This is a genomic window from Pseudomonas sp. PDM28 (genome assembly GCF_019219115.1).
GTDB classification, from domain to species: Bacteria; Pseudomonadota; Gammaproteobacteria; order Pseudomonadales; family Pseudomonadaceae; genus Aquipseudomonas; species Aquipseudomonas laurylsulfatiphila.
This window is the reverse complement of record NZ_JAHUWG010000010.1, coordinates 229,133-344,151: the sequence shown is the minus strand read 5'-3', so window position 1 is coordinate 344,151 and position 115,019 is coordinate 229,133. Positions and strand designations below refer to the sequence as shown.

Annotated in this window: 101 protein-coding genes and 5 pseudogenes (2 of these 106 running past the window's edge); 54 read left to right on the top strand and 52 right to left on the bottom strand. The window is 62.0% G+C overall.

The genetic code is table 11. The features are described 5' to 3' along the window. Window positions 1–1,276, bottom strand: the 5' portion of a protein-coding gene (locus KW841_RS23620; protein ID WP_218479996.1) for an ATP-binding protein. The gene continues 35 nt to the left of window position 1, outside the view; only the first 1,276 of its 1,311 coding nucleotides appear in the window; its start codon is at window positions 1,274–1,276; its stop codon lies off the left edge, out of view. Next, window positions 1,273–2,013: a response regulator gene (locus KW841_RS23615; RefSeq protein WP_007978356.1), complete on the bottom strand. Its 741-nt coding sequence runs from the start codon at window positions 2,011–2,013 to the stop codon at window positions 1,273–1,275. The genes KW841_RS23620 and KW841_RS23615 overlap by 4 nt, the downstream gene beginning before the upstream one ends. Window positions 2,014–2,311: 298 nt before the next feature. On the opposite strand from KW841_RS23615, the gene KW841_RS23610 reads away from it, so the two are divergent. From KW841_RS23610 to KW841_RS23600, 3 genes are all read left to right on the top strand, one after another. Further along, window positions 2,312–2,575 (top strand): DUF2790 domain-containing protein, encoded by a 264-nt coding sequence (locus KW841_RS23610; RefSeq protein WP_218479995.1) that lies wholly within the window; start codon window positions 2,312–2,314, stop codon window positions 2,573–2,575. Between the two features lie 48 nt (window positions 2,576–2,623). Continuing rightward, the gene (locus tag KW841_RS23605; RefSeq protein WP_095968207.1) at window positions 2,624–2,878 is read left to right on the top strand and encodes a hypothetical protein; all 255 of its coding nucleotides are present in this window, start codon (window positions 2,624–2,626) and stop codon (window positions 2,876–2,878) included. A gap of 160 nt (window positions 2,879–3,038) precedes the next feature. Then, window positions 3,039–4,256: a cytochrome c biogenesis protein DipZ gene (locus KW841_RS23600; protein ID WP_218479994.1), complete on the top strand. Its 1,218-nt coding sequence runs from the start codon at window positions 3,039–3,041 to the stop codon at window positions 4,254–4,256. 9 nt (window positions 4,257–4,265) lie between these two features. Here the strand turns inward: KW841_RS23600 and KW841_RS23595 are convergent, their stop codons facing one another. Beyond that, complete coding sequence (locus tag KW841_RS23595) at window positions 4,266–5,252, bottom strand: AraC family transcriptional regulator (protein WP_218479993.1); 987 nt, start codon at window positions 5,250–5,252, stop codon at window positions 4,266–4,268. A 177-nt stretch (window positions 5,253–5,429) separates the two neighbouring features. Between KW841_RS23595 and KW841_RS23590 the strand changes: the two genes are divergently transcribed. Further along, on the top strand, window positions 5,430–5,699 hold the full coding sequence (locus KW841_RS23590; RefSeq protein ID WP_218479992.1) for a DUF4242 domain-containing protein: 270 nt from the start codon (window positions 5,430–5,432) through the stop codon (window positions 5,697–5,699). Window positions 5,700–5,743: 44 nt separating this feature from the next. Next, window positions 5,744–6,556 (top strand): class I SAM-dependent methyltransferase, encoded by an 813-nt coding sequence (locus tag KW841_RS23585; protein ID WP_007978344.1) that lies wholly within the window; start codon window positions 5,744–5,746, stop codon window positions 6,554–6,556. 138 nt (window positions 6,557–6,694) lie between these two features. Here the strand turns inward: KW841_RS23585 and KW841_RS23580 are convergent, their stop codons facing one another. Both KW841_RS23580 and pcsA read right to left on the bottom strand, forming a co-directional pair. Further along, on the bottom strand, window positions 6,695–7,081 hold the full coding sequence (locus KW841_RS23580) for a DUF488 domain-containing protein (RefSeq protein ID WP_218479991.1): 387 nt from the start codon (window positions 7,079–7,081) through the stop codon (window positions 6,695–6,697). A gap of 2 nt (window positions 7,082–7,083) precedes the next feature. Then, window positions 7,084–7,806: a phosphatidylcholine synthase gene (gene pcsA, locus KW841_RS23575; RefSeq protein WP_116582565.1), complete on the bottom strand. Its 723-nt coding sequence runs from the start codon at window positions 7,804–7,806 to the stop codon at window positions 7,084–7,086. Between the two features lie 257 nt (window positions 7,807–8,063). On the opposite strand from pcsA, the gene KW841_RS23570 reads away from it, so the two are divergent. The 5 genes from KW841_RS23570 to ligD all read left to right on the top strand — a co-directional run bounded on the left by KW841_RS23570 (window position 8,064) and on the right by ligD (window position 14,352). Next, window positions 8,064–8,792, top strand: coding sequence for a tellurite resistance TerB family protein (locus KW841_RS23570; RefSeq protein ID WP_218479990.1), 729 nt, complete (start codon window positions 8,064–8,066; stop codon window positions 8,790–8,792). Window positions 8,793–9,130: 338 nt separating this feature from the next. Further along, window positions 9,131–9,619, top strand: coding sequence for a type VI secretion system tube protein Hcp (locus KW841_RS23565; protein ID WP_218479989.1), 489 nt, complete (start codon window positions 9,131–9,133; stop codon window positions 9,617–9,619). 11 nt (window positions 9,620–9,630) lie between these two features. Then, window positions 9,631–10,602 carry a hypothetical protein gene (locus KW841_RS23560; RefSeq protein ID WP_218479988.1) on the top strand — a complete coding sequence of 324 codons (972 nt, stop codon included), beginning with the start codon at window positions 9,631–9,633 and terminating at the stop codon, window positions 10,600–10,602. Continuing rightward, window positions 10,599–10,964: a hypothetical protein gene (locus KW841_RS23555; RefSeq protein ID WP_218479987.1), complete on the top strand. Its 366-nt coding sequence runs from the start codon at window positions 10,599–10,601 to the stop codon at window positions 10,962–10,964. Before KW841_RS23560 ends, KW841_RS23555 begins: the two co-directional genes overlap by 4 nt. 820 nt (window positions 10,965–11,784) lie before the next feature. Then, window positions 11,785–14,352, top strand: a complete 2,568-nt coding sequence (gene ligD, locus KW841_RS23550; protein ID WP_218479986.1) for a DNA ligase D — start codon at window positions 11,785–11,787, stop codon at window positions 14,350–14,352. A 65-nt stretch (window positions 14,353–14,417) separates the two neighbouring features. On the opposite strand, the gene KW841_RS23545 is transcribed toward ligD, so the two are convergent. From KW841_RS23545 to potE, 7 genes are all read right to left on the bottom strand, one after another. Continuing rightward, window positions 14,418–15,092, bottom strand: coding sequence for a DUF3313 domain-containing protein (locus KW841_RS23545; protein WP_007978067.1), 675 nt, complete (start codon window positions 15,090–15,092; stop codon window positions 14,418–14,420). Window positions 15,093–15,142: 50 nt separating this feature from the next. Next, window positions 15,143–16,411, bottom strand: coding sequence for an OmpP1/FadL family transporter (locus KW841_RS23540; protein WP_218479985.1), 1,269 nt, complete (start codon window positions 16,409–16,411; stop codon window positions 15,143–15,145). A gap of 69 nt (window positions 16,412–16,480) precedes the next feature. Then, window positions 16,481–18,094: an arylsulfatase gene (locus tag KW841_RS23535; protein WP_218479984.1), complete on the bottom strand. Its 1,614-nt coding sequence runs from the start codon at window positions 18,092–18,094 to the stop codon at window positions 16,481–16,483. A 192-nt stretch (window positions 18,095–18,286) separates the two neighbouring features. Continuing rightward, window positions 18,287–18,826 (bottom strand): HD domain-containing protein, encoded by a 540-nt coding sequence (locus KW841_RS23530; protein WP_218479983.1) that lies wholly within the window; start codon window positions 18,824–18,826, stop codon window positions 18,287–18,289. Next, a complete protein-coding gene (locus KW841_RS23525; RefSeq protein ID WP_015094584.1) occupies window positions 18,826–19,227 on the bottom strand; it encodes a hypothetical protein in 402 nt (133 codons plus the stop codon). Before KW841_RS23525 ends, KW841_RS23530 begins: the two co-directional genes overlap by 1 nt. 182 nt (window positions 19,228–19,409) lie before the next feature. Further along, a complete protein-coding gene (locus tag KW841_RS23520) occupies window positions 19,410–21,695 on the bottom strand; it encodes an Orn/Lys/Arg decarboxylase N-terminal domain-containing protein (RefSeq protein WP_007978079.1) in 2,286 nt (761 codons plus the stop codon). Then, window positions 21,692–23,101 carry a putrescine-ornithine antiporter gene (gene potE / locus KW841_RS23515; protein ID WP_218479982.1) on the bottom strand — a complete coding sequence of 470 codons (1,410 nt, stop codon included), beginning with the start codon at window positions 23,099–23,101 and terminating at the stop codon, window positions 21,692–21,694. Before potE ends, KW841_RS23520 begins: the two co-directional genes overlap by 4 nt. A 182-nt stretch (window positions 23,102–23,283) precedes the next feature. Here potE and KW841_RS23510 point away from each other — a divergent pair, with 182 nt between their 5' ends. Next, window positions 23,284–23,613 carry a hypothetical protein gene (locus KW841_RS23510; RefSeq protein WP_007978083.1) on the top strand — a complete coding sequence of 110 codons (330 nt, stop codon included), beginning with the start codon at window positions 23,284–23,286 and terminating at the stop codon, window positions 23,611–23,613. A 123-nt stretch (window positions 23,614–23,736) separates the two neighbouring features. Beyond that, entirely contained in the window at window positions 23,737–24,153 is a 417-nt protein-coding gene (locus KW841_RS23505) for an organic hydroperoxide resistance protein (protein ID WP_095968188.1), read from the top strand. Between the two features lie 115 nt (window positions 24,154–24,268). Here KW841_RS23505 and KW841_RS23500 read toward each other — a convergent pair whose 3' ends face one another. From KW841_RS23500 to KW841_RS23480, 5 genes are all read right to left on the bottom strand, one after another. Next, window positions 24,269–24,778 carry a copper chaperone PCu(A)C gene (locus tag KW841_RS23500; RefSeq protein WP_218479981.1) on the bottom strand — a complete coding sequence of 170 codons (510 nt, stop codon included), beginning with the start codon at window positions 24,776–24,778 and terminating at the stop codon, window positions 24,269–24,271. Between the two features lies 1 nt (window position 24,779). Next, window positions 24,780–25,385, bottom strand: coding sequence for an SCO family protein (locus KW841_RS23495; protein ID WP_007978090.1), 606 nt, complete (start codon window positions 25,383–25,385; stop codon window positions 24,780–24,782). 389 nt (window positions 25,386–25,774) lie between these two features. Next, on the bottom strand, window positions 25,775–26,659 hold the full coding sequence (locus KW841_RS23490) for a ChaN family lipoprotein (protein WP_218479980.1): 885 nt from the start codon (window positions 26,657–26,659) through the stop codon (window positions 25,775–25,777). A gap of 54 nt (window positions 26,660–26,713) precedes the next feature. Next, window positions 26,714–27,481, bottom strand: coding sequence for a heme ABC transporter ATP-binding protein (locus tag KW841_RS23485; protein WP_218479979.1), 768 nt, complete (start codon window positions 27,479–27,481; stop codon window positions 26,714–26,716). Further along, window positions 27,481–28,464, bottom strand: a complete 984-nt coding sequence (locus KW841_RS23480) for an iron ABC transporter permease (RefSeq protein ID WP_218480021.1) — start codon at window positions 28,462–28,464, stop codon at window positions 27,481–27,483. The genes KW841_RS23485 and KW841_RS23480 overlap by 1 nt, the downstream gene beginning before the upstream one ends. Window positions 28,465–28,861: 397 nt before the next feature. On the opposite strand from KW841_RS23480, the gene metE reads away from it, so the two are divergent. After that, on the top strand, window positions 28,862–31,150 hold the full coding sequence (metE, locus tag KW841_RS23475) for a 5-methyltetrahydropteroyltriglutamate--homocysteine S-methyltransferase (protein ID WP_218479978.1): 2,289 nt from the start codon (window positions 28,862–28,864) through the stop codon (window positions 31,148–31,150). Window positions 31,151–31,281: 131 nt separating this feature from the next. Beyond that, window positions 31,282–32,214 carry a hypothetical protein gene (locus KW841_RS23470; protein WP_218479977.1) on the top strand — a complete coding sequence of 311 codons (933 nt, stop codon included), beginning with the start codon at window positions 31,282–31,284 and terminating at the stop codon, window positions 32,212–32,214. Window positions 32,215–33,160: 946 nt separating this feature from the next. Here the strand turns inward: KW841_RS23470 and KW841_RS23465 are convergent. From KW841_RS23465 to KW841_RS29825, 9 genes and pseudogenes are all read right to left on the bottom strand, one after another. Next, window positions 33,161–33,832, bottom strand: coding sequence for a bifunctional 2-polyprenyl-6-hydroxyphenol methylase/3-demethylubiquinol 3-O-methyltransferase UbiG (locus KW841_RS23465; RefSeq protein WP_218479976.1), 672 nt, complete (start codon window positions 33,830–33,832; stop codon window positions 33,161–33,163). 14 nt (window positions 33,833–33,846) lie between these two features. Next, window positions 33,847–34,059 carry a DUF4287 domain-containing protein gene (locus KW841_RS23460; protein WP_218479975.1) on the bottom strand — a complete coding sequence of 71 codons (213 nt, stop codon included), beginning with the start codon at window positions 34,057–34,059 and terminating at the stop codon, window positions 33,847–33,849. 51 nt (window positions 34,060–34,110) lie between these two features. Continuing rightward, window positions 34,111–34,662: a cytochrome C gene (locus tag KW841_RS23455; RefSeq protein ID WP_218479974.1), complete on the bottom strand. Its 552-nt coding sequence runs from the start codon at window positions 34,660–34,662 to the stop codon at window positions 34,111–34,113. A gap of 225 nt (window positions 34,663–34,887) precedes the next feature. Continuing rightward, window positions 34,888–35,409 (bottom strand): methylamine dehydrogenase light chain, encoded by a 522-nt coding sequence (locus KW841_RS23450; RefSeq protein WP_007978110.1) that lies wholly within the window; start codon window positions 35,407–35,409, stop codon window positions 34,888–34,890. 18 nt (window positions 35,410–35,427) lie between these two features. After that, window positions 35,428–36,048 carry a methylamine dehydrogenase accessory protein MauD gene (gene mauD, locus KW841_RS23445; protein WP_007978113.1) on the bottom strand — a complete coding sequence of 207 codons (621 nt, stop codon included), beginning with the start codon at window positions 36,046–36,048 and terminating at the stop codon, window positions 35,428–35,430. 5 nt (window positions 36,049–36,053) lie between these two features. Further along, window positions 36,054–36,593 (bottom strand): MauE/DoxX family redox-associated membrane protein, encoded by a 540-nt coding sequence (locus tag KW841_RS23440; protein WP_218479973.1) that lies wholly within the window; start codon window positions 36,591–36,593, stop codon window positions 36,054–36,056. Window positions 36,594–36,604: 11 nt separating this feature from the next. Then, window positions 36,605–37,753, bottom strand: coding sequence for an amine dehydrogenase large subunit (locus KW841_RS23435; RefSeq protein ID WP_218479972.1), 1,149 nt, complete (start codon window positions 37,751–37,753; stop codon window positions 36,605–36,607). Between the two features lie 395 nt (window positions 37,754–38,148). Then, the gene (locus KW841_RS23430; RefSeq protein WP_218479971.1) at window positions 38,149–39,621 is read right to left on the bottom strand and encodes an ATP-binding protein; all 1,473 of its coding nucleotides are present in this window, start codon (window positions 39,619–39,621) and stop codon (window positions 38,149–38,151) included. Window positions 39,622–39,808: 187 nt separating this feature from the next. Further along, window positions 39,809–39,886 (bottom strand): annotated as a pseudogene (locus tag KW841_RS29825) (outer membrane lipoprotein carrier protein LolA); the annotation flags it as partial. Window positions 39,887–39,955: 69 nt separating this feature from the next. Here KW841_RS29825 and KW841_RS23425 point away from each other — a divergent pair. The 9 genes from KW841_RS23425 to feaR all read left to right on the top strand — a co-directional run bounded on the left by KW841_RS23425 (window position 39,956) and on the right by feaR (window position 47,826). Beyond that, on the top strand, window positions 39,956–41,113 hold the full coding sequence (locus KW841_RS23425) for an acyl-CoA dehydrogenase family protein (RefSeq protein WP_218479970.1): 1,158 nt from the start codon (window positions 39,956–39,958) through the stop codon (window positions 41,111–41,113). Window positions 41,114–41,143: 30 nt separating this feature from the next. Beyond that, window positions 41,144–41,515: a hypothetical protein gene (locus KW841_RS23420; protein ID WP_007978123.1), complete on the top strand. Its 372-nt coding sequence runs from the start codon at window positions 41,144–41,146 to the stop codon at window positions 41,513–41,515. Between the two features lie 3 nt (window positions 41,516–41,518). Next, window positions 41,519–41,989: a nuclear transport factor 2 family protein gene (locus KW841_RS23415; protein ID WP_218479969.1), complete on the top strand. Its 471-nt coding sequence runs from the start codon at window positions 41,519–41,521 to the stop codon at window positions 41,987–41,989. Continuing rightward, complete coding sequence (locus KW841_RS23410; protein WP_218479968.1) at window positions 41,986–43,110, top strand: amidase; 1,125 nt, start codon at window positions 41,986–41,988, stop codon at window positions 43,108–43,110. The genes KW841_RS23415 and KW841_RS23410 overlap by 4 nt, the downstream gene beginning before the upstream one ends. Window positions 43,111–43,133: 23 nt before the next feature. Next, a complete protein-coding gene (locus KW841_RS23405) occupies window positions 43,134–44,417 on the top strand; it encodes a Rieske 2Fe-2S domain-containing protein (RefSeq protein ID WP_218479967.1) in 1,284 nt (427 codons plus the stop codon). Next, entirely contained in the window at window positions 44,414–44,914 is a 501-nt protein-coding gene (locus KW841_RS23400; RefSeq protein ID WP_218479966.1) for an aromatic-ring-hydroxylating dioxygenase subunit beta, read from the top strand. The genes KW841_RS23405 and KW841_RS23400 overlap by 4 nt, the downstream gene beginning before the upstream one ends. A gap of 10 nt (window positions 44,915–44,924) precedes the next feature. Beyond that, complete coding sequence (locus KW841_RS23395; RefSeq protein ID WP_218479965.1) at window positions 44,925–45,665, top strand: SDR family NAD(P)-dependent oxidoreductase; 741 nt, start codon at window positions 44,925–44,927, stop codon at window positions 45,663–45,665. Window positions 45,666–45,802: 137 nt separating this feature from the next. Continuing rightward, window positions 45,803–46,753 (top strand): PDR/VanB family oxidoreductase, encoded by a 951-nt coding sequence (locus tag KW841_RS23390; RefSeq protein WP_218479964.1) that lies wholly within the window; start codon window positions 45,803–45,805, stop codon window positions 46,751–46,753. A 152-nt stretch (window positions 46,754–46,905) separates the two neighbouring features. After that, window positions 46,906–47,826 carry a transcriptional regulator FeaR gene (gene feaR / locus KW841_RS23385; protein WP_218479963.1) on the top strand — a complete coding sequence of 307 codons (921 nt, stop codon included), beginning with the start codon at window positions 46,906–46,908 and terminating at the stop codon, window positions 47,824–47,826. 284 nt (window positions 47,827–48,110) lie between these two features. Here feaR and KW841_RS23380 read toward each other — a convergent pair whose 3' ends face one another. Beyond that, window positions 48,111–48,740 (bottom strand): response regulator transcription factor, encoded by a 630-nt coding sequence (locus tag KW841_RS23380; protein ID WP_126045361.1) that lies wholly within the window; start codon window positions 48,738–48,740, stop codon window positions 48,111–48,113. Between the two features lie 259 nt (window positions 48,741–48,999). Between KW841_RS23380 and hpaC the strand changes: the two genes are divergently transcribed. The 3 genes from hpaC to KW841_RS23365 all read left to right on the top strand — a co-directional run bounded on the left by hpaC (window position 49,000) and on the right by KW841_RS23365 (window position 51,131). Beyond that, window positions 49,000–49,512 (top strand): 4-hydroxyphenylacetate 3-monooxygenase, reductase component, encoded by a 513-nt coding sequence (gene hpaC, locus KW841_RS23375; protein WP_008002569.1) that lies wholly within the window; start codon window positions 49,000–49,002, stop codon window positions 49,510–49,512. Between the two features lie 473 nt (window positions 49,513–49,985). Then, a complete protein-coding gene (locus KW841_RS23370; RefSeq protein WP_218479962.1) occupies window positions 49,986–50,288 on the top strand; it encodes a DUF6124 family protein in 303 nt (100 codons plus the stop codon). A 546-nt stretch (window positions 50,289–50,834) separates the two neighbouring features. After that, window positions 50,835–51,131, top strand: coding sequence for a DUF6124 family protein (locus KW841_RS23365; protein WP_218479961.1), 297 nt, complete (start codon window positions 50,835–50,837; stop codon window positions 51,129–51,131). A gap of 192 nt (window positions 51,132–51,323) precedes the next feature. On the opposite strand, the gene KW841_RS23360 is transcribed toward KW841_RS23365, so the two are convergent. The 6 genes and pseudogenes from KW841_RS23360 to KW841_RS23340 form a co-directional block, all read right to left on the bottom strand. After that, window positions 51,324–52,340 (bottom strand): phosphotransferase enzyme family protein, encoded by a 1,017-nt coding sequence (locus tag KW841_RS23360; protein ID WP_218479960.1) that lies wholly within the window; start codon window positions 52,338–52,340, stop codon window positions 51,324–51,326. Between the two features lie 9 nt (window positions 52,341–52,349). Next, window positions 52,350–53,630 carry an aspartate aminotransferase family protein gene (locus KW841_RS23355; protein WP_116583138.1) on the bottom strand — a complete coding sequence of 427 codons (1,281 nt, stop codon included), beginning with the start codon at window positions 53,628–53,630 and terminating at the stop codon, window positions 52,350–52,352. After that, a complete protein-coding gene (locus KW841_RS23350) occupies window positions 53,623–54,936 on the bottom strand; it encodes an amino acid permease (protein WP_218479959.1) in 1,314 nt (437 codons plus the stop codon). Before KW841_RS23350 ends, KW841_RS23355 begins: the two co-directional genes overlap by 8 nt. Window positions 54,937–56,106: 1,170 nt before the next feature. Further along, window positions 56,107–57,132: pseudogene (locus KW841_RS30155) on the bottom strand (methyl-accepting chemotaxis protein); the annotation flags it as partial. 372 nt (window positions 57,133–57,504) lie between these two features. After that, window positions 57,505–58,014 (bottom strand): annotated as a pseudogene (locus KW841_RS30150) (cache domain-containing protein); the annotation flags it as partial. Between the two features lie 273 nt (window positions 58,015–58,287). Next, window positions 58,288–59,610: a hypothetical protein gene (locus KW841_RS23340; protein WP_007972137.1), complete on the bottom strand. Its 1,323-nt coding sequence runs from the start codon at window positions 59,608–59,610 to the stop codon at window positions 58,288–58,290. A 281-nt stretch (window positions 59,611–59,891) separates the two neighbouring features. Between KW841_RS23340 and KW841_RS23335 the strand changes: the two genes are divergently transcribed. The 3 genes from KW841_RS23335 to KW841_RS23325 all read left to right on the top strand — a co-directional run bounded on the left by KW841_RS23335 (window position 59,892) and on the right by KW841_RS23325 (window position 63,701). Next, window positions 59,892–60,281 (top strand): cytochrome c family protein, encoded by a 390-nt coding sequence (locus tag KW841_RS23335; RefSeq protein ID WP_218479957.1) that lies wholly within the window; start codon window positions 59,892–59,894, stop codon window positions 60,279–60,281. Window positions 60,282–60,382: 101 nt separating this feature from the next. After that, complete coding sequence (locus KW841_RS23330) at window positions 60,383–61,873, top strand: aldehyde dehydrogenase family protein (RefSeq protein WP_218479956.1); 1,491 nt, start codon at window positions 60,383–60,385, stop codon at window positions 61,871–61,873. A 232-nt stretch (window positions 61,874–62,105) separates the two neighbouring features. After that, entirely contained in the window at window positions 62,106–63,701 is a 1,596-nt protein-coding gene (locus KW841_RS23325; protein WP_218479955.1) for an ABC-F family ATP-binding cassette domain-containing protein, read from the top strand. Between the two features lie 33 nt (window positions 63,702–63,734). On the opposite strand, the gene KW841_RS23320 is transcribed toward KW841_RS23325, so the two are convergent. The 4 genes from KW841_RS23320 to KW841_RS23305 all read right to left on the bottom strand — a co-directional run bounded on the left by KW841_RS23320 (window position 63,735) and on the right by KW841_RS23305 (window position 68,680). Then, window positions 63,735–66,119 (bottom strand): DUF3772 domain-containing protein, encoded by a 2,385-nt coding sequence (locus KW841_RS23320; protein ID WP_218479954.1) that lies wholly within the window; start codon window positions 66,117–66,119, stop codon window positions 63,735–63,737. Window positions 66,120–66,226: 107 nt separating this feature from the next. After that, the gene (locus KW841_RS23315) at window positions 66,227–67,657 is read right to left on the bottom strand and encodes a heavy metal sensor histidine kinase (protein ID WP_218479953.1); all 1,431 of its coding nucleotides are present in this window, start codon (window positions 67,655–67,657) and stop codon (window positions 66,227–66,229) included. Between the two features lie 8 nt (window positions 67,658–67,665). After that, window positions 67,666–68,337 carry a heavy metal response regulator transcription factor gene (locus tag KW841_RS23310; RefSeq protein WP_007979096.1) on the bottom strand — a complete coding sequence of 224 codons (672 nt, stop codon included), beginning with the start codon at window positions 68,335–68,337 and terminating at the stop codon, window positions 67,666–67,668. Between the two features lie 85 nt (window positions 68,338–68,422). Next, on the bottom strand, window positions 68,423–68,680 hold the full coding sequence (locus KW841_RS23305; RefSeq protein ID WP_218479952.1) for a DUF2790 domain-containing protein: 258 nt from the start codon (window positions 68,678–68,680) through the stop codon (window positions 68,423–68,425). Between the two features lie 376 nt (window positions 68,681–69,056). Between KW841_RS23305 and KW841_RS23300 the strand changes: the two genes are divergently transcribed. Genes KW841_RS23300 through KW841_RS23290 form a run of 3 tightly spaced genes read left to right on the top strand, consistent with a single transcriptional unit; the run spans window position 69,057 to window position 72,033 of the window. Continuing rightward, a complete protein-coding gene (locus KW841_RS23300) occupies window positions 69,057–70,022 on the top strand; it encodes a tripartite tricarboxylate transporter substrate binding protein (protein ID WP_218479951.1) in 966 nt (321 codons plus the stop codon). 1 nt (window position 70,023) lies between these two features. Beyond that, a complete protein-coding gene (locus tag KW841_RS23295) occupies window positions 70,024–70,509 on the top strand; it encodes a tripartite tricarboxylate transporter TctB family protein (protein ID WP_218479950.1) in 486 nt (161 codons plus the stop codon). Window positions 70,510–70,524: 15 nt separating this feature from the next. Continuing rightward, window positions 70,525–72,033 carry a tripartite tricarboxylate transporter permease gene (locus tag KW841_RS23290; RefSeq protein ID WP_218479949.1) on the top strand — a complete coding sequence of 503 codons (1,509 nt, stop codon included), beginning with the start codon at window positions 70,525–70,527 and terminating at the stop codon, window positions 72,031–72,033. 215 nt (window positions 72,034–72,248) lie between these two features. Here KW841_RS23290 and KW841_RS23285 read toward each other — a convergent pair whose 3' ends face one another. After that, a complete protein-coding gene (locus KW841_RS23285) occupies window positions 72,249–73,136 on the bottom strand; it encodes a LysR substrate-binding domain-containing protein (protein ID WP_218479948.1) in 888 nt (295 codons plus the stop codon). 157 nt (window positions 73,137–73,293) lie between these two features. Between KW841_RS23285 and KW841_RS23280 the strand changes: the two genes are divergently transcribed. Both KW841_RS23280 and KW841_RS23275 read left to right on the top strand, forming a co-directional pair. Then, complete coding sequence (locus KW841_RS23280; protein ID WP_218479947.1) at window positions 73,294–74,595, top strand: FAD-binding oxidoreductase; 1,302 nt, start codon at window positions 73,294–73,296, stop codon at window positions 74,593–74,595. 55 nt (window positions 74,596–74,650) lie between these two features. Beyond that, window positions 74,651–75,739, top strand: a complete 1,089-nt coding sequence (locus KW841_RS23275; protein ID WP_218479946.1) for a polyamine ABC transporter substrate-binding protein — start codon at window positions 74,651–74,653, stop codon at window positions 75,737–75,739. A 5-nt stretch (window positions 75,740–75,744) separates the two neighbouring features. Here KW841_RS23275 and grxC read toward each other — a convergent pair whose 3' ends face one another. Then, window positions 75,745–75,996, bottom strand: a complete 252-nt coding sequence (grxC, locus tag KW841_RS23270) for a glutaredoxin 3 (RefSeq protein WP_218479945.1) — start codon at window positions 75,994–75,996, stop codon at window positions 75,745–75,747. Between the two features lie 25 nt (window positions 75,997–76,021). Continuing rightward, on the bottom strand, window positions 76,022–76,540 hold the full coding sequence (locus KW841_RS23265) for a carboxymuconolactone decarboxylase family protein (RefSeq protein ID WP_218479944.1): 519 nt from the start codon (window positions 76,538–76,540) through the stop codon (window positions 76,022–76,024). Window positions 76,541–76,674: 134 nt separating this feature from the next. Between KW841_RS23265 and KW841_RS23260 the strand changes: the two genes are divergently transcribed. Next, window positions 76,675–77,490: an AraC family transcriptional regulator gene (locus tag KW841_RS23260; RefSeq protein WP_218479943.1), complete on the top strand. Its 816-nt coding sequence runs from the start codon at window positions 76,675–76,677 to the stop codon at window positions 77,488–77,490. 267 nt (window positions 77,491–77,757) lie between these two features. On the opposite strand, the gene KW841_RS23255 is transcribed toward KW841_RS23260, so the two are convergent. Next, a complete protein-coding gene (locus KW841_RS23255; protein ID WP_218479942.1) occupies window positions 77,758–78,189 on the bottom strand; it encodes a nuclear transport factor 2 family protein in 432 nt (143 codons plus the stop codon). Window positions 78,190–78,347: 158 nt separating this feature from the next. On the opposite strand from KW841_RS23255, the gene KW841_RS23250 reads away from it, so the two are divergent. The 3 genes and pseudogenes from KW841_RS23250 to KW841_RS30140 all read left to right on the top strand — a co-directional run bounded on the left by KW841_RS23250 (window position 78,348) and on the right by KW841_RS30140 (window position 80,732). Further along, window positions 78,348–79,022 (top strand): DUF2238 domain-containing protein, encoded by a 675-nt coding sequence (locus KW841_RS23250; protein WP_218479941.1) that lies wholly within the window; start codon window positions 78,348–78,350, stop codon window positions 79,020–79,022. 75 nt (window positions 79,023–79,097) lie between these two features. After that, window positions 79,098–79,874 (top strand): annotated as a pseudogene (locus tag KW841_RS30145) (MCP four helix bundle domain-containing protein); the annotation flags it as partial. Beyond that, complete coding sequence (locus KW841_RS30140; protein ID WP_371319535.1) at window positions 79,869–80,732, top strand: methyl-accepting chemotaxis protein; 864 nt, start codon at window positions 79,869–79,871, stop codon at window positions 80,730–80,732. The pseudogene KW841_RS30145 and the gene KW841_RS30140, both read left to right, overlap by 6 nt. A 77-nt stretch (window positions 80,733–80,809) precedes the next feature. Here KW841_RS30140 and ilvD read toward each other — a convergent pair whose 3' ends face one another. After that, window positions 80,810–82,492, bottom strand: coding sequence for a dihydroxy-acid dehydratase (gene ilvD / locus KW841_RS23240; RefSeq protein ID WP_218479939.1), 1,683 nt, complete (start codon window positions 82,490–82,492; stop codon window positions 80,810–80,812). A gap of 466 nt (window positions 82,493–82,958) precedes the next feature. Here ilvD and mqo point away from each other — a divergent pair, with 466 nt between their 5' ends. From mqo to KW841_RS23225, 3 genes are all read left to right on the top strand, one after another. Next, on the top strand, window positions 82,959–84,605 hold the full coding sequence (mqo, locus tag KW841_RS23235) for a malate dehydrogenase (quinone) (protein WP_218479938.1): 1,647 nt from the start codon (window positions 82,959–82,961) through the stop codon (window positions 84,603–84,605). Window positions 84,606–85,011: 406 nt separating this feature from the next. Then, window positions 85,012–86,253: a molybdopterin-dependent oxidoreductase gene (locus KW841_RS23230; protein ID WP_218479937.1), complete on the top strand. Its 1,242-nt coding sequence runs from the start codon at window positions 85,012–85,014 to the stop codon at window positions 86,251–86,253. Between the two features lie 10 nt (window positions 86,254–86,263). Next, on the top strand, window positions 86,264–86,899 hold the full coding sequence (locus KW841_RS23225) for a c-type cytochrome (protein WP_218479936.1): 636 nt from the start codon (window positions 86,264–86,266) through the stop codon (window positions 86,897–86,899). Between the two features lie 250 nt (window positions 86,900–87,149). Here the strand turns inward: KW841_RS23225 and KW841_RS23220 are convergent, their stop codons facing one another. The 10 genes from KW841_RS23220 to KW841_RS23175 form a co-directional block, all read right to left on the bottom strand. Then, the gene (locus KW841_RS23220; RefSeq protein ID WP_218479935.1) at window positions 87,150–87,947 is read right to left on the bottom strand and encodes a glycosyltransferase family 2 protein; all 798 of its coding nucleotides are present in this window, start codon (window positions 87,945–87,947) and stop codon (window positions 87,150–87,152) included. A 112-nt stretch (window positions 87,948–88,059) separates the two neighbouring features. Beyond that, window positions 88,060–89,640: an arylsulfatase gene (locus tag KW841_RS23215; RefSeq protein WP_218479934.1), complete on the bottom strand. Its 1,581-nt coding sequence runs from the start codon at window positions 89,638–89,640 to the stop codon at window positions 88,060–88,062. A 194-nt stretch (window positions 89,641–89,834) separates the two neighbouring features. Then, entirely contained in the window at window positions 89,835–90,452 is a 618-nt protein-coding gene (locus KW841_RS23210) for an SDR family NAD(P)-dependent oxidoreductase (protein WP_218479933.1), read from the bottom strand. Then, complete coding sequence (locus tag KW841_RS23205) at window positions 90,449–91,096, bottom strand: TetR/AcrR family transcriptional regulator (protein WP_218479932.1); 648 nt, start codon at window positions 91,094–91,096, stop codon at window positions 90,449–90,451. Before KW841_RS23205 ends, KW841_RS23210 begins: the two co-directional genes overlap by 4 nt. Window positions 91,097–91,277: 181 nt before the next feature. Further along, complete coding sequence (locus KW841_RS23200; RefSeq protein WP_007974186.1) at window positions 91,278–92,102, bottom strand: SDR family NAD(P)-dependent oxidoreductase; 825 nt, start codon at window positions 92,100–92,102, stop codon at window positions 91,278–91,280. 30 nt (window positions 92,103–92,132) lie between these two features. Further along, window positions 92,133–92,549 (bottom strand): MaoC family dehydratase, encoded by a 417-nt coding sequence (locus KW841_RS23195; RefSeq protein ID WP_217837960.1) that lies wholly within the window; start codon window positions 92,547–92,549, stop codon window positions 92,133–92,135. A gap of 14 nt (window positions 92,550–92,563) precedes the next feature. Further along, entirely contained in the window at window positions 92,564–93,004 is a 441-nt protein-coding gene (locus KW841_RS23190) for a MaoC family dehydratase N-terminal domain-containing protein (RefSeq protein ID WP_007974190.1), read from the bottom strand. A gap of 29 nt (window positions 93,005–93,033) precedes the next feature. Further along, window positions 93,034–94,218 carry a lipid-transfer protein gene (locus KW841_RS23185; RefSeq protein ID WP_218479931.1) on the bottom strand — a complete coding sequence of 395 codons (1,185 nt, stop codon included), beginning with the start codon at window positions 94,216–94,218 and terminating at the stop codon, window positions 93,034–93,036. A 27-nt stretch (window positions 94,219–94,245) separates the two neighbouring features. After that, window positions 94,246–95,403, bottom strand: a complete 1,158-nt coding sequence (locus KW841_RS23180; RefSeq protein WP_256357929.1) for an acyl-CoA dehydrogenase family protein — start codon at window positions 95,401–95,403, stop codon at window positions 94,246–94,248. Between the two features lie 217 nt (window positions 95,404–95,620). Beyond that, on the bottom strand, window positions 95,621–98,449 hold the full coding sequence (locus tag KW841_RS23175; protein ID WP_218479929.1) for a LuxR C-terminal-related transcriptional regulator: 2,829 nt from the start codon (window positions 98,447–98,449) through the stop codon (window positions 95,621–95,623). Window positions 98,450–98,645: 196 nt separating this feature from the next. On the opposite strand from KW841_RS23175, the gene KW841_RS23170 reads away from it, so the two are divergent. The 13 genes and pseudogenes from KW841_RS23170 to KW841_RS23110 form a co-directional block, all read left to right on the top strand. Further along, the gene (locus KW841_RS23170; protein ID WP_218479928.1) at window positions 98,646–99,800 is read left to right on the top strand and encodes a CaiB/BaiF CoA-transferase family protein; all 1,155 of its coding nucleotides are present in this window, start codon (window positions 98,646–98,648) and stop codon (window positions 99,798–99,800) included. Window positions 99,801–99,851: 51 nt separating this feature from the next. Then, window positions 99,852–100,655, top strand: a complete 804-nt coding sequence (locus tag KW841_RS23165) for an enoyl-CoA hydratase/isomerase family protein (RefSeq protein ID WP_218479927.1) — start codon at window positions 99,852–99,854, stop codon at window positions 100,653–100,655. 57 nt (window positions 100,656–100,712) lie between these two features. Beyond that, window positions 100,713–102,272, top strand: a pseudogene (locus KW841_RS23160) (long-chain fatty acid--CoA ligase); the annotation flags it as partial. After that, entirely contained in the window at window positions 102,272–102,706 is a 435-nt protein-coding gene (locus KW841_RS23155) for a PaaI family thioesterase (protein WP_218479925.1), read from the top strand. The pseudogene KW841_RS23160 and the gene KW841_RS23155, both read left to right, overlap by 1 nt. After that, the gene (locus KW841_RS23150; RefSeq protein ID WP_218479924.1) at window positions 102,697–104,220 is read left to right on the top strand and encodes a long-chain-fatty-acid--CoA ligase; all 1,524 of its coding nucleotides are present in this window, start codon (window positions 102,697–102,699) and stop codon (window positions 104,218–104,220) included. The genes KW841_RS23155 and KW841_RS23150 overlap by 10 nt, the downstream gene beginning before the upstream one ends. A 235-nt stretch (window positions 104,221–104,455) precedes the next feature. Next, complete coding sequence (locus KW841_RS23145; RefSeq protein ID WP_095967213.1) at window positions 104,456–105,595, top strand: acyl-CoA dehydrogenase family protein; 1,140 nt, start codon at window positions 104,456–104,458, stop codon at window positions 105,593–105,595. 31 nt (window positions 105,596–105,626) lie between these two features. Then, a complete protein-coding gene (locus KW841_RS23140; RefSeq protein WP_007974201.1) occupies window positions 105,627–106,835 on the top strand; it encodes a lipid-transfer protein in 1,209 nt (402 codons plus the stop codon). Then, on the top strand, window positions 106,832–107,989 hold the full coding sequence (locus tag KW841_RS23135; protein WP_218479923.1) for an acyl-CoA dehydrogenase family protein: 1,158 nt from the start codon (window positions 106,832–106,834) through the stop codon (window positions 107,987–107,989). Before KW841_RS23140 ends, KW841_RS23135 begins: the two co-directional genes overlap by 4 nt. Window positions 107,990–108,013: 24 nt before the next feature. Next, window positions 108,014–109,015 carry an acyl-CoA dehydrogenase family protein gene (locus KW841_RS23130; protein ID WP_218479922.1) on the top strand — a complete coding sequence of 334 codons (1,002 nt, stop codon included), beginning with the start codon at window positions 108,014–108,016 and terminating at the stop codon, window positions 109,013–109,015. Between the two features lie 9 nt (window positions 109,016–109,024). After that, a complete protein-coding gene (locus KW841_RS23125; protein WP_218479921.1) occupies window positions 109,025–109,813 on the top strand; it encodes a crotonase/enoyl-CoA hydratase family protein in 789 nt (262 codons plus the stop codon). 158 nt (window positions 109,814–109,971) lie between these two features. Continuing rightward, entirely contained in the window at window positions 109,972–111,804 is a 1,833-nt protein-coding gene (locus KW841_RS23120) for a DUF1302 domain-containing protein (RefSeq protein WP_007974211.1), read from the top strand. A 26-nt stretch (window positions 111,805–111,830) separates the two neighbouring features. After that, window positions 111,831–113,198 (top strand): DUF1329 domain-containing protein, encoded by a 1,368-nt coding sequence (locus tag KW841_RS23115; protein ID WP_104448589.1) that lies wholly within the window; start codon window positions 111,831–111,833, stop codon window positions 113,196–113,198. Between the two features lie 136 nt (window positions 113,199–113,334). Then, window positions 113,335–115,019: the 5' portion of a LuxR C-terminal-related transcriptional regulator gene (locus KW841_RS23110; protein WP_218479920.1), read on the top strand. It continues 529 nt past the right edge of the window; the window shows 1,685 of its 2,214 coding nt (coding positions 1–1,685); its start codon is at window positions 113,335–113,337; the stop codon falls past the right edge of the window.

Sequence of the window (115,019 nt, the reverse complement as noted above, 5' to 3'; positions counted from 1 at the left end):
CACCTTCACGATTGCTCAAGGTCAACGACCCTCCAATGGCGATCGCCAGTTGCTGGGCAATCGCCAACCCCAACCCGGTGCCGCCGGTGCTGCGGTTGCGGGAGTTTTCCACGCGGTAGAACGGCTCCATCACTTGCTTGAGTTCTTCCTCGGCGATCCCCGGGCCACGGTCGAGGATCTTGATCGACAGCTTGCCGTCGGCCTGTTTTTCCACGTGCATCTCGGCAGCTCCGGCAAATTTCAATGCGTTGTCCGTCAGGTTGACCAGCACCCGGCGCAGGGCGTGGGGGCGGGTGTCGATGACGGTGGTGCTCTTGCCTGTGAGTTGAACGTCCTTGCCCATGTCCTGGTAGTCGAACACCAGGCTGTCGAGGAACGAGTCGAGGTCGGTGCGGCGGCTTTCTTCGGTGGCGCCGTGGATGCTGCGGGCGTAGGCGACGCCTTCGCGCACCAGGTGTTCCATCTCGCCCAGGTCGTTCCACAGTTTGTCTTTTTCGCTGGAGTCGTCCATGAACTCGGCGCGCAGTTTCATGCGGGTGATCGGGGTTTGCAGGTCGTGGGAGATCGCCGCGAGCAATTGCATGCGTTCCTTCAGGTACGCCGCGATGCGTGCCTGCATCGCGTTGAAGGCCTTGGCGGCGTGGGCGACTTCGGTCGGGCCTTTTTCGTCCAGAAGCACGGGGTGGGCGTTGGGGTCCAGGGTTTCGACGGCGTCGGCGAGACGGGTGAGGGGGCGGATGGCGATTCTGACCGCCAGCCAGGAACAGGCGAGCATCAGCGCCAGTTGCCCGAGCAACACGATGGGTAGCCAGGGCGACAGCGGCACCATCGCCGGGCGGAGGTCGATGGTCAGCGGGCTGCCATCCGATAGGTTCAGGTGCACTTGGAAGTGTTTTTTCGGCCCGGGGATCTCAGTAAAGGTCATCGGGTAATCGTGGCCGATGGCGTCCTTGATCGAGGCGATGGCAATGGGTGCATCGGGCATGTCGGTGCGGATGGGCGTGCCCGGCGAACCCTCGTTGAGCAGGTAACTGTAGTTGCGCCGTTCCAGTTGTTTGAGCCAGGCGGCTCGTTCATCGGCGGGCAAGCGGTCGAGGATGGCAATGGAGGTGGACACATCGGTTTCCAGGTTGCCGAGCATGGTGTTTTTCGAAGATTCGTAGCGTTCGTAGTACTGCGCGCCGAAGGACAATGCCTGGGCGAGGATCAGGCCGATCAGGAAAATCAGCGACAGCCGCGAGGCCAGGGTCCGCGGCCAATGCAACGCCCCCGTCATGATTGATCGCCCAGGATTTCCACCGGCAGGGAAAACACATAGCCTTCGCTGCGCACGGTCTTGATGTAGGCCGGTTCGCGGGCGTCGTCGAGCAGGCGCTGGCGCAGGCGACTGACCAAAAGATCGATGGAACGGTCGAACAGGTCGGCGTCGCGACCCTGGGTCAGGTTGAGCAATTGATCGCGGTTGAGCACCCGTTGCGGATGGTCGAGAAACACCCGCAGCAATCGATATTCGGCGCCGCTCAGGGCGACCATGGTGCCGTCTTCATCGAGCAGGTGACGGGCCGAGGTGTCCAGGCGCCAGCGCCCAAAGGCCAGCAGGCGACTGGCTTCGGTCACCACCAGGTTTGGCGGCAGCATGCGGGTGCGCCGCAGCACCGCGTTGATCCGCGCCAGCAGTTCACGGGCAGCGAAGGGTTTGACCAGGTAGTCGTCGGCGCCCATTTCCAGGCCCAGGATGCGGTCGGTCTCATCGTTGCGCGCAGTGAGCATCAGCACCGGCGTGGTCTTGTGTTTGCCGGCGCGCAGTTCGCGGCAGAGCAGCAGGCCATCGTCCCCCGGCATCATGATGTCCAGCACAATCAGGTCCACCGGGGTGGTTTCCAGAAACGCGCGCATCTGCCGTCCATCCGCCACGACGGTGGTGCGCAGGCCGTTCTTCTTCAGGTAGTTGCCTACCAGCTCGCGGATTTCGCGGTCATCGTCAACGATGAGGATGTGATCAACGTGATCCATTGGGCCAAACCTCTGATGAATGGGGAATGCCACACAGTCTATCGAGCCCGGGCGGGGTCGCCTGCCGCCCTTTGTATTGCAGTGTATCCGGCCCGCCTGCGGATACACACGAAGGCAAAAAAGCCGATTTCCGGGGGTTTTGTATTGCTCTGTATCTGCACGCGGTTCTGATACGTACCGATTGATTCACGCCGATTCCCGACACAGACGAGATACCTCGCAGGCTTTTAATAGGTTCCATCGAGGCAAACCAGAGCGCCTCGGCCCAACGACCTGTTGAAACCTTGAGGAACTCGCCATGAACACCAAAGCCGTCTACGCCGCTTGCCTGTTTGCCGCCCTGAACATCTGCACCCTGTCGGCCCGCGCCGAAGCCGATGTTGCGCCAAAAACCTACACCTACGGCACCCATCTTGACATCAGGAAAGTGGTTTCGCTGACCGAGGACGCTACGCCTTCCTGCGGCGTGGTCAATGCACGGCTGACCTACCTCGACTCCCAGTCGAGAACCCAGGTGCTGGATTACAGCAAATTCGCCGACCACTGCAACTCGGAAAACTGAGTGCTGCGCTCAACGACCGCTTAATCCCATTGAATCAGGAAGGACATCATGAACAACGTATCCCGCTTTCTCACCGCCATCGCCTTCTCCGTCGCCGGTGCGGCAGCCCATGCCAACGCCTCTGTCGAGCAAAGCGCCTGCGGCAGCAACACCTGCTTCCAGCTGACGCCCGTGGCAGAGAAGGGCACCCAGGGCTTCCTTGCGCAAGACGGTTCCAGCCGTACGCCGCAAGGCCAGATGCTCGCCGAGAACGGTGCCAGCCGCACGCCTCAGGGGCAGTTGCTGGATGAACAGACAGCTTGAAAACACCCCGATCCACTGTGGGAGCTGGCTTGCCAGCGAAGGCGGCCTTGCAGGTGACATCTCTATTGAATGTACCGGCCTCTTCGTCGGAACGCCGCCCGGAGCAAGCCCGCTCCCACAATGATCGTGTGTCGCCCTCTGAATTGTATTAGGTGATCCCATGTTACTCATCGCTTTCCTGGGCGGCATACTGACCGTCCTCAGCCCGTGCATCCTGCCGGTCGTGCCCTTCCTGTTCGCCGGGGCCGATCGCACACGCGCCTCGATCCTGCTGACCCTCGGCGGCATGGTCCTGACCTTCGCCCTGGTCTCGAGCCTGGCCGTGGTCAGCACCGAGTGGGTGATACAGGCCAGCAACACCGGCCGCCACGTCGCCCTGTTCGTCATGGTGCTGTTCGCCCTGTCGCTGATTTCCGCCCGGGTCGGTGACTGGCTGGCACGCCCCTTCGTGCTGCTGGGCAATCGCATCGACCCGGACTCGCGCAAGATGTCCGGGCCGCTGGCGTCGATCATGATCGGTGTCGCCACTGGGCTGCTCTGGGCACCCTGCGCCGGGCCGATCCTCGGGGTGATTCTGACCAGCGCCATGCTGCAGGGCGCGAACGCCGGTACCAGTCTGTTGTTGGTGGCCTATGGCGCGGGCAGTGCGCTGTCCCTGGGCGTCCTGATCTTTGCCGGTCGCGGCCTGGTCAATCGCCTGAAACCGTCGATACCGGTCACTGGCTGGCTGCGCCGGGGCGCCGGGGTTGCGGTGCTGGCCGGTGCGGTGGTGATCGCAACGGGGGCCAATGACCTGTTGCTGGCCAACACCTCATCTCAAGGTGTCAGCCGTATCGAGAAAGGCGTGCTGGAGACCGTGCCGAAAGTCGTCGATTACCTGGTCAGTAAGGTCCAGGCCGACAGCACCATGGGCAACGCCCAGGGCGCGATGCCGTCGCTGTCCGGCGCGGTGGACTGGATCAACTCACCGGCACTGACCAACGAAGCCCTCAAAGGCAAGGTGGTGCTGGTGGACTTCTGGACCTTCGACTGCATCAACTGCAAGCACACCCTGCCTTACGTGAAGGACTGGGCGAAGAAATACGAAAAGGACGGGCTGGTGGTGATCGGCGTGCACACGCCTGAATACGGCTTTGAACGCATCATCGACAACGTCCGGGACAAGGTGAAGGAATACGGCATCACCTACCCGGTGGCGATCGACAACAACTACGCGATCTGGCGCAACTTCGACAACCAGTACTGGCCGGCGCACTACATCATCGATGCCAAGGGGCAGGTGCGTTACACCCACTTCGGTGAAGGCAGCTACGACACGCAGGAGAAAGTGATCCAGCAGTTGCTGGAGGAGGCCAAGGCCAGCGCGCCAGCGGCGTAACCGGCTTGATCAATGGCTCACGGGCATAGCCTCGTGGGCCATGTTTTTTTGACCACGCCGCCACGCCGCCGGCGGTGCACCGAACTCGCGCCGAAAGGCGCGGCTGAAGGCGGTATCGGTCTGGTAACCCACTTCCTCGGCGATGCGCGTCAATGAGTTGTTGCTGCTGCGCAACAGGTTGGCGGCGAGCAACATCCGCCATTGCGTCAGGTACTGCATCGGCGATACCCCTACCAGTTGCTGGAAGCGCTCGGCCAACACCGATCTTGAAGTGCTGGCGGTGCGCGCCAGTTCGTCCAGCGTCCAGGCGTGGCAGGGCTTTTTGTGCAAGGCGTTGAGGGCGGCGCCGACGATGCGGTCGCGTACTCCGGCCAGCCAGCCGGTGCGGCCTTCGCCCTGTTCGTTCATGTACAGGCGCAGCACTTCGATGAACAACACTTCGGCGAGTTTGGCCAAGACCCCTTCGCCGCCGGGGCGGGGCGAGCGGGCTTCGGCGAGGGCGTAGCGCACGGAGGACTCCAGCCAGATACCGGCACTCGAACCGCGCACGTTGACCCGTACCACGGGCGGCAAACCCTTGAGCAACATGCCCGCCAGGCGCGTGTCGCACGCCAGGTAGCCGCACACCAGGCGGGTGACCGCGCCACCACCGCCATAGCTCAGCTGGCGGGGCCGGCGCGCCAGTACCGCATCCAGTCGCGCACCCGTGGCCGGGGGCAACCCCGGTCGGGAGCACATGCGATGGGCGTCGCCCTGAGGGAAGATCACCACGTCGCCGGCGCTCAGCAGCAGCGGCGGGTCATCGCCCAGCTCGACGTAGCACTCGCCCTCGGTGATCAGGTGAAAAATCACCACCCGTTCCGCATCGGGCTCCAGGAACGGCGCGGCCGTGTCGGCGCTGGGCGACTGGTAGCACCAGGGCGCGGTGAACCGGGCGTTGATGAAGATCGCGCCGACCAGGTGCACCACCCGCAGGGTCTGTGACAGAGCGTCCATAGGGATTTCCCCGTGACAGGATTCCTGATTGTGAACGCGTCGGTGCGCCGTGTGGAATCTCCGGACGATCGGGCAGGCTTGGGCGACGATCGGGCAGGACGCCAGCGCCCGTCAGGACGATAGTTGGATCACAGGGTGAATGCGCCCTGCCATCCAGAACAATAAAGAGAGGTTGCCATGCCTAAGTTCGTCATTGAACGTGAGATCCAGGGCGCCGGAGCTCTGTCGGAAAGGGATTTGAAAGCCGCTTCGCTAAAGTCCTGCCAGGCTTTGCGTGAATTGCCAGAGGTGCAGTGGCTGCAGAGCTATGTCACCGGTGACAAGCTCTACTGCGTGTACATCTCGCCGAACGAGGAGCAGATCCAGGAACACGCGAGGATCAGTGGTTTTCCCGCCAACCGCATTTCCCGGGTCATGAACATCATCGACCCGACGACAGCGGAGTAACCGCGATCAGGCCCGATTCGTGTTTCAACCCAGAGACTGCCTCCATGAGTACACCCATTGATCTGACTGCCTTGAAAAACCGCCAGATGGCCTCCTGGGCCAGCGGCGACTACGCCGTGATCGGCACCACCCTGCAAATCGTCGGCGAGCAACTGGCCGAAGCCTGCGACCTGTTGTGCGATGAGCGCGTGCTCGACGTCGCCGCCGGCAATGGCAACGCGACCCTCGCTGCCGCTCGCCGTGGCTGCCAGGTGACGTCCACCGACTATGTTGCCGCCTTGCTCGAGCGCGGCGCAGAACGGACCCGGGCAGAACGCCTGAATGTCGCCTTCCAGGTCGCCGATGCCGAAGCCTTGCCCTTCGCCGACGGCAGCTTCGACGCCGTGCTTTCCACGTTCGGTGTGATGTTCACGCCGGACCAGCCCAAGGCCGCCGCGGAGCTGGCGCGAGTTTGCCGCCCGGGCGGGCGGATCGGCCTGGCCAACTGGACACCGGAAGGTTTCGTCGGCCAGATGTTCAAGACCCTGGGCCAGCACCTGCCACCGCCGCCGGGAGCGAATCCACCCTCGCGCTGGGGCACCGAAGCCTGGCTGCACGAGCATTTCGACGAGCGGGACTTCCTGCTCCAGGTGACGCGCCGCACCTTCAATTTCCGCTATCGCTCTGCAGCGCATTTCATCGACACCTTCCGCCAGTGGTACGGACCGGTGCACAAAGCCTTCGCCGCACTGCCCGCGGATGGCGCCAAGGCCCTGGAAGCGGACCTGACCGAGCTGATCAACCGAATGAACCGGGCGGGCGACAAATCGCTGGTGGTGCCGAGTGAATACCTGGAGGTGGTGATCACGCGGCGGTGAAGGGCCATGCATAACCCCTGTAGGAGCGAGCTTGCTCGCGATGGACTCGAAAACACCGCGTGCATCCAGAAATCACGCGTAATCGTTATCGACCATCGCGAGCAAGCTCGCTCCTACAGGGGGCTGTGTTCAGACACGCTAAACCACTTTCGCCCCCCGCGCCTGCAGCAACTCGCGCAACACCGACCGATGACAATGCGCTTCATCCTCGCAATAACACCCCACGGCCAGGGACGTCCCGTGAGACAGCGCAGCCAGCAGGTCCAGCATCTGGCTGGCGGCGGGCTGGTTCATCTCGGCCTTGAACTTGCGCCGGAACACCTCCCAGGCCTTGGCATCCTGCGCAGCCTTGGCCTCGGCCACCAGTTCCGCGCTGGGTGCCAGCAAGGGCTGCCAGACATCATAAAAATCCCGGCTGGCGAATTCGGCTTTCGATACGCCACGGGGAGGGCGGCGCACCGTGCCCAGGCGCAAGCCTTCGTCGGGGCGACGCGGCGAACCCAGTTGAACGATATGGACCGGCATGGCTACTTGAGCCGCGATTCGTCGAACCACTCCAGCGCCGTGCGCCAGAAGCAGATACCGAGGAAATACGCCGACATCAGCAGCCACAGCCCCATCACCATCGGGTTGATCAGCGGATGGTTGAGCACCAGCGACAAGCTGCACAGCAACCAGATGGCCGTCACCGCAATGTTGATCGGCATGAACCGGCGCACGCGGAACGGGTGCAGGAATTTCATCCGGGTCACGGTCAGCAGGGCCAGGCCAATGATGGTCATGAAGGTGATCCACGGCGACGGGGCGATGATGTACAGGCACAGGGCAACCACGTTCCAGGCGGCGGGGAAGCCCTGGAAGTAGTTGTCCTTGCTCTTCATGTTGACGTTGCAGAAACAGAACAGCGACGACACCAGAATCAGCGACACGCTCAGCAGCAGGGTGTAGTCCGGCAACGGGATGTAGCGATAGATGAACAGCGCCGGGATAAACACATACGTCAGGTAATCGATCACCAGGTCGAGGATCGAGCCATCGAAGCTCGGCAACACCGACTGCACGTTGACCTTGCGCGCCAGTGCGCCGTCCAGTCCGTCGACGATCAGGGCGACACCCAGCCACAGCAGGCAATGGGTCGGCTGGTTATCCAGCAGGGACAGTGTGGCGAGGAAAGCGGTGACCACGCCGGTGGCCGTAAAACCATGGGCGCCCCATGCTTTGAGTCTGGCGATGTACAGGGTTGAAATCACAGGGGCGTTCTCCAGTGAATGAAGCAAGCCAGTTGACGCCCCGCATGAGGGGCGCTGGCAAACCGGGTCGGGTTGCAGGTATCGACCGGGTATCCGCGGATAAGGTTCACCACCTATGAATCTTAGCCGCGCTGAAAAAAAATACCCCGGACAATCCGCAGTGACGCGGGCGCGTCAGCCCAACGGCGCTGGCACATTCGTCTGCGAGGTCTATCGTTGCCTGTCTGGACAGAACCCTTCCAAAGAGGACAAGCGTCATGAACACCAGCGATCTGCTCGAACAGTTATTGCGCGCCGGCCAGAGTTCGATGGCGCAACGGGGCGGCGGTGGCGCGTCGGCACAGGGTGGGCTCGGCGACCTGGGCGGATTGCTCGGCGGGTTGTTGGGTGGTGGCGCCGGTGCGGGTGCGGGTGGTGGTGGCTCAGGGTTGGGCGGTTTGCTCGGTGGTTTGCTGGGCGGCGGTTCGCCGATGGGTGGTGCACCGCAAAGCCGTTCCGGTGGCGGCACCAATTATGCGGCGCTGGCGTCCCTCGGCATGATGGCGTTCCAGGCATACCAGGCCTGGCAACGCAGCCAGGCGTCGGCCCCGCAGGAAGCGCCGCGCACCGTCGACTTGCTGACCGGCCCGGAAGCCGAGGAACACAGCCATGCGATCCTGCGGGCATTGATTGCCGCGGCCAAGGCCGATGGCCGGATCGATGAGTCCGAAAAGCAGATGATCAGCACTGAAATCGGCCGTCACACCGACGATCCGCAATTGCAGCAATGGCTGGACGACGAGGTCGCCAAGCCGCTGGACCCCAATGAAGTGGCGCAGTCGGCCACCGACCCCGGCATGGCCTCGGAGATGTACCTGGCCAGCGTGATGCTGGTGGACGACCAGCAGGACGCCGAGCGCAACTATCTGGATGATCTTGCCGCGGCATTGCAGATCGACCCGCAGTTGCAATTGCGTCTGGAGCAGCAGGCCAAGGGGACTGCCTAAAGCTTCGCGAGCAACCTCGCTCCCACAACGCAGATTCTGCAAGCACTGAAAATCCCTGTGTGGGAGCGGGCTTGCCCGCGAAAAACGCAAGGCATCCACATGTCCCGCTGAATACCCCACCACCGTAAACGCCGCGAGTGAAACCCACCAAAAAGAGCAATCCGTGCGGACGCAATGCCTGCTGCGGGAAACGTCCTACATCCGCCTGCCGAAACAGAGTCGGAAACATCTGATTCTGTTTTTTGGCAATGGCTGAATGAGTCATCGCTGATTCCGAGCGGCGTAGATTTCCTGGTCCTTTAAAAACCAGACAATCCACCCTGCCAAGGAGCGGTCTCATGGCGTTTGATGCTTTTATCAAAATCGAAGGTATTCCAGGCGAAGCGCTTGATGAGCAACACAAGGACTGGATAGAAATTACCGGATACAGCTTCGGCACTCACCAAGGCACTTCTGCTACAGCCAGCTCGGCAGGTGGCGCCTCATCGGGGCGCACGACCGTTAGCGACTTCACGTTCACCAAGAACCTGGACAAGGCCAGTTGTAAGCTCATAGAGATCAGCTGTGCAGGTGACCATTTGAAGGAAGTTGTATTGACATTGCATCGCGCCGGAGGCGAGAAGCAGAAGTATTTTGAGATCACGTTGGAAGAAGTCATCATTTCAAGCTACTCACAACATGCAAATGATGGCGTGCCTACTGAAAGTCTCAGCTTGAATTACGGTCGCATTAAAACAATCTACACCCAGCAAAAACGAACGGATGGTGCCGGCGGAGGTAACGTAGCGGGCGGTTGGGATCGCATCAACAATAAAAAATACTCCTGAGGTCGCCACTAATGCCAGCGACCTTTATAAATCCAAGAATGCAGCCTTATTCATATTTGAAGTCGACATTGCAGCTTGGCAAAAACTCAATGTCGAAGTTCGATGTGTTAAATGTGCATGTTGTCAATGCTGTAGTGCTGCCAGGCGAGCTGATAATCGTAGGTGATAATTCAACACCTTCGTGTACGGCTGAAGAAGCGTTCTACATGAAGAAGGCATTTGAAGTTCATTTGGCATTAATGGCCAATGGAGTGCAAGGTGATGGATTTTTAATCGAAAATCATACGCTCATAACAGAAGCACTTGGGTACTCATCGATAGGGGTGGGTAGCGTTAGTGGTGCCTGGAGTAAGCACCTTGATGGCATCAAACAAACCCTTGAAGAAATTGAAACAGCTCATCGCGATTACCTCAGAAGCGGTACAACTCAGGCTCGAAGTGATTTTTACGCAAAACGCAAGGTGCTATTTGAAAGGCTTGATGGTCAACTTAAACACTTTGCCAGATATGGATCGGGTCTGCGTAATCAAGGCTCTATAAAAAATATGCTAGGGATCTCCACGAAAAGCTATTTACATTCAGGGGTGATAACAGGTTATGCCGACACTATTAATGGGGTGGCGAAAGCTTCGAGTCTCATGAAAAAAGGCGCTTATCTTGGTGTTGGTCTCAGTGTGGCTGGAGCTGGAACGTCTATCTACACGGCATGTACGACTGGGCGCGAAACGGAATGCAGAAAAGCTAAATATGTTGAGGGTGGTAAGTTGTCTGGAGGTCTTGCACTAGGAGCCTTGGGAGGCAATGTTGGTAGTATTGTGTCTACGTTCGGATGTGCTGTGGCTATCGGATTCGTTACAGGGGGAGCTGGAATGCTGGGGTGTGCTGTGGTTGGCGGTGGGCTAGGTGCGTGGGCGGGAGGCAAAGTTGGCGAGAGTGCTGGAGAATGGGTAGGTGAAGTGGTTTATGAGTCATTGCAACAATGAGTGATATTGCATTGGCAAGTATCGGAATTCTCATAATTTTTTTCGCAATGGTGACTTCGTGCTGGATGTATGTGTTTTCTTATCTGTTTACCGAGTTGATAGAGAGTTACCTCGATAAGAGTAAGTTTGTAGCAAGTAATCGTAAGGCGTTATCCGGGTTGGGATTGCTCGGTAAGCCGGTCAGAAATGGTTCGGTGGCATTGATGTTTTTATGTCCTAAACTTTGCGAGAGGCGTGGTCTAATTGAAAAGGATGAGTTGTTGAATTTGCCAGTAAGTCTAAAGAGAAAGTTGTTGGCACTCTGGATTTCTGCTGGAGCGTTGCTTTTTGTAGCGTATATTTTTTGGCTTTTGGTCCTTTGATTCTAGTGCGTAATAAAAGGCGTTCTTATTACCTTTGTGCTGGCCTGGCTTTTACCCTCTATAGCAGCAAGGAAGTGCTAGCGGCAAGTTATATATAACGAAGGGCGCTGACTGATGGCTCGTGGAAAAGTTAAGCCAGTAGCAAGAAAATGCAGGTGTTGCGGTGCCATAAATGAAGAAAACTCAAGAGGAATTAAAGGCGGTCTCTGCTATAGATGCAGAAAATCAAGGCATGAGCGAGTGGGAGCTATTGTGTCGAGGGTGCAAAAATTCCGCTTAACGGTTGTGCTTAGCGTTATTTCTGTCTTTTTTTTAACATTGGCCGGTTATGCAATTTATTTTAAATACCTCGTGCTGCCTTATGGAAGTCGAGTGCGATCCAGGTTGTTGGAATTCGACGGTTTGGGGGTTACATCGCCAGCGCTGTCGCTGGTTCTGCTCTCGGTGGGTACTTTATCTATCATTGCGGTCAATAATTGTTCTAACGGAAAGGTGTATGAGAAAATAATGAATGTCAGTCTGTGTGCAGGCTTGTTCTTGTATTCAATAATTATTTTCTTTGGCAGCGAGTTTCACTACAGGTTATTTAATTAAGGTTGGCTTACTACCTTGCTGGGGCCGGCACAGCCCGCATCCTGGGTGCCAGACACACCGCCATCGCGAGCAGGCTCGCTCCTACAGGGGAGCGCGGTCGCAACCCCGCGCCGCAAGCCCGTCCGTCCGGGCCTTTTCAACGCCGATTGAATTATTGCGCCGCTCGCCGGCTCTGCTTGGTTAAGAGACGTTTGCATCCGACGTCCTGGCGCGAAGCAGGTGAGCCATGCCCCGCAACCTCGATGACTACAACCGCATGCGTGATTTTTCGGCGACTTCCGAGCCTGCTGCCGACAAGCACCCGCGCAAGAAAACTGCCAGGGATCATGCCTTGCAGTTCTGCATTCAAAAGCACGACGCCTCCCACTTGCATTATGACTTTCGCCTGGAGCTCGACGGCGCGCTCAAGAGTTGGGCCGTGCCCAAAGGTCCGTCGCTGGACCCGTCGGTCAAGCGCCTGGCGGTGCATGTAGAAGACCACCCGCTGGCGTACGCCACGTTCGAAGGCAGCATTCCCGAGGGGCATTACGGTGCCGGCGACGTCATCGTCTGGGACCGGGGTATCTGGATTCCCCAGGATGATCCCGCCAAGGCCTATGCCAAGGGGCGACTCAAGTTCGAGTTACAAGGGGAGAAGCTGGGCGGCCTGTGGAACCTGGTGCGTACGCACATGCCGGGCAAGCAGGAGCAATGGTTCCTGATCAAGCATCAGGACGGCGCCGCCAGGTCGCAACGCGACTACGACGTGCTCAGCGCCGAACCGGACAGTGTGCTCAGTGACCGGAGCATCGTCGACAAACCCTCGAAGTCGGCCGCCAGACCCGTCAGGAAAGCACCAGCCGGCACACGCAAGGAAAAGCAATCGCCACTGACCGGCGCCCGCAAAGCCAGGTTGCCGGACCTGCTCAAGCCGCAATTGGCGACGCTGGTGGACAGGGTCCCGGACGGCGCGTGGAGCTACGAAATCAAGTTCGATGGCTACCGGATCATGGCCCGCATCGACCATGGTGACGTCAGGCTGATCACCCGCAATGGCCACGACTGGACCCACAAACTGCCAGGACAGGCCCAGGCCCTGGCCGCGCTGGGCCTGGAATCGGCGTGGCTCGATGGTGAAATGGTGGTGGCCGACGACCAGGGTGTGCCGGACTTTCAGGCGTTGCAAAACGCCTTCGAGGCGCAGCGCAGCGACGGCATTCTCTACTACCTGTTCGACCTGCCGTACCTCAATGGCGTGGACTTGCGCGAAGTGCCGGTCGAAGAACGTCGGGCCGCGCTGGCGACTGTGCTCAAGGCCAATGACCAGCCCTTGCTGCGCTTCTCCGAGTCGTTTGGCGAGGAGCCGCATGCCTTGCTCGACAGCGCCTGCCAGATGCGCATGGAAGGCTTGATCGGCAAGCGTCTTGGATCGCCCTATGTCTCCCGGCGCAGCAGTGACTGGGTCAAGCTCAAATGCCAGCATCGGCAGGAGTTCGTCATCGTCGGATTCACCGAGCCGAAGGGCTCGCGCCATGCCTTCGGCGCGCTGCTGCTGGGGCTGCATGACCGCGACACTGGCGAGTTGCGCTATGTCGGCAAAGTCGGCACCGGGTTCAACGAGGCGACGCTGCGCAGCCTTCATGAGCAGCTCAAGCCGTTGCAGGTGAAAAAACCGTCGGTGGTCAATCCACCCGGCGGTGCCGAGGCCAGGGATGTGCATTGGCTCAAACCCAAGCTGCTGGCAGAAGTGGCTTTCGCTGAAATGACCCGGGACGGCTCAGTGCGCCATGCTGTTTTCCATGGCCTGCGCAATGACAAACCGGCACAAGACATCACCGAGGAGCGCGCGAACACCGTGAAAACCTCCACTGCGAAAAAAACCGCTGCCACACAAAAGAAGCCCGACCCCGCACCCTCGCAAGCCGGCCTGGAAGCGGGGCAGGTGCGCATCACTCACCCGGACCGGGTGATCGACCCCGGCAGCGGCACCACCAAGCTGCAACTGGCGCAGTACTACGCGAGTGTCGCCGAGTGGATCCTGCCCGAACTCAAGGACCGCCCGGTGGCGCTGGTGCGTGCACCGGACGGTATCGCGGGCGAGCTGTTTTTCCAGAAGAATGCCGAGCACCTGGCGATCCCCGGCATCGCCACGCTGGACAAGCAGCTCACCGGTCAGCCGATGATGCTGATCAACAATGCCGAGGCGCTGATTGGCGCGGTGCAGATGAGTACCGTGGAGTTGCATACCTGGAACGCCACGTCGGTCAACTTCGACAAGCCGGACCGTTTTGTCCTCGACCTTGACCCGGACCCGGCGCTGCCATGGAAACGCATGATCGAGGCCACCGAGTTGACGCTGTCGGTGCTGGATGAGCTGGGGCTCAAGGCGTTTCTGAAAACCAGCGGCGGCAAGGGCATCCATGTGGTGGTACCGCTGACCCGCAAGCTCGGCTGGGATGAGGTCAAGGACTTCAGCCATGCCATTGTCAGCCACATGGCCAGGCTGTTGCCCGAGCGTTTTTCGGCGGTGTCGGGACCGAAGAACCGGGTGGGGCGGATCTTCATCGATTACCTGCGTAACGGCCTGGGCGCGACCACCATCTGCGCCTACGCCGTCCGTACCCGTGAGGGCCTGCCGGTGTCGATGCCGATCTTTCGCCAAGAGGTTGCCGAACTCAAGGGCGGCAATCAGTGGAACCTGCACAATGCGCTTGAACGCCTGGCTGAAGTCGGTGATGAACCCTGGGCGGACATGCGCAAGACCCGGCAGGCGATCACTGCCGAAATGCGCCGGCGGGTGGGGATTAAGAAGTGACCGCAAGGATCAGGAAGGAACCAATGTGGCGAGGGAGCAAGCTCGCTCGCCACAAGGGTGGGGTGTTACTTGAGGAACGCCTGGAAGTCGGTACCCAGTTTGTCGATCGCCGCCTTGAAGTCCTTGGCGGTAATCTTCTGGCTTTCATTTTCCAGGGTAGTGCCAAACACCTTGCGCACCACTTTGGCCACGGTCTGATTGCTCTTCGCGTCGATGAACTCGGCTTCGATGAACAAGGTGGTGTCCTGGTCACGGTGACCGGTGGCTGCCTGGGTGGCCCCGACGACGGCCGCGATGGGGACCACTTCATACCACTTCATGCCTTCGTTCTCGGCGTTCACCCCGGTAATCGCCGCGCGCATGATCAGGGGCCGGGAACCCGCCGGAGCCGCTGAGGAGTTCGACACCACACGGTACCGCTGACCCAGCGTGGCCTTGGCCTTGTTGGTCATGTAGTTCTGAATGTCGGTCAGCGTCTGCTGGTTGACCCGCTCATCGGGTTTGGGCGCCGGGTACAGCTCCAGCTTGTTGAACACCACGGTGTCATAGGCGTTCGGGTTCCACGAAGGGCTGACCCAGCGCATCGCGGTGCCGCCGCTCGGCGTTTCGACTTCCTGCAGGTTGTTGTAGTTGGACAGGAAGCCTGAGTACTGTTCCTTCTCAGTCACTTTCGAGGTGCAACCGCCTAGCAACAGGCTTGCCAGCGCAGCGCCGACCAGCAGTTTTCGGGACAGATTCATAGTGGTGTCTACTCCTTGGATAAAATCGTCGTTGTTTCGTTTACAAGACATCAAAATCGCCAGGTCATGTTCCCGCTCAGGGCTTGAATCCAGGCATTGTCGAACTCACCGGAAATCTGATTGCCGGATACGGACTTGGTCTGGTCAACCGGCATGTCGCCGAGCCAAACCATGGCCCAACTGACGTTGATATCGGTGTCCTTGTTCAGAGCATAGGTGGCTCCTGTGGCAATGCGCCAGGATTCGTTCATCGGCACGATCACGCTGCGGTTACCGTCCGACACGGCACTGCTGTCGTACGCCACGCCGACGTTCCACAGCCACTGCTCGGTGGCCTGGTATTGCGCCCCCAGGGACAGGTGCCAGGTGTCCTTGAAGCCGGCGTCGACCGTTGTCGATTGCGCACCGACCGCGGTGGTGTCGACCTGCACGCCGATGTCACCGAATTCCGACCAGTCCTGCCAGTTGACCGAGGCCAGCAAGGCCCATTGCCGGTCCAGTTGCTGGAACAGGCTCAGGGTGACGGTTTGCGGCACCTTCACATCGAGTTCGGTCTTGGTGTTGTTGACGCGCTCGAGTAGTCGACCATCGCCATTCACATCCAGCCGGTCCTCGAAGTCCAGATCGACCTGGCTGGTGTAGGTCAGGCCAATCCGCGTGCCGGCTTGCGGGGCGTAGATCACGCCGACATTCGCCCCGAAACCCCAATCCTGGTCCTTGTACTTGAATTGGCCGTCGGTGCGGTCGGTAAAGCCGAACGGCGAGCGGTCAATCGCGGTCTGGGCTTGCAGCATGCCGTACATGGCCTTTACGCCCAGACCCACCGACCACTGCTCGTTGAAGCGATAAGCCACGCTCGGCACCAACGACAGGCCGAGCAGGCTGGCGTTTTGCGAGAAGTAGCGTCCGGACCAGTCGTTGTCGTAGTTGACCGCCAACCCGAAGTCGCCGTACTGGCCGAAACCGACGCTCCAGTGTTCGTCCAGTTCATGGCTGATGAAGAAGCTGCCGCCGGGAATCGGGTCGAGGGCGTTGCCACTGCCACTGCCCGGGGTGTTGGTGCCGGCGTCGCGGTCGAAGCTCAAGTCGCCGTACAGCACCTGCAAGCCGGCGGTGATTTGCGTGCCGGGCAGGTAACTCATGCCCGCCGGGTTGCTGGCGATGGTCGAGGGGCCTTGGGCGCGGGCAGCGGCACCGGCGTTGGCCAGGCCGGCGTTATCGGTGCCGATTTCGTAAAGCATGATGCCGCCGGCCCAGGCCTGTTGGCAGCACAGGGCGAGTAGCGCGGATGCAGATCGGGCAAGTGTTCTGGTCGGCATGTATCTACCTCAGCAAATGTCCATTTCGAACACGGGTGGACGGTGCCGGCCACCCGTGGATTCGGCTGTTTACTTGGCCATCTCGGCCCGTGCTGCTGCGATCTTGGCTTTCACCGAGTCAAGGTTGAAGCTCGCGCCTTTTTGCATCGGCGGGAACTCGATCGCGGTTTCGGCCAGTTTGGCGACTTGTTGCTGCACGAATACGAAGCGCCAGAACTGGTACTTGAACCAGTCGAAGTATTGTTGCGAACCCTGCGCGGCCTGATTCTCCGGCCAACCCATGCGCTCGAACGGGTCGAGTCGAAGATTGGTCAGGATCGGCACGTCCACAGCAACTTTAGCCCCCATCCATCCACCCGGCTGGTCAATGAAGCGATATTTGTAGTCGTCTATGCGCACTGCACCCAGGGCACTCTCTCCAAAGTAGAAGATTTCATGCCGGTTCGACGGACCTTTTCCGGTGATCATTGGTGTTTGATCATAGCCGTCCAGGTGAACTTTGTAGGTTGTATCACCCAATTGTTTGCCCTTGAGCAGCTCTGCCGTGATGTTCGGGTTGCCCGCCGCTGCGACCAGGGTCGGGAACCAGTCCAGGCCGGACATGATGCCGTTGGCGACCTGGTTGGCCGGCACCTTGCCCGGCCAGCGAATGATCGCCGGCACCCGAAAGCCGCCTTCCATGACCGTGCCTTTGCCCATGGCGAACGGGGTGGTGCCGCCGTCCGGCCAGGTGAAGTTTTCCGCACCATTGTCGGTAGTGAAAATGACGATGGTGTTGTCGTCCATGCCGTCTTTTTTCAGCTTCGCCAGGACATCGCCAACGACGTCATCGAGCTGCGCCATGCCGGCTTCCTGTTCCGACCAGCCATTTTGCGAGTTGCGCATGGCTTCGTATTTGTCGGACAGGTGCGTGACGATGTGCATGCGGGTCGGGTTGAGCCAGACGAAGAACGGTTTGTTGTCCTGCTTGGCCTTGTCGATGAACGAGAAGGCCTTGTCGCGAATCTCGTCGTCGACGGTTTTCATCCGCTCCGGATAGAGCGTGCCGGCATCTTCGATTTTCTGCTTGCCGACCTTGCCCCAGCGCGGCATGACGGTCGTGTCATCGGTGGTGGTGGCCCAGCTGTGGACCATGTTGCGCGGGCCAACGGTGGCGAGCAGTTCTTGCGGATAGTTGGGGTGCGCCGGGTCTTCCATGGCGTCGAGGTGGTAGAGGTAACCGAAGAATTCGTCGAAACCGTGTACGGTGGGCAGAAACTCGTTCAGGTCGCCCAAGTGGTTCTTGCCGAACTGGCCGGTGGCATACCCCATGGCCTTGAGCGCGGTCGCGATGGTGACGGCTTCGGCGGGGATACCCACGGGCGAACCGGCCTGGCCGACGGTGGTCATGCCGGTGCGAATCGGCAGTTCGCCGGTGATGAAATTGGCGCGCCCGGCCGTGCAACTGGCCTCGGCGTAATAGTCGGTGAAGCGCATGCCTTCAGCGGCAAGCTGGTCGAGGTTGGGTGTTCTGCCAGCCATCATGCCCTGGTTGTAGACGCCGATATTCGACCAGCCAATATCGTCGCCCATAATCACCAGGATGTTGGGGGCTTTGTCGGCGGCCAGGGTCAGGCCGGGAATCGCCATTGCAGACAGCAACAGCGGTACCGCAAACATCGAGGATAAGGTTGTCCGGTTCATGTAGAGCTCCTGCGTACTTGCGTGAGTACATCGAGACGAGCCACCAACCGCCGTTGAAATTCGTTAGTCCCCGCGAAGAGCGTAGGTTTGAATTACAAAATATCCAGTAGTGGATAGTCAGAAAGTGAGTGTTCCAGGGCGTTTGCCCAGAAGTGACCGTCCGCAAAAGCGCCTGGGTGTCAGACGCCTGTTTCACCAGCGAAACATGGGCAGCGGCCGTAGCGGCGAGTGGAGCAATTGGCGGGCTGAAAGCTTCATCAGCATCGAGTGAAAACCGTGATCGGGAAAGGTCGATTGCACGGTCTTGATGAAGCTTCGAGGCAGGCCGAAGCGTACCAGGCCCAGGGACACATCCACCAGATCGGCCCGGCGGAAGGGTTCGACGCTGTCGGCACAAGCGCCGCGATACCGACGCAGCTTGTGGTGCTCGAGTATCAACGCACTGACTTCATCTTTGAGTTGCGAGCGTTGTCGGCTGTCGAGATATTCAGTGGCCAGCGCAATGGACGGCGGCAGGTAGTCAAGGGTGTCATCGGTCCAGATACCCAGGTCATGAAACGCCGCTGCGATCTGTACGGCATCCGGGGGCAAGCCTTCGGTACCGCTGAGGGCCGCATGGAAATTCAGCACCCGGTAAATGTGGTTGCGGTAGCCCTGCAGGTCGGCGCCGATGGCCAGGGCGAATGAGGTGAGGATCTCGTCGGTGAGGGGGAATTCGAGAATGGGCTTCATCAGGCGTCACGCAACAGGTCGTTGGCATTGAGCAGCTCGTAGGCAATCTCCGGGCGCTTTTCCATGGCTCGGCGAATGGCGGCCGGGATGTTGGCGCGGGTCTTGCGGCATAGCCCTGGCAGTTCGCCGATCTGGATGCCGATGCCGCGCATGGTGCGCACCTCATTGAAGCCGGGGGCGATGTCCACGCGGATGCCCAACTGTTCGAGCATACGCCGTTGCAGGTGCTCCAGATCGCTCAGGCTCTGCAGATTTTCCAGGCGTTCGATCAGGCGTTTTTCTTCGTTGCGGGTCAGAAACAGAATGCGCAGGTCCGCCCCCGGTGTTTCCAGCAGCGGGTCACGCCCGCAGTCGCAGGCGCCGGGCGGGCAGGGTGAGCGAATTGGAGCGGTGGTGGTCATGGGGATCAATCATAGAGCGCGGTGATTGAGTTTGCCCATAGGGATTTTGGGGGAGTATGCAAAGCAATGTGGGAGCGAGCCTGCTCGCGAAAGCGGAGTGTCAGTCGCCATCTTGGGTGACTGTCAGGCCGTCTTCGCGAGCAGGCTCGCTCCCACAGGTTTTACGGTGAGTCTCGCTTACCTCACTTCAAGACCAGCATCCGATAAACACCGTCTTCGACTTCGATCCCGTGGGTGTCATGGGTGAAGCCGGGGAAGGATTTGTCGAAGGCTTCCAGTGCCTTGAGATACGCCAGCAGCGGACCGTCCGCGGGGCCTGCGTTCTCGCCTGGCATGAGCAGCGGGATACCTGGCGGGTACGGCACGATACCGGTGGCGGCAAGGCGTCCGGCGGCTTGCTCGAGGGTGACCAGTTCGATGTCGTTGCGCACCAGTTTCTCGTAGGCCTCCACCGGGCTGAATTCGGCTTTTGGCAAGGTGCCGAAGGCCTGGGACATGTTGGCGGTGGTCTTGTGTTTCTTCATGGCGGCGAAGATTTCGTCGGCCAGATCCTTGAGGCCCATGCCGGCATAGCGTCGCTGGTTGGCGTTGTACAGGTCGGGCAGGCACAGCTCCAGCTCGGCGTTGTCGTCGTAGTCGCGCTTGAAGTCGAGCAGGGCGTTGAGCAGCGTGCCCCACTTGCCTTTGGTGATACCGATGGAGAACAGGAACAGGATGGTGAAGTCGGTGGTTTTCTCGACCACGATACCCTGGCGGCCCAGGTACGCCGTGATCACGCAGGCCGGGATACCGGAGGCGAGCAGGTTGCCGTCGTCGCCCATGCCCGGGGCAAGTACCGACACCTTGATCGGGTCGAGCATGCAATAGCCGTCTTCGATGTCGCCGAAACCGTGCCATACCGCGTTCGGGTGCAGGACCCAGCAGTTCGGGTCGGTTTTCAGCGTAACCGGATCGACCTCATGGAACGGCACGGTCGCGGCGCCTACCTGTACGGTCGGCGGCTGCCAGCAGGTGAAGAACCAGTCGTCCTTGCTCAGCATCTCGTTGTGCATGCGCGAGAGAACCTGGCGGAAGCTGATGGCTTCTTCGATCGATTCGCTGGTGAGGATCTGCCCGCTCGGTGCTTCCATCATGGCCGAGCTGACGTCGCAGGACGCCATGATCGCGTAGTTCGGCGAGGTCGAGGCGTGCATCATGTACGACTCGTTGAAGCGCGCATGTTCAATCGGGTTACGGCCGTCGCGCACGTGGATCATCGAGGCCTGGGACAGGGCCGCGAGCAACTTGTGGGTCGACTGGGTGGCGAACACGGTCGGCTTGGACTTGTCGTGGTCGGCCGGATTGCCGTGCATGGCATGGCGTCCGCTGTACAGCGGGTTGAAGCGCGCATAACCGTACCAGGCTTCGTCGAAGTGCAGGCGGTCGACGCTTTCGCCCAGCAACTCTTCGACGCGGGTGACGTTGTAGGTCAGGCCGTCGTAGGTCGAGTTGGTGACAATCGCGTGCACCGGCGTCGGATCGATGCCTTTCTTGACCAGCGGGTTGTTGGCGATGGCGGCTTTCACGCCTTCGGCGCTCAGGGTCTGCGGCAGGATCGGGCCGATGATGCCGTAGCGGTTGCGGGTCGGCACCAGGTAGGTCGGAATCGCCCCGGACAGGGTCATCGCATGCTCGGCGGACTTGTGGCAATTGCGGTCGCACAGGGCGATCTGGTTGCGCGTGACGCTGGCCATGAGAATGACGCGGTTGGACATCGACGAACCGTTGGTCACGTAGTACGTGCGGTGCGCACCGAAGACCTTGGCGGCATAACGTTCGCCCTGGCCGATGGGGCCGCTGTGATCGAGCAGGGAGCCCAGTTCGCCGACCGAGATCGACAGGTCGGAACGCAGCAGGTTTTCACCGAAGAACTCGTAGAAGGCGCGCCCGGCAGTGCTCTTGAGAAACGCGGTGCCGCCGGCATGGCCCGGGGTGTGCCAGGAGTATTCATAGGTGCGGGCAAATTTCACCAGCGCGCCGAACATCGGTGGCAGGGCCGCCTGACGATAGCGTTCGATGGCGGCCAGGATGCGCCCGCTGAGGAAGCCGGTGGTGTCTTCGGGCAGCCAGATGAAGTCGTCGGCGTGTTGCATGACCAGCAACGGAATGCTCGACGCGGTGGTACGGTCACTGATCAGGAACACCGGAACGCGGGTGTTGCGCTCGCGCAGTTTGACCAGCAGTTTGATGCAGTCGGCGTGGCCTTCGCTGGTGTCCATTTCCCAGCGGATGAGCACGCACTGAACGGCAGGGTCCGAACGCAGGATCGATGCGGCATCCGAGAGGCTTTCCGAGGCCAGAACACTGACGCCACGTCCCTCTACATCGTGGACCAGATGATCCAGGGCACGGCCAAACACCGTTCGTTTGTCCGGCGGACTGCTGACCAGTAGCGCCAGCATGCCCAGCGAATGTTTATAGTCCGTCATGCTTGAGTCTCCAGAGTGGCTTTATTCAGATTGTTCACCGGCACTGGCGCGGCAGTGAGGTGCTGCGCGCTGACGGTTTGCGTCGGTACGCTGTTGTTGAGTGCTTCGAGGCGGATCAGGCGGTTGTTGACGAAGCCGAACAGGGTGTAGCCGAAGATCGTGGCGACGCCACCGAGCATCAGGGCCTGCTCGCCGGAACTGTACAGCGCCAGGTAGCTGTAGGCCGCTGCGATCAGCGCAATGACGTTGGTGGCCAGGGCCTTGCCTTCGGGCACGTTGGAGACTTTTTGCATGGTCATCAGCGCGGCCATGGACAGGATGTACGGCACCAGGTTGGTCACTACCGCGAGGTTGACCAGGGTGTCGAACTGCTTGCTCAGGTCGGGACTGATGGTGAGCAGGGCCAGCGCGGTCTGTGCGGCGAGCAGCACCAGCATGCCGACAATCGGAGTGCCCGCCTTGTTGGCCTTGGCGAAGATCGACAGGAAGTAACCGGTGTCGGCCGAGCTTTTGTACACCTGGGCGATCGTGAACTGCCAACCCAGCAACGAACCGATGCAGGCAAGCACCATGGCCGCCATCACAATGTCACCGATCATCGGAGTGAACATCTTGGCGAACACCAGGCCGAACGGCGCGGTGGACGCGACCAGTTCTTCGTTGCCGACGATACCGAAGATGACGTTGGTGGAGACGATGTAGATCACCGCCGCACCCAGGGTGCCGCCCAGCACCGCAATCGGTACGTTGCGCTCAGGGTTTTCCACCGCGTCGGTGTTGGCGCAAGCCGATTCCAGGCCAAGGAAGGCCCACAGGGTGATCGCCACCGAGGCGCCTGCCGCTTCGAACCAGCCTTTGTCATGAGGGTTCCAGCCAGCGGCGTAGACGCTGCTGTCGAAATAGAACCAGCCCACCGTGGACACCAGCACCACCGGTGCAATCACCCCCCAGACGGTGATCGAGCCGATCCGGCCGGTAATGCTCGCGCCACCAAAGTTGGCGAAGGTGGTGATCCACAACAAGGCAATGGTCGCGAGACCGACTTGCAGGGAATCAAGTTTTATCCCGAACAGCGTCTGTATATAGCCAACCGCGGTAATACTGATCGCCACGTTGGCAATCAACAGTGAGAGGCCGTAGGTGTAGTTGGTGATGTAGTTACCGGCTTTACCGAACGTGTATTCGGCATAGCCGCCCATGCCGCCGGTCTTGCGGCTGAGCATCCCGCATCGCGCAAAGGCGTAGGCCAGAGCCAGGGAGCCGGTGGCGGTCACCAGCCAGGAAAGAATCGAAATTGCACCGACTTCCGCTAGTTTCGTCGGTAGTAGCACAATGCCTGAGCCCAACATGTTGACGGCGGTCAACATTGTCAGTTGCCCCACACTCATTTTTTTTGCGACTGACATTCCGTTGCCTCACTTAGTTGGCGATTGAGAGTCTTAGCTATAGCAAAGGATTGAAAACTCGCAAGAAATGACCTCAGCCATCTCGTTTTTGCACTGATTTGCAAAAAAGGCACGATGCTGGCCCCCAAGTTAAAAAATCCCCCGCAAAATTAGTTCATTTTCAACTAGTTAGATAGGTCAAGATGCGCAAGGTATGGATCGCGTTAATTCCGCTAGTTGTTGCGGGTATCAGCAACTCGACGCAAGCCAAAGAACTGGCCACCCAGGATCAATACATGTGCAGTTGGGGCGCGGGCACTGCTGCAAGGGCACAGGAGCTCAAGCTCTCAGGGGTTTCCCTGTACGCCGCACGGCAGAAAATCCAGGCCTACAAGTTCTCAAAAACATGGATGCGCATGATGGCTCTTGGTATTACAGAGCAAACTTATGACAGTTCTTCGCGATTGAAACCGACGGCTGTGCGGCAAAGCTTTTATGAGGACTGCGTCAGGTACAAGTTGGCGCGCAAATAGTGAAGAAGCGGGCGCCGGTCGGATCGACTGCGGCGCGGGCCGGTGACGTCTATATTGATTGACCATCCCGGCGACTGGATGGGTGTTAAAACCGATTTCCTACAACTCAATCAGGAGGTCAGCATGAACCAGATCGATAAAGTGTTGTACACCGCCCAGACCCACACCACCGGCGGGCGTGATGGCGCCTCCCGCAGTTCCGACGGCATCCTCGATGTGAAGCTGTCGTCGCCAGGTGCGGGCGGTGGCGGTACTAACCCCGAGCAATTGTTCGCTGCCGGGTGGTCAGCCTGCTTTATCGGCGCCATGCAAGTGGCAGCCAGGGAAATGAAAGTGGCGTTGCCCAAGGATGTGGCGGTCGATGCGGAAGTCGACCTGGGCACTAATGAAGGCGGCTACCTGCTCCAGGCGCGGCTCAATGTCAGCCTGCCGGGGCTGGACCGTGAAACCGCCCAGAAAATCGTTGACACCGGGCATCAGTACTGCCCGTATTCGAAAGCCACGCGCAACAACATCAACGTCGTGCTCAAGCTCGTTTGAGTTGATCACCCCGTACCTGTGGGAGCTGGCTTGCCAGCGATGAGGGCCGCAAGATCGATGCAGGTTCCCATGGCCCCATCGCCGGCAAGCCGGCTCCTACAGTGTTACGCGGGCATCAATTCATCTTGCTGTGATCATGCGCCATGCTGCCGTGATCCATGGTGCCAATCGCCTTGGCAACGGCTTCAACCTGGATCGACTCTTTCTCGCCCTTGGCGTCTTCGACGGTCAGGGTCAGCGGCACCTTGTCGCCTTCCTTGATCTGGCCCGCAAGGTTCATGAGCATGATGTGGTAGCCATTGGGATCCAGGCTCACCGCTTTACCGGCCGGCAGTGCCACGGCGTCCACCTGCTGCATTTTCATCACGTCGTCTTTCATGCTCATTGCATGAATCTGCACCAGAGCTGCCACCGGCGTTTGCACGCTCAACAGTTTGCTGTCGCTGCTCGCGGTGACGGTCATGAAGGCGCCGCTCGACGGCTGGCCGGCTACGGTGGCGCGGACCCAGGCGTCGTCGACCCGGGTTTGTGCCGACACCTGGAAGGCCAGGCCGACCAGGGACAAGCCCAGTGCCAGTTGCTTGCAGCGTTGCGCGAAACGGTTCTTAGCCTGCGGGGCGTTCATATCAGCAAACCTCCATCACGGTGAGCAGGTCCTCTGCGCACTCTTTGGCCGTCAGGGACGCGGACAGCCCCAGGCGCAGATTGCCCCGGGAGTCGAAGACATAACTGGTCGCGGTATGGGAGAGGGTATAGGTATCGCCGCTCGGGACTTTTTCAAAGAACACGCCGAATTCCTTGGCGGTGGCGGCGGTTTGTTCCAGGGTGCCGTACAGCGCTTCGAAACTCGGGTCGAAAGCCTTGACGTATTTGTCGAGCAGCTCTGGCGTGTCGCGCTCCGGGTCCAGGGTGATGAAGATCACCTGCAGCCTTTCGCCATCGCGGCCCATCAGCTTTTTGGCCTGGGCAGCGCGGGCCAGCGTGGTGGGGCACACGGCCGGGCACTGGGTGAAACCGAAGAACACCATCGGCATCAGGCCGCGATAGCTGCCCAGCATCCTGGTTTCGCCCTCGGTGTTCGTGAGCTTGAAGTTACGCCCCATGATCTTGTCGCTGAGGTCTTTGCCGTACTTGAACGACAGCTTGCTGCTGTCGTCGCAACCGGCGAGCAGGCCCAGGCTCAACAGGCCCATGCCTTGCAGGACAGTTCGGCGGGTATACAAAGTACTCATGGAAAAAAGCATCCTGTTGAACAGGCTGAAACTGACAGCGTGGTGACTGTACAGACGAAAAAACGTGGGGATGTTAACAAACTGTGCCGGTAGCGGCGGGGTGGATACGACCATTGGACCGGCGCAGAGGCGTGACATAGTGTCGCGCCGTAGCATGTTCGGCTGAGGGCAATAGTGCTCTTGTGGCGAGGGGGCTTGCCTGTGGCGAGGGGCTTGCCTGTGGCGAGGGGGCTTGCCCCCGTTGGACTACGAAGTAGTCCCAAACCCGGATAATGCGGTATGTCAGGTAAACCGCATGCACCTGTTTGGCGACCGCTTCGCGGTCGAACGGGGGCAAGCCCCCTCGCCACAGGCAAGCCCCCTCACCACAGACAGCCCACTCACCACAATTAACGACGCAACTTCGCGCAATGATCCTGTTCCGGCTGTGCGGCCGTGTACCACACGTAATCCGCGCTCTCGGCGGTCACGGTCTTGCCCGCTTCGGCGAGGATCAGCACCGCATTGCCTTCATCGGCACCGAGGTCTTTCAAGTGCAGCGGCACCCCCAGGTCCTTGCGCACATGAAAGGCCCCGGCCAGCAGCAACGCTGGCGTCGGCGCGGCCATCAGGCGCTCGGCCATGCGCCGGTCGCGCTGTTGCTGCACGGCGAGCATGGCCGGCATTTGTGATTCGGGCAGCAGACCGCAATGGGATTGGCGGATGTCGTCCAGCAAAGTCGCCTGCACCTGTCGGGTGGTGGACGCTGCGCCATTCAACTCAGGGCGCTGTCGGTAGATCTGCATAATCTGCGCGCGGTCCAGATTCGCCGCCAGCAGCGGATAGGGTTGACGCAGCGCATAGGTGACGAGGGCACCATAGACGCTCCAGTCCCAATTGGCCTGCCAGGCGATCGCCTTGAACGCGTCCGCCGGCGGCTGGCCGGCGCGGGTCGCAGCTTGCGCGGCATCGACTTTGGCCTGTTGATCGGGATTGAGCATCTCCATCAGCAGGCTGCCCTGGGCACGCTGTGCCGCCAGCTCGCGCAGCAACCACAATTGCAGGGCGTGGTGGTCCGGGTTGTCGTGTTGTTCACCGACCAGAACCCGCGGCGCAACGGCCAGGCGTTCGACCAGTTCCTGCGGTGTCAGCGTGCGACCGCTGGCGAGTTCGCGGATGACCCCGAGATCGGCGTGGTCGCGCCCTTGTGGGGCAATCGGCGCCGGGGGCGGCGTTACAGAATGGGTTTGGCAGGCAGCCAACAGGCTGAACGCACACAGCAACAGAAAGCGCATCGGTTCTCCTTGAATAGACAGCAGCCGCTTCGATCAACGAAGAAGCGGACGGTATCAGCGCGCGATGATCAACGGGTGGCCGCGTTCCGGGTGTTGGTGAATCAGCACCTCCAGGCCATACACCGCCGCCAGCGCCTCGGCGGTCAGCACCTGTGCCGGTGGACCGTAGGCGTGGGGCAGGCCCTGCTGCAACAACAGCAGTTGATCGCAGTAGCGCGCCGCCAGATTGAGGTCGTGCAGAATCACCAGCACCGCTGCACCGCGCTCGGCGAAGTCGCGCACGGCTTGCAAAATGGTGTGCTGGTGCAACGGATCGAGCATCGACGTCGGTTCATCGAGCAGCAGGGTTTGCCCTTCGGCCCCCGGCCAGAGTTGAGCGAGCACCCGCGCCAGATGCACGCGCTGGCGTTCACCGCCGGAAAGCGCCAGATAACTGCGCCCGGCAAGATGAAGCGCATCGGCCACTGAAAGCGCCTCGGTGACAATTTCGCCATCGCGCACGCGGCCGCTGGCGTGAGGCAGACGCCCCATGCCCACGACTTCATTGACCGAGAACGCAAAGTTCAGGCTCGAACTCTGCGGCAGCACGGCCAGGCGCCTGGCCCGCTCCTGGCCCGGCCAGTCGGCGAGCGGGCGCTCGTCGAGACTGACCCTGCCTTCGCTGGTTGGCAGTTCGCCGCACAAGGCGGCGAGCAGGGTGCTTTTGCCGGCGCCATTCGGTCCCAGTACGCCAAGCACTTCGCCGGGGCGCAATTGGATATCGATGTTCGCCAGTACCGTGCGGTTGCCACGACGTACCAGCAAGTTGTTTGCCCGCAGCATCAGGAACGCCCTCGAACCAGCAAATAAAGAAAGAACGGCGCGCCGATCAGTGCGGTCACGATGCCGATCGGCAATTCCGCCGGCGCCAACAGCAGGCGCGCGGCCAGGTCGGCCAACAACAGCAGGCTGGCACCGGCGAGCAGCGACGCGGGCAGCAACACCCGGTGATCCGGGCCAACCAGCAGGCGCATCAGGTGCGGCACCACCAGGCCGATGAAACCGATCAGGCCGGCTGCCGCGACGGCCGCGCCGACGCCGAGCGCCGTGCACAACACCAGCTCAAGCTTGATGCGCTCGATGTCGAAGCCCAGGTGACGGGCCTCCGATTCGCCCAGCAGCATGGCATTGAGTGCCGCCGCGCGACGTGGCAACCACAGCGCCACGCCCAGGGTGACGATCAGCAACGGCCACAGGCGCGGATAGCTGGCGCCGTTGAGGCTGCCCAGGTTCCAGAACGTCAGGGTGCGCAGGGTCGCGTCATCGGCCAGGTAGGTGAACAGACCCACGCCGGCACCGGCCATGGCCGTCATCGCCACACCCGCCAACAGCAGGGTGGCAACGTCGGTTTGCCCGTTGCGGCGGCCGAAGCGATACACCACCGCCGTGACGATCAAGCCACCGGCGAAGGCGCTGACCGACAGCAGATAAGGTTCGATGGCCGGTGGCACGCCACCCAGCAGGCTGCCGCCGACGATGGCGAGGGCGGCACCCAGCGCGGCACCGCCGGACACGCCGACCAGGCCCGGGTCCGCCAAGGGGTTGCGGAACAACCCCTGCATCGCCACCCCGGACAACGCCAGTACCGAGCCCACGGCGATGCCGAGCAGGCTGCGCGGCAGGCGGATCTGCCCGAGGATCAGCTCCGCCTGCTGCGTGTCGCCCCCGTCAAGCGGCAACCCCAGCAGGCGCATGCCGGCCAGCAAGGTATCGCCCAGTGGCAGGCTGACCGGCCCGAGGGCCAGGGACAGCCAGAGCACCACCAGCAGCAACAGCAGCAAACCGATCAAGGTCGGACGCGGCCGGAAAATGGCCGTCATGGGTTGATCCAGGCGGTCTGCGCTGTGGCGTCCGGGTAGAGCACCGTGGCACAGGCCAGCCTTGTTTTGATACGCATCGGGACTATTCCTTGGTCGATCAGAGAGGGCGGACATCGAAAAACTTCGTAGCGGGTGATGATGCCATCGACGCCCGGCTTACGCACACGCCACGGTGCAGGTTGGACATCGGGGCGAGCGCGTTGAACCAGGTGTCCATTCAGCGCCGGTTGCGCAGGACTACGGATTATGAGAAAAACTTGTGATCATCACGATTAAAATGAGTTTGTCTCACTCGCCGGCACTGTCGACAATGGCTCCATTGAACGCATTGGAGTTATTTGACATGGCTGTGGCCCATTCCCTTGGATTCCCGCGCATTGGTCGCGACCGTGAACTGAAAAAGGCCCAAGAGGCGTTCTGGAAGGGCGAGCTCGATGAAGCCGGCCTGCGCGCCGTTGGCCGTGACCTGCGCAAGACCCACTGGGACTTGCAGAAAAAGGCCGGCATCGAACTGCTGCCGGTTGGCGACTTCGCCTGGTACGACCAGGTCCTGACCCACTCGTTGATGTTCGGTGTGATCCCTGAGCGTTTCCGCCCGCACGATGGCAAGGCCAGCCTGCAGACCCTGTTCGGCATGGCGCGCGGTGTGAGCGACAGCTGTTGCGGCGGTGCCCACGCCCAGGAAATGACCAAGTGGTTCGACACCAACTATCACTACCTGGTCCCGGAATTCAGCGCCGACCAGCAGTTCCAGCTTGGCTGGGATCAACTGTTCGAAGAAGTCGAAGAAGCCCGCGCACTGGGGCATAACGTCAAGCCGGTGATCATCGGCCCGTTGACCTACTTGTGGCTGGGCAAGGCCAAGGGCGCCGGGTTCGACAAGCTCGAACTGCTCGAACGCCTGCTGCCGCTGTACGGCCAGATCTTCCAGCGCCTGGCGGCACAGGGCGTCGAATGGGTGCAAATCGACGAGCCGATCCTGGTGCTCGACCTGCCTCAGGACTGGAAAAATGCCTTCGAACGCGCCTACAACCTGATCCAGCGCGACCCGCTGAAGAAGCTGGTCGCCACTTACTTCGGTGGCCTGGAAGAGAACCTGGGCCTGGCCGCCAACTTGCCGGTGGATGGCCTGCACATCGATCTGGTGCGTGCGCCTGAACAGTACCCGACCATTCTCGACCGCCTGCCGGCCTATAAGGTGCTGTCGCTGGGTGTGGTCAACGGTCGTAACGTCTGGCGTTGCGACCTGGAAAACGCCCTGGCCACCCTGCAGCACGCTCACGAACGCCTGGGTGATCGCCTGTGGGTCGCGCCGTCCTGCTCGCTGCTGCACAGCCCGGTTGATCTGGGCCGCGAAGACAAGCTCGATGCCGAGCTGAAAAGCTGGCTGGCGTTTGCCGTGCAGAAGTGTGAAGAAGTCGCTCTGTTGGCTCAGGCGGTCAACGAGCCCGAGGCGCCGAACGTACTCCAGGCGCTGAGCCAAAGTCGCGCCGTTCAGGCTGCCCGGGCTGCATCGCCACGCATCCACAAGCCGGCTGTTCAGGCGCGTGTCGCCGCGATCACTACCAAGGACAGCCAGCGTCAATCGCCGTTTGCCCAGCGTATCGCCAGGCAACGCGCCCGCCTGAACCTGCCACTGTTCCCGACCACCACCATTGGTTCGTTCCCGCAAACCGCGTCGATCCGTCTGGCGCGCCAGTCGTTCAAGCAAGGCAAGCTGACCGAGGCCGAATACACCGAAGCGATGCACAGCGAGATCCGCCACGCCGTGCAAGTGCAGGAATGCCTGGGTCTGGACGTGCTGGTGCACGGTGAAGCCGAGCGCAACGACATGGTCGAATACTTCGCCGAGCAACTCGACGGCTATGCGTTCACGCGTTTTGGCTGGGTGCAGAGCTACGGTTCGCGCTGCGTGAAACCGGCGGTGATCTTCGGCGACCTGAGCCGCCCGAAAGCCATGACCGTGGAGTGGATCCGCTACGCCCAAGGCCTCACCGACAAAGTGATGAAGGGCATGCTGACCGGTCCTGTGACCATGCTGATGTGGTCGTTCCCGCGCGAAGACGTGACCCGTGAAGTACAAGCCCGTCAGCTGGCCCTGGCCATTCGCGACGAAGTGGTGGACCTGGAAGCCGCCGGAATCAGGATCGTGCAGATCGACGAAGCGGCGTTCCGCGAAGGCTTGCCGTTGCGCCAGGCGCAGTGGCAACACTACCTGGACTGGGCGACCGAAGCGTTCCGACTGTGCGCCTCGGGTGTGCGTGACGAAACCCAGATCCACACCCACATGTGCTACAGCGAGTTCAACGATGTGATCGAGTCCATCGCCGCCATGGATGCCGACGTGATCACCATCGAAACCTCGCGCTCGGACATGGAGTTGCTGGACGCGTTCGAAGCCTTCGCCTACCCGAACGACATCGGCCCCGGCGTGTACGACATCCACTCGCCACGGGTGCCGGACTCCTCGGAAATGGCCAACCTGTTGCGCAAGGCCGCCAGGCGCATTCCCGCCGAACGCCTGTGGGTCAACCCGGACTGCGGCCTGAAAACCCGCGGCTGGCCGGAAACCGAAGCGGCGCTGGTACACATGGTCAACGCTGCGCGTCAGTTGCGTAAAGAATGGGCCTGACGCGTTAGCAGCATGAGCGCACCGGAGTACTTCACAGTGCTCAGGCTTCTATGTTGGCTGTGCCGACGCCTTCGCTGGCAAGCCAGCTTCCACAAGGTTCTTCAGTGTTCACAAAACCTGTGGGAGCGGGCTTGCCCGCGAAGGCGGTAGATCAATCGCCGATGATGTTGGCTGTGCCGACGCCTTCGCTGGCAAGCCAGCTCCCACAAGGTACTTCAGTGTTCACAAAACCTGTGGGAGCGGGCTTGCCCGCGAAAGCGGTAGATCAATCGCCGATGATGTTGGCTGTGCTGACGCCTTCGCTGGCAAGCCAGCTCCCACAAGGTTCTTCAGTGTTCACAAAACCTGTGGGAGCGGGCTTGCCCGCGAAGGCGGTAGATCAATCGCCGATGATGTTGGCTGTGCCGACGCCTTCGCTGGCAAGCCAGCTCCCGCAAGGTTCTTCAGTGTTCACAAAACCTGTGGGAGCGGGCTTGCCCGCGAAGGCGGTAGATCAATCGCCGATGATGTTGGCTGTGCCGACGCCTTCGCTGGCAAGCCAGCTCCCACAAGGTTCTTCAGTGTTCACAAAACCTGTGGGAGCGGGCTTGTCCGCGAAAGCGGTAGATCAATCGCCGATGATGTTGGCTGTGCTGACGCCTTCGCTGGCAAGCCAGCTCCCACAAGGTACTTCAGTGTTCACAAAACCTGTGGGAGCGGGCTTGCCCGCGAAAGCGGTAGATCAATCGCCGATGATGTTGGCTGTGCCGACGCCTTCGCTGGCAAGCCCGCTCCCACAAGGTACTTCAGTGTTCACAAAACCTGTGGGAGCGGGCTTGCCCGCGAAGGCGGTAGATCAATCGCCGATGATGTTGGATGTGCCGATGCCTTCGCTGGCAAGCCAGCTCCCACAAGGTACTTCAGTGTTCACAAAACCTGTGGGAGCGGGCTTGCCCGCGAAAGCGGTAGATCAATCGCTGATGATGTTGGCTGTGCTGACGCCTTCGCTGGCAAGCCAGCTCCCACAAGGTACTTCAGTGTTCACAAAACCTGTGGGAGCGCGGGCTTGCCCGCGAAAGCGGTAGATCAATCGCTGATGATGTTGGCTGTGCCGACGCCTTCGCTGGCAAGCCAGCTCCCACAAGGTTCTTCAGTGTTTACAAAACCTGTGGGAGCGGGCTTGCCCGCGAAAGCGGTAGATCAATCGCTGATGATGTTGGCTGTGCCGACGCCTTCGCTGGCAAGCCAGCTCCCACAAGGTTCTTCAGTGTTCACAAAACCTGTGGGAGCGGGCTTGTCCGCGAAAGCGGTAGATCAATCGCCGATGATGTTGGCTGTGCCGACGCCTTCGCTGGCAAGCCAGCTCCCACAAGGTTCTTCAGTGTTCACAAAACCTGTGGGAGCGGGCTTGCCCGCGAAAGCGGTAGATCAATCGCTGATGATGTTGGCTGTGCCGACGCCTTCGCTGGCAAGCCAGCTTCCACAAGGTTCTTCAGTGTTCACAAAACCTGTGGGAGCGGGCTTGCCCGCGAAAGCGGTAGATCAATCGCCGATGATGTTGGATGTGCCGACGCCTTCGCGGGCAAGCCAGCTCCCACAAGGTACTTCAGTGTTCACAAAACCTGTGGGAGCGGGCTTGTCCGCGAAAGCGGTAGATCAATCGCCGATGATGTTGGCTGTGCTGACGCCTTCGCTGGCAAGCCAGCTCCCACAAGGTTCTTCAGTGTTCACAAAACCTGTGGGAGCGGGCTTGCTCGCGAAGGCGGTAGATCAATCGCCGATGATGTTGGCTGTGCCGACGCCTTCGCTGGCAAGCCAGCTCCCACAAGGTTCTTCAGTGTTCACAAAACCTGTGGGAGCGGGCTTGCTCGCGAAGGCGGTAGATCAATCGCTGATGATGTTGGCTGTGCCGACGCCTTCGCTGGCAAGCCAGCTCCCACAAGGTACTTCAGTGTTCACAAAACCTGTGGGAGCGGGCTTGCCCGCGAAAGCGGTAGATCAATCGCCGATGATGTTGGCTGTGCCGCGCTGCTACAGCCGCGGCTCGGCCACCAACAGCAACGACTGCGGCACAGGGCTTTGCGGGTGTTGCGGTTCCTGCAAGCCGGCCAGTACAAAACCGGCCATGTCCAGCGCGTTGAGCCAACTGGACAGGGTGCGGAAGTACCACGGCATGGGCTGCCACTGGCCCTTGAACCCGGAAAAGGTCTCTTCCCGCCAGCCATCCTGATAGTCGCCCGCCGCAGCGGCCCACGGGTGCAGCGTCTGGATCACCAGCGCGCCGCCAGGGGCGAGCAGGCTGTTCATGGCGCCGAGCAGGGGGATGATGTCCTGATGCAGCAGGGCGAAGTTGGCGCAGATCAGGTTGTAGTCGCGACCGATGTCGACGGCTGCCTCTGCCAACTGTTCATAGCTCGCCAGATGCACCGGTGCAGCGCCCGCCGCCCGTGCCGCTTCCACCAGCGTCGCATCGCCATCCACCCCGACCGCCTCGATGGCCCGGTCCGTCAGCGCACGCAACAGCCAGCCTTCGCCGCAACCCAGGTCGAGCACCCGTTCAGGCTGGCGCCCCAGCACCGCCAACAGGATGGCCTGGTCGGTGACCTTCAGACGACTTTCGATGGTGCCCGTGCGGATGGCGTCGATCCAGGCCCGGGCATTGTGGTGCCAGCTGTCGAGGAGGGTGGATTCGGGGGCGGGCATGGCGTTGTCCGACGCTAGGTGGCAGTTGCCAAATAATAGGCAACCAACGCGTTGGCGTGGCCATGACCCATGCCGTGTTCGGTTTTGAGCCAGGCCACCATTTCCATGTGCTTCTTGTCGCTGAGGGTTTTAAGCAGGTCCAGCCAATGGCTGATCGGCTGCCCATACTTCTTCTCGATTGACGGGAAGTACGAAGCCGGTCCTTTGGTTTTTGTCTCTTCGGTCACGATGCAAACTCCCTTTTCGCTTTGGTGGGGTCGAAAGCAGCACCGGTTACGTTACTGATTTGCCGTCGGCGAGTCCATCGTTCCAGCGGTCATCCCGTCATCGATGGCGATGCCTTGGGCGCGCATGGCCTTGATCAACTCGCTGCGGGTGCCGGGCAGGTTGAGCATGGTCTGGGCGCGCAGCGCCGCGACTTCTTCGGCGGTGTAAGGCTGATAGTCGGCCGGCAGGCTTTCACCCGCCATGCCGTCTTTACGCATCAGCCAGTTGAGCAAGTCCGCCAGTTGCGCGTTGTTCAGCGCCGACTGCGACATGCCCGGCACCCGCACGAGGAATTCGCGGCCGCCCGGTACCTTCAGGAAGTTGCCGACAAAGCCTTTCATCCGTGGCGTGTCATTGGCGGCGGAACCCGTGCCGTCGCCCAGGTGGCAACCGGCGCATTGCAGCTGATAGTTGACGCCGACGCCGTACCCGGCCTGGGCAATCGGTTTTTGAATCTCTTCGTTGCCCGGCGCATGTCCCTGCGCCGGGTCGGGAATGGCCCGGGCGAACGCGAGCGGGGCGCTCAGGGCGCAGACGAGTCCGAGCAATATCAACCTACGCATAAAACCAACCTCCGCTGATGACCGGTTTGGCACCTCAATGTAGGAGCGAGCCTGCTCGCGAAGGACGTCAACGATAACGCGGGCTATCTGGTTTAACGCGTCGCCCTTGAGTTCTTCGCGAGCAGGCTCGCTCCTACAGGTACCCACACAAAGCAGTAAAAAAATGAAAAGCAGCCACAGAAAAAAAACCGCCGATTACGCGAGCAACCGGCGGAAAGTGCGCGTTTAGACGGCGACGCCGCGGATTACCGAAACGGTGCAGTGATAGATGTGCGATTTGGCGGCCAGGCACCAGTTCACATCGTTGTTGTTGAACGGGCGGTAAGCCGGTTCTTCACTGTCGTTGCGGGTACAGGCGCACTGGGCGCAGCTTTGCTTACCGCAGCAGTCGTTGTAGGAAATGATGTAGTCCTTGCCATCGGCCGGGTTGCGGCAGGTGCCGATCCAGGTCACTTGCGAGGCTTCGGTGCCTGGCGGGCAGGAGGTCACCGAACCGCCGCAGCAACTGCACAGAAAGCCGTCGATGGAGCAGTAGCGCCAGTAGTCGCAGCTGTTCGGATCACCCGGGTCGCCAGCCTGCGCCGGCTCCGCGGCCAGGGCCTTGCTGGTACGGTCCAGCGGCAGCAGCAAGGGCAGGGCGGCGCCGGCCACCATCAGCGAGCCCATGCGCGACAGCAATTTGCGGCGCGAGGTGGTGTCGGCCACACGGCGGGTCGAGCGCTCGAACAACAGATCCAGCAGTTTCATAAACGTCTCCCTGCCTTATCAGTGGCTATGGCCGTGGCTGTGGTCGTGGGTGTGGGGTTGGGCATTGAGGTACTGCTGCAGCGTGGCGTGCTTGAGGTGCTCGACTTCGAACAGGCTGTCCAGGTGCTCGCGGGAGTTGACCAGGCCCTTGGCGCGCAGGGTGCCGGCCTTGTCGATCAGCGCGGCGTACGGCAGCTTGCCGATCTGGTAGGTCATGCCCACTTCCGGGCCGACCACGTAGGTGGCGTCTTCGAGTTTGTGTTCACGGATCAGCGCTTGCTGGGCGTCCATGTCGCCATCGCTGACGAACACCACGTCCAGACTGCCCGCTTGCTCCCTGGCGATGGATTTGATCGCCGGCAGCAGCGACTTGCAGATCGGGCAGGTCGGCGAGAGGAAGAACAGCAATTGCGATTTTTCACCGGCATAACCGAAGTTCACCGGGCGACCGTGGCGATCGCTGGCAGTGATCTGCGGCGCGGGTTCATTGACCGCCACGCCTTTGTCGACCATCAGCGCGCCGGCCGGGGCCAGACGCCCGTGCAGCACGCCAATCTGCCGCACCAGGCCCATGACGACAAACGCCACGGCCACCAGCAGCACCCAGAGCAGAACGTTGGAAACAATCAAGCCTTCCATTTCGATTACCTACCAATCAATTTGAGCAGAAGAGGGGAATTCGCCAGCAAGCCATCGGCGGCGGCGTAGATGAGCAACGCGACCGCGGCGACGGCCAGGGTCACGAAACCATCGAACAGGTTGAGGTCGCGGGCGACCGGCGCCACGCAGGCCACCAGCGCAAGCAGCACCAGTGCACTGTTGCGCGCCAGCAGCACCGGGCGCAGCGGTTGTGCCTGGTCGGGACCGGCGCAACCGCAGTCGATGTCCGCGCGACCGCGCCACAGGTTGATGCCGATGGCGGCGGCGTACAGCGCCAACAGGCTGGCCGCGCTCACCGCGGCGTAACCCCGGCTGACCGGCACCAGCAGGGCAAAGGCGATGGCCAGTTCCAGCAGCGGCACCAGCCGTGCCGTCGGGCGCACCAGCGCCTGGGGCAGCAGTTGGTAGTCCGCCAGTTGCCGGGCGAAGCGGGCCGGCGCGCGCAACTTGTGGGTCGCGGCGCTGGCCAGCAACACCGCGATGGCGATGGCGCTGGCAATGATGAAGATCGGATCTGTGTGCATGGCCGAACCTCTCAGTAGCTCAGGACCTGAGTCGCGGTCTTCGCGACTTTCGGCATGCTGCCGGTGAGCTTGTTGGTCTTCAGATCGAAAATCTGCAAACCGCCTTCCACATCGGTGCCGAGCAATAACGGCTTGTCATCACCGGTGGCCTGCATGCTCCACACCGGAACCGGGGCTTCCAGGGTCGCTACTTTCTTGTGGGTCTTGAGGTCGAACGCCCAGATCAGAGGGCTCGGGTCTTCCCACTTCATGGCTTCGTGGGCGTCGTGCATCAGCACGTACAGGCGGTCCAGCTTCGGTGCCACGGCCATCAACTGCCAGCCGCCCGGTGCCCAACCGGCCTTCTTTTCTTCGTCGGTAACCAGCGACCAGGACGGCAGGATCTTCGGCGCGCTACCTGCGAAATCCACCGGGCGCACGGTGCCGGTCGTGGTGGTGAAGTAGTAGGTGTCGCCGACGTTGACCGCGCGCTCCACCAGTTTTTCCGCATTTGGATCAAAGAACGGCGTGCGGCTGCGCGCGCTTTCCTGGCCCTGATCGTTGAGGGTCACCACTTGCAGGCTGCCGTCGCCGCACAGCGAGGCGAAGCGGCGGTTGCCGATCGGGTAGTTGAGCACGCAACCGGGAATGGCGATTTCCGTGGCAACGGCCTTGGCCTGGGTATCGACCACAGTGACCGAGGTCGACGGGGTGAAGTTGTAGACATAGACGAACTTGTCGTCGCCACTCGGCTTGAGCGCATAACGCTGGGTCAGCGATTCGGCGCGCTTGTTCGGGATCAGCACTTCCCAGGCCGGCGACAGGGTCGAGCTGTCCCACGCGGTCAGTACGTCGGTACGGGTACCGCGGGTGCCGCGCGAATACCAGATGTCCGCACTGTAGAGGGTCTTCTTGTCATGGCTGAGGGTCGACGGCGCGGCAAAACCGGTCGGTACCATGCCGAGGATGCGCTTCTGGTCCGGGTCGACCACGGTCACGCGGCCGGCGACGAAACTGTCGAACTCGACGTCGATGACAAACGCGCGGTGAGCTTCGGGTGGAAACGCCAGAACGGTCTGGCCAATCGTACCGGCGGGCAAATCCGCGCGGGCACTGTTCAAACCGAGTACAAGCAGGCTCAGGCCAAGCGCTGACTGTACGGAGATCCTGTTTGTTCGCATAAGGGGAACTTCCTGAATTGTTGGTAACGCGGATCGCGGGTGCTTTGGCAGATTTTTACCCTTTGATTCTGCCGTGCCCCGCGATCAGGAGAATTGCCCTGCCTGCCAAGTGTTTGTGTGTCTGTGCCAGTGTCGTGAAACTGGCTGCACAAGCTGATAAAGCAGGGGGTTGAAGGGTCTGAGAGGGGGAGGGCGACGCTGCACTTGTGGCGAGGGGGCTTGCCCCCGTTGGGTCGCGAAGCGGCCCCAGTATTTTCCAGTCAAACCATGCCAGCAGGTTTTGCGGCGGCTTCGCCACCGAACGGGGCGATGCGGCGTTCCGACAAGCCCCCTCGCCACAGGGTTTGTGTAAGGCCACAGGGTTTGTGTATGTCAGACCAGAGGAGTTGTGCTGGTCAGGCGAGTGGAAGGGAAAAGCTGAATACCGCGCCGCACGGCGCCAGGTTTTGCGCCCAGATATCGCCCCGGTGGCGACCGATGATGTTCTTGCACAGCGCCAGGCCAATGCCGTTGCCACTGACCTTGGAGGAGAAAAAGCCGTCGAACAGCTTCTCCTGCGCCTGGGCCTGGATGCCACGGCCGCAGTCTTCGATGCGCACCAGCGCCACCTCGTTGTCGCGGCTGGCCTGGATCCGCAACACGCGCCGCTCGGCCGGCAGGTCGGCCATTTCTTCGATGGCGTTGAAGGCCAGGTTGAGGATCACCTGGCCGATCAGCACCTTCTCGCAACTCACCATCAGCGGTTCTGGCGAGGCGATGATTTCCACGCGCACCCGGCTCGGGTCGGCACGCAGGCTGATGAAGTAGCGGGTTTCGCGCAGCAGTTCATTAAGGTCGACCCGCTCCTCCGATTGCTCCAGCTTGACCACATAGTCGCGCACGCTCTTGATGATCACCGAGGCATGCTCGATTTGCCGTACCGCGTTTTGCAAACCCCAGGCGACGTCCTGATCGGTTTCGCCGGCGTTGCCCAGGCGAATCATCGTGCCTTCGATGAAGTTGCGGGTGGCGGCCAAGGGCTGGCTCAGTTCGTGGGCGATGGCCACGGCCATTTCGCCCATGGCGTTGTAGCGCGCCAGGTACTCGAGCTTCTGCTCGCTGACCCGCCGCGCTTCCTCGGCCTGGACCTGCTCGGTGACGTCGCGGAACAGCAGCAGATGGCCGACCAGATCATCTTCAATCTCGATGTAGCGGCAGGTCGCGTCATGCCAACGCCATTCGCCATCCCGGCGCTGCACCTTGTAATGCACGTTGAACGGCGCGTGCTCCGGCGTTTCATGGGCAAATTGTTGCAGCAGGCGCTGGCCGGATGCGTCGTCGCACCAGGCCAGGAAGTTCTTGCCCATCAGCTTGTGCACTTCGCTGTTGAGCAGGTGCGCGCCGGAGTCGCTGATAAAGCGGATGTCGCCCTCGGGGCCGAGCACCGCCACGCCTTCGGCCAGGTCCTGCATGAAGGCCTTGAGCCGGCTTTCGAACCGTTTGAGGTCGCGCTTGACCTTGTCCTCTTTGGAGATGTCGCGGAACTGCACCATCAACACATCGCGACCGTCCAGGTGCACCAGGGTCGCCACCGCCTCGGAAAGAATCTCCACCCCTTGCTTGGAGCGATAGCACCACTCGATGGCGCGCTGCCCGGTACGCGCGGCGCCTTCGAGCCAGCGCAAGCCGACCGAACGTCGGTACTTCGGCGCATCGCGGGTCATGTCCGGGGCCTTGAGCGGCGTCAGTTCCTCCAGGGTAAAACCCAGCGCCGCCAGGGCAGCGGCGTTGGCCCAGAGAATCTCCTTGGTGTGCGCGTCATGAAGAATGATGCACAGCGGCATGGCTTCGATCAGGGCAAAAAAGTCGTTCGGTTTTGGCAGGTACATCGCACGGCCCCTGGCGGCAGAGATTTGCAGTATGGCGTTTTATACCTGCTCGCACAGCGCGATGCGCTCAGAGGTAACCGGCGTGGACCTAGGGGTTTTCTTTAGCGAGGAGGCTGCACGCACCAATAGTTGCGCCGGGATACGGTTTTTACACTGGCCTCCAATGCAAGGGCAACGACCCGACCCTTGTAGGAGCGAGCTTGCTCGCGATGAACCTGAGAGCGCCACGGGGTGCCAGGTTTCCAGCGTCATCGTTGACGACCATCGCGAGCAAGCTCGCTCCTACAAGGAGCGGTGGAGCCCTCTAACAATAATCAAAACGGAGAACTAGCCCATGCTGCGGCAACAAGACCCTGTGTCCGGCCCGGTCGTGCCAATGGTCGAGAGTCAGCTATTTGAGCAGGTGCTGGATGAGGTTCGCCAACGCCGCGAGGAATTCGACGCCGGCTCCCACGTGCCTCGGGACATGATCGAGCGCTTCAAGCAACTGGGCATCTACCGCGCCGCCACGCCGAAATGCTACGGCGGCGACGCCCTGGCACCGGCGTTGTTCCTGCACATGATCGAACGCATCTCCGAAGCCGACGGCTCGGCGGGCTGGGTCGCCAGCTTCGGCAGCGCCGGTGTCTATCTGGCGGCCTTGCCACCGGAAACCCTGGCTGAAATCTACGCCCAGAGCCCGGACCTGGTGTTCGCCGGCGGGTTGTTCCCGCTGCAGCCAGCCGAGGCGGTGGAAGGCGGCTGGCAGGTTAACGGCACCTGGAAGTTCGCCAGCGGCAGCAAAGGCGCGGACCTGCTGGGTGTCGGCATCGGCGCCAGTGCGGCGGGCGGCAAACCGCGCACGGCGGTGTTCCCGGCCAGCCAGGTCGAGATCGTCGAGAACTGGGACGTGGTCGGCCTCAAGGGCACCGGCAGCCATGATCTGCGCGTCACCGACAAATTCGTCGAGGACCGCTGGACCTTCATCCGTGGCGGGGCTGCAACCATCGATGAACCGCTGTTTCGCTACCCGTCGATCGCCTACGCCGCGCAAGTGCTGGCGGTGGTCAACCTCGGCCTGGCCCGTGCAGCGCTGGACGAAATCAGCCGCATGGCCGGCGCCGGCGGCATTACCGGTGCGCCGAAAATGGCCGACCGCGCTTACGTGCGCATCGAGATCGCCAAGGCCGAAGCCAAGCTGATGGCCGCACGGGGGTTCTTCTACAACGCCACCGAACAGGTGTGGAACTCGATCCTGGCCGGCAACCCGGTCACGCCGGAGCAGACCAGCCTGCTGCGCCTGTCGGCGATCCATGTCTCCCAGGCGGGTGCCGAGGTGGTGCAGAGCGCCTACAGCCTGGCCGGGACCACCGCCATTTACCTGCGTCATCCGCTGCAACGCTACCTGCGCGACTCGATGGTGGTGACCCAGCACGCCTTCCTCAGCGAAGGGCTCTACGACGGCGCCGGCTCGGTGTTCCTCGGCGTGCCGCCGTTCCCGGGCTACATCTGATTTTTCATTACTTTTTCAAGGATCAACACCATGTCCCAAGCTACCCAGGAACCGTTGCGCGTCGTCTTCTGCATCGGCATTACCCAGAACTTTTTCGACCTGCCCACCGGCGAAGGCCTGAGCGTGTGGAAGGGCTTCAGCCAGATGATGGGCTCCCTCGGCGCCATGCCCGGCATCACCGTGCTCGGCGCCATGGACGACGACCGCCTGATGGTCGGCCCGTCGACCACCTCGCCCTGGACCGTGTACATCATGGCCGACGTCGACTGCCACCAGTCGGTGATCGACGCCTGCAACCTGTTCCGCACCACGCCGGTGGGCGAGTACAGCCTGTGGCGCTACGCCAAGGTCGAAGCGCGCATCGGTCGCCCGCTGACCATCCCTGACGCGGCCAGGGTGTAAGCCATGAACGAGGCCTTGCTGCAGCGTCTTCAGACGCTCGAAGGGGAAAGCGCGGTGCGTCGTCTGATGGCGCGCTACATGGACCTGTGCGATGTGCCGAGGGCGCTTACCCATGTCAGCGAATTGGCTGAGCTGTTCTGCATCGATGCGGTCTGGGAAGGCGTCGGCAGCCAGACCGCGCAAACCTTTGGTCTGCACCGTGGGCGTGATGCCGTGGCCGAGTTTGTCGGCGGTTACCTGCCGCCGTCGGACCACTTCCGACTGAACCTGCACTACCTCACCAGCGAGTCGATCAGCGTCGACGGCAGCACGGCGCAAGGGCAGTGGATCATGCAGCAGATCTCCACCTACGCCGATGGCCGCAACGAGCTGTTCGGCACGCGCCTGAACATCGATTTCCGCTGCGTCGACGGCACCTGGCTGATCGCCCATTTCCGCACGCAACGGCTGTTCAACACGGAGCTGAATGCATGAGTACTTTCATCAGCGAATTCCTCCTCGGTGGCAACGGCAAGCGCGTCGCCATCAAGGACTCCATCGACATCGCCGGCCACCCGACCCGTTCGGGCAGCCGTGCTTTCGCCGATGCACCCGCTGCAACGAAAAACGCCGAAGTGGTCGACGCGATCCTCGACGCGGGCTGGCAGATCGTCGGCAAGACCAATCTGCATGAACTGGCCTTCGGCGTCACCGGCATCAACGACTGGACCGGCACACCGGTGAACCCGCAGGCGCCGGACCGGGTGCCGGGCGGTTCCTCCAGCGGCTCGGCCTCGGCCGTCGCCGCCGGCCTGGCAGACATTGCCATCGGCACCGACACTGGAGGTTCGGTGCGGGTGCCGGCGGCGTGCTGCGGCATCGCCGGGCTCAAGCCGACCTATGGCCGTGTCAGCCGCATCGGTGCCCATCCGCTGGAATCCAGCCTCGATTGCGTCGGGCCGTTCGCCAAAAGCATGGACGATCTGATCGCCGCCATGCAGGTGATTTGCCCAGGCTTTGAGGTGCAGGGACTGCCCGCAGACGGCGCGAAAGTCGGCTTCCTCGACGTGGCCTGTGACGCGCACCTGCAAGCCAGTCTCGGTGCCGCGGCCGACCGCGCGGGATGGCGTCGCAGCCACCTGCACCTGAGCGAATTCGAAGCCGCGTTCGCCGCCGGCCTGACCGTGATCAATTTTGAAAACTGGGCCGCGTTCGGTCATCTCACCGGCAAAGGCCTGATCGGCGCCGATGTCGAGACACGCCTGTTGGCGGCCAGCCGTATTACGCGTGAAGAGCTCGCAGAGGCAGAGGCCGTGCGCACGCGCTTCACGCAACAGGTCGATGCAGCGCTGGAAGAGTTCGCCGTGCTGTTGCTGCCGACGCTGCCAAGCCTGCCGCCAACCCTCAGCGAAGCCCGCGCCGGCAGCAAGGCCGTGGCTGGCATGACCCCGCTGGTGCGGCCTTTCAACCTCAGCGGCCACCCGGCGCTGACGGTGCCGGTGGAACTCGATTGCGGCGGATTGAAAGTCGGCCTGCAAATCGTCGGCCGCAAAGGTCAGGACGAGCTGGTCTGCGCCTTTGGTGCGCAACTTCAAGCCTCTACAACCCAAATCTAAAAAGAAGCCATGAGGAGAACCGCATGAGCACTCATGAATACCGGCTGATCGCAACGTCGAAAAGCCCCGAAGACCTGGTCAGTCACGACCGCGTCGACGTCTCGCTGTACAACGACCCGGCGCTGTTCGAAGCCGAGCTGGAAAAGATTTTCTACCGCACCTGGGTGTGGGTGGCCCACGAAAGCGAAGTGCGCAACAGCGGCGACTTCAAGACCGCCACCATCGGCCGTCGCCCGGTGATCGTCGTGCGCGACAAGAAAAATAACATCAACGTACTGGAAAACCGTTGCCGGCACCGTGGCGCCACCGTGTGCGAGAAGCACAAGGGCAACGCCACCGGTTTCACCTGCCCGTACCACAGCTGGTCCTATGGCCTGGACGGCAAGCTGCGGGCGTTGCCGTATCCGGACGGTTACGAAGGCATCCTGGAAAAGTCCGAACTGCCGCTGACCAGCCTGCGCGTCGAAAGCTACGCCGGCATGGTCTTCGCCAGCTACAACGACGAGATCGAACCGCTGGAAGACTTCCTCGGCGGCGCCAAACACTGGATGGACCTGTTCATGAAGCAGGGCGCCGGCTACCCGATCAAAACCCAGGGTGAACACAAGTTCAGCTTCAAGGGCAACTGGAAGATCCAGCTGGAAAACACCACCGACGGTTATCACTTCCCGATCGTGCACAAGTCGTTCATGTCGTCGGTGGATGAAGAAACCTCGGAGATGCTCTCGTTCATGACCGACGAACAAGCCGTGACCCACTCCCTGGGCAACGGCCACAGCGTGATGGTGATGGTGCCGGAGCACGTCGACCTGGATCACGACGACGGCACCGAACAGTTGCAGGAACGCTTCGCCCACGTCACCGAAGAGCTGTCGAAAACCCTGCCGGCCGATCAGGTGCGTCGCATCGTGCGCTCGCTGCACGGCGCCGGTTTCAACCTGAACCTGTTCCCCAACGTGGCGATGTCGATGTCGTTCTTCCGCGTGCTGCGCCCGGTATCGGTCACCGAAACCGAGATCCGTCACGTGGCCCTCGGCATGGACGGTGGCCCGGAAATCGCCAACCGCGAACGCATGCGCATCCACGAACACTTCCAGGGTCCGTTCGGTTTCGGCAGCCCTGACGATGCCGAAGCCTGGGACCGCGTGCAGCGCGGCTCGTATGCCGGCGTCGACGCGCCGATCCTGGTCAACCGCGGCCTGAACCGCGAAATCACCGCTGCAAACGGCGACAAGGTCAGCCACGCCACCGACGAAGGCGGCATGCGCGGTGCCTACGACATGTGGAAAAGGATGATGAGCCAATGAGCAATCACGACACCCTGAACGGTTTTGCAGGTCCCCTGGCCCAGGCCATCGAATTCATCTGGCGCGAAGCCGAACTGCTCGATCACAAGAACTACGCCGAATGGGCGACCCTGTGGAGTGACAGCGGCAAGTACATCGTGCCGATCGACCCGGACACCGAAGATTTCGAAGCGACCCTCAACTACGCCTACGACGATGCGCGCATGCGTGCCCTGCGCATCGAACGCCTGAGCGCCGGCTTCTCGCCGTCGGCGGTGGACGCGGCGAAAACCATTCGCACCGTCTCGCGTTTCCGTCTGGTGGAAGCGGCCGGTGACATCGTCGAAGTGAATTCCGCGCAGTTGCTGTACGCCTACAAGCGCGGCGTGCACACGCCATTCGTGGCCGAGCTGAACCACCGCATCCGCTTCACCGACGGCGTGCCGACCCTGGAACGCAAGGTGGTGCGCCTGATCAACTCCACCGACAGCCTGAGCGCGCTCGGCTTCCTTTTGTGAGGACACCCACATGAGTCGAGTAGCCCTCGTAACGGGTGCTTCGCGCGGGCTGGGCGAGTGCATCGCCCGCCGTCTGCACGCGGCAGGTTATCGCGTGGCCCTGGCGGATGTGCGCCTCGACGGCGTGCAGCAACTGGCGTTGCAACTCGATGGCAGCGGCGCCAGCGCCATGGCCATCGAACTGGATGTGCGCAGCAAGGCCGACTTCCAGCGTGCCCGCGACCTGCTCGTCGGGCAGTGGGGCGGCACCGACATTCTGGTGAACAACGCCGGCGTGTCGAAAGTCGCCGCGCTGATGGACATCACGCCGGAAGAGTTCGATGAGTCGATGGCGATCAACCTGCGCGGCACCTTCGTGGCCTGCCAGGTGTTCGGCGCGCACTTTGCCGAGCGTGGCTTCGGGCGCATCGTCAACATCGCGTCCCTGGCCGGGCAGAACGGCGGCACCGCCACCGGCGCGCACTACGCGGCGGCCAAGGGCGGCGTGGCGACCCTGACCAAGGTTTTCGCCCGTGAACTGGCGCCGCAAGGGGTGACGGTCAACAGTATCTCGCCGGGTCCGCTGGACTTGCCGGTGGTGCGCGAAACCGTGGCGCCGGAGCGTCTGGAGCAGATCCTGAAAATGATCCCGGCCGGCACTCTCGGCGACCCGTCGTACATCGCCGACAGCGTGTTGCTGCTGATCGCCGACAACGCCGCCTCCGTAACGGGCGCGTGCTGGGACATCAACGGCGGCTTGTTCATGCGCTAAACGGACCCCCCTGTAGGAGCTGCCGAAGGCTGCGATCTTTTGATTTTGTTTTTCAGGATCAAGATCAAAAGATCGCAGCCTGCGGCAGCTCCTACAGGTGTTGTGTTAAACGAAAAAATAAATATTCAGGTGATGCAATGATGAAGGTGAAGATCGAAAGGATCGTCGACGAAGCGCTGGATATCCGCTCCTTTCGCCTCGTGCGCAGTGACGGCCAGCCGCTCGACACCTATGAACCGGGTGCCCACGTCGACCTGACCGGGCCGACCGGGGTGACCCGCCAGTATTCGCTGTGCAGCCCGCCGCAGGATCGCCGTGCCTACCTGGTGGCGGTGAAGAAAGAAGCGCAGTCGCGCGGCGGTTCGCTGGCGTTGCACGAGCAGGTCGAGGAGGGCATGGAGCTGGAAATGGGGCCGCCGCGCAACCTGTTTCGACTCGATGAAAGCGCCGGCGAACACCTGCTGTTCGCCGCCGGTATCGGTGTCACGCCGCTGCTGAGCATGGCCTACAAGCTGGCGGAAAGCGGCCAGCCGTATCGCCTGCATTATTTCGCCCGTTCGGCGCAGTACGCCGCGTTTACCGAGCTGCTGGCCACCCGTTTTGCCGATCACGTGGAGTTTCACTATGGTGTGGAGCCCGCGGACCTGGACGGCGCATTGAGCGCATGCCTGGAGCGCGCCGGCAGCGCCGCCCACGTCTACACCTGCGGCCCGGCACCCTTCATGAACACAGTGGTGGCAGTGGCTTCGCGCAGTCGTCCGGATGAGGCCATTCACCTCGAACACTTCGCGGCGGACCCGGCGGCCAACAGCGCCCCGGCCGGCGGTTTCGAAGTGGAGCTGGCCAGTTCCGGCGTGGTGCTGCACGTGCCGGCCGACGCCAGTCTGGTCGATGTGCTGCAGGCCCACGGTTGCGACATCGACACCGAATGCCGCGAAGGTATTTGCGGTACCTGCATCGTCGAAGTGCTGGACGGCGTACCGGAGCACCGCGACAACTGCCTGTCGAACAAGGAAAAGGCGTCCAACAAGCAGATCTGCGCCTGTGTGTCACGGGCGCTTTCCGCTCGTCTGGTATTGGACATTTAAGGCTCGGGAAGGCTGGAAAGCATGCGCCGGAGCCTGTTGAATGGGCGCCCGGCGGCCGTCGAGGGAGGTGATGGCTACAGAAACAACGGTTTTGACGAACCGCTCGATGAAGCGGTCGAAAAATAACAACAAAAACGTGAGGCTTTGCGGACATGATTACAGCATCGACGGTGCGCAACGAGGCGTTCGAAAGTTGGTTGAGCCAGGTGAACCAGGCCTGTGGGCGTTTCGACGCGCGGGCACTGGACACTGATTTCTACGGCGAACTGGCGGAATTTCGCAGCGGTGCGATCAACCTCAGTGTGGTCGACATGGCGCACGTGCATTTGTATCGCACCAGCAAGGACGTCAGCACCAGCAGCGACGGCCACTACTACGCCGTGTTCCAGATGCGTGGCAGTTCACAGCTGGAGCAGGGCGACAACCGCGCGCAACTGGGTTGTGGCGACATCGCGCTGATCGACGCCAGTCGTCCGAGCGACATGACCTACCACGACGACTGCCGACAGCTGTCGCTGATTCTTCCACGCCAGGTGGTCGAGCGTGGTTCGCACTTCAATGCCGTCAACTGCGCCACGCGCATCGCGGCCAGCAACCCCCTGGCGGCGATGGCCAACAGGCTGGTGCTGGAGACTCGCCAGCAGGAAGGGCTGGACATGCAGGAAAGCGAGGCCGTGCTCGATGCCCTCGCCAGTTTGTTGTTGCCGGGTATCAGCGCCCGGGACAGCGCGGCCGATCCCCATGAGCGACAGTTCCGCAAGATCATCGCGTTCATTGATGCACACCTCAGCGACGAGGAGCTGTGCCCCGAGTTGATCGCCCGTGAAGTCGGGATTTCCGTGCGCGGCCTGTACCGGATGTTCTCCAAGCGCGGGTTGGTGGTGGCGCAGTACATCAAGCACCGTCGCCTGGACTTCTGCGCCGAAAACCTGCGCCGCGCCGATGTCGAGCAGAAGCTGTCGGCGCTGTGTTATGCCTGGGGCTTCTCGGATTCGAGCTACTTCTCGTCGGCCTTCAAATCGCGCTTTGGTGTGTCTCCAGGAGCATATCGCAAGCGGTATAGCCAGATCTGACACCCACCATTGATGGTGTGTTTGCTGGCCTCATCGCGGGCAAGCCCGCTCCCACAGGGTTTTGTGCTGACCACATGATCCGGGCACGACACGCAACCTGTGGGAGCGGGCTTGCCCGCGAAGAGGCCATGTCAGTCGCCTTCAATTTCGGATGTGTCGGCCTCATCGCGAGCAAGCCCGCTCCCACAGTAGATCTGCGGTGAACACAAGATCTGTGTACGGCCGGGATCAACCTGTGGGAGCGAGCTTGCTCGCGATGAGGCCCGACGGCGAATACAAAATGATCAGTGCCGCACCGGCTCATCCACCGGCAAATGCAGCACCTCGCGCACCAGCATGGCGATGCTGGTCACGCCCATCTTTTCCTTGATCTTGGTGCGGTGCACGTCAACGGTCTTCACGCTGATGTTCAGCTCCCGCGCGATCACCTTGCTGGCCTTGCCATCGATCACCAGCATCAACACTTCCCGCTCACGGCTGGTCAGCAACGCCAGTTTGCCCTGCAGGTTCTGACGCTGCTGCTGATCGGCCTGGGCGTGCACGGCGGTCTTCAGCGCGGCCTGGATGCGGTCGATCATCTGTTGCGGGTTGTAGGGCTTCTCGACGAAGTCCAGCGCGCCGTTCTTCATCGCCGTGACCGACATCGGAATATCGCCATGGGCCGAGACGAAGATGGTCGGCAGGGTGCTGCCGCGCTGGTTGAGGATTTCCTGCAGCTGGAAACCGCTGGTCTCCGGCATGCGCACGTCGAGCACCAGGCAGGCGGGCTGTTTGGGGTCGTACTGGCTGAGGAATTCTTCGGCGCCGGCAAAGCACTGCGCCTGCACGCTGACCGACTCCAGCAACCAGGCCAGGGAAGTGCGCAGGTCCTTGTCGTCGTCAACGATATAAACAATCGGTTTGCGGGTTTCCATCGGGGCTGCCACGAAAGTTTTCTAATTATTGTTTTCGCACGCGAACGCGCGGCACGCATCGGCTCGTCTTTCTGGAGCCAGTCATCAGAATACCCACTGTGGCCGGCCCTTGCGATAAAGAAACCACCTAGTCGACTAGCGGAAACCCAACCTCGCCATGGGGATCGTCAGAATGGTTGTGTCGCGCCCGCAGCCTTAGTCTTGTTCCATCACCTACGGGCCGCAAGATGGCGGTCCTCCTGAAGGAAGGGGCATCGACATGGCCGACCTGAGCCAGCAGCAAATCGACTTTCGCAACGCCATGGCGCAGCTGCCTGCGGCGGTGAACATCATCACCACCAACGGCCCCGGCGGGCGCTGCGGCATCACCGCCAGCGCGGTGTGCTCGGTGACCGACTCGCCGCCCACCGTGCTGGTGTGCGTCAACCGCAACAGCGCCACCCACGACGTGTTCCGCACCAACGGCCACTTGTGCGTCAACGTGCTGTGCGGCGAGCAGGAAGAACTGGCCCGACACTTCGCCGGCATGACCCAGGTGCCGATGGCCGAACGTTTCGCCTGGGACCTGTGGGACGACGGCGCGGCCGACGTGCCGGTGCTTCGCGATGCCCTGGTGCAGTTGGAAGGGCGCATCAGCGAGTGCAAGGAAGTGGGCTCGCACTCGGTGATGTTCGTGGAGCTGACGAAGGTCGGCGTGCGCGAACCACGCGACAGCCTGGTGTATTTCAACCGCTTGTTCCATCGCCTGGAACATGCCGGCGCGCATTGCTGATAGACCGCGTTATCGTTCAATCGCGAGCAAGCTCGCTCCCACAGTGGATTTGAGTCGAACACAGATGTTGCGTTCGCTGAAAGTCCCTGTGGGAGCGAGCTTGCTCGCGATGGCGGTGCCAGTTTGGAATGCTTGTTTAACGGCTGTAGGAGTAACTTCCTGCAAGCTACAACACCTTGCGGCATTGCCTACAGCTACGCCAGAATCCGCCGGCTTGTGCGTCTTGGAGGCCATCGGTAACTTGGCCCGCGTCACTGATTTGCAGTGATCGGGTTTAGCAGCCCGTGGTGACACGAGGCGCATTGGCGGTCCACACAGTCAGGTATTCCCCATCCCTGCACTTGATGGCAGCTGTGCGCAGGGCGCCCTCGGGCGCGCCGGTTTCGTGTCTCCCCGGTCTGCTAACCTGCGTACAGCCGCCACCCTTCGTTTAGCAGCGAATCGGTGATGGCTCCAGTTCTGGAGACCGAACGATGTTGAAGGTTACCCCTGATCCACCGCAAGACGACGCCTGTCCCAATCCGGCCCTGCACATCATGGCCACCCCGCACAAACCCTCTTCGATGTTCACCATCAACCCGCAAATCGACACCGAAACCCTGCTGGCCCACGCCTGCGAATCGCTGGCCTCGGCGAGTGTCATGGCCAATGACCTGGCGGGTTTCCTGGAAGGCACGCACCGCAACACCCTGCTGGGCATCGCGCAAGTGATCATGCTGGGGGAGTTGGCGGTGAATCGGGCTTTGGACAGGCTGGATTCACCGGAATCTGCCTAACGCCGCTGACCCTGTGGGAGCGGCGGTGCGGCGATCCGACTTGCTCGCGAAAGCGGTGTGTCAGTCAACATTGATGTTGGAAGTGATGGCCTCTTCGCGGGCAAGCCCGCTCCCACAGTGGATCGTCGTCGAACACAAGTTCAGAGTTCACTGAAATCCACTGTGGGAGCGAGCTTGCTCGCGATGGCGGTGCCAGTTCGAAGAGCTTGTTTAACGGCTGTAGGAGTAACTTCCTGCAAGCTACAACACCTTGCGGCATTGCCTACAGCTACGCCAGAATCCGCCGGCTTGTGCGCCCTGGAGGCCATCGGTAACTTGGTCCGCGTCACTGATTTCCAGTGATCGGGTTTAGCAGCCCGTGGTATTTGAAGATCGTACGAGTGCCCGTCAGGCAGGTATTCCATACCTGCATTTGATGGCAGCTGTGCGCAGGGCGCCCTCGGGCGCGCCGGCTTTCTTCATTTCCCCGGTCTGCTAACCTGCGTACAGCCGCCACCCCTCGTTTAGCAGCGACGACGTGGCAGCATCACAACGGAAATGAAAGTCATGCTCAAGGTTACACCTGATCCACCAGACAACGATTCCTGCCCAAACCCGGCCCTGCACATCATGGCCACCCCGCACAAACCCTCCACACTGTTCACCATCAAACCCGACATCGACACCGAAACCCTGCTGGCCCACGCCTGCGAATCGCTGGCCTCGGCGAGTGTCATGGCCAATGACCTGGCGGGTTTCCTGGAAGGCACGCACCGCAACACCCTGCTGGGCATCGCGCAAGTGATCATGCTGGGGGAGTTGGCGGTGAATCGGGCGTTGGATCAGGTCGATCGGCCCGCCTAACCACGAACACTGTGGGAGCGGCGGTGCGGCGATCCGACTTGCTCGCGAAAGCGGTGTGTCAGTCAACATTGATGTTGGAAGTGATGGCCTCTTCGCGGGCAAGCCCGCTCCCACAGGGATCTTCCGTGAACACAAGAAGTGAGTACGCCAAAAATCCACTGTGGGAGCGGGCTTGCCCGCGATAGCGGTGGATCAGACCTGCAAATATTCCCGAGCCAACAAACAAGCCCGCTCAATCAACATCGGCGCCATTTCAATCGCTGTCGGCGTGCCCTGGCGGGTGTGAATCCAGCCCAGGTACGTGGTGCCACGCAGCATCAGGAACAGCGCCAGGGTCTTGCGATCCGCCTCGGTCAGCGGCTTGACCGCGTGGTAGCCGTCGAGCAGCGCGGCCTTGATCTGATCAAAGCGCGGGTCATCCAGGCAGAAGTACAGCGCCGTGGCCAACTCGAACATGTGCCAGCCAAACCCGGCATCGTCGAAGTCGATCAGGCGCAAGCGCGGGCCTTCGATCAGCAGGTTCTCGGGCACCAGGTCGGCGTGGATCATGCCGAAGTTGCCCAGGTGTCGACCGTACTGACGCAAGTCCTTGCGCGCCGTGCGCCGGGCCTGTTGCAGCAGCTCCCGCTGCTCTTCGCTGAGTTGCTCCAGCTCCCAGAAACGCCCCCAGAACGGGTTGGCGCCGATCAGGCCTTCTTCATCCCAGGCATGCCGGACAAACTCGTCCGGCTGCTGCCAGTGCGCCGAATGCAGGTGAATGCGCGCGGCAATCGCGCCGGCCTCACGGAACAGAAAATCGATTTCGGTATCGGCCTGCACCCCGTTCTCCGAGGTGCCGGCGGTGGCGCCCGGCAGCCAGGCGAGCATGTCGATGTGGCGCGGCTCGCCGATGGCTTGATGGGTGACTTCGACCAGGTGGCTTTGATTCTGCGCACGGATGATTTGCGGCACGGTGATGCCGGCGCCGGCCAGTGCCTCCATCCATTGCAGCTCGGAACGCAGCGCGGCTTCGCCGTGATAGCCATTGCGGTGGATGCGCAAGGCGACCCGCTGGCCATCGTGGCGGTGGGCGGAGAACACCGCGTTCTCGCGAAACTTCACCAGTTCAATGTCGGCGAACTCGCCGTCCCACTGTTGCAGGGCATGGCGCGCCAGTTCGTGCAGACGGGCCACTTGCTGATCGTGTGGCAGGGTGTGGAATTCAGTCATGGCAGGGCCTCAAATCGCGCTCAGGGCGTGGTCCAGGGTGTCGACAAACAGGTCGGCGTGATCGCGGCCGAACACCAGCGGCGGTCGCAGTTTGAGAATGTTGTCGCCGGCGCCGATCTTGCTGATCAGCACGCCGTTCTCGCGCATGTCGTTGACCACCTTGCGCGCCTCCAGGCCGGCCGGCTCCTTGCTGGCGTGGTCGCGCACCAGTTCCATGGCGAAAAAAAGGCCCTTGCCGCGCACGTCGCCGATGATCGAGTGCCTGGCGGCCAGCGCTTGCAGGCGTTGTTGCACGTAAGCGCCAACGTCTTGCGCGTTTTTCAGCAGTTGCTGTTGCTCGATCACGTCCAGCACCGCCATGCCGACCGCCGCCGCCACGGGCGAGCCACCGAAGGTGTTGAAGTACATCGCGTGGCGCCCGAAGGATTCGACCAAAGCCTTGTGGGTGATCAAGCCGGCCAGTGGATAGCCGTTACCCATGGGTTTGCCGAGGGTGACGATGTCCGGCACCACACCGTGGGCCTGATGCCCCCACAGATGATCACCGGTACGGCCGAAGCCGGACTGCACTTCGTCGGCGATGAACAGTCCGCCCGCGGCGCGAATCAGCACGGCGGCCTTGTTGACGAAGCTGGCCGGCACCCGTGGCAGGCCTTCGTTGGCGAACAGGGTGTCGATCAGCAACGCGGCCGGGCGAATGCCCTGGGCCTGCATCGAGGCAATCGCGGCGGCGATGTTGGCCGCGTATTGCTCGGCCAGTTGCGCCTCGGTGGTGCCGACCGGTGCCCGGTACAGGCACGGAATCGGCACGGCGCGGGCATGGGCGGCGAAAGGTTCCGGCGAGGGCAGGGCGGTGGTGACTTGCGCCAGCGACGCCGAGTTGCCGTGGTAGTTGTAGTCACTGACGATGATGCCGGTGCCGCCACTGGCAAAGCGTGCCAGACGCAGCGCCAGCTCATTGGCCTCGCTGCCGGTGCAGGTGAACATCGCGGTGTCCAGCGACTCACCGAAGGTCGCGGTCAGGCGTTCGGCGTAGCGCACCACTTGCTCGTCGAGGTAGCGGGTATGGATGTTCAGCGTGGTGGCCTGGCGGTGCATGGCCTCGGTCACGTGAGGGTTGCAGTGACCGACGCAGGGCACGTTGTTGTAGACGTCGAGGTAGCGACGACCGTCGACGTCGAACAGCCAGACACCTTCGCCACGCACCAGGTGCAAGGGCTTGTCGTAGAACAGCGGTGAGGCGCTGCCCAGTACGCGATGGCGGCGTTGCAGCAGAGTGTCTTCAGGCATGGTCTGGAACCTCAATGACGGTGGTGCGACGGTTGCGCAGCAGGTAGTTGAAAATGCACAGGCTGAAGGTCACGGCGAGGGCGATCAGCATCAGCAGGTCGAGCTGGAAGCAGGCGGCGATCACCACCAGCGTCAGGGCCAGGCCCAGCCAGGCAACCAGTTTGCCGCCGGGCAAGGTGAAGGGCCGTGGCAGGTCAGGCTGGCGGGTCTTGATGCACAGGTACGCGGCGAAGATGAACAGGTAGCCAACGTTGAGCAGCAGCACGACCGCGAGCATCACCGTGGCCGGGTCCACTTCGGACAGCGGCAGGCCGATGGCGCCGATCAGCAACAGCGCCGGCCAGGGCGTACCGCGTTTGCCGGTCTTGCCCAGCCATTGCGGGAACAGGCCGTCGCGAGCCATGGCGAACAACTGCCGGGACGCGGCGAACACCAGCGAAAAGAAGGTAGCGATCAGGCCGAACACCGCGCCGCAGCCAATCACCTTGGCCAGCCAGGAGCCGTCGCCGAAGGCGCTGTTGCCGGACATCGCGGCGTACAGCGGATCACCTGCCGAACCGACCAACTCAACGCCACCGGCACCGGGTGCGCAGACCAGCACCACCAGCGCCGTCACCAGCAAGGTGCCGATCGCCGCCAGAATGCCCCGTGGCATGGTGCGGCCGGGGTTGTGTGCTTCTTCGGCAGCCGAACCGGTTTGCTCGACCGTGATGAACAACCAGATCGCGAAGGGTACGCAGGCGAAGATGCCGCCGAGGCTGACCGGGGTGACGACGTTGGCGGGCAATTTCAGCAAGTTGGCCAGTTCGACATGGGGCGCCATGGCCACGCCAAAGGTGAGCAGGGCGACCACGGCAATGATGCCGGCGATGAAGGTCAAGCCCATGGCCTCACCGACACCGCGCATGTGGATGCCGATGATCACCGCGAACAGGGCGATCTTCACCGGCCAGCCACCGAGGCCGAAAATCGATTCGGTGTAGGCGCAAATGAACGTCGCTGCCGCACCGGTGCCGATGGTCAGCGCCAAGGCACAGGCAACGCCGACCAGATACCCCACGAACGGCCCGAACGCACTTTGCGCATACACGAACACACCACCGGCACTCGGCAACGCCGTGGACAGTTCCGCCACGCACAAGGCCAGGCCGCCGCAGAGCAGCGCCATCAACAACGTGGCGATCAGCATGTTCAGCCAGCCGCCGGCCGCCAGCCCGAAGTTCCAGCCGGAAAACTGCCCGGCCACCACCAACGCAATTCCGAGGCCGGCAATCTTTGGCCAGCCCAGCGCACTTTTCTTGAGCACAGAAATCTCCCGCGACCCGAAGGCCGATTTATTGTTTTAGTGAGATGTGGAGGGGTTCAGCGTTGCATTGCAGGGCACGTTGGAGCGGGTTGTGCCCCAGAGGTCGGCTTCGATACTACGCCGGGGGTGTGGCGCGGCAGGTGTGCGTGTGTGCCATGTCGTTGGTTGTGGGTGCCAGATGTGGGCCTGCTCGCGAAGGCGGGGTGTCAGGTGACGGTGATGTTGGATGTGCTGGCCTCATCGCGAGCAGGCGCGCTCCCACAGGGGATCTGTGGTGCACCTGGAAATTGTGTGTGGCAGAAAATCCAAATGTGGGAGCGAGCTTGCTCGCGAAGTCGGGGTGTCAGGCGACGATGATGTTGGATGTGCTGGCCTCTTCGCGGGCAAGCCCGCTCCCACAGGGATCTCTGGTAAACACAAGATCTGTGCATGGCAGAGATTCAAATGTGGGAGCGGGCTTGCTCGCGAAGTCGGGGTGTCAGGCGACGGGGATGTTGGCTGTGCTGGCCTCTTCGCGGGCAAGCCCGCTCCCACAGGGATCTTTGGTTAACACAAGATTTGTGTATGGCAGAGATCCAAATGTGGGAGCGGGCTTGCTCGCGAATGCGGGGTGTCAGGCGACGGGGATGTTGGCTGTGCTGGCCTCTTCGCGGGCAAGCCCGCTCCCACAGGGATCTCTGGTAAACACAGGATTTGTGCATGGCAGAGATTCAAATGTGGGAGCGGGCTTGCTCGCGAAGGCGGGGTGTCAGGCGACGGGGATGTTGGCTGTGCTGGCCTCTTCGCGGGCAAGCCCGCTCCCACAGGGATCTCTGGTAAACACAAGATCTGTGCATGGCAGAGATTCAAATGTGGGAGCGGGCTTGCTCGCGAAGGCGGGGTGTCAGGCGACGGGGATGTTGGCTGTGCTGGCCTCTTCGCGGGCAAGCCCGCTCCCACAGGGATCTTTGGTGAACACAAGATTTGTGTATGGCAGAAAATCCAGATGTGGGAGCGGGCTTGCTCGCGAATGCGGGGTGTCAGGCGACGGTGATGTTGGCTGTGCTGGCCTCATCGCGGGCAAGCCCGCTCCCACAGGGATCTCTGGTTAACACAAGATTTGTGTATGGCAGAGATTCAAATGTGGGAGCGAGCCTGCTCGCGAAGACGGTGTATCAGGCAACTCCGATCTCAGATCCGAAAACTCCCCACCAGCTGATTCAACCGCCCGGCCTGTTGCTCCAGCTCGGTACAGGCGCGCAACGTCGCTTGCAGGTTCTCCACCCCTTGCTGGTTCAAGGTGTTGATCCGGGTGATGTCGACATTAAGGGCTTCGACCACCGCCGTCTGTTCTTCCGTGGCGGCGGCGACGGACTGGTTGACGTTGTCGATCTCGCCGATGCGCTGGGTCACGCTGCCCAGGCGGGAGCCGGCGAGGTTGGCGATGGTGACGCTTTCTTCGCTGTGGCGCTGGCTCTCGGTCATGGTGGTGACCGATTCGCGCGCGCCCACTTGAAGCTCTTCGATCATCTGCTGGATCTCCAGCGCCGAGGCCTGGGTGCGTCCGGCCAGGCTGCGCACTTCGTCCGCCACTACCGCAAAGCCACGACCCGCTTCACCGGCCCGCGCCGCTTCGATGGCCGCGTTGAGCGCCAGCAGGTTGGTCTGCTGGGAAATACCCTTGATCACTTCGAGGATCTGCCCGATGTTCACGGTCTTGTCGTTGAGCACTTCGATGTTGGCGCACGAGGCACTGATCTTGCCCGACAGTTCGTGCATCACCTCGATCGTGCGCTGCACCACCTGGCGTCCGTCTTCGGCCTGTTGTCGGGCACCGGACGCCTGGTGCGAGGCATCGCTGGCGTTGTGGGCGATCTCCTGGGCGGCTGCGCCCAATTGGTTGATCGCCGCCGCCACGCTGCTGGTGCGGGTGGATTGATCGTCGAAATTGCTCAGCGAAGCGTTCGATGCATTCAGCACGCGCCGGGCACCCTCATTGACGCCTAGGGCCGCCGAGGACACCTCGCGCATCGACTGGTGGATGCGTTCGACAAAGCGGTTGAAGGCGGTCGCCAGTTGACCGATTTCATCCCGCGATTGCACCTGCAGGCGCCGGGTCAGGTCGCCTTCGCCGAGGGAGATATCCTCCATCACGCGGGTCAGCACTTGCAGCGGCCGGGTAATGCGCCGCGCCGTGTACCCGATCAACAGCAGGCCGAGCAGGGCCGAGCCGCCACCGAGGAGCAACTCCAGCGCGGTGCTTTGCACGCCTTGGGCATCGAGTTCTTTTTGCAAGGTGGTCACCGGCGCCAGCAGGACGTTTTGCGGCACGCCGACCAGCACGCCCCACGGTGCGGCGCCGGCAATCGGTGACAGCGGCTCAAGCACCTCGATCTGCCGGGCGTCGACAAACACCTTGGGTTTGCCCCGGTGCAAGGCGTCCATCACCTCGGCGCTGTCCATCGGCTGGCCGAGGCGGCTGACGTCCTGGCTGTTGGCGGAGATCACCCCGCGCGGGCTGACGATGCTGATCTGACCGTTGCCTTCGAACAACTCACGGGCGCTGGCCTGGCTGTTCTGTTGCAGGGCGGCGAGGTTGATGTCGAGCCCGACCACGGCGATCACCTTGCCGTTTTCCAGCAGCGGGAAGGCCACGCTGGTCACCAGTTTGCGGCTGCCGGACGCCTCGTCGAAATAGGGCTCGAGCACACAGGCCTGACGGGTGTCGCGGGCGCAGGTATAGAAGGCGTTGTAGGGCGCACCGCTCGGCCCCGGCTCGGTGTTGGCGAGCAGGCCTTCGTCGCCGATCACCGCTTGCAGCTCGCCGGGTTTGCTCTGCACCCAATACAGGGCGAAGCGCCCGGTTTCGTTGCTGCCAATGTCCGCCTGATGGGCGAAAGCGGCGTCGTCGCCGTCGAGTCCACCGGGTTCGAAAATGACATAAAGCCCGAGCAGGTCGGGCTTGTCGATCAAGGCCTGGTGAAGCTGGGTACTCAGCTCCCGGCGCAGTTGCTGGCGGGTCAGGCTGCCCTGTTGTTGCAGTTGTCGCAGGTACAACAGGTAGCGCGATAACCCCTGACCGTACTCGTGGGTCTGCATGAAGGTGCGTTGCACTTGCATGGCCTGCACTTTGCCCAGGGCCTGCATGTGTTCCCTGGCCGCATTGGCGAGCATGTCACCACTGGCTTGTGCAACCTGCTGGCTGCTCTTGTGAGTCTGATAGAGCGACAAGCCCATCAGCAGGCCGACGACCAGCAGCAGGCAGAGCCCGGCGAGGAGGGCGATCTTGCTCTGGATCGTCAGGAGTTTCTTGTGCATTGGAAATACCTTTTTCCACGTGGGCAATGACGCCGCCATTGCCCACGACCGAGGTTAGAAACCGGTGACGAACAGCAGTTGGGCGTAGACGTTCCGGTCGTTGTTGCCCAGTTGCGTGCCGCCGTTTTCGGCGCTCTTGTCCGGCTGGAAGATGCCCACCAGCGGCATCACGGTCAGGTGGTCGTTGACGTGCCATTCGGCATACAGGTCGACTTCGTGGCCGTCGGTATTGCCCAGGCTGCGGTCGATGGTGTCGAAGTTGAAGTACAGCGCGCCCAGGTTAAGGTTTTCCAGCGGGGAGACTTTCAGCCCGACGTTCTGAATCCGCGAGTTGCTGTTGAACGGCCCGGCGTAGTTGCCCGCCACTTCACCCTGGAACCAGGTGCCATAACCCCGGCTCATGCCGTAGAACAAGGTGTCGTAGCCTTCCGAGAAACGGCTGTAGCGGTAGCTGACGTTCGGGGTCCAGATCGCGTCGGAGAAGGTCCAGCCGGCTTCCAGGTACCAGGCGTCTTCGGTGGCGGCGTGGGGTTTGTCCTGCTTGGCGTATTCGCCGGACAGGAACAGGTCTTTCACTCCGGCATTGCCCGCCGCGCGCACGCTATAGGTCTTCATGCCGTCGCGTTCGAGCTGGATCGGCGAGGCGTACTGCTCGTCGATGTCGGTGGTCTTGATGTAGGTCAGGCCCACCGTGCCGGCCTCGGCCACGTGTTCCAGGGTGCCGACGTACATTTCGGTCTTGGCCTGGGCGCGGTTGTCGGACTTGAGCCACATCAGGTCGCTGCGCCAGCCTTCCTTGCCGCCCAGGCGCAATACGGCGGTTTCGTCGAAGGCTTTGCGAGCGGCCAGGTAGTAGGCGCCGCCACGGTTGAACTCGCCGTCGGCCAGGCCCTTGCCCATATTCAGGGCGTCGCCGTCGATCAGGAAGCCATCGCCGACCACGATGTTCTGGCGGCCGAAGGACAGGTCCACACCGTCCTTGCCCAACGCGCCAAACAGATCGGCCGAGCGCCAGCCGAGGTAGGCGTCTTCGAACTTGGTGGTGCGTTCCGTACCATCGCTGAAACCGGCGGCATCGCCGTCGCCCCAGGTGCCGGAGCTGAGCAGGTTGCCCGCGCCGTAAGCCGTGCCCGCACCGCCCAGGCCCTTGTCGAAACTCAAACCGTATTTGATGTAGCCCTCGCGCCACGACGAGGAACCTTCGTCGAGACGGCCGGACAGGGCGTAGTTTTCCTGGCTGTGGAAAATGCCGAACGCGGCTTCGAGGGTGGCGTTCAGATGGCTGTCATCATCGGCGTACAGCTCATAGGCATTGGCCTGGCCGGCGCTGATCATCAGCGCGAGCGTCGAGAGACGAAGCAAGGGGGACTTGAGCATGGTGTGGCATCCGTTCTTGTTCTTGAGCGCAGGTTTGCGGTCTGCCCGGATACTAAGTCGCGGCTTTCGTTTGCCCTTTTCCCTGTTTGCCAATTAGTTGGTTGTGCATGCCAGATTGTCCGGTTTGGCAGCCCGGCCAACATAACTGGCACGCAGGGCAAAACCTGCGTGCCGACGACCGCCGACAATCCCCAGCAAGCTGCCGAAGCACCTGGCCTCGGCATTTTTTGGTGTTGTGTTCGCCTGCTGGCGAGCGCGTGGATTTTCAAGGGCGTTTTCTTATGTTCACTTCGTTGCGTTTGCCCCTCATCGGCTTGCTGTCCTTCACCCTGGTTCAGGCGGTGTCTGCCGCCGAGTGCGCCACGGATACCCAGCGTGGTGCCGAAGTGTTTGCCACTGAGTGCAGCGTCTGCCACGCGGTGACCCAGGGTACGACCGGGATGATGGGGCCGAACCTGTTCGGCGTGTACGGGCGCAAGTCCGGCTCGCTGCCGGGCTTCAGCTACTCCCAGGCCATGCGCGACAAAGACGTCAGCTGGCAAGCCGAGAACATCACGCAATTGATCACTCAGCCCCAGGCCTTCGTGCCGGGCACTTACATGCCGTACATGGGCCTGGCTTCCGCCGACGACCGCCAGGCGGTCGCGTGCTTTCTCAAAGATCAAAAGTGATCAGTCGAATTTCCGCCTGACAACCACCAACCCCTGTGGGAGCTGGCTTGCCAGCGAAGACGGCCTTGAGTCGGCTCCTGCAACTGAATGAAAGGTGAATTATGAGCAACGTTGAAATCCTGCCGCAGGTTGCTGCATTCCTCGAACGTCGTCACGGCTGCTTCATTGACGGCCAGTGGGTGTTTGCCGCGGGCGACAGCATCGCCGTGGTCAACCCGGCCACCGGGCAAACCCTGTGCGAAACCCTGGATGCGCCGCTGGAGATCGTCGAGCGCGCCGTACAGTCGTCGCACAAGGCGTTCAAATCCGGCGTGTGGTCGAGCCTGCGCCCGGCCGACCGTGAGCGCATCCTGCTGAACTTCACCCGCCTGGTCGAAGAACACGCCGAAGAACTGGCCCAGCTGGAAACCCTGAGCCAGGGCAAGTCGATCAATATGGCCCGTGCGCTTGACCTGAGCGCCACCGTGGAATTCATGCGCTACATGTCCGGCTGGGCGACCAAGATCGAAGGGCAGACCTTCGACGTGTCGATCCCGCTGCCACCGGGCGCGAAATTCACCGCGTTCACCAAACGTGAGCCGGTGGGCGTGGTGGTCGGCATCGTGCCGTGGAACTTCCCGCTGCTGATCGCCGCCTGGAAGCTGATGCCGGCCCTGGCCACCGGTTGCACGGTGATCATCAAGCCAGCGATGGAAACTCCGTTGACCGCCATGCGCCTGGCCGAACTGGCGCTGGAAGCGGGCATCCCGGCCGGCGTATTCAACGTGGTCACCGGTGGCGGTGCCTCGGTCGGCGGTGTGCTGACCTCGCATCCACTGGTGAGCAAGGTGTCGTTCACCGGTTCCACCGCCGTGGGCAAGAGCGTCGGCGTGGCGTGCATGGAAAACATGACGCGCTTCTCCCTGGAACTGGGCGGCAAGAACCCGATGATCGTGCTCGCCGATGCCGACATCGAAAAAGCCGTGCAGGGCGCGATCCTCGGTGGCCTGCTGAACAACGGCCAGGTCTGCGCCGCGGCATCGCGCTTCTATGTGCACCGCTCGATCCACGACAAATTCGTCGAGGCCCTGGCCGCCGTGGTCTCGGCGATGCCGATTGGCGCGGGCATGAACGGTGACGCGGCGATCAACCCGCTGGTGTCGCGCAAGCAACAACAAAGCGTGCTCAGGCATATCGAACTGGCCCGCCAGGAAGGTGCGCGGGTGGTCGCTGGCGGTGAGTTGCTGGAGGGCGACGGCTTCTTCGTGCAGCCGACCATCCTGGCGGACATCGACCACAGCATGGCCGTGGCCCGCGAAGAAGTGTTCGGCCCGGTGCTGGGCGTGATGCCGTTCGACGACGAAGACGCCGTGATCGAACTGGCCAACGACAACCGCTACGGCCTGGCCGCCAGCCTGTGGACCAACGACCTGGGCAAAGCCATGAACCTGGTGCCACGCATCGAAGCCGGTACCGTATGGGTCAACGCCCACGTACTGCTCGACCCGGCAATGCCGTTCGGTGGCGTCAAGCAATCGGGCATGGGCCGCGAGTTCGGTCGCGCGGTGATCGAGGCCTACACCGAGCTCAAGTCGGTGTGTATCGCGCATTGAGTAACATCCAGCAACTGGCGCAGCTTGCGCCAGTTGCTACAGGGACTTTTGCTGCCAGTGCCAGTGCCAGTGCCAGTGCCAGTGCGGCGCAGGCAACACATCTAAAGTCGGCTCATGCCATCGATATCTATTTAGAAGGGTGGCAACGAATTTTCAGCATGAGTCTGACGGAACTTTCTGAAAATCATGGCTGTTGTTGCGATCAATGCGGTTTGTTGGTTGTATGGGCGTCATGACTCAACGGTTATTCCAACTTGATCAAGTGTCCTTCAACCTGCCCGACGGGCGCGTGTTGCTCGATCACTTGAACCACACCTTCAGTCCCAGGGCCACGGGAATCGTCGGCGCCAATGGCTGTGGCAAGTCCTTGCTTGGCCGGCTCCTGACGGGGGAGCAACAGCCCACCAGCGGCATCGTCCGTCGCGAAGGACGGGTTTACGCCGTGGCGCAGTTACTGGAACCGGAGCGTTATCCCAGCGTTGCCGCGCTGGCCGGGGTCGCCCCTATTCTGGCGGCGCTGGATCGCATTGCCCAAGGCAGCGTCGACGATGACGACCATTCGCTGGCGGTCGACCAATGGGACTGTGCCACTCGTCTTGAGGCGCAGCTTGCGCAGATCGGGCTGGGTCATTTGAACGCCGACTCCCGTACCGACGCAATCAGTGGTGGCGAGCGACAGCGGGTGGCACTACTGGGGGCATGGCTCTCCAGAGCCGACTGGCTCATTCTCGATGAACCCAGCAACCACCTCGATAGGGATCAGCAACACAAGCTCGCGCAGCAGATCGATCGCTGGCCGAGCGGCCTGGTGTTGATCAGTCACGACCGAGGGCTTTTGGAGCACATGGACGAAATCGTCGAGCTGTCGCCATTGGGGCTGGCGGCTTATGGCGGCAACTACAGTCAGTATGCGGCGGCGCGCGAGCAGGAGCAGCAGGCGTTCCAGTCGGCATTGCAAGGTGAGCGGGCGCAGGCCAAACGCGAGCAACGCGAGATGGCCATACAGATGGAGCGTCAGCAGCGACGCAATGCCCGTGGCGACCGTCAGGCTCGCGATGGTAACCAGACCAAGCTCATCACCAACGCCCAGAAAGAACGCAGCGAAAACAGCCAGGGCAAGTTGCGCTTGAACCAGCAGTTGGCCCGGGAACAGCAGCAACAACGAATCACCGAGGCCAGGGCGCGGTGTGCGCCCGACATTCAACGCATGATGCTGTCTCCGGAAAGCGTAGTGCCCAATGGCAAGCTGGTTGTGCAACTCAACGACGTCATTCTCCCGTACGGTTACGCAGCACCGATCAATCTGACGCTGACCGGGCCTATGCGCATGGCGATCCTGGGGGCCAACGGCAGCGGCAAGTCGACGCTGTTGCGAGTGATCGCCGGCCAACTGCCGGTGCGCGAAGGCGAACTCATGCGCAGTTGCCATGTCGGCTGGCTGGATCAACACGCCGGGTTGCAGCACCCCGAACGCACGGCGGTGCAATGGCTCCACGAGAGCAATCCTGAGTTGCCTGAGGCCGAGGCGCGGACCCGCCTGGCCCAGATGGGAATTGATGCAGACCGTGCGGTGCTCAAGACCTGCCAGTTGAGTGGCGGCGAACGCCTGAAAATAGCGCTCGCTGCGCAGTTGTATGCACAGCGTCCACCGCAATTGCTGTTGCTGGACGAACCGGATAACCATTTGGATCTGCCCAGTAGAATCGCGCTGGAGCAGATGCTCAATCAATATCAAGGGGCATTGATCGTGGTCTCTCACGACCCTGCTTTTTTGCAGGCGATACAACTGGATAGCGACGTCCATCTCAAGCGCCAGTTGTCCGCTTAATGCTGCGCTCACATCGTTAGCACTTTGATTGCGTCACGCAACCGGCGGTTTCGCCAGTTCAATACCGGCAGCACCCAGGCGCTTGAGAATTTCAAACAGCAACTCGCTCCTGATCGCCCCGACCGTGCGCGGGCTGCCGACGTAGCCGGTGATGGTCAAGGTGATGCCTTCCGGTTTCAGCTGGCTGAAGCGCAAGAACGGTGCCGGTTTATCCAGGATGGATTCGTGCTCGGTGTAGCTGTCCATCAGCAGGTTTTGCACCAGTTCCGGATCGATATCCAGCGGGAACATCAGTTCGAGTATCACCACGCCCTGGGCGCTGCCGCCGAGGGTGACGTTGCGCAGGTTCTGCGAAATCAGGTGGGAGTTGGGCACGATCATGATCGAGCGGTCGGCGAGTTGTATTTCCGTGGCCCGCACGTTGATCCGTCGTATGTCGCCTTCGACGCCACTGATGCTGATCAGGTCGCCGACCTTCACCGGGCGCTCGGTCAGCAGGATCAGGCCGGAGATGAAATTCTTCACGATCTCCTGCAGGCCGAAGCCGATGCCCACTGACAGGGCGCTGACGATCCAGGCCAGGTTGGTCCACTTGATCCCCAGCGACGACAGCGTGAGCAGCACGACCAACGCGTATCCGATGTTGGCGAACAGCGTGCTCAGCGAGGCGCACATGCCCGGGTCCATCTCGGTTTTCGGCAGGAACTCGGCGTCCAGCCAGCGGCGTAGCGTGCGAATCAGGTAGACACCGATCAGCAGTGTCAGGAAGGCGCGCATCAAGTTGTCCGGGACGATGTTCAGCTTGCGCAGCCCTTCGCCACCGAGAATGGCCGCGGTGCTGGTGACCAATTGCCCGAACGTCGTACCGACGCCGCCGACAAACAACGCAATGACGCCGACCAGCATCAGGATGGCGCGGCCCGCCCCGGAAAACACCGTGCATATCTGCTCCAGGCGTGGATTGCCGATGCCCAGCAGCTGTTTGATCGCCTTGCCGGTAGGTTGCCGGGGTGAAAAAAGCGATTCGCAGGTGTCCTGGTACACCTGCGTGAGCAGGTAGAACGCGGCGAAGACGATGAAAATCCACACCATTTCATAGGTGATGAACCGGGCCATCGTCACGTAGCCGATCACCAGGGCGAACAGGGATACCACCACGGCAATGCCGGCAAACACATAAATCAGGCCGGCGGACGTGGTGACGCCTTCGGGAGTCTCTCCGGCAACGATCAGCGCCCGTCGGGTCTTGCTGACGCGCAACAGCAGCGCGCCGATCACCAGTGCCACGACCAACGCCACGATTCCCCGGCCGAACAACACCACTTCGGCGCTCATGCCGGTGACGTTGCTCATCTGCACCAGTGTGACCAGCACCAGCAGCAGGCTGGCCAGCCGCCTGGGGTAGGGTTCCATCGCCAGCGCCACCGGATCGGCGATATCGGGCAGGCGCCATGAAGGATGTTTGGTCGACAGCAACGCGCGGCTCAACCCGGTGATCATCACGCAGGTATAGGCCAGCTTTTCCAGGTACTGCGCCAGGTCGGCCAGCAACGGGGTGTAGGGCAGTTGCCGGGTCGCGGCAAAGTGCAGCAATTGCAGGGCGATGCCGGCGCTCAGCACCGTCGCCAGTACCGAGGCCAATGCCAGGGAGCTGCGCCGTAACCGGCCTTCGGGCATTCGATGAATGCACAGCCACGCCAGACCCCGACCGGCGAGTTTTCGCCCCAGGCTCCAGATGACCAGGGCCAGCACCAGCAGGGAGGCCGTGATTGCGCGTTGACCGGGTTGCCAGGCCGCCTGGTGCGTGACATTGAGTTGCTGGACGAGGGCGCTGAAACGTTGGCGGTCATCGAGCGGAAGATCGAACAATGGCGACCAGAACCGCGGGTTCAGGATGCTGTTGGTCTGCTGGGTCACCTCCGCCTCCAGCAGGCTGCGGCGAATACTGGCAATCTGGGTGATCAGCTCGGCGGCACTGACTTTCAGCGCAGCCAGGGTTTTGAGCTGGTTGTCGATCCTGTCTTTTTGCTCGCCGAGGGTGTCACGTTGGGTGGTAATGGCAGACGTCACCTGTGCGCTCTCGTCGAGCGGCACCGGCCCCAGCACGGTGAGTTGCGCCTGCAACTGCGCCTGTCCAGGCAGCAGCGATGTGGAGAGGCGTTCAATATTCTGGATCAGTGCCAGCACCAGGTCCTGCGAGCTTTCCAGCTGGGTGTAGGTGCTGGCCTGGGAAACCTGCTGCTTGAGGCTGTTCAGCTGGCTTTGCAACCCCAGCAATTCGCTGTCGGAGATGCTGATGACCGGGGCGGTGGGGGCGGGAGCAAGGGTGTCGGCCATGGTCGCCGCCGACAGCCATCCCGGGGTCGCCACCAGCAGTGCGAAGGCGACGTAAATCATTGACTTCCATACATTGCACATCGGCGAACTCGACGGTTTGTTAGTCACTTAGCCAAAGAGGTTAGGCCATGACTCGCAGCCTTGAGCGATGTTTTGTCGAAAGTGTCCGGCCGGTTTTCGCCCGGGCGCTACTCATGCTGTTGCCGCGCCGGGAAAAACAGTTCGAAGCAGGTGACGCCGTCGGCACTGCTGACATGGCAGGCGCCGTTGTGCAGTTGCATGATCGTCGCCACGATCGACAGGCCCAGGCCATTGGACTGGGCCGAGCGCTCGCGGGATTCATCGACCCGGTAGAAGCGTTCGAACAGCCGTGGCAGATGCTGCGCCGGGATGGTCTGGCCGTGGTTGCGCACTTGCACCTGGATGCCGTCGGCGGTCGGGTTGGCGTGAATGCACAGCTCGGAATGCGGCGCGCCGTACTTGATGGCGTTGGCGCACAGGTTGGCCAGGGCACGGCGCAGCAACATGGGCTCGGCCCAGATCAGGCCGCTGCCTTGGGCATTGATGCTGATGCCTACATCGGTCGCCGGGCCTTCGAAATAGTCGGCCATGCGTTGCATTTCGTCGGCGGCATCCAGTTCCTGACGCTGGCGCAAGGCGCTGCGCGGATCGGTGCGGGCCAGGAACAGCATGTTGTCGAGCATGCGCGCCAGGCGTTCAAGCTCTTCGACATTGGAGGCCAGCAACTGCTGATAGGCGTCGGTGCTGCGGTTCTGCTGCAAGGCCACCTGGGTTTCGCCGAGCAGGTTGTTGATCGGCGTGCGCAGTTCGTGGGCCATGTCGGTCGATACCTGCCCCAGTTGCACAAAGCCTTTGTCCATGCGGTCGAGCATGGCGTTGAAGGCGTCGATCATCGGCAGCAGCTCCAGCGGTGCGCCCTGGCTGTCGAGGCGCTCGTTGAGGTTGCCGACGTCGATGCTCTGGGTGTGGCGGGCCAGGCGCCGCACCGGCAACAGGCCGCGATGCACCAGCACATAACCGGACAATGCCAGCAGAATCGCGGCCACGGTGGCGAACAGGTAGACGTTGAGCCGGTAATCGGCGAGCACGGCGGTGCGTTCGGTCATCAGGCGCCCGGTCACCACTTGCAGGCTGCCCAGGTCCCCGGAGTCGATGGTCGCGGCCAGGGCGGAAAACGGCACGCCGTTGACGTTGGGCAAATGCTGCACGTCGTCCAGGGTCAGTCGATGATCCATCGCCACCGGGGTCAGTACCGGCATTTTCAGGTTGCCCGGGTTGACCACCAGCAACGGCGGTTGCCCCGGGGTGCCGATGGTCAACAGGGCCTCGCGGTTGCCCATCATGTTCTGGAACAGCGCCGGTTTGGCCTTGATCAGATCCAGGGTGTTGCTGTCGTTGAGGAAGGTACGCAACTGGTCGATGCGGGTGATCAGGGCAATGTCGTCGCGATGGATCAGCTCGCGTTCCAGGTCGCGGTACAGAGCGACACCGAGCAGCGCCAGCGAGACAAATGCCAGCAGGGCAAACACCAGCGCCAGGCGCAGGGTCAGGGAGTGGCTCAGACGGGAGGCGGATCGCAGCGGCGTCATGGCATTCATGGGGCCATTCAAGGTTGAGTGTCGAAGCGATAACCGATGCCGCGCACGCTGTGGATCAGCTTGAGCTGGAACGGGTCGTCGATTTTCAGGCGCAGGCGACGCACCGCGACATCGACGACATTGGTGTCACTGTCGAAATTCATGTCCCAGACCCGCGAGGCGATCATCGAGCGTGACAGCACTTCGCCCTGATGCGTGGCGAACAGGTGCAGCAGGGCAAATTCCTTGTTGGTCAGGGTGATGCGGTTGCCGGCGCGGCTGACGCGACGCTTGAGCACGTCGATCTGCAGGTCGTCGACATGCAGGTGTTCGTCTTCCCGGGTAGGGCCGCGGCGGGTCAGGGTGCGCAGGCGCGCCACCAGTTCGGCGAAGGAAAAGGGTTTGATCAGGTAATCGTCGGCGCCCAGTTCGAGGCCCTTGATACGGTCGGCGATGTCATCCCTGGCGGTGAGGAACAGCACCGGTGTGTCGGCTTCCTTGCGCAGGCGGCGCAGGACTTCCCAGCCATCCATCTTCGGCATCATGACGTCCAGCACGATTACGTCGAAGTCGTGTTCCAGGGCCAGGTGCAGGCCATCGACGCCGTCGCGCGCCAGGTTCACGGTGTATCCGAGTTCCTGCAGGCCGTTGAGCAGGTAATTGCCGGCCTTGGGTTCGTCTTCGACTACGAGGATGTTCATGGCAAACCTGCCTGGTTCGGTCGGGCTACGGGGGCGCATCAGTGGCGCAAGTGTAGCCCGATCGGTGGTGATGGCAGGCATCTGGTCAGTTCTCGCCCAGGCAGTTCACCCCCTGAACCTGATAGTCCAGTTGATGCTCGCGACCCTGGTGGTCGAGGTAGTTGAACTGCGCGGGCACGATGCCGCACTTGCCGTTGAGGTCGGTCATGGACAGCACTTTGGCCACGTCCACCGGGACATAGAAGCCGTCCTGGTCGTGGATGATTGGCGAGGTGGACTGGGTGGCGGCAAATGCCGAGCCGGTGGCGAGCAGGGCGGCAAGGCCCGCGATCAACAGTTTCATGACGAATCTCTCTCTACAAGGGCTGGGTGGCTGCCGGGTCTGGCCTGACAGTGAGTTCAGGCTAACGGTGTGATCCGGACAGCCGACCAACAACTTGATGACAAAGCTGTAATGAAACGCCCCTGCAACACCGCAATCCCCTGTGGGAGCGAGCTTGCTCGCGATGACTGAGTGTCAGTCGACATTTTCGTGTCTGACACACTGCTATCGCGAGCAAGCTCGCTCCCACAGGGAGGTGCAGCGCCTTTGGCAGGTGGTTTAAGCAAAACAGATCAACCCGCGGATCCATGGCCTAAGCTTGTTTGCAGGCCCATGCTCTTCGAACTCCTCGATGGGCCAGCGGCACCTATAAAAACAACGCAATCAGGAGATGCCCATGTCCGCTTTGATCCGTCGTTTCAGTCGCTGCATGGCCGCCGGTTTGACCGCTGCCGTGCTTGCCGCACCGGCCTTCGCCCTCGATACCGTGAAATTCATGGCCCCGGGCTCGGTGGGCGGTGGTTATGACCAGACTGCCCGTGTGCTGGGCAAGGCCATGGTCGAGGCCAATACGGCCAAGGCCGTGACCTTCGAGAACAAGGGTGGGGCGGGCGGGACCCTGGGGTTGGCGCAATTTGCCAACAGCACCAAGGGCGATCCGAATGCGTTGCTGGTGGTCGGCGCGATCATGGTCGCGGGCATCGAACAGAACAAACCGCAGATCAGCCTGAAGGATGTGACGCCCATTGCCCGGCTGTTCACCGAGTACAACGTGATCGCCGTGCGCAAGGAATCGGAATACAAGACCCTCGATGACCTGATCAAGGCCTTCAAGGACAAGCCGACGAGCATCACCTGGGGCGGCGGCTCCAAGGGCTCGGTGGATCACATCGGCATTGCCGAGCTGGCGGGCAAACTGGACGTGCCGGTCAACAAGGTGAACTACGTGGCGTTTGGTGGCGGTGGCGAGGTGGTTGCCCAGGCGCTGGGCGGCCAGCTCAAGGTAATCACCGGCGGTTTCGCCGAACTGGGCCAGTACATCAAGAGCGGTCAGTTCCGTGTCCTGGCCATCGGCGCGCCGGAGCGTGTTCCCGGCATTGACGCACCGACCCTCAAGGAGAGCGGCTATGACGTGACGATCGGCAACTGGCGCGGCGTTTACGGTGCGGCGGGCCTTACCCCGCAGCAGCGCAAAGAGGTGATCGACGCTGTGGTGGCCGCTACCAACAGCAAGGTCTGGCAGGACAATATCCAGGCCAACGCCTGGACGCCCAGCGTGTTGACCGGCGATGAGTTCGGCAAATTCGTCGAGGAAGAACACGTGCGGTTGCGCGCTATGCTGGTCAAGGTCGGGCTGCTTTGAGATGGCCACACTGCGCGCAGTGGTGCCGACGCAATTGGCGGTCGGCATCGGCCTGATCGCCATCAGCGTCATGTTGGCGTTGGGTGCCTACCGGTTTCCGCCGGAAATGGGTTTCGTCATCCTCCCGGCCTACGTTTACCCCTATGTGGTGGCGGCGTTTCTCGGCGCTGTGGGTCTGTTGCTGAGCTATCAGGCGCTCAGCGGCGGTTTTCGCGAGCTGGATAACGACGACACGGGCACGGTGCCCGGAGGAAAAACCGGCGCCGCCTGGGTGACCGCCGGGCTTGTCGGGGTGGCGCTGCTGATCAATCTCATCGGTTTTGTGCTGGCCGCCGGCTTGTTGTTCGCCTGTTCGGCGCGGGGGTTCGGCAGTCGTCATCCGCTGCGGGACCTGGCCATCGGTATTGCCCTGACCCTGCCGATCTACTGGCTGTTCAACGCCGGGCTGGGGGTTTCCCTGCCGTCGCTGATCAACATCTGGCTTTGAAAGGAGATAGACACCGTGGACATTCTTTCAAGCCTGGCGATGGGTTTTTCCTCGGCACTGACCCCGATCAACCTGATGTGGGGGTTCATCGGCTGCCTGCTCGGCACCGCCATCGGCGTGCTGCCGGGGATCGGTCCGGCGCTGACGGTGGCCCTGCTGTTGCCGATCACCGCCAAGGTCGACCCCACAGGCGCACTGATCATGTTCGCCGGTATCTACTACGGTGCGCAGTTCGGCGGTTCCACCACCTCGATCCTGCTCAACACCCCGGGTGAATCGTCTTCCATGGTCACGGCCCTGGAGGGCAACCAGATGGCCCGCAACGGCCGCGCCGGCCCTGCGCTGGCAACGGCGGCGATAGGCTCCTTCGTCGCGGGCACCATCGCCACGGTTTTGCTGACGCTGTTTGCGCCGGTTGTGGCCAGGCTGGCGCTGAATTTCGGCCCGACCGAATATTTCGCGATCCTGGTGCTGTCGTTCACCACCGTGTCGGCGGTGCTCGGCGCCTCGATGCTGCGAGGGTTTGCTTCGCTGGGCGTCGGGCTGACCATCGGTTTGATCGGCCTGGACTCGACCTCGGGCATTGCCCGCTACACCCTGGGCGTTCCCGAATTGGTGGACGGTATCGAGGTGGTGCTGGTGGCGGTCGGTTTGTTCGCCGTGGGCGAGGCCTTGTACAGCTTGCTCTATCAAACGCAATCGAACGAAGGGCGGCATCGCCTGACCTCGTTGTGGATGACCCGTGCCGACTGGAAACGCTCGGTGCCCGCGTGGCTTCGCGGCACGCTGATCGGCTTTCCGTTTGGTTCGATTCCGGCCGGCGGTGCGGAGATCCCGACCTTTCTGTCCTATTCCACCGAGCGCAAGCTCAGCAAGTACCCCAAGGAGTTTTCCGCCAACAAGGGCGAGGGCGCCATCGAAGGCGTCGCCGGCCCCGAAGCGGCCAACAATGCCAGCGCGACCGGGTCCCTGGTGCCGTTGCTGACCCTGGGCATCCCGACGTCCGCGACCGCGGCGATCCTCCTGGCCGCGTTCCAGAACTACAACCTGCAACCGGGGCCGATGCTGTTCGAAACCTCCGCCGACCTGGTCTGGACGCTGGTGGCCTCGCTGTACATCGGCAACGTCATCCTGCTGGTGTTGAACCTGCCGCTGGTGGGGCTGTGGGTCAAACTGCTGCAGATCCCCCGGCCGTACCTGAATGCCGGCATCCTGGTATTCGCCACCATCGGCGTGTATGGCATGCGCCACTCATCCTTCGACCTGCTGCTGATGTTGGCGATTGGCTGGGGCGGTGTGCTGATGCGGCGGTTCGACTTCCCCGTCGCCCCGGTGATCGTCGGCATGCTGCTGGGGCCGATGGCCGAGAAACAACTGCGCAACGCCTTGTCCATCGGCCAGGGCGACTGGACGGTGTTTGTCACGCAACCGATCTCGGCGTTCTTTCTTGCCCTGACGCTGCTGGTGCTGGTGGTGCCTCATGTGTTGCATAAGCGCGGGATCAAGTTGCATGAGGATGATTGAGCAATCCCTGTGGGGGCGGTGTGTCAGTGAAATAATGTTCAACTGACCCGACGCCTTCGCGGGCAAGCCCGCTCCCACAGGGTTAGTGGGTGTACGCAGTATTCGTGAACAACAGAAATTACTGTGGGAGCGGGCTTGCCCGCGAAGGCGGTGTGTCATTCAACAGATAAGTTGACTGATCCGACGCCTTCGCGAGCAAGCCCGCTCCCACAAGGTCATGCAGTGGTTTGTGCGGTGAACCACTGCATGACCGGCGCGCACGCCGGATGGGTGGCCGCCGAGGGCTGCAGGCACAACGAGTAAATCCCTCGGGTTTTCAACGGTTCACCAAACGGAATCACCAGTTCACCGCGCTGGATCGACTCGCCAGCCAGGGTCATGTCGGTCATCGCCACCCCCAGCCCCCGGGCGGCGGCATCGAGCGCCAGTTCGTCGAGGTTGAAGGGGATATGCCGATACTCCTGCAACGCCTTGCCGCCATTGGCTGACAACCATACCTGCCAGTCATGTTGATCGGAGGAGCGGTGCAGCAACGCGAACCCCGACAGATCTTCCAGCGAAGCCAATGGCCGGGTCGGGGTGCCCAGCCCTGGCGCGCACACCGGCACCAGGGCTTCCTCGAACAGCGTCAGGCAATCGGGCGCCGTGGACGGTTCAGGCAGATAGAGAATGTAGGCGTCGCTGTCACTGGCAGGTTCCACCACTTCCGTGGCCACGGTTTCGATTGCCAGGGATACGTCCGGGTGATGCCGGTAGAAATCGTTCAGTTTGGGCAACAGCCAGCGCACTGCCAGTGACACGTGCATGCGAATGCGGAACGGGCGTTGTCTGGGCGCGAGCCGGTCTTCCAGCGACCTTAGTTGCTCAAGGATGGTGCGAGCGCTGGCCAGCACCTGGTCGCCTTCCGGGGTCAGTTGCAGGCTGCGGCTGCTGCGCACGAACAACGCGACACCGAAGTGGCTCTCCAGTTGCTGGATCTGTCGGCTCACGGCGCTTTGGGTCAGGCAGAGCTTTTGCGCCGCCTGGGTGAAACTGCCTGACCCGGCGACCTCGACCAGGGCCTGCAAGCCCTGCAGCGAGGGCACGTGGCGTAGTTTATCCATGCGTTTTCGGAATGCCTCGATGATTTAATAACGTTGGTTGTCCGCGTTATCAGCCTTTAGATTCTAGTCATAGACACCGTTCACGAAAACCATTTATGCGATTTCTGCATAAAGCATTGATCGAGACGGTTCACAGAACAAGAACCTGAGGTGACGCATGGAAAATATCTGTGGCTGGATTGCGCAAGCGGGGAGTTCTCCGTTGCGCGATCCGCTCAAAGGCACGCAGCACGCCGACTGGCTGGTGATCGGCGCCGGCATTACCGGCCTCAGCGCGGCGCACGCTCTGGCGCACATGCACCCCCAGGCACGCATTGTTGTCGTTGACCGTCAGCGGGCTGCGCAGGGGGCATCGGCGCGTAACTCCGGGTTTGTGGTGGCCCACGAACATCCCGTCGCCAGCGAACTGTTGGGCAGCGCCGGGTTCGCCGGTTATCAAGTGGATACGGCGATCGGCCGCGCCGCTGCCGATGAAGTGCGCAAGCAGATCGCCCGGCTGGGCATCGAGTGCGACTTCAGGGAATCGGGCTATTTCTTTGCCGTCAGCGATCCACGCAAGCTGAGCGACGTCGAGGCCAAGTTGCAGACCTTGCGGGCCGTAGGCGCCAGCGCGCAGTTCCTGCAAGGCGAGCAACTGACCGAGAAACTCGGCACCCGCCACTACCGTGCCGGAATCTGGTGCGGCAATGGCAATGCGCTGCTGCAACCGGCCAAGTACGTGAAGGGCCTGCTCGATACCTTGCCGCCGACAGTGACGGTCCATGAGAACAGCGATATCGCAGGTCTTGAGCGCCTCGGCGACGGCCGGATTCGTGCCCGCGGCCAAGACGGCTGCGTTGAAGCCAAACGGGTGCTGGTCTGCCTGAACGCCTTCATTCCTCGTTCAGGGATCGACGACAGCGGCACCTTCGCGATGGAACTCAGCGCCAGCCTCACGCGACCGCTCAGCGATCAAGAGTTTCAAGCCCTGGGTGCGCCAGCGTCCTGGGGCGTGCTGTCGACCCGTCCGTTGGGCGCCACGGTGCGCCTGACGCCGGATCGCCGGGTGATGATCCGCAACACCGCGGAATACCGTTCCCGGGATTTGTCATTGAGCGAGCTGTCGGCCCGTCGCCAACACCACGTGCTGGGGTTGCAACGGCGTTTCCCGATGCTCGGCGAGCAGGACATCGAATACACCTGGACCGGTCATCTCAGCGCTTCGCGCTCCGGGCAACCGTACTTCGCGAAAGTCGAAGAGGGCGTGTTCGCCGTGGCCGGGTGCAACGGTTCCGGCGTGGCGCGGGGCACGTTGTGGGGCCGCCTGCTCGCGGAAATGGCCTCGGACGGTGATTCACCGCTGCTGCAATCGGTGATCTCGCGGGCACAACCCGGCTGGCTGCCGCCCAAGCCGCTGCTCGACATCGGTGCCATGCTGCGTATGCGCGTGGAAACGGTTCGGGCCAGAAGCGAAGTCTGAACAACACGAACTTCACAACAAGAACAACAGCACTTCCCATCGAAGGTGATTCAACATGCGCGTCAATACGCTTTCCCTTGTGGCCCTGATCTCGACCTTTTCCGCTGTCGCCTGCGCCGACGAAACCGTCAATATCTCCAACTGGAACGGTTACATCGCCGACGACACCTTGCCCGACTTCACCAAGGCAACCGGGATCAAGGCGACCTACGACATCCATGACAGCAACGAAGTGCTGGAGTCGAAGCTGATGACCGGCAATACCGGTTATGACGTGGTCAGCCCGTCGAACCACTTCCTGTCGCGCCTGATCAAGGCCGGCGCGATCCAGAAACTCGACAGGAGCCAGTTGCCCAACTGGAAAAACCTCGACCCGGCATTGATGAAGAAGCTCGAGGTCAACGACCCGGGCAACCAGTATGGCTTCCCTTACATGTGGGGCACGGCGGGCATTGGCTACAACGTCGAGAAGATCAAGGCGATCTTCGGCAGTACCGACGTCACCCATTCCTGGAAGCTGTTCTTCGACGAGAACAACATCAAGAAACTCAGCGAGTGCGGCGTGGCGATCATCGACAACCCGACGCAGATCCTGCCGATCACGCTCAACTACCTGGGGCTGCCGCCTCATAGCCACGAGCCGGCCGACTACAAGAAAGCCGAGCAGGCACTGCTGAAGATCCGGCCTTACGTCCAGTATTTCCATGCGTCCAAGTACATCAGCGACCTGGCCAACGGCAACGTCTGCGCGGTGATCGGCTTCAACGGCGACATCGTGCAGGCGGCCGCCAGCGCCAGGGAAGCCAGGAACGGGATCGACATTGCCTACTCGATCCCGGACGAAGGTTCCACCTTGTGGCTGGACATGGTGGTCATGCCCAAGAGCGCGCCACACGAGAAGAACGGCTACGCCTACATGAACTACCTGCTGGAGCCGAAGGTGATTGCCAACATCAGCAACAGCATCCACTACGCCAACCCCAACAGTGCGGCGGATGCCTTCGTCGACCCGGCGGTGAAGCAGGACCTGGCGATCTATCCGCCGAAAACCGTGATGGACAAGCTGTTTACCGTCGAGGACTTGCCCGCAGCCATCGCACGCCTCAGCACGCGCTTGTGGACCAAGCTGAAAACCAATACCTGACCGCTTCAGGCCAGCATCGACATCAGTGCGCCCTGACGATCCAGCTTGGCGAGGTCGTCGAAGCCGCCGATGTGCGTGTCGCCGATGAAAATCTGCGGCACGCTGCGGCGCTGGCTGCGGCTGAGCATTTCCTCGAACTTCCCGGCTTCGCGCTGAATGTTGATCTCTTCGATCGTTACGCCTTTACTCGCCAGCAAAGCCTTGGCGTTGCGGCAGTAAGGGCAGGTGTCGGTGGTGTACAGGGTCACGGTGTTCATGGTGGATCCTCCGTCGTTCAAGTGCTCAGGCGTCAATGGCCGGGAAGTCGATGTCGGTCAGTGCCGTGTTGTTCAGGTAGTTGGTCAACGTTTGCGAAGCCACATGGGCGATCACTTCGATGATCTTGCCGTCGTCGATACCCGCGTTACGGGCAGCGGCGATCTGCTCGACGCTCAGGTGGCCACGGCTTTCGGTGACCTGGCGGGCGAGGGTGGCTATGGCGTTGAGCTCGCCGTGTCGTGCGCTGAGGATCTCTTGCCTGGACAGCCCGGCCTTGCCGGCAAACAGCGTGTGAGCGGCCAGGCAGTAGTCGCAGCCGTTGACTTGCGAAGTGGCGAGGAACACCGCTTCCTTTTCCGTGGCGCTCAGGGACGTCTTGCCCAGTGCGGCCGAGTTTTGCAGATACGAGGCCAGCACGGCCGGTGCGTGGGCCAGGACTTTGAAGACGTTGGGCAGAAAACCGATTTTCTTCTGCACGCCTTCCAGCAGCGGGCGGGTGGTGTCGGTGGCGTTTTCCAGGCTGATCGGGGCAATGCGGGTCATGGTGATACTCCGTAATGTGAGGCGCGGAATGCGCTGGGTACGGAGCTCATGTTAGGGAGAAGGTCTGGTGTATTGGATGCAAATCGTCGAGGATATGCGACAGATCGTCCAGAACTGCCTTCGGGAGCCTTGTCATGGATCGCTTGTCCACGTTGCTCACCCATTTCGGCGTCAATGCCGGCACTTTCCATAGCGGAATGTTCTGCGGCACCGTCGCCTACGACGGCCAGCAGGCCAGCGGTCATTTACACCTGCTCCAGGCGGGGGAGTTGCTGCTCAAAATGGGCGACCAGCCGGACCTGCAACTGACCGAGCCGAGCCTGATCTTTTTCCCCCGGCCCTATCGACATCGTCTGTTTGCGTCTGAAGCATCCGGCACACAACTGGTGTGCGCGACCCTGGATTTCGACGGCGGTGCGGGCAATGCCCTGGCGGCGGCGCTGCCGGATTACCTGGTGCTCAAGCTCGATGAAATCCCGACCCTGGCCGGGACCCTGGAATGGCTGTTCAAGGAGGCGTTCGACGGTACGTGCGGGCGTGAAGCGGTGATGGATCGCCTGTTCGAGCTGCTGGTGATTCTGCTGCTGCGGCACATCCTGAGCACCACGGGCCAGCAACCGGGCATGATGGCGGGCCTTGCCGATGCGCGCCTGGCGCGGCCCCTCAGCCTGATGCATCAAAGCCCGGCCAAGGCCTGGAGCGTGGCCGAACTCTCGGTCGCCGCCAACATGTCGCGGGCCAGTTTCGCCGAACACTTTCGCCGGGTGGTCGGGCAGACGCCGGTGGATTACCTGGTGAGCTGGCGCATCAGCCTGGCGCAGAAGCGCCTGCGCGAGGGCCGGCCGATAGCGCTGATTGCCGAGGAAGTGGGTTATGAGAGCCCCTCGGCGCTGGCCCGGGCGTTCCGGCGCAAGACCGGGCTGAGCCCGCGGGAGTGGAAGGGCAACTGACCACCGCAAATCCCCTGTGGGAGCGGGCTTGCTCGCGAAGGCGGAGTGTCAGCTTGCACAAGTGTTGACTGACCTAGCGCTTTCGCGGGCAAGCCCGCTCCCACAGTTGAATGTTGCTGTGCACAAATTCCGGGTACGACATAAAGCCCCTTGTGGGAGCGGGCTTGCTCGCGAAAGCGGCATTTCAGTCGACATCATGGGTGTCTGACACTCCGCCTTCGCGGGCGAGCCCGCTCCCACAGGTTTTGTGGTGGCCTCAGTTGTGCATCAGAACTTGAATGCCTGCCGTCCCACCAACAGCCATCTACCGTCCTGCTTTTGCCAGATCTGGAAGTTCTCTATTTCAGTGGGCACCACTTCGGTGCCTTTGAGCGCTTGTGCCGAGAAATGGTGGCGGACCAGCGCGACATCGCCGGAGACGGTGATGGTCTGGTTTTGCATCTCAAGGGTCTTGAACGCGCTTTTGCCGGTTTCGATGTCGGCGATGAAGGCCTGCTTGTCCTGGATCTTGCCGCTGGAATGCCCGTAGGTCAGGTTCTCGGCGGTCAAGGCGTTCAGCTCCGGGATGTCCTTGTGCAGCATGGCCTGGGTCAGGTGGTCGACGGCCTGGGCCACGTCCTTGTCCGCGGCGGCCGGGGTGGCGGCGACGTAGCCGGTGAACAGGCACAGAAATCCAATCAGCACTTTTGCTTTTTTCATGGGTGTTTCCTTGTTGTTGTAGGGATGACGCGATGAATGGATGAGTATTCATCAGTCATCGTACAACTTAGCATGCGCTGGAGGGAAAAAGCGAACTTGCCCGGCGACCTTGCCTCGAAGTTAAAAGGACGATGTCCTGACTTCGAGGTATTGCAGCCATGCAGCCGAACCCACGTATACGGCACGACCTGACGTTGCTGATGGTGTTCCTGGTGATCGTCATGGTGTCGGGTTTTTCTCCCCGCAGCCGGGTGGACTGGGCGCTGGAAAACCTGCTGGTGCTGCTGCTGGTGGGGACGCTGGTCGCGGTTTCTCGGCGGTTTCGTTTATCGGCGACGTCCGTCACCCTGGTGTTTGCGTTTTTGTGCGTGCATGAACTGGGCGCCCATTACACCTATTCCCTGGTGCCTTACGATCGTTGGTCTTCGGCGTGGTTGGGCTTCAGTTTCGACCAGGCGGCAGGTGCTCACCGCAATCACTACGACCGATTGGTCCATCTGAGCTACGGGCTGCTGCTGGCTTATCCGGTGCGCGAAGTCCTGTGGCGGCTGACGCCGCTGCGCGGGTTCTGGCTGTTTTTCGTGACCCTGAACATCATGCTGTCGACCTCCGCCGTGTACGAACTGGTGGAGTGGATCGGCGGTGCCTTCCTGGGCAATGACACGGCGAAGGCCTTCGTCGGCGCGCAAAACGATCCGTGGGATTCGCAAAAGGACATGGCCATCGCGGTCGCCGGTGCGATGGCCAGCCTGTCGCTGGTGTCCCTGCGCGGCATGCTGCAAAAGCAACCGGTGACGACCGCATGTCGCAAAAAACACAATCTGTGGGGATAGGCTTCAATTACTGCGTGGCCCCGTCGATAACCTCTTCAAGCGTGCCATCCGCGCGGGGCAACCCCGTCGCCTAACGTGCCAGAGAGGAACCACAGAGTGTCCATAAAACTGCGTTTAATGTTGCTGATCGGCACCGGATTACTGACTGCATTGATCATGAGCCTGGTCAGTTACCTGGGGAACGCCCGGATGGCCGAGGCCGTGGACGACGACAACGTCAGCATGGCCGCGCTGCGCAACCACCTCGAAGCCGACATGATGCACGACGCGTTGCGCGCCGACGTGCTGTCGGCCATTTTGGTGGGCTTGAACAAGAGCACCAGCAGCAAAGCGGAGGTGCGCAGTTCCGTCGAAGAACACACTGGGCGCTTTCGCGAAGTGCTCGGGGAAAACCTCAAGCTGCCGGTCAACGACACCATCAAGGCCGGCCTGAACAAGATCAAGCCCAGCCTCGACACCTATATCAGCGCCGCCGAACGCATCGTTGGTCTGGCCCTGGAAAACCCGGAGGCTGCGCAACAGGAGCTGGGCACGTTCAACAAGGTCTTCAGCCAACTGGAGGACCAGATGGAGGCCCTCAGCGAGTTGATCGAAAGCAACACGCAACAGACCAGCCAGGGCACAGCGCTTGCCATCAACAACGCCAACCTGACCCTCGGCGGCGTGCTGATCGCCAGCCTGTTGTTGCTGTTGGCCCTGGGGCGTTCGGCGATCCTGAGCATCATGGGCCCGTTGCAAACCGCCAGCCGCATCGCCGAGAGCATCGCCCATGGCAACCTCAGCGAGCCGATTGTCGAACCCACCCACAAGGACGAAGCCAGCGCCTTGATTCGTAGCCTGGCAACCATGCAGCGGGATTTGCGCGGCATGATCGAGGTCGTGCGCAGCAACGCCCACGGCGTCAGCGGCATGAGCGAACTGCTGAGCAACGGCTGCCATGAGGTGGCCGGTAGCAGCCAGCAGCAAAGCGCGGCGGCCAGCACCATGGCCGCGGCCGCCAGCGAAATGACCGCGAGCATCGAGGAAATCACCCGGCATGCCGAACGGGCGCTGAACATGGCCAATCAGGCAGAAACCCTGGCCAAGGATGGCGGCCGGGTGATCCATCAGGTGGTCAGCGACATGGACGGCATCGCGCGTTCGGCGCAGCAGTCGGCGCAGGTGATCCGCACGCTGGACAAGGAGTCCGAGGGGATTTTCAACATCATCCAGGTGATCAAGGGGATTGCCGACCAGACCAACCTGCTGGCACTCAACGCCGCCATCGAAGCCGCCCGCGCCGGCGAGCAGGGGCGCGGTTTTGCCGTGGTGGCCGATGAGGTCCGCAGCCTGGCGGGGCGCACCAGCGCTTCCACCCAGGAAATCGCCAGCATGGTCGCGCGCATCCAGCAAAGCACCCGCGAGGCGGTGATCAGCATGGAGGAGGGCGTGGCCCAGGTCGACAAAGGCATGGCGGTGACGGCCGATGTCGAGCGCGCCATCCGCGAGATCCTCGATGCCACGCTGCACACCACGCAACTGGTCAATGACATCAGCCGCACCATCGGCGAGCAAAGCCTGGCCAGCAACGAGATTGCCCATCAGGTGGAGATGATTGCCGGCATGTCCGAAGGCAACAGCAAGGTGATCGGGCAGACGGCTTCGACCACGGATGAGTTGTCGAGCCTGGCGGGGCAGCTGTCGCAGTCGGTGGATCGGTTCAGGCTTTAAAAGATCGCAGCCTGCGGCAGCTCCTACAAGGATCGCGTACCTCTGTAGGAGCTGCCGCAGGCTGCGATCTTTTGACCTTAAAGATACTTATCCGTCACAGCCCCCTCCGAAGCACTGGACACGGTCTTCGCATACTTGGCCAGCACCCCGCGCGTGTATTTGGATGGCGGCCGCACCCAACGCGACTTGCGCTCGGCCAGCACGGCATCGGACACATCAACGGTAATCTGCCGGGTTTGCGCATCGATGATGATCCTGTCGCCATTCTCGACCAGCGCGATCGGCCCGCCTTCAAAGGCTTCCGGTGTGATGTGACCGACCACGAAACCGTGGGAACCCCCGGAAAAACGCCCGTCGGTAATCAGCGCCACCTCCTTGCCCAGGCCCTTGCCCATGACCGCTGACGTCGGCGACAGCATTTCGCGCATGCCCGGCCCGCCCTTGGGCCCTTCGTAGCGAATCACGATCACTTCGCCGGGTTGCACCTCGCCATTGAGAATGCCAGCCAGCGCACCTTCTTCGCCGTGATAGACCCGCGCCGTGCCTTCGAAGCGCAGGCCTTCCTTGCCGGTGATCTTGGCCACGGCACCGGTGGGCGAGAGGTTGCCGCGCAGGATGACCAGGTGGGAGTCCTTCTTGATCGGCTGGTCGAACGGGCGGATCACGTCCTGGCCGGCCGGATAGTCGGGCACGCCGGCGAGGTTTTCCGCCAGGGTCTGGCCAGTGACGGTCAGCACATCGCCGTGCAGCATGCCGGCATCGAGCATGCGCTTCATCAACGGTTGAATGCCGCCGATGGCCACCAGCTCGCTCATCATGTACTTGCCGCTGGGACGCAGGTCGGCGACCACCGGGGAGATCTTGCCCAGCTCGACGAAGTCATCCAGGGTCAGCTCGACATCCACCGCGTTGGCCATGGCCAGCAGATGCAGCACGGCGTTGGTCGAGCCGGCGAGGGCGATCACCACGCGGATCGCATTCTCGAAGGCTTTGCGGGTCATGATGTCCCGGGGCTTGAGGTCGAGCTTGAGCAACTCCATGACCTGCTGCCCGGCGCGGAAACTGTCCGAGGCCTTGTCGCCGCCAATGGCGTCCTGGGAGCTGGAGCCGGGCAGGCTCATGCCCAGCGCCTCGATGGCCGAGGCCATGGTGTTGGCGGTGTACATGCCGCCACAGGAGCCGGGGCCGGGAATCGCCACTTCCTCGATCTGCTTGACCTGGATTTCGCTGATGTCGCCCCGCGCGTGCTGGCCCACGGCCTCGAACACGGAAATGATGTCGGTATGCCCGGCCCCCGGCTGGATGGTGCCGCCATAGACAAAGATCGACGGGCGATTGAGCCGCGCCATGCCGATCAGGCAGCCCGGCATGTTCTTGTCGCAGCCGCCGATGGTCACCAGACCGTCGAAACCTTCGCAACCGGTGACCACTTCAATGGAGTCGGCGATCACTTCGCGCGATACCAGGGAATACTTCATGCCTTCGGTGCCGTTGGCGATGCCGTCGGAAATGGTGATGGTGTTGAAGATCACGCCCTTGGCACCGGCGGCATTCGCGCCTTTTTCGGCTTCGAGTGCCAGCTTGTCGATGTGCATGTTGCAGGGAGTGACCATGGCCCAGGTGGACGCGATGCCGATCTGCGGCTTGTCGAAGTCTGCATCGGTAAAACCCACGGCCCGCAGCATAGCCCGGGCGGGCGCGGCTTCGACGCCGTCGATTACTTGGGATGAATATTTGCGCAGATCGTCTTTATCGCTCATGACAACACCTCAAGCCTCAGCGGAAAAAGCCCAGTGAGTATAGTTCCCCTCCTGAAAGGCAAAAGATCGCAGCCTTCGGCAGCTCCTACAGTGGTCAGATATCGCGGACAGGCAAGGACTCCTGTAGGAGCTGCCGAAGGCTGCGATCTTTTTATGCCGGACCACGCAGTCGCGAACAGACGCGCGGGTTAGCCTTGTCGTGATATTCTTCGCAACAACTTGGTTTGACCTATTCTGTTTACCTGTCCTCGCGACGGGCGAACGAATCACTGTCGCTCAAGTAGCTGAAGCCAAAAAAGATAAGAAGTCAGTTCAGAAGGGACATATAACTGGGGTCGATGCAGTCAGTCGGCCTTGTGTGCCCACCCTGCAATCCTTGAGTGCCGCATCCGTGACTGCCGTGAAACACGGGGGCTGTGCGCATGAGGATGGAAGGGCGGATGGCGTTTTATCATAGGTGCTACAGATGTTTAAGAAAGTGAACACAGCCCTGCTGGGGCTGGCCTTGTCGTTGGGGATGACGACAGCTCAGGCTGAAGAAGCCAAGAAGGTCGACGTACTGCTGATTGGCGGCGGCATCATGAGCGCGACCCTGGGTGTCTGGCTCAACGAACTGGAACCTGGCACTTCGATGGAAATGATCGAGCGCCTCGACGGCGTCGCCCAGGAAAGCTCCAACGGCTGGAACAACGCCGGTACCGGTCACTCCGCCCTGGCCGAGCTGAACTACACCCCGGAAGACGAGAACGGCAAGGTCTCGATCCCGAAGGCCGTTGAAATCAACGAAGCCTTCCAGATTTCCCGTCAGTTCTGGGCCTGGCAGGTTCAGCAAGGCGTGCTGAAGAACCCGCGTTCGTTCATCAACTCCACGCCGCACATGAGCTTCGTGTGGGGCGATGACAACATCAAGTTCCTGAAAAAACGCTACGACGCCCTGCAGGCGAGCCCGCTGTTCGCCGGCATGCAGTACTCCGAAGACCCGGCTGTGATCAAGCAGTGGGTACCGCTGATGATGGAAGGGCGTGACCCGAACCAGAAAATCGCGGCCACCTGGAGCCCGATCGGCACCGACGTGAACTTCGGCGAAATCACGCGTCAGTTCGTTGCACACCTGCAAACCACGCCGAAATTCGACTTGAAGCTGTCCAGCGAAGTGCAGGACATCACCCGCAACGAAGACGGCAGCTGGCGCGTCAGCTACAAGAACCTGAAAGACGGCAGCAAAACCGAAACCGACGCCAAGTTCGTGTTCATCGGCGCCGGCGGCGGTGCCCTGCACCTGCTGCAGAAGTCCGGCATTCCTGAAGCCCAGGAATACGCAGGCTTCCCGGTAGGCGGCTCGTTCCTGGTGACCGAGAACCCGACCATCGCCGAACAACACCTGGCCAAGGCCTACGGCAAGGCTTCGGTGGGCGCACCGCCGATGTCGGTTCCGCACCTGGACACCCGCGTGCTGGACGGCAAGCGCGTGATCCTGTTTGGCCCGTTCGCGACCTTCAGCACCAAGTTCCTGAAAGAAGGTTCGTACCTGGACCTGCTGACCACCACGACCACCCACAACGTGTGGCCAATGACCAAGGTCGGCATCAAGGAATACCCGCTGGTCGAGTACCTTGCAGGCCAGCTGATGCTGTCTGACGAAGACCGCCTCAACGCCCTGAAGGAATACTTCCCGAACGCCAAGGCTGAAGACTGGCGCCTGTGGCAAGCCGGCCAGCGCGTGCAGATCATCAAGCGTGACGAAGCCGCCGGTGGCGTGCTGAAACTGGGCACCGAAATCGTCGCTTCGCAAGACGGCAGCATCGCCGGCCTGCTGGGCGCCTCCCCAGGCGCATCGACCGCCGCACCGATCATGCTGACCGTGCTGCAGAAAGTGTTCAAGGACAAGGTCGCGAGCCCAGAGTGGCAGGCAAAACTGCACCAGATCGTACCGAGCTACGGCACCCAGTTGAACAACAGCCCCGAGAAGGTTGCGGAAGAATGGGCCTACACCGCCAAGGTGCTGGAACTGACTCCGCCACCAGCGGTGATTGCGCCGGCTGTGAAGCCGGTGACTGTCGATACGGATGCGAAGGCACCGAAGGCTAGTGCTGCGAGTGATATGGCTCTGTAAGTAGACGCCGAATCAAAAAAAGCCCACTGAACCGGCGACGGTCAGTGGGTTTTTTTGTGGGCGATGGTAAAGGTCATGCTTTGAGTCCGGAGTGTCTACGACGGCCTTTACGGGGTTTTCTGTCATCAATTGTCAAGTCGCTGACGCTTAATGAGAAGCAGGCAGTTTGGGTCTGACGATACTGGTTTGTTTACCGACCTGGGTAACGCGAAACCGTAAGTCTGATACCCCTTCGCCCTGGCGGGAATATGTAGGAGCGAGCCTGCTCTGGGCGGCGTTCCGACTATGGACGAACTTGCGCTGCGTTTAGTCAGTCAGCGCGCGTTTTCGTTTACGTCCATCGCGAGCAGGCTCGCTCCCACAGTTGTCAGTTGCATCTCGATAAAACAATCATAGAGAGCGCAGAATGAAGTTCAGTTTTTTAGACAGCCGCCAGCCGAGCCGCCGGCGGGTTTTACGCGATGCTTTCACGTTGGCGTTGGCGGCTTCGCCGGTGGCAAATCTGGCCAGGGCAGCCGAGGAAAACACTGAAGAAGTGACCTTTGCCGCGGGCCCGCGACCGCTGGTGCAATACCCGCAAAAACGCCCGTTGACTCTGGTCACCACGCGGCCGCCGCACCTGGAGACGCCGTTCTCTGTCTTCAATGAAGGGGCCGTCACGCCCAATGACGCGTTTTTCGTGCGTTACCACCTGGCCAATTTCCCGACCAGTATCGATCCGGACAGCTACCGCCTGACGATCAAGGGCTTGGTCGATACGCCGCTGTCGCTTTCCCTTGCCGAACTCAAGGCGCTTGCCGAGCCGGTGGAGGTGGTGGCCGTCAATCAGTGTTCAGGCAACAGCCGTGGCTTCTCGATGCCGCGAGTGTTCGGGGCTCAGTTGGGCAATGGCTCGATGGGTAATGCGCGTTGGCTGGGGGTGCCGCTGAAGGCGGTATTGGAAAAGGCGGGGGTGAAGGCCGGCGCCATGCAAGTGACCTTCCGTGGGCTCGATAAGCCGGTGCTGCCGAGCACGCCGGAGTTCATCAAGGCACTGGACATCAGCCATGCCATGGACGGCGAGCCGATGATCGCCTGGTCGATGAATGGCACCGACCTGCCATTTCTCAACGGTTACCCGATTCGTCTGGTGGTGCCCGGTTACTTCGGTACGTACTGGGTCAAGCACCTGAGTGAGATCGAAGTCGTCGACCATACCTACGACGGTTTCTTCATGGCCAAAGGGTACCGGGTTCCGGATAACGATTGCCTGTGCATTGCCCCCGGCACCACGGCGGCAAACACCCAGCCGATTTCCAGATTGCCGGTGCGCAGTTTCATCACCAGCGTCAAACACGGCGATGTATTGCCGCTGAACCAGAGCCTGGAGCTCAAGGGCATCGCGTTCGACGGCGGCGTCGGGGTCAACAAGGTCGAGGTGTCGATCGACGGCGGAGCTACATGGCGCAAGTCCACCCTCGGGCAGGACCTGGGCCGTTTCTCCTTTCGTGAGTGGACGCTGCCGATCACCTTTACCCGCAAGGGCGTCACACAGTTGATGGTGCGAGCCAGCAACAGGGCCGGCGAGACGCAGCCGCTGCAAGCGGACTGGAACCCCGGTGGCTACCGCCGCCACGTCGTCGAAACCCGCCACGTGACCGTCGCCTGAGGAGGGCCGCATGAAATTTTTGACCTCCCTGCTGTGCGCCGCCCAGGTTTGCCTGATGACCCTGGCTGACGCCGCGCCACTCTCGATCACCTTGCCGCCCGAAACGGCAGCGTTCAAGCCCAGTTCGCTACCTGGTTACCCATTGGCGCAGCAGAAGTGCTCCATCTGCCATTCGGCCGACTACATCAACTTCCAGCCGCCCGGCATGAGCCTGGCGCAATGGACTGCCGAAGCGGGCAAGATGCAGCACGTGTACGGTGCTCCGATCAGCGACCAGGACGTGAGTGTGATCGGCGCCTACCTGGCGGCGACCTACGGCAGTGCCAAGGCCAGCGACGCCGATGTCCAGGCGGCCTCGAACCCGCCGCTGGAACAGCCGCCGACGGTGTCGGTGGCAAAAGTGGCTTCGGCCTTGCTCAAGGACAATGCTTGCCTGTCCTGCCACGCAATCGACCATAAGGTCGTTGGCCCGGCCTATCACGATGTGGCGGCCAGGTATGCCAATGATCCCCAGGCACTGGCCCGGGTGATGTCCAGCATTCAGCACGGCGGCAGCGGAAAGTGGGGGGATGTGCCCATGCCGCCTTTCACGCAGTTGGGCCTTGACGACCTGAAAAGCCTGGCGACGTTCATCATGAGCCAGTGAGTCCGCCGTCCAGATAGCTGGCAATGTTCGCCAGTTTGGTGGTGCACGTGTTCCCCTGTAGGAGCTGCCGAAGGCTGCGATCTTTTGATCTTGATCTTCAGCAATCTCCAGATCGCAAAAGCAAGATCAAAAGATCGCAGCCTTCGGCAGCTCCTACAGATATTTCGTTATCTGTGTTCCCCCGGGATTCCGCCCATTGGAGCGGCGATGGTCAATGGGCTTTTCTGTGAGTGCGATTTGTTCAATCCATCTAGGGATTGGCGGCACTGAAGCGCTTGAGAATGTCCTGGTACATTTTGGTCCGCCGGTGATCCCGGCCATATCCGCCAGCGGCGGCGACGGTGCCGGCCTGGACGTGGTCCAGGTACTTGAAGATTTTGCCGGGGGACAGAAACACCACCTTGTAGCCGAGGCCGATCGCGCGGTCCTGCAGCTCATAACCGGGCACCCGGTCATCGATCTGGAAATGCAGACCCTGCTGCTTCATCAGCCTGCAATTCCACAGGGTGCAAAAGCTTTTCAGGTAAGTCTCGGTGTAGGGCTTAGGTTCTCTTGAACGCAGGCCCAGGGACAGTTTCAAGCGGCGAAAATGGTGCTTTGCGAAGCGTGAGGTGAAGCGCCAGACAGTCCTTGGCAACCCGCGATTGAGTTGCTCGGTGCAGCCGACCGCGATGACGTTTCGATCCCTGGTGCAGTGCTCCATCATCATTGCAAAGATGTTGGGATCGAAGACGAAGGTGTCGGTGTGCATCAGGAACAGATGGTCGGTATTGACCCTGGCCAGCGCCATGTCCAATGCCTTGCCATGGGCGATGTGGCCGGGTTCTTTGGTGGGGGCATCGCGTTCGATCAGGTTGATCCAGTCCAGTGAGCGCAGATACTCGACGCTGGCGTCCGCCGAATCGTTGTCCACCACCCAGACGGGTATGCCGGCTTTGCGTGCAGGCTCACGCAAAAGGTCCAGGCAGATCCTGGTCAGATCGAGGGTTTTGTAATTCACCAGCACGATGCTGAACGGCGGTTTGGCGCTTGTATCGACACGGGCCATTTTCGAAATGCTCGACTACCTGAAAGCCTCGAAGACTAAACAGGCAACCTTAGCCCAAGCTTAATTTCACCTGGGCGGGTTGGCCGTTGGCATTCAGGCGGCCTCGATACGCCTAGGGCTTGGCCTGGTTTTTCAGCTTCTCTTCGATTTTCGCATCGACCGCAGCACGAATCTGGTCAACGCTGAAACTGGCAGGCTTCTGGCTCGGCGGGTACTCGATGAAGGTCTGCAGGAAGCGCGCCGCCTTGGCAACACCCGCGGCCATCAGGTAGGAGTTTTTCACCAGCCAGTCGTTGTACTGGTCCGAGACCAGGTCAGCCCGTTCATAAGGGTCCATGCGCAGGTTGAACAGCTTCGGCACGCGCAGTGGCACGAACGGGCTGCTCCACACCGCAAAGCCACCGGGTTCGCGCTGTTCGGCGAAGACCACTTTCCAGTTGTCGAAGCGCATCGATACCAGCACGCCGTCGTCGTTGAAGTAGTAGAACTCGCGACGCTCGCCTTTAGGCTGTTGGCCGGTCAGGTACGGCAACTGGTTGTAGCCGTCCAGGTGCACCTTGAAGCTGTTGCCACCCGAGGTCGGTGCCCAACCCTTGAGCAACTTTTCCTTCACGTCGGTTTCGCCCGCGGCTGCCAGCAAGGTCGGGAACCAGTCCATGCCCGAGAACATCTCGTTGGACACTTCACCGGCCTTGATCTTGCCTGGCCAACGAATGATCGCCGGCACGCGGTAGGCGCCTTCCCAGTTGGAGTTCTTCTCGTTACGGAACGGCGTGGTGGCTGCGTCCGGCCAGGAGAACTGGTTCGGGCCGTTGTCGGTGGTGTAGACGACGATGGTGTTGTCGGCGATTTTCAGGTCGTCGAGGGTCTTCAGCAGTTTGCCGACATCGCCGTCGTGTTCCAGCATGCCATCGGCGTAGTCGTTGCCGGGCATGCCGCTCTGGCCCTTCATCGAGTCGCGTACGTGGGTGAACAGATGCATGCGCGTGGTGTTCATCCAGACGAAGAACGGCTTGTCGGCCTTGGCCTGTTTCTCGATGAAGGATTGAGCGGCAGCCGTGGTTTCGTCGTCGATGGTTTCCATGCGCTTGGCGGTCAGCGCGCCGGTGTCTTCGATCTTGCCGTCGGCGTAGCTGTGGATCACGCCGCGTGGCGTCCTGGTCTTGACGAAGTCAGGGTCATCCTTGGGCCAGTAAGGGCGCTCGGGTTCCTCTTCGGCGTTGAGGTGATAGAGGTTGCCGAAGAACTCGTCGAAACCGTGGTTGGTCGGCAGGAACTCGTCCTTGTCACCCAGGTGGTTCTTGCCGAACTGGCCGGTCGCATAACCCTGGGACTTGAGCGCCTGGGCGATGGTGATGTCGCGTTTTTGCAGGCCGATCGGCGCGCCCGGCACGCCCACCTTGGTCAGGCCGGTGCGCAGCGGTGACTGGCCGGTGATGAACGACGAGCGCCCGGCGGTGCAGCTGTTCTCCGCGTAGTAGTCGGTGAACAGCATGCCTTCGTGGGCGATGCGGTCGATGTTCGGCGTCTTGTAGCCGACCACGCCCATGGAATAGGCGCTGATGTTGGTCTGGCCGATGTCATCGCCGAAAATCACCAGAATGTTGGGTTTGTCAGCGGCATTCGCCGCCATTGCCATGACCGTTGTCGCCACCAGGGCGAGTTTCGGCAGCCACTTTTTTATGCGAGTCATCTGACTGGCTCCTTGTTGACGGGCGTCGCGCAGGGCGACCAGCGGCCATGTTCGAACGTCGTCAAAAGGTTCGCGCCACCCGTATCAGGTGGCGCTGACCTGTAGGAGCTGCCGCAGGCTGCGATCTTTTGACGTTGATTTTCAAGATCAAAAGATCGCAGCCTGCGGCAGCTCCTACAGGGAAGTGCGCCGCGTCAGATATGCAGTACCGCGCCGGTGACGCTGGCGCCGGCACCGCTGGCCAGCAGTAACAAGGGGCCGTTGAGTTCTTGCAGGCCGGCGTCCTTGCCTCGACCGGCCGCGATGACGTTGACGCGAATGCGGTGCGGCGTCAGCGACTGGGCCATGGCGCGGCTCATGCGGATCAGGCTGCTATTGGCGCGCAGGCACGGGTTCGGCTCGCTGATGGGGCGCGGCGGCGGGTCGATGTTGACGATGCTGCCACCGCGTTCGGCCCGGATCATGTGCAGGCTGGTGCAGTGGACAATGTGATTGTTCAAGGCAACATGCTCGCGCTCGGCGCTGTTGTTGATCAGCACATCGACGCTGCCGAATCGCTCCTGCACGGTGTCCAGGGCGGCTTCGATGCTCGGTCTGCGGGCGCTGTCGAGGCTGACAACCATGACTTCGCCACCTTCCCAATGCAGGTCGGCCGCCAGTTGCTCCAACTGCGAAGGGTGCTGGCCGCCGAGGGCCACACGGGCGCCGGCGAGGCTGATCAGGCGGGCGAAATGCGCGCCCAGTCGGGTGCTGGCATCGGCCACCAGGACGGTCTTGCCGGCCATGGAAAACGGCTGCATGAGATCGCTCATGGGCGTGCCTCCGCGGTTATCGGGCGGCGGGTGATCAGGGCTCGTGGGACAGGTATCCCGGGCGACGGAACAGGCGCGGCGCCGAGCATTTTCAACACCAGTTCCGAGTAATGGCGGATGACGGCATCAATGCTCCAGCGACCATCGGCCTGGTACCAGACGCAGGTATGGGTGAGCATGTTGAACAGGGTGCGGGCCATCAATTTGGGTTCGGCGCAGCTCAGCGAACCTTCCTTGACCCCTTGTTCCAGCAGTTCCTGCAGGGCGTTCAGATACTGACGCCGGGCTTGGCGGACCTGCTCCAGATCCTCTTCGTCGAGGCTTCTGAACTCTAAATTGCCGAGCATGGCCTCGTCCTGGTGTTCCAGGTGATAACGCACGTGGCAGGCGATGAAGGCAAGCAGTTTGATATCGGCGGTCGCGCACTTTTTGGGGCGACGCCGTGCCCACTCCCGGGACACCCCCTGGAAATACTCGAGAATCAGCTCCAGCAGCAGTTCGTTTTTGCCTTTGTAGTAGAGGTACAGCGTCGAGGCGTTGATGCCAGCTTCAGTAGCGAGCTGGCGCAGGCTCATCGAGCCGAAGCCGTTGCGCGAGATCAGTTTGATGGCGGCCAGGCGGATGTTGCTTTCAGTCATGTTCATGGGGTGGTCCTGCGGTCATCAAAACTCAAACACGGATTGTGTGGCGAGGGAGCTGTTGTGGGAGCGAGCCTGCTCGCGAAAAATGCCCGGACAACGCCGGTCAATCAGATGAAGCGCGTTATCGTTGACGTCCATCGCGAGCAGGCTCGCTCCCACAACAAGCTCGCTCCTACGGTTTTGCTTATTGCAGATTGCCGGCCACCGCGATGGTCTGCGCCGTGATGTAGTTCGACTCTGGTGAGCAGAACAGGTACACCGCATCAGCCGCTTCCTGCACGGTGCCCGGACGACCCAGCGGGTTGCGCTGGGCGAACGACTTGGCGGCTTCCGGGCTGATGCCGACTCGGATGTCACGGCCTTCGATGTTCACCGTAGCGCCGGCATGGGCGTCGGCCTTGGTCATGCGGGTTTCGATGAAACCGAAGGCCACGGCGTTGACGTTGACCTTGAAACGACCCCATTCGCGCGCCAGCGCACGGGTCATGCCGATCACGCCGGCCTTGGCCGAGGAGTAGTTCATCTGCCCGGCGTTGCCGTTGAGGGCCGACACCGAAGAAATGTTCACCACTTTGCGGAATACCTCGCGCTCTGCCGCCGCATCGGCCTGGGCCTGGGCCTTGATGATCGGGTAGGCGGCACGCAGGATGCGAAAGGGCGCGGTCATGTGGCAGTCGAGAATGGCGTACCACTGCTCGTCGCTCATCTTCTGGATCACGTCGTCCCAGGTGTAGCCGGCGTTGTTGACGATGATGTCGATGGCGCCGAAGTTGTCCATCGCGGTCTTGACGTAGCGGTCGCCGAAGTCCGGGGCGCTGACGTTGCCGTGGCAGACGGCGGCTTCACCACCCAGCTTGCGGATCATTTCAGCGGTCTCGTGGGCCGGATCGGCGTCCAGGTCGTTGATCACGATGCGCGCGCCTTCGCTCGCCAGTTTCAGGGCGATCTGTTGACCGATGCCACGACCGGAACCGGTGACCAGTGCGACTTTGCCTTCGAGTTTTGCCATGGGGTGTTGCTCCTCAGTGATCAGTTTTGTTTACAGAGCGATCACGGCGTCGCCAACGATCTTGGTCTCGCCGTATTGATTGGTGGTGCGCACTTCGACTTTGATCCGTTGCTCGCCCTCGACCTCGAAGCGCTCGACGACAGTGCCGGTGCAGGTGATCTGGTGACCCAGGTGAGTGATGCCGAGAAAGCGCACGCCGAACTCGCGCAACTGACGCTGATCGACCCACTGGGTCAGCAGGCGACCGAGGTAGGCCATCGACAGCATGCCGTGGGCGAACACGTCGGGCATGCCGGCACGGCGGGCGTAATCGGTGTCGATGTGAATAGCGTTGTGATCACCCGACGCACCGGCGAACAGGGCCAGGGTGGTGCGGTTGATCGGCGGCAGGGCCAGTGGTGGCAGGGTGTCGCCGACGTTGATTTTTTCCAGGCTAATCGCGTTCATCAGTGTTCTCCGCTTCAGCTGTTGCGCTGCACAAGCACGCTGCGCAGGTCCGCAACGTGCTCACCGTGCTGATTGGTGACTCGGGTTTCGCGCACCACGAATTCCAGGGCGCCGCCTTTCTTGTCGTAGATGTCGGCGATGCGCACATCGAAGCGCAAGGTGTCGCCGGCATAGGCCATGCGGTGATAACGGAAGGATTCTTCGCCGTGCAAAATGCGCGCGGTGACGATGCCCAGTTCGTCACGCCAGGCGTTCGAAGGAATCTGGAACTCCAGCGAGAACAGAAAGGTCGGCGGCAGCGGCAGGTTGGGATACCCGGCATCGCGTGCGGCCTGTTCGTCAAAGTAAACCGGGTTGGTTTCACCGGTGGCCTTGGCGAAGAAGCGCAGTTGCCCGGCTTCGGCGGTCACGAGGAAAGTAGGCAGCTGTCTGCCGATGTGTTTCTTATCGATCATCGAAATGGCTCCTAAGCTCTGCGGGCGCGTCAGTTTTTCTGGTAAACGGTGACCACGCAGGCGCCGCCCAGGCCGAGGTTGTGCTGCACCGCAATGCGCGCGTCCTGCACCTGGCGTTGTTCGGCGGTGCCGCGCAATTGGTGGGTCAGTTCAAAGCACTGGGCCAGGCCGGTGGCGCCCAGCGGGTGGCCCTTGGAGAGCAGGCCGCCGGACGGATTGGTCACCCATTTGCCGCCGTAGGTGTTGTCACCGTCGTTGACCAGTTGCTCGCCGCCGCCCTCAGCGCACAAGCCCAGGCCCTCGTAGGTCAGCAGTTCGTTCTGCGCGAAGCAGTCGTGCAGTTCGATGACGTCGACGTCCTGCGGGCCGATGCCGGCCTGGTTGTAGGCGACATCTGCAGCCATACGGGTCATGTCGAAACCGACCACGCGGATCATGTCCCTGGCGTCGTAGGTGCTCGGCAGGTCGGTGGTCAGCGCCTGGCCCGCCATCAATACGTCGGTGCGCAGACCGTGCTTTTTCGCGAACGCTTCGGACACCACGATGGCCGCGGCAGCGCCACAGGTCGGCGGGCAGGCCATCAATCGCGTCATCACGCCTTCCCACAACATCGGGGCGGCCATGACTTCTTCGCTGCTCACCACGTTGCGGAACACTGCCAGCGGGTTATTGGCGGCGTGACGGCTGGCCTTGGCGCGGATCTTGGCGAAGGTTTCCAGTCGGGTGCCGTACTTCTGCATATGCGCGTAGCCGGCGCCGCCGAACTGGCGGATGGCATTGGGCAGGTCAGGCATGCCGATCAGTTCGTTGGCCAGCACCAGGGCGCGTTCGGTGGCCGGTGCGCGATCGGTCCAGGCGGATTTCAAGGCACCCGGGTTCATGTGTTCGAAGCCAAACGCCAGGGCACAGTCCACCGCGCCGCTTTGTACCGCCTGGCGAGCGAGGAACAGGGCGCTGGAGCCTGTGGCGCAGTTGTTGTTGACGTTGATCAGCGGGATGCCGGTCATGCCCACGCGATACAGGGCTTTCTGGCCGCAGGTGGAGTCGCCGTAGACATAACCGGCGTAGGCCTGCTGGATGTCATTGAAATCCACACCCGAATCGGCCAGGGCCTGGCGGATCGCCTGTTCACCCATGACGTCGTAGGGCTCGTTGGTCCCCGGTTTCTTGAACTGGATCATGCCGACGCCAGCAACGAACACTTTATTGCTCATCGTTGTTTTCCTTGTTGTTTGAGAGGTTCAGAGCTTGCGCGCGATCATTTCGCGCATGACTTCACTGGTGCCGCCGTAGATGCGATTGACCCGTGAGTCGACGAAAGCGCGGGCGATCGGGTACTCCATCATGTAGCCGTAGCCACCGTGCAGCTGGACCATGTCGTCGATGCATTTCCACAGGGTCTCGGTGGTGAAGAGCTTGGCGATGGCCGCTTCTTCCAGGGTCAGGCGCCGGCGCATGTGCTCGCCCAGGTAGTAGTCGACCATCACCCGCATGGCGGTGGCCTGGGCCTTGATGTCGGCGAGCTTGAATTTGCTGTTCTGGAAGTCCCAGACGGTCTGGTTGAAGGCCTTGCGGTCCTTCACGTATTCGAGGGTCTGCTCCAGCAGGCGCTCCAGCTTCGCGGCGGCGGACACCGCAATCGAGAAGCGCTCCTGGGGCAGTTCGCCCATCAGGTAGGTAAAGCCCAGGCCTTCCTCGCCGAGGCGGTTGCCGACGGGCACGCGGACGTTGTCGAAGAACAGCTCGGACGTGTCGGCGGCGGCCTGGCCGACTTTCTCCAGTTTGCGCCCGCGCTTGAAACCGGCGCGGCTGGCCTCCACGGCGATCAGGCTGATGCCCTTGGCGCCGGCAGCCGGGTCGGTCTTGCACACGACAATGACCAGGTCGGCGGTCAGGCCGTTGCTGATGAAGGTCTTGCTGCCGTTGATCACGTATTCGCCGCCCTCGCGCACGGCGGTGGTGCGCACGGCCTTGAGGTCGCTGCCGGTACCGGGCTCGGTCATGGCGATGGCCAGGATGATCTCGCCCGAGCAAATGCCCGGCAGCCACTTCTGTTTCTGTTCTTCGTTACCGCAGCGATTGATGTACGGGGCGATGACGTCCGAATGCATGCCAAAGTAGGCGCCACTCACGCCGGCCCGGGCGAACTCCTCGTTGAACACCGCGCAGTGACCGAAATCACCGCCACCACCACCGTATTCGATGGGCAGGGTGATGCCGAGCAAGCCTTCGCGGCCGGCCTTGAGCCAGGTTTCGCGGTCGACCTGACCGGCCTTGTCCCAGGCGGCCTGGCGTGGCAGGCATTCGCGTTCGAAAAAGCGCCGCACGGTGGTGCGGAACATCTCATGGTCGTCGCGGAAAACGGTTCGGGCGATGTGCACGCAAGTCTCCTCAAACATGGCAGGCCGGCCTTGGGCCGAGCGCTTACGCAAGGCGCGGACTGCGCCTTTGATCTGAGGGTTACGATAGGTGGGGCCCGTGGCCCGAACGCCACCCGAGCCGGGTGGCGGGGGAAAAAACAATCCATGTAGGAGCTGCCGCAGGCTGCGATCTTTTGATCTTGTTCTTAAAAAACAAAGTCAAAAGATCGCAGCCTGCGGCAGCTCCTACAGGGTTTCAGGGGTGGACGTTGCTGTCATCCTGGGATTCCAGATCCCGCACCCGCGCCACCGCTTCATCGCGGCTGTTGACGCCGAGCTTGCTGTAGATATGGCTCAGGTGCCATTTCACGGTTTCCGGGGACAGGCCCAGGGCACGGGCGATTTTCTTGTTGGGCAGGGCCTGGGCCAGCAGGCGCACGACTTCGATTTCTCGTTCGCTCAACGGCTCGATCCCGGTCGTCAACGGTTTGCTGGTGGCCGTTGTCGCAGGTTTGGCCTTCGAGATCGCCGGGGTCGTGGCCTCGGCCGCCTGCAAGCGCTCGACATAAAACGCCAGCACCGGGTCCAGGGCTTCGCGGGCGGCGATATCGCAGATCAGTTTCAAGCCATCCGGATGGGCGTCGAGGAGGCTGCGCACCAGGCCAAAGCGTTGACCTCGGCGCAAGGCTTCGATGACTTTGATCCGTGCCCGTTCATGGTTGCCGCGTTCGGACTCGATCACGGCGCTGAGCACCAGCAGGCGCGTTGTCCCTAGTTGGCGACGATGCCGGTCGCAGGTTTCGATCAATCGTTCGATGCGATCGCAAGCCCCGTCCAGATCACCCTGGACCAGTTGCCAGCGAGCGCGGGCATTCTCGGCCAGGATGTGGATTTCCTTCAGGGCCGTGTGCCCGGCATCCGGGTGACGCGCGTCGATGGCTTCCAGGCGCGCCAGTTTGGCCTGGGCTTGTGCCGTCTCCCCGAGAATCAGCAACCAGCGCACTTGCCAGGTCAGGCAGTAGGCTTGCAGGCGCTCCAGACCGAGTTTGATCGCGTACTCATCCAGCCGCTCGACAAACGCCAGGGCTTCTTGATGGTTACCTGCCAGCCATTGCACGTTCCATAACACCTGCAGCACACGCAGGACGGAATCGGGAATGGAAATCCGTTCGAGCAGGTCGATCCAGCCCGAGAGCATTTTGAACGCGGCGTCGACATCGTTGGTTTCGTACAGCACCTCACCGAGCAGCGCGGCGGAGAGATAAGTCGCGTCGGCACCGGCCTTGCCGCATTGGCCAGCCTCATGCAGCACGTCGCGGTAAACCCTTTCCGCCTGAGTCATCTGGCCTTCAAGGGCCAGGCTCAAGCCAATCATGCAACGACCCTGAAGGCTGCCGGCCGTGGTCCCCAGCAGCGGTTCGCCATTAATCAGCAGGTTCGGCCGGTCGAGTTGCACCTGCCGAGCCTTTTCGTATTCGCCGCGGTGCATGTACAGCCAGGACAGGATGTTGGCGCAGGAGCCGATGGCCACGCTGTTGCTGCCCGGCGGCGGGTTGAGCAGTTGCGGCAGGACCGTCATGGCCGCGTCGGTGTCATCCCGTTGCAGGGCCAGGGAGGCGCGCAGCAGCGAGATCATGAAGTGGTCATGGACTTCGCTCTCGGGTACGTCGCGAAACAGTTGTTCGAGACTGGCGCTGCAGGCCACGAAGTCCCGGGCATACAGCTGCATCCGCGCCTTGAGGATGCGCAGCTTGACCCGGGCCTGTACCTGTTCGACCGGCAACAGCCGTACCAGCTCGATCAACATGCGCAGGTCGCCATGGGCGTAGAGCGCCTCGACGTGTTGCTCCACCAGGTCGGCGGCGGCAGCCGGGTCGCCGCCCATGACCGCATGGTGCACCGCTTCATCCAGGTGGTTGTGGTCACGGAACCAGTGCCACGCCCGCACGTGCACCGCATGTTGCTCGGCCTGGCTGCGGGAGTCGAAATACTTGAGCAGGGTTTCGCGCAACAGCGGGTGCAGGCGATACCAGGTTTCACGTTCGGCGCTGTCCACCGGGATCAGGAACAGGTTGTCCCGCTCCATGCGCGTCAGTAGCGCATTCGCTTCGGCAACCGCCTGCGGGTGGCCGCTGAGTGCGGCGCACAATGAGGCGCAGAATCGGTTGCACACGGCCATGAGCAGCAGCAGGTCGAGGTCGGTCGGCGACAGGTGAGACAGCACTTCGACTTCGAAAAACTTGGCGAAGGCTTGATCGTCCCGCAGTTGCGTGTGCACTGACGTGGCGTCCGGGGTGGCAGGCGGGCGGTTCTTTTTGCGGCTGACGGCGAGCAGTTGCAGGCCGGCGACCCAGCCATCGGTCAGCTCATGCATCATCCTGGCGTCGCGGGCATTGATCTCACCCAACTGCGCCTTGAGGAACTGTTCGGACTCGACCGCCGTGAAGCGCAAGTCCCGCAGGTTCAGCTCGAGCACCAGTTCCTGGCTGCGCAACCGCGCCAGGGACAACGGCACGGCACTGCGCGATACCAGCGCCAGGTGCAGGTTGGCCGGGGCGTAGTCGATCAGCCATTGCAGGGCCTGGTGAATGCCCACGTCGGTCAGGTGGTGCAGGTCGTCGAGTACCAGCACCAGTTCACGGCCACGGCTGGCAATGCTGCGCACCAGGGTGATGACGGTGCGCTCAACGGCTTCGCTGTCGATGCCGCGACCTTCCAGCTGAGTCGCGTCCCGCACCAGCGCCGGGTCGATTTGGCCGAGGCTCGCCAGCAGGTAGTCAAGAACACGCGTCAGTTCGTTGTCGTCCGCCGACAATGTCAGCCACGCCACATCGAATCCCAACGGCAACAGCGCCTGGCGCCAGGCGATCAGGGTCGAGGTCTTGCCGCAGCCAGCCGGCCCCTTGAGCACGATGCAGCGCAGGCGTCGGGCCTTGAGCATTTGATCCTGCAGGCGTTCGCGGGAGATCAGGCGCCCGGTGCTGCGCGGCGGAATCAGTTTGGTGCTGACGATCGGGGACTGAACCGGATTGAAGACCTGGCTGGCATGGGGGTCCGATGCATTGGACTTGCGGGGTTTATCCATGGGGCTGTCCGATTCTTTCTTGTTTTGTGAGTGCGTCGAATCTCATCGAGTGTAACCCAGAGCATGGGTGGCATGACCCTGTCTTTGGCGGCCACCACCCGATGCGGGTGGTGGTCGTCGATCAACGGATTGATCTACTGGAAGGCACAAGAATAGGAGTGCTGTGGCGCTCCGTCAGAACAGTGGAGCGTTGGCAATGGGCGTACTGAGTGGCATTCGGGTGGTGGAGTTTGAGGCAATCGGGCCGGCGCCGTTTGGCACCATGCTGTTGGCCGATATGGGCGCCGACGTGGTGCGCATCGACCGCCCGCAGAAGGCCAGTGACCTGGGGCCGAAGCTGGAAGGCAAGCGTGCCGATATTACCGGGCGCAATCGGCGTTCGGTCACCCTCGACCTGAAGCGCCCGGACGGTGTCGCCGCTGCGCTGGAACTGATCGAACGTGCCGATGTGGTGATTGAAGGGTTTCGCCCCGGCACGATGGAGCGCCTGGGTCTTGGCCCTGACATCGCGCTCGAACGCAATCCGCGCCTGGTCTACGCGCGGATGACCGGTTGGGGCCAGACCGGCCCGATGGCCGACCGCGCCGGGCATGACCTGAACTACATCGCCTTGTCAGGTGTGTTGTCGAGCATCGGCCCGGCCGGTGGGCGACCAGTACCGCCGCTGAACCTGGTGGGCGACTACGGCGGTGGCGGCATGCTGCTGGCGATGGGCGTGTTGGCGGCGCTGGTCAACGTGCAGCGCGGCGGCGCCGGCCAGGTGGTCGACGCGGCCATGACCGAAGGTGCGGCGCAACTGGGCTCGGTGATCTGGGGCCTGCTCGCCGGCGGGCACTGGACAGAACAGCGCGGCAGCAACCTGCTCGACGGCGGCGCGCCCTGGTACGACACCTACGAAACCCGCGACGGCCAGTACATGGCAATCGGGCCGATCGAGTCGCGCTTCTATGCGCAGATGCTGGAAATTCTCGGACTGTCCAACGCCGACCTGCCCAATCAGCACGACCGGGCTGGCTGGCCGCGGCTGCGTGAGGCCTTCACCGCTGCGTTCCTGGGCCGCACCCGCGAGCAGTGGGTGGCAGCGTTCGAAGGCAGCGACGCTTGCGTTGCACCGGTGCTGGGGCTTGTCGAAGCCGCCCGACATGCCCATGGCGTTGCCCGTGGCAGCTTCATCGAGGTCGACGGGGTGGTGCAGCCGGTCCCGGCTCCGCGCTTCCTTGGCACGCCATCGGCGCAACCGCAACCCGCTCCCGAGCGTGGCGAACACGGCGGCGACGCACTGCGCGACTGGGGCTTCGACACGCCGGCCATCGAGCGCTTGCGTGAGCTGGGTCTGGGATGGCGCGCCTGAGCGCGTTCGCCCCGAAAAAACATAAAGATCCGTGCAGCGCAGGAGTCACCCATGGCCATTCAGTTCAAGATCATCGATCAGGTGGCACTTGTCACGCTCGATGCGCAACAGTCGAACAACGCGCTGACCCTCAGCGATTTGATGCACCTGCGCAAGACCCTGGGCGCCTGCCAGGATGACGAACAGGTGCGGGTCATCGTCCTGACCGGTGCCGGCGAACGTGCATTTTGCAGCGGTGCGAGCCACAAGGAGTCGCTGCTGGCCGCTTCGGGGTTCGTCGCCAGCACCCTCAAGAGTCGCGAGACCGAAGCCGAGGAGGGCGGCTACAGCCGACTGTTCGACCTCAGCGACCTGGACATCTGGAAACCGGTGGTTGCCGCCATCAATGGTGCCTGCCTGGGAGGCGGTCTTGAGCTGGCGCTGCAATGCGATCTGCGCATCGCTTCGTGCGGCGCTACCTTCGGCTTGCCTGAAGTGTGCGACGCGACCATTCCAGCGGCCGGCGGCGTGCAGTACCTGCTGCGTGCGATCCCGGCGGCACACGCGATGAAAATGGCCCTGACCGGAGAGTCGATCGGCGCGCAGGAGGCTTTGGACATCGGTTTGATCATAGAGCTGCTACCCCAGGACCGTCTGCTGCCAGCGGCGCTGGACCTGGCCGGGCGCATTGCCGCCAACGGCCCGCTGGCGGTGCAGTCGATCAAGCGCCTGGCCTTGCAGACCGCCCACCTCGCACCCCGGGATTTCGTCACCCAGGCCCATCTGCACTGGGGGTTGCTGCGCGACAGCGAAGATCACGCCGAAGGGCGCATGGCCCAGGCCGAGCAGCGTTCACCGAAGTACACCGGCACCTGACGCAACAGGCAAGCGCCGCATTCGTCCTGACCTGACAACAATAATTCACAGGAGAACCCCATGTATTTGACCCAAGGCCTGCACCGCGTGTTGCAGCAACGTCCCCATGCCGTGGCGACAGTCTTTCGCGACCGCCGCCGCACCTATGCCGAACTGGCCGAGCGGGTGGCTCGTCTGGCCGGGGCGTTGCAGCAACTGGGGATGCAGACCGGCGACCGCGTCGGCCTGCTGGGCCTGAACTCCGACCGATTCCTTGAGTATTTCCTGGCGACCTGGTGGGGCGGCGGCGTGGTCAACCCGGTGAATATTCGCTGGAGCGTGCCGGAAATCGTCTACTCGCTGGACGACTGTGACACGCGCATCCTGCTGATCGACGACACCTTCCTGCCCATGGCCGAAGACATCGCCGGCAGCGCCAAGGTACGGCCATTGCTGATTCACATCGGCGACGGGCCATTGCCCCAAGGCATGCTGTCCTATGAGCAACTGATTCGTGAAGCTACGCCGGTGGACGACGCCTTTCGCGGCGGTGATGACCTGGCGAGCATCATGTACACCGGCGGCACGACCGGCCGGCCGAAGGGCGTGATGCAGTCGCACATGAACCTGTGGACCGCTGCCGTGGCCCGTGCGGCCGATGTGCCGGTGCCGGCGGATGCCCTGACCCTGCATATCGCGCCGATGTTCCACCTGGCGGCGCTGTCGCGGGTCATCCTGATCTCGCTGCTCGGTCTGCCGAGCATTTTCGTCCCGGCCTTCGATGCCCTGGACGTGATGCGTACCATCGAGCGCGAGCGCATCACCGACATCCTGATCGTGCCGACCATGCTTCAGGCATTGATCATGCACCCGGAATTCGCCAGACATGACCTGAGCTGCCTGCGCAGTCTCACCTACGGCGCCTCGCCGATTGCCGTGCCCTTGCTCGAACTGGCGCTCAAGGCGTTGCCCAATGTCGAGTTCACCCAAGGGTACGGCATGACCGAAGCGGCGCCGCCGATCAGCGCCAACGGTCCGGAAAACCATAGCGCCGAAGGCATTGCCAATGGTCGTCTGCGCTCGGCCGGGCGGCCAGGGCTGGGCGTTACGGTGCGCATCGTCGACGAACACGACAACGAGGTGCCGCGCGGCACGGTCGGCGAAGTGCTGGTCCGTGGCCCGAACATCATGCTCGGCTACTGGAACAAACCCGAAGAAACCGCCCAGGCTCTGCGTGGCGGCTGGATGCACACCGGCGACGGCGCCTACATGGACGACGACGGCTATATCTACATCGTCGACCGCTTCAAGGACATGATCGTGAGCGGTGGCGAAAACGTTTTTTCGGGTGAAGTCGAAAGCGCGATTTCCAGTCACCCGGCCGTCGCCGCCTGCGCAGTGATCGGCATTCCCTGCGCGCAGTGGGGCGAAGCGGTGCATGCGGTGATCGTGCTCAAGCCCGATCACGAAGCCGCGGGCGCCGCGATCATCGAGCATTGCCGGCGGCAGATCGCGGGCTACAAGACGCCGAAGTCGGTCGAGTTCCGCACTGCGTTGCCGCTGTCTGGCGCTGGCAAGGTACTCAAGCGCGATCTGCGCGAGCCGTTTTGGGCCGGCAAGGATCGGGGTGTCAGCTGATGCCACAGGTGAACGGTGGCGCATTGATTCCCGAGGGCTTCTGCGCGCTGGAACAACGCTCGGGTTTTTTGCGCTGTTGCGGCGACTTTTATGTGCATCAAGAGCTGCCGATCCTGGCGGTGCGCCTCGAACCGCAGCATCTCAATTACGTGCGCATCGCCCACGGCGGCTTTCTCGCCACGGTGGCGGACAGCGCGTTCGGCGTCATTTTGCGGCGCCTTTCGGTGTCGCAGTCGGTGGCAGTGACGGTCAATCTGAACGTCGATTACCTCGGTCCGGTGCGCGAAGGAGACTGGCTGGAGGCGCATGTGCATGTGCTCAAGAGCGGCGGCACCTTCATCAGTGCCAGCTGCCTGTTGAAGGTCGGCGAGCGCCTGGTGTTACGTGCCAACGGTGTCTTCACCCCGTGGAAAGGCCAGATGCCATGTACATGACCCAATGCCTGCAACGCACACTGCAACAAAATCCGGATCAACTCGCGACGGTTTTCGGTGATCGCCGTCGGACCTATCGCCAGTTTGGCGACCGCGTCGCACGTCTGGCGGGTGCCTTGCAGAATCTGGGCATGGCGGCCGGCGATCGGGTCGGCATGCTGGCGCTCAATTCCGACCGCTACCTGGAATACATCATGGGCGTGTGGTGGGGCGGCGGGGTGCTCAACCCGGTGAACGTCCGCTGGAGCGTGCCGGAGATCGTCTATTCGCTGGACGATTGCAGTACCGGCATCCTTATCGTCGACGAACACTTTGCACCACTGGCCGAGAAGATCCGCATCAGTGCCCGCCATGTGCCACGGTTTATCTATGCCGGCGAGGGCGAAGTACCGGTGGGCATGCTGGGTTTCGAGCAACTGATTGCCCAGGCCACGCCGGTCGAAGACGCCGGGCGTGGCGGTGAAGACCTCGCCTGCATCATGTACACCGGCGGCACTACCGGGTTTCCCAAGGGCGTGATGCAGTCGCACTTGAACCTGTGGTCGGCGTGCATGCCGCGCATGGTCGACATGCCGCCAATCCGTGACGGTCGACTGTTGCACGTGGCGCCGCTGTTCCATGTCGCCGGCATGGCTCGGGCACTGATTCAGTTCATGGCCGGTGAAAGCCATGTGCTGCTGTCGAGTTTCGACGCGGCCCAAGTGCTGCAGGTGATCGAGCGGGAACGGATCACCGAGACACTGCTGGTGCCGACCATGATCCTCGCGCTGCTGGCCCACCCGGACTTCGATCGTCATGACCTCGGTAGCCTGAAACGCCTGACCTACGGTGCGTCACCCAGCGCTGGCGAAATGGTGGAGCAGGTATTGGCCCGGCTTCCGGATCTCGAGCTTTCTCATTCCTACGGGCTCACCGAAGCCTGCCCGGTGGTGTCGAGCAATCTGCCGTGCAATCACACGCCGCAGGCACGCAAGAGTGGTCTGTCGCGTTCGGTCGGGCGCGGCGGGTTGGGGGTCAACGTGAAGATCGTCGACCCGCAAGGTCAGGAAGTTGCGCGTGGCACGGTGGGCGAGATCATCGTGCGCGGGCCGAACATCATGCAGGGTTACTGGAACAAGCCCGAGGAAACCGCCAAGGCATTGTGCGATGGCTGGTTGTACACCGGCGATGCGGCGTGGATGGATGAGCATGGATACCTGTTCATCGTCGACCGCTTGAAGGACATGATCGTCAGCGGTGGCGAAAATGTTTACTCGGCGGAAGTCGAAAACGTCCTGGCGCGGCACCCGGCCGTGGCGCTGTGCGCGGTGATCGGCGTTCCCCATGAACAGTGGGGCGAGGCGGTGCATGCGGTGGTGGTGCGCAAGCCCGGTGCCCAGGTCGATGCCGAGCAATTACGCAGGTACTGCCGCGAGTTCATCGCACCCTACAAATGCCCGAAAACCGTTGAGTTCCGCGACGAACTGCCGCTCTCGGCCGCCGGCAAAGTCCTCAAGCGCGAACTGCGCCCATAACCCCCACAACCGCCCCCTGTAGGAGCTGCCGAAGGCTGCGATCTTTTGATCCTGATCTTCAAAAAATCAAGATCAAAAGATCGCAGCCTGCGGCAGCTCCTACGGGTTTGTTTGTGTCTGGACAGTCGGCGGTGATCGCTACCCGATCCGGGTGGCTTCACGACCCACCCCCCGCCAATACAGTGGTTCCACGAACCAGGCGCAAGCCTTGCCTGGCAACCCACTGGAGATCCCGATGCATATCAACCGTACCGTCTACCGTGAAGACCACGAAATGCTGCGCGACACCGCGCGGCGTTTCTTCGAGCGTGAGTGCCTGCCCAAACAGGCGCAGTGGGACGAGGCCGGGCAGGTCGACCGGGAAACCTGGCTCAAGGCTGGCCGCCACAATCTGTTGTGCCTGACCGTGCCGACCGAATATGGCGGTGGCGGCGGCGACTTCGGTCACTCGGCGGTGTTGATCGAAGAGCTGTACCGCGCCGGGGTTTCGGGCTGGAGCCTGGGCGTGCATTCGGACATCGTCGCGCCCTACATCGTGCGTCTGGGCACCGAAGAGCAGAAGCAGAAATGGCTGCCGAAAATCTGCACCGGCGAAACCGTACTGGCCGTCGCGATGACCGAGCCGGGCACCGGTTCCGACCTCAAGGCGATCCGCACCACCGCCGTGCGTGACGGCGACGAGTGGGTGATCAACGGCAGCAAGACCTTCATCAGCAACGGCCTGACCTGCGACATGGTGGTGGTCGTGTGCAAGACCGACCCGAGTGCCGGGGCCAAGGGCTGCAGCCTGATCATGGTCGAGTGCGACCGTGAAGGGTTCCGTCGCGGGCGCAAGCTGGACAAGGTCGGCCAGCACGCTGCCGACACCGCCGAGCTGTTCTTCGACGATGTCCGTGTGCCGGTGGGCAATCTGCTCGGTGAAGAGAACAAGGGCTTCATGCACCTGATGGAAGAGTTGCCGCAAGAGCGCCTGGTGATCGCCCTGTACAGCGCCGCCAAGCTCGAACGCCTGCTGGAGCAGACCGTCGAGTACGTGAAGGACCGCAAGGCGTTCAATCAGACCGTCTGGGACTTCCAGAACACCAAATTCAAGCTCGCGGACATCAAGGCCCAGGCCACGGCCGTGCGCCTGACCATCGACCACTACATCAGTGAGCACATGCGTCGTCGCCTCACGGTGCAGGAGTCGGCCATCGCCAAGCTCCTGGCCACCGAAACGCTGTGGAAGTGTATCGACGACATGGTCCAGCTGCATGGCGGCTACGGCTACATGATGGAGTACCCGATCGCCCGCGCCTTCGTCGACATGCGCGTGACGCGTGTTTTCGGTGGCACCAGCGAAGTGCTGCGCGAACTCATCGCGCGCCAGTTGTGATTCCTTTTCCCGCATTTTTTCAGGTGACACCATGAGCGAAAAAGTACTGGTTGCCGGCGTCGGCATGATCCCGTTCCGCAAGCCCAGCGACAGCCCGACCTATGTGCAGATGGGCGCCGAAGCGGTGCGTCGCGCCCTGGCCGATGCGGCGATCGATTACAACCTGGTCCAGGAGGCTTACGCCGGTTACGTCTACGGTGATTCCACCTGTGGCCAGACGGTGCTCTATGAAGTCGGCATGACCGGTATCCCGGTGGTCAACGTCAACAACAACTGCTCGACCGGCTCCACCGCGTTGTACCTGGCGCGCAAGGCCATCGAATCCGGTTCGGCCGATTGCGTACTGGCCGTGGGTTTCGAGCAGATGCAGGCCGGCGCATTGAAGTCCCATTGGGACGACCGCCCGCCGACCCGTGAACGTTTCCTGCCGATCCTGCGCGGCCTGACCGCCGATATGGATGGCATGGCCCAGGCCATCCGTACCTTCGGTGGTGCCGGGCGCGAATACATACAGAAATACGGCACCAGAATGGAAACCTTCGCCGCAGTGCGCGCCAAGGCCAGCCGTCATGCCGCCAACAACCCGCTGGCATTGTTTCGCAAGGTGCTCAGCGTCGAAGACGTGATGAACGACCCGGTGATTCTGCCAGGCGTCATGACCCGCCTGATGGCCTGCCCACCGACCTGTGGCGGCGCGGCGGCGATCCTGGTGTCCGAGCGTTTCGCGAAAAAACATGGCCTGCGCCGCGACGTGGAAATCGTCGCCCAGGCCATGACCACCGACACACCCGAATCCTTCAACTTCGAAAAACCGTCGATGCTCGACTGGGTGGGCACCCACATGACCCACGCCGCCGTGGGCCAGGTGTACGAGAAGGCCGGCGTCGGTCCACAGGACATCGACGTCTGCGAACTGCACGACTGCTTCGCCCAGAACGAAGTAATCTGCTACGAGTCGCTGGGTTTCTGCCCCGAGGGCGGGGCCGAGAAGTTCGTCATGGACGGTGACAACACCTACGGCGGGCAGATCGTGATCAACCCGTCCGGCGGTCTGCTTTCCAAGGGCCATCCATTGGGCGCGACGGGGTTGGCGCAGTGCTACGAACTGACCCAGCAATTGCGCGGCAATGCCGAGCAGCGGCAGGTCGACGGTGCGCGCCTGGCCATGGCCCATAACCTCGGGCTGGGCGGTGCATGCGTGGTGACGCTGTACGGCAAAGTCAGTGGAGGTGCCCAGTGAGCAGCTTGCTCGACGCCTTTCGCCTGACCGCACTGCCGCCACACGCAGAAGCCTTTCGTGCCGAGGTCAAGGCTTTTCTGGCCGAGCATCTGCCAAGGGTTTCGGCGAGTGTGCGAGCGCGCAGCTGGACCGGTTTCGATGCAGGTTTCAGTCGGCAACTGGCGCAGCGCGGCTGGGTCGGCCTGACCTTGCCCGCCGCTTATGGCGGTGCCGGACTGGATGCGTTCAGTCGCTTTGTGTTGGTGGAGGAGCTGCTGTCTGCCGGTGCTCCGGTGGCGGCACACTGGATCGCCGACCGCCAGAGCGGGCCGTTGATCCTGAAGTTCGGCAGCGATGCACAGAAGGATTTTTTCCTGCCGCGCATCTGCGCCGGCCAGGCATTTTTCTGCATCGGCATGAGCGAACCGAACTCGGGTTCGGACCTGGCCAGTGTACGCAGCCGTGCCACCCGTTGCCCTGAAGGTTGGCGCCTGAGCGGGCGCAAGATCTGGACCACCAACGCCCATCACGCCGACTACATGATCGCTTTGGTGCGCACCAGCGGTGCGCCCGAGGACCGTCAAAACGGGCTGTCGCAATTCATCATCGACCTCAAGCAACCAGGCATCAGCGTGCGTCCCATCGTTGACCTGGCCGGTGACGCGCATTTCTCCGAAGTGGCCTTCGACGACGTCTTGCTCGGCGAAGACGCGTTGGTGGGCGAGGAGGGCAGTGGCTGGAAACAGGTCAACGCCGAACTGGCGTTCGAGCGCAGCGGGCCGGAGCGTTTCTACTCCAGCATTGTGTTGCTCGACCTGTGGGCCGAGACGTTGCGGCGCACAGGCGCGACGGCTCAGGAGACTGCGTTGCTCGGTAGTTTTCTCAGCCAGCTCACCTGCCTGCGCAACTTGTCGCTGGCACTGACCGCACTGCTCGCACGGGGTCAAAGCCCGGTGGTGGAAGCCGCACTGGTCAAGGACATCGGCACCGAATTCGAGCAAGCGATCCCGGCGGCGATTGCTGCGGCGATCAGCGCCCATCCGGATGTCCCGGTCGATGAGGCGCTATACAGCACGGTCGCCTACCTGAACCAGGTCGCACCGACCTTCTCGTTGCGCGGCGGCACCCGGGAAATCCTGCGCGGCATGATCGCCCGCGGCCTTGGCCTGCGCTGATGCACTTCCAACAGGAAATACTTCATGTTCACTGAAGCCATTGAAAAGATCCTCAGCGACTTGTGCACGCCGGCGCGGGTCCGTGCCGTGGAAAGCGCAGACAGCGCAACGACGTTGTGGAGCGCCCTGGAAGACAGCGGTTTTCTCGAATTGCTGACGCCGGAAGTTGCCGGTGGCGCGGGCCTTGCGCTCGATGCACTGCTGCCGATTTTTGTCGCCTTCGGTCGCTACGCGCTGCCGGTCCCGGCGGCGCAAAGCATGGCCGCTCGCGCGTTGATGCGTGACTGCCCGAGCGCGCCACCGAGCGGCATGTTGACCCTGGCCGGTACAGCCCATCGCCAGCCCGATGGCCTGTTGTGCGTGCCACGGGTGGCGTTTGGCTTGATGGCCGATTTCGCCCTGGTCAACCTGGAAGGCCAGTTGTTGCTGCTCGATTGCAGCCTGGCCCGCCGTCAGCCCACGGGCGTTCACGGCAGCCAATGCGCCACCTTGTACTGGTCGCAGGACTCACTCGGTAGCGCCATCGGCAATAACGGCGAGGAAGTACGGGTGTTCAACGCCGCCATCCACGCCGCCGCCATCGCCGGGGCCATGGAGCAGGCACTTGCCATGACGCTTGAGTACTGCAACGACCGCGTGCAGTTCGGCAAGGCCATCGGCAAGTTCCAGGCGGTGCAACACCAGCTCAGTGTGATGGCCGAGCAGGTTGCCGCTTCGCGCATCGCCGCTGAACTGGCGTTTGCCGGCGATTCGCAGGTGCCGCCGCTGATGGCGACGGCCATTGCCAAGGCGCGGACCAGCATGGCGGTGCCTCAAGTCACGGCCATCGCCCATGCATTGTTCGGCGCCATTGGCGTGACCGAAGAACTGGACCTGCAACTGTTCACCCGGCGCCTGCACGAGTGGCGCGTCAGCGAAGGTTCGGAAACGTACTGGAACGGGATTGTCGGCCAGGCGTTGCTGACGCAGCCGAACGTCACGGCCTGCGAATTCGTGCGTCACGTCACCCCGTCTTCCATCGCTTGAGGATCAGCCATGAACCCGTTTTTGAAGTACGAACAGGAAGGTCATGTCGTCACCCTGACGATGAATGACCCCGAGCGACGCAATCCGTTGACCGGCAACAGTGCCGTGCCGGAGTTCCTCGAAGCCATCGAGCGCATTGAGCGCGACAGCAGCGTGCGTGCAGTGATCATCACCGGCGCCGGCACGGCGTTTTGCTCCGGTGGCAACGTGCGCGACATGGACCGCTATGCGCAGATGTCGGGCATGCAATTGCGTCAGGAATATCGCACCGGCATTCAGCGCCTGCCCCTGGCGCTGTTCAATCTGGAAGTCCCGGTGATCGCCGCGGTCAATGGCGCGGCCATCGGCGCGGGGCTGGATCTGGCGTGCATGTGCGACATCCGCGTGGCGTCCGGGCAGGCGAAGTTTGCCGAGAGCTTCGTCAAGTTGGGGATCATTCCGGGGGACGGCGGCGCCTGGCTGTTGCCACGGATCATCGGTCTGTCCCGTGCCACCGAGTTGACGTTGACCGGGCAAATGATCGACGCCCGTCAAGCGGAGCAATGGAACCTGGTGTCTCGCGTTGTTCCCGCCGAACAGTTGCTGGACACGGCACGGGACATCGCCGCGTCGATTGCCGCCAACCCGCCTCACGCCGTGCGTCTGGCCAAGCGTTTGTTGCGCGAAGCCTTGCACACCCGACTCGACACGCTGCTGGAAATGTCCGCGACGTTCCAGGTGCTGTCGCACCAGACCGCCGACCACCGCGAAGCCGTGGCGGCCTTTATCGACAAGCGCGTGCCGAACTTTACCGGGTGAATGTCACCGAGCGTAACGCCCGGCTTGAACCGGGCTGTTACACCGCGCGAAACCTCGCGACCAACACCCCCTCAAATCACCCGTTCGGGTGTGAGGGACGGACCAGAGCCCCACTAGCATGGGTGCTCCAACACTTAATCCTTAACCGGAGAAACCGCATGACAACAAAAACAATGCGCGGAGTCTTCCAGCCGAGTCTGCTGGCCGTCGCTGTAATGATTGCCACTTGCGCGAGCAATCAGGCTCACGCTGTTGATTTCAATATCGGGGAAATTCAGGGCAGTTTCGATTCATCGCTGTCGATAGGGGCGAGCTGGTCGACGGCTGATCCGGACAAGCAATTCATCTCCAATTTCAACTCGCAGGGCGTTACCGGCGGTCAGTCCGCGTCCCGGACCACCGACGACAACCGCCTGAATTTCAAGAAGGGTGAAACCTTCTCGAAGATCTTCAAGGGCGTGCATGACCTGGAGCTGAAGTACGGTGACAGCGGCGCCTTCGTGCGCGGTAAATACTGGTACGACTTCGAGCTGATGGACGAGAGCCGCCCGTTCTATGACATCAACGACTCGGGGCGAGATCGCGCGGCCAAGTCCTCCGGCGCGATGTTCCTCGACAGCTTCGTCTACCACAACTACTCGATTGGCGATCAGGTCGGCAACGTGCGCCTGGGCAAGCAAGTGGTGAGCTGGGGCGAGAGCACGTTCATCGGCAACTCGATCAACAGCATCAACCCGATCGACGTCGCCGCCTTGCGTCGTCCCGGTGCGGAAGTGAAGGAAGGCCTGATTCCGGTCAACCTGCTCTACGTGTCCCAGGGCCTGGCCGACAACATCACCGCCGAAGCGTTTTACCAGCTGCAATGGGACAAGTCGGTGGTGGACAACTGCGGCACCTTCTTTGGCAATGACGGCGTACCGCAAGGCTGTGACGACCGCCTGGTGATCGCCGGTCTCGACCTGCCACCGGGCGTGGCGAAGAACACCGGTGGTTTGGCGGCCATTGCCGCAGGCACCGATGACGCCTTTATCCCGCGCCTCAACGACAACGATGCACGCGACAGCGGCCAGTATGGCCTGGCCCTGCGCTGGTACGTGCCGGAAGCCAACGACACCGAGTTCGGCGCCTATGCGATGAACTATCACAGCCGCAACCCGCTCCTGAGCATCAACCAGATGAGCAACCCGGCCGGGGGCGTGGCTTCGGCGCGCAGTGCCCGCTACTTCATCGATTATCCGGAAGACATTCGCCTGTATGGCTTGAGCTTCCAGACCAACGTCGCGGGCGTTTCGCTGGGGGGGGAACTCAGCTACCGGCCGAACATGCCGCTGCAACTGAACACCGCCGACCTGTTGTCCGCGGCGACCTTCGGCGCCACATCGCCTCTGATCACCACCGGTTTCGCCGGGCGAACCCTGGGTGGCGAGGTCAATGGCTACAAGCGCATGCCGGTGACCCAGGCGCAGGTGACCGCGACGCAGTTCTTCGATCAGGTGTTCGGTGCCAGTCGCCTGACCCTGGTGGGCGAGGTGGGTTACAACAAGATCAACGGCCTGGGCAAGGCGGACGGTACGGACCTGCGCTTCGGTCGCAGCCCGGCCTTCGGTTCCGGCGAACTGCCGGGTGCTGCCGGTGCGGCCACTTGCCGTGGCAGCGCAGCGGGCCTGCCCAACGCCAGCAACCCGGCGCAGGAGTGCAACAACGATGGCTTCTACACCAGCAGCAGCTGGGGCTATCGCCTGCGCGGCAAGCTCGATTACCCGAACGCGATCGCCGGTATCAACCTCTCGCCGAACCTTGCCTGGTCCCACGACGTCCAGGGCTACGGCCCGAACTTCGATGAAGGTTCCAAGGCGGTCAGCCTCGGTGTCGATGCCGACTACCAGAACACCTACACCGCCAGCCTCAGTTACACCAACTACTTCGGTGGCGATTTCAATACCAACGTCGACCGCGACTACGCCGCGCTCAGCTTCGGCGTGAATTTCTGATGCAACCCTGCCAGAGGAAACTGAACATGAACGCACGTTTAATTCTGCGCGCCGGCGCACTGAGTCTGTCGTTGCTGGCCACTGGGGTCATGGCCGCCGTCACCCCGCAGGAAGCGGCTCAGCTGGGCACCACCCTGACGCCGTTGGGGGCGCAGAAAGAGGGCAATGCCAACGGCAGCATTCCTGCCTGGACCGGTGGCCTGAAGCCCGGCGCGGCGCCACTCGACAATGGATTTCTTGGCGATCCGTTTGCCAGTGAAAAACCGCAGTTCGTGATCACGGCCGCCAACGTCGAGCAGTACAAGGACAAGCTGACCCCGGGCCAACTGGCGATGTTCAAGCGTTATCCGGACAGCTACCGGATCCCGGTGTACAAGACCCAACGCACGGCCGCGTCGCCACAGAACATCTATGACATCGCCAAAAAGAGTGCGGTGACCACCGAACTGACCCCTGACGGCAACGGCTTGGTGAACTTCACCCAGACCCGCTATTACCCGTTCCCGATTCCGAAGAACGGTGTGGAGGTGTACTGGAACCACACCAACCGCTATCGCGGCGGCAACATGGAACGTATCGCGGCCCAGGCGGCACCGCAAACCAACGGTTCCTATTCCATCGTCGAGTACGAGGACAAACTGGCTTTCCCGCAGTTGATGGAAGGCGTCGATGCCGGGCAGGCCGATAACGTTCTGTATTACTACAAGCAGGAAATCACCGCGCCGTCGCGCATGGCCGGCAGTGTGATCCTGATCCACGAGACCATCGACCAGGTCAAGGAGCCGCGCCTGGCATGGGTCTACAACGCCGGTCAGCGCCGCGTGCGCCGTGCACCGCAAGTGGCGTATGACGGCCCGGGCAACGGTTCCGACGGCATGCGCACCGCCGACAACACCGACATGATGAACGGCGCGCCGGATCGTTATGACTGGAAACTGGTGGGCAAACAGGAACTGTACATCCCGTACAACAACTACAAGTTGCAGTCGCCGAAGGTCAAGTACGACGACATCATCAAGCCGGGGCACATCAACCAGGACCTGACCCGTTACGAGTTGCACCGCGTGTGGCACGTGCAGGCCACGCTCAAGCCCGGTCAACGCCACGTCTACGCCAAGCGTGACATGTACTTCGACGAAGACACCTGGCAACTGGCCGAGGTCGATCACTACGACGGTCGCGGGCAGCTGTGGCGAGTGGCGGAAGGTTATGCGGTCAATGATTACGAGCGCGGTTCGTCGAACTTCTCCATGCTCGGCATCTACGACCTGATTGCCGGTCGCTACAACGTCCTGGCGATGACCAACCAGTCCAGGCATGCCACGACGTACGGCATGACCGCGAAGATGACCGACTTCACCCCGGCGGCGCTGCGCAACGACGGCATTCGCTGACCCTTTGCCGCGCTTCAGACAACGCCCTGTTCGCAGGGCGTTGTGCGTTGTTCGGCACCTACCACCTGATGCGGGTGGCGCGTTATCCGGCGGCGGGCTCAATGATGGTGCTTACTCCCCATCAGCGAGGTCCGCCATGTTTGTGCCACGGCCGCATCTGATCGATGCACTTGAGGGCAAGCCGTGTCGCTTGCAACTGCTTTGTGCGCCTGCCGGGTATGGAAAGACGGCCTTGTTGCAGCAGTACTTGCAAGGCATTGCGCCGCCGGGGGCGGTGGTCTGGATGGTTTTGGGCGGACAGCGGCAGACGCTGGAGCGCTTGATTGCGGGATTGGCTGGGGCACTTGGGTTGCCGGTTGATACTGCACCGGATGGGGTATTGGCGTTTCTTGATTCCAGTAATCCGGCGACTGACCTATCGCTTTCGCGAGCAAGCCCGCTCCCACAGGGGAACGCGATCAACTGTGGGAGCGGGCTTGCCCGCGAAGAGGCCAACGAATCCTGCCCGATCCGCCTGGTGTTCGACGATCTTCCCGTCGAGATGCCCGCAGACTTGAACCACTGGTTCGACCGACTCCTGTCCCTCAAAAACCCGCAATTGCAGGTGCTGGTCACCTGCCGCCAGCGTCCGGACTGGAATCTGCCGCGCCTGATGCTGACCGGTCAGTTGCTGGAGTTCGGTGCCCGGCAACTGGCCCTGCGCCCCGATGAGTTCGAATCGCTGATTGACGCCCTGGCGCCACACACCGATGCGCCGGCCAGGGGAACTCTCTGGCATGAGACAGGCGGGTGGTGCGCCGGTGTTCGCCTGTCGCTTTCGCTGGATCATGCCCAGCCATCGCCATTGCTCGGCCAATACCTGGAGCGTGAACTGTTGTCGCGCTTGAGTGACGAGCAGCGCGAAGTGATGGGTGGGCTGGCACATTTGTCCCGCGTCAGTGGGGACCTTTGCGAACAGTTATGGGAAGGCCGGCAAGCGGCCCGGGTGTTCAACAGTCTGTTGGAGTGCCAGGCCTTTGTGTTCCCGATCGAGCAACAACCCGGCTGGTTCCGCCTGCTACCCGCGGTGGCGCAAGCCCTGCAAAGCCAATTGAGCGGTGCGCCGTTGAACCGGCTGCGCTTGCGGGCCTGTCAGCTGCTCAGTGTGCTCGGGCATGTCGACGACGCGGTGGAGCAGGCACTGTGTGCCGATCAACCTGAAGTGGCTGCCAACTACATGGAGCGCCTGTGGCTGAGCTGGATTCTCAGGGAACGGCACTTGAGCAAACTGATGGATTGGCGTGAGCGCATCGAGCCGCAGTTATTGCACAGCAGCCCGCGTCTGATCTATCTGTGCGCCAAGGCCTTGCTGTTCAGTGGGCGACTGGACGAAGCCGCCGAGTGCCTGGCGCGTCTGGGGCATTTTTTGCCATTGCCCGACCCGGTACGCAATCAACGCCTGCTGGCGAACTGGCAGGCGTTGTTTGGCACCTTGCAGGCCTTGCGTGGACAGACCGGGGCGGCGCGCCTGCATTGCCGTGCAGCCCTTGATTATCTTGGGGGAGAGGACTGGTTGTCGGTGTTGTTGTGCCATTGCATCCTGGCGCGCCTTGCCATGGAGACCGGCGATCTTGCACAAGCGCAAACCTTGCTCGATCAGTCGCTGGAGTTGGCCCGGCGCCAGGGCAGTCATGAATCGGAAGTGCTGGTCAATGCCGACCGGATCCGCCTGATGATGCTCAGGGGACAATCGGGCTTTGCCCAGGCACTGTTGCGCACTGAGCTGGACCGGTTGGCCCCGGTCCCGTCGCAGCCTTATCCGTTGCTCGGTCGGTTGCTGTT

Coding starts and splice junctions, on each gene's coding strand:
- KW841_RS23615 (WP_007978356.1), bottom strand. CDS start 2,013: ATGGATCACGTTGATCACATCCTCATCGTTGACGATGACCGCGAAATC.
- KW841_RS23610 (WP_218479995.1), top strand. CDS start 2,312: ATGAACACCAAAGCCGTCTACGCCGCTTGCCTGTTTGCCGCCCTGAAC.
- KW841_RS23605 (WP_095968207.1), top strand. CDS start 2,624: ATGAACAACGTATCCCGCTTTCTCACCGCCATCGCCTTCTCCGTCGCC.
- KW841_RS23600 (WP_218479994.1), top strand. CDS start 3,039: ATGTTACTCATCGCTTTCCTGGGCGGCATACTGACCGTCCTCAGCCCG.
- KW841_RS23595 (WP_218479993.1), bottom strand. CDS start 5,252: ATGGACGCTCTGTCACAGACCCTGCGGGTGGTGCACCTGGTCGGCGCG.
- KW841_RS23590 (WP_218479992.1), top strand. CDS start 5,430: ATGCCTAAGTTCGTCATTGAACGTGAGATCCAGGGCGCCGGAGCTCTG.
- KW841_RS23585 (WP_007978344.1), top strand. CDS start 5,744: ATGAGTACACCCATTGATCTGACTGCCTTGAAAAACCGCCAGATGGCC.
- KW841_RS23580 (WP_218479991.1), bottom strand. CDS start 7,081: ATGCCGGTCCATATCGTTCAACTGGGTTCGCCGCGTCGCCCCGACGAA.
- KW841_RS23570 (WP_218479990.1), top strand. CDS start 8,064: ATGAACACCAGCGATCTGCTCGAACAGTTATTGCGCGCCGGCCAGAGT.
- KW841_RS23565 (WP_218479989.1), top strand. CDS start 9,131: ATGGCGTTTGATGCTTTTATCAAAATCGAAGGTATTCCAGGCGAAGCG.
- KW841_RS23560 (WP_218479988.1), top strand. CDS start 9,631: ATGCCAGCGACCTTTATAAATCCAAGAATGCAGCCTTATTCATATTTG.
- KW841_RS23555 (WP_218479987.1), top strand. CDS start 10,599: ATGAGTGATATTGCATTGGCAAGTATCGGAATTCTCATAATTTTTTTC.
- ligD (WP_218479986.1), top strand. CDS start 11,785: ATGCCCCGCAACCTCGATGACTACAACCGCATGCGTGATTTTTCGGCG.
- KW841_RS23545 (WP_007978067.1), bottom strand. CDS start 15,092: ATGAATCTGTCCCGAAAACTGCTGGTCGGCGCTGCGCTGGCAAGCCTG.
- KW841_RS23540 (WP_218479985.1), bottom strand. CDS start 16,411: ATGCCGACCAGAACACTTGCCCGATCTGCATCCGCGCTACTCGCCCTG.
- KW841_RS23535 (WP_218479984.1), bottom strand. CDS start 18,094: ATGAACCGGACAACCTTATCCTCGATGTTTGCGGTACCGCTGTTGCTG.
- KW841_RS23530 (WP_218479983.1), bottom strand. CDS start 18,826: ATGAAGCCCATTCTCGAATTCCCCCTCACCGACGAGATCCTCACCTCA.
- KW841_RS23525 (WP_015094584.1), bottom strand. CDS start 19,227: ATGACCACCACCGCTCCAATTCGCTCACCCTGCCCGCCCGGCGCCTGC.
- KW841_RS23520 (WP_007978079.1), bottom strand. CDS start 21,695: ATGACGGACTATAAACATTCGCTGGGCATGCTGGCGCTACTGGTCAGC.
- potE (WP_218479982.1), bottom strand. CDS start 23,101: ATGTCAGTCGCAAAAAAAATGAGTGTGGGGCAACTGACAATGTTGACC.
- KW841_RS23510 (WP_007978083.1), top strand. CDS start 23,284: ATGCGCAAGGTATGGATCGCGTTAATTCCGCTAGTTGTTGCGGGTATC.
- KW841_RS23505 (WP_095968188.1), top strand. CDS start 23,737: ATGAACCAGATCGATAAAGTGTTGTACACCGCCCAGACCCACACCACC.
- KW841_RS23500 (WP_218479981.1), bottom strand. CDS start 24,778: ATGAACGCCCCGCAGGCTAAGAACCGTTTCGCGCAACGCTGCAAGCAA.
- KW841_RS23495 (WP_007978090.1), bottom strand. CDS start 25,385: ATGAGTACTTTGTATACCCGCCGAACTGTCCTGCAAGGCATGGGCCTG.
- KW841_RS23490 (WP_218479980.1), bottom strand. CDS start 26,659: ATGCGCTTTCTGTTGCTGTGTGCGTTCAGCCTGTTGGCTGCCTGCCAA.
- KW841_RS23485 (WP_218479979.1), bottom strand. CDS start 27,481: ATGCTGCGGGCAAACAACTTGCTGGTACGTCGTGGCAACCGCACGGTA.
- metE (WP_218479978.1), top strand. CDS start 28,862: ATGGCTGTGGCCCATTCCCTTGGATTCCCGCGCATTGGTCGCGACCGT.
- KW841_RS23465 (WP_218479976.1), bottom strand. CDS start 33,832: ATGCCCGCCCCCGAATCCACCCTCCTCGACAGCTGGCACCACAATGCC.
- KW841_RS23455 (WP_218479974.1), bottom strand. CDS start 34,662: ATGCGTAGGTTGATATTGCTCGGACTCGTCTGCGCCCTGAGCGCCCCG.
- KW841_RS23450 (WP_007978110.1), bottom strand. CDS start 35,409: ATGAAACTGCTGGATCTGTTGTTCGAGCGCTCGACCCGCCGTGTGGCC.
- mauD (WP_007978113.1), bottom strand. CDS start 36,048: ATGGAAGGCTTGATTGTTTCCAACGTTCTGCTCTGGGTGCTGCTGGTG.
- KW841_RS23440 (WP_218479973.1), bottom strand. CDS start 36,593: ATGCACACAGATCCGATCTTCATCATTGCCAGCGCCATCGCCATCGCG.
- KW841_RS23435 (WP_218479972.1), bottom strand. CDS start 37,753: ATGCGAACAAACAGGATCTCCGTACAGTCAGCGCTTGGCCTGAGCCTG.
- KW841_RS23430 (WP_218479971.1), bottom strand. CDS start 39,621: ATGTACCTGCCAAAACCGAACGACTTTTTTGCCCTGATCGAAGCCATG.
- KW841_RS23425 (WP_218479970.1), top strand. CDS start 39,956: ATGCTGCGGCAACAAGACCCTGTGTCCGGCCCGGTCGTGCCAATGGTC.
- KW841_RS23420 (WP_007978123.1), top strand. CDS start 41,144: ATGTCCCAAGCTACCCAGGAACCGTTGCGCGTCGTCTTCTGCATCGGC.
- KW841_RS23415 (WP_218479969.1), top strand. CDS start 41,519: ATGAACGAGGCCTTGCTGCAGCGTCTTCAGACGCTCGAAGGGGAAAGC.
- KW841_RS23410 (WP_218479968.1), top strand. CDS start 41,986: ATGAGTACTTTCATCAGCGAATTCCTCCTCGGTGGCAACGGCAAGCGC.
- KW841_RS23405 (WP_218479967.1), top strand. CDS start 43,134: ATGAGCACTCATGAATACCGGCTGATCGCAACGTCGAAAAGCCCCGAA.
- KW841_RS23400 (WP_218479966.1), top strand. CDS start 44,414: ATGAGCAATCACGACACCCTGAACGGTTTTGCAGGTCCCCTGGCCCAG.
- KW841_RS23395 (WP_218479965.1), top strand. CDS start 44,925: ATGAGTCGAGTAGCCCTCGTAACGGGTGCTTCGCGCGGGCTGGGCGAG.
- KW841_RS23390 (WP_218479964.1), top strand. CDS start 45,803: ATGATGAAGGTGAAGATCGAAAGGATCGTCGACGAAGCGCTGGATATC.
- feaR (WP_218479963.1), top strand. CDS start 46,906: ATGATTACAGCATCGACGGTGCGCAACGAGGCGTTCGAAAGTTGGTTG.
- KW841_RS23380 (WP_126045361.1), bottom strand. CDS start 48,740: ATGGAAACCCGCAAACCGATTGTTTATATCGTTGACGACGACAAGGAC.
- hpaC (WP_008002569.1), top strand. CDS start 49,000: ATGGCCGACCTGAGCCAGCAGCAAATCGACTTTCGCAACGCCATGGCG.
- KW841_RS23370 (WP_218479962.1), top strand. CDS start 49,986: ATGTTGAAGGTTACCCCTGATCCACCGCAAGACGACGCCTGTCCCAAT.
- KW841_RS23365 (WP_218479961.1), top strand. CDS start 50,835: ATGCTCAAGGTTACACCTGATCCACCAGACAACGATTCCTGCCCAAAC.
- KW841_RS23360 (WP_218479960.1), bottom strand. CDS start 52,340: ATGACTGAATTCCACACCCTGCCACACGATCAGCAAGTGGCCCGTCTG.
- KW841_RS23355 (WP_116583138.1), bottom strand. CDS start 53,630: ATGCCTGAAGACACTCTGCTGCAACGCCGCCATCGCGTACTGGGCAGC.
- KW841_RS23340 (WP_007972137.1), bottom strand. CDS start 59,610: ATGCTCAAGTCCCCCTTGCTTCGTCTCTCGACGCTCGCGCTGATGATC.
- KW841_RS23335 (WP_218479957.1), top strand. CDS start 59,892: ATGTTCACTTCGTTGCGTTTGCCCCTCATCGGCTTGCTGTCCTTCACC.
- KW841_RS23330 (WP_218479956.1), top strand. CDS start 60,383: ATGAGCAACGTTGAAATCCTGCCGCAGGTTGCTGCATTCCTCGAACGT.
- KW841_RS23325 (WP_218479955.1), top strand. CDS start 62,106: ATGACTCAACGGTTATTCCAACTTGATCAAGTGTCCTTCAACCTGCCC.
- KW841_RS23320 (WP_218479954.1), bottom strand. CDS start 66,119: ATGTGCAATGTATGGAAGTCAATGATTTACGTCGCCTTCGCACTGCTG.
- KW841_RS23315 (WP_218479953.1), bottom strand. CDS start 67,657: ATGAATGCCATGACGCCGCTGCGATCCGCCTCCCGTCTGAGCCACTCC.
- KW841_RS23310 (WP_007979096.1), bottom strand. CDS start 68,337: ATGAACATCCTCGTAGTCGAAGACGAACCCAAGGCCGGCAATTACCTG.
- KW841_RS23305 (WP_218479952.1), bottom strand. CDS start 68,680: ATGAAACTGTTGATCGCGGGCCTTGCCGCCCTGCTCGCCACCGGCTCG.
- KW841_RS23300 (WP_218479951.1), top strand. CDS start 69,057: ATGTCCGCTTTGATCCGTCGTTTCAGTCGCTGCATGGCCGCCGGTTTG.
- KW841_RS23295 (WP_218479950.1), top strand. CDS start 70,024: ATGGCCACACTGCGCGCAGTGGTGCCGACGCAATTGGCGGTCGGCATC.
- KW841_RS23285 (WP_218479948.1), bottom strand. CDS start 73,136: ATGGATAAACTACGCCACGTGCCCTCGCTGCAGGGCTTGCAGGCCCTG.
- KW841_RS23280 (WP_218479947.1), top strand. CDS start 73,294: ATGGAAAATATCTGTGGCTGGATTGCGCAAGCGGGGAGTTCTCCGTTG.
- KW841_RS23275 (WP_218479946.1), top strand. CDS start 74,651: ATGCGCGTCAATACGCTTTCCCTTGTGGCCCTGATCTCGACCTTTTCC.
- grxC (WP_218479945.1), bottom strand. CDS start 75,996: ATGAACACCGTGACCCTGTACACCACCGACACCTGCCCTTACTGCCGC.
- KW841_RS23265 (WP_218479944.1), bottom strand. CDS start 76,540: ATGACCCGCATTGCCCCGATCAGCCTGGAAAACGCCACCGACACCACC.
- KW841_RS23260 (WP_218479943.1), top strand. CDS start 76,675: ATGGATCGCTTGTCCACGTTGCTCACCCATTTCGGCGTCAATGCCGGC.
- KW841_RS23255 (WP_218479942.1), bottom strand. CDS start 78,189: ATGAAAAAAGCAAAAGTGCTGATTGGATTTCTGTGCCTGTTCACCGGC.
- KW841_RS23250 (WP_218479941.1), top strand. CDS start 78,348: ATGCAGCCGAACCCACGTATACGGCACGACCTGACGTTGCTGATGGTG.
- KW841_RS30140 (WP_371319535.1), top strand. CDS start 79,869: ATGCAGCGGGATTTGCGCGGCATGATCGAGGTCGTGCGCAGCAACGCC.
- ilvD (WP_218479939.1), bottom strand. CDS start 82,492: ATGAGCGATAAAGACGATCTGCGCAAATATTCATCCCAAGTAATCGAC.
- mqo (WP_218479938.1), top strand. CDS start 82,959: ATGTTTAAGAAAGTGAACACAGCCCTGCTGGGGCTGGCCTTGTCGTTG.
- KW841_RS23230 (WP_218479937.1), top strand. CDS start 85,012: ATGAAGTTCAGTTTTTTAGACAGCCGCCAGCCGAGCCGCCGGCGGGTT.
- KW841_RS23225 (WP_218479936.1), top strand. CDS start 86,264: ATGAAATTTTTGACCTCCCTGCTGTGCGCCGCCCAGGTTTGCCTGATG.
- KW841_RS23220 (WP_218479935.1), bottom strand. CDS start 87,947: ATGGCCCGTGTCGATACAAGCGCCAAACCGCCGTTCAGCATCGTGCTG.
- KW841_RS23215 (WP_218479934.1), bottom strand. CDS start 89,640: ATGACTCGCATAAAAAAGTGGCTGCCGAAACTCGCCCTGGTGGCGACA.
- KW841_RS23210 (WP_218479933.1), bottom strand. CDS start 90,452: ATGAGCGATCTCATGCAGCCGTTTTCCATGGCCGGCAAGACCGTCCTG.
- KW841_RS23205 (WP_218479932.1), bottom strand. CDS start 91,096: ATGAACATGACTGAAAGCAACATCCGCCTGGCCGCCATCAAACTGATC.
- KW841_RS23200 (WP_007974186.1), bottom strand. CDS start 92,102: ATGGCAAAACTCGAAGGCAAAGTCGCACTGGTCACCGGTTCCGGTCGT.
- KW841_RS23195 (WP_217837960.1), bottom strand. CDS start 92,549: ATGAACGCGATTAGCCTGGAAAAAATCAACGTCGGCGACACCCTGCCA.
- KW841_RS23190 (WP_007974190.1), bottom strand. CDS start 93,004: ATGATCGATAAGAAACACATCGGCAGACAGCTGCCTACTTTCCTCGTG.
- KW841_RS23185 (WP_218479931.1), bottom strand. CDS start 94,218: ATGAGCAATAAAGTGTTCGTTGCTGGCGTCGGCATGATCCAGTTCAAG.
- KW841_RS23180 (WP_256357929.1), bottom strand. CDS start 95,403: ATGTTTGAGGAGACTTGCGTGCACATCGCCCGAACCGTTTTCCGCGAC.
- KW841_RS23175 (WP_218479929.1), bottom strand. CDS start 98,449: ATGGATAAACCCCGCAAGTCCAATGCATCGGACCCCCATGCCAGCCAG.
- KW841_RS23170 (WP_218479928.1), top strand. CDS start 98,646: ATGGGCGTACTGAGTGGCATTCGGGTGGTGGAGTTTGAGGCAATCGGG.
- KW841_RS23165 (WP_218479927.1), top strand. CDS start 99,852: ATGGCCATTCAGTTCAAGATCATCGATCAGGTGGCACTTGTCACGCTC.
- KW841_RS23155 (WP_218479925.1), top strand. CDS start 102,272: ATGCCACAGGTGAACGGTGGCGCATTGATTCCCGAGGGCTTCTGCGCG.
- KW841_RS23150 (WP_218479924.1), top strand. CDS start 102,697: ATGTACATGACCCAATGCCTGCAACGCACACTGCAACAAAATCCGGAT.
- KW841_RS23145 (WP_095967213.1), top strand. CDS start 104,456: ATGCATATCAACCGTACCGTCTACCGTGAAGACCACGAAATGCTGCGC.
- KW841_RS23140 (WP_007974201.1), top strand. CDS start 105,627: ATGAGCGAAAAAGTACTGGTTGCCGGCGTCGGCATGATCCCGTTCCGC.
- KW841_RS23130 (WP_218479922.1), top strand. CDS start 108,014: ATGTTCACTGAAGCCATTGAAAAGATCCTCAGCGACTTGTGCACGCCG.
- KW841_RS23125 (WP_218479921.1), top strand. CDS start 109,025: ATGAACCCGTTTTTGAAGTACGAACAGGAAGGTCATGTCGTCACCCTG.
- KW841_RS23120 (WP_007974211.1), top strand. CDS start 109,972: ATGACAACAAAAACAATGCGCGGAGTCTTCCAGCCGAGTCTGCTGGCC.
- KW841_RS23115 (WP_104448589.1), top strand. CDS start 111,831: ATGAACGCACGTTTAATTCTGCGCGCCGGCGCACTGAGTCTGTCGTTG.